Annotated in this window: 94 protein-coding genes and 1 riboswitch (1 of these 95 running past the window's edge); of the genes, 38 read left to right on the top strand and 56 right to left on the bottom strand. The window is 66.9% G+C overall.

The genetic code is table 11. The features are described from left to right. The 3 genes from J2S53_RS03450 to J2S53_RS03440 form a co-directional block, all read left to right on the top strand. Positions 1-537, top strand: partial view of a Tex family protein gene (locus J2S53_RS03450; protein ID WP_456239727.1) — the end only. The gene continues 1923 nt to the left of window position 1, outside the view; 537 of the gene's 2460 nt are visible here — the last part of the coding sequence; its start codon lies beyond the left edge, outside the window; its stop codon occupies positions 535-537. Positions 538-781: 244 nt separating this feature from the next. Beyond that, a complete protein-coding gene (locus J2S53_RS03445) occupies positions 782-1315 on the top strand; it encodes a hypothetical protein (protein WP_456239726.1) in 534 nt (177 codons plus the stop codon). A gap of 304 nt (positions 1316-1619) precedes the next feature. Then, positions 1620-3539 carry an ABC transporter ATP-binding protein gene (locus J2S53_RS03440; protein ID WP_456239725.1) on the top strand — a complete coding sequence of 640 codons (1920 nt, stop codon included), beginning with the start codon at positions 1620-1622 and terminating at the stop codon, positions 3537-3539. A gap of 87 nt (positions 3540-3626) precedes the next feature. Here the strand turns inward: J2S53_RS03440 and J2S53_RS03435 are convergent, their stop codons facing one another. From J2S53_RS03435 to cysC, 9 genes are all read right to left on the bottom strand, one after another. Further along, complete coding sequence (locus tag J2S53_RS03435; protein ID WP_456242688.1) at positions 3627-4430, bottom strand: IclR family transcriptional regulator domain-containing protein; 804 nt, start codon at positions 4428-4430, stop codon at positions 3627-3629. Between the two features lie 22 nt (positions 4431-4452). Continuing rightward, positions 4453-5631, bottom strand: coding sequence for a bifunctional 3-oxoadipate enol-lactonase/4-carboxymuconolactone decarboxylase PcaDC (pcaDC, locus tag J2S53_RS03430; protein ID WP_456239724.1), 1179 nt, complete (start codon positions 5629-5631; stop codon positions 4453-4455). Continuing rightward, on the bottom strand, positions 5615-7006 hold the full coding sequence (pcaB, locus tag J2S53_RS03425) for a 3-carboxy-cis,cis-muconate cycloisomerase (RefSeq protein WP_456239723.1): 1392 nt from the start codon (positions 7004-7006) through the stop codon (positions 5615-5617). The genes pcaDC and pcaB overlap by 17 nt, the downstream gene beginning before the upstream one ends. After that, a complete protein-coding gene (gene pcaG, locus J2S53_RS03420) occupies positions 6978-7574 on the bottom strand; it encodes a protocatechuate 3,4-dioxygenase subunit alpha (protein WP_456239722.1) in 597 nt (198 codons plus the stop codon). The genes pcaB and pcaG overlap by 29 nt, the downstream gene beginning before the upstream one ends. Further along, positions 7564-8319: a protocatechuate 3,4-dioxygenase subunit beta gene (gene pcaH / locus J2S53_RS03415; protein WP_456239721.1), complete on the bottom strand. Its 756-nt coding sequence runs from the start codon at positions 8317-8319 to the stop codon at positions 7564-7566. The genes pcaG and pcaH overlap by 11 nt, the downstream gene beginning before the upstream one ends. 23 nt (positions 8320-8342) lie before the next feature. Continuing rightward, positions 8343-9524, bottom strand: coding sequence for a thiolase family protein (locus J2S53_RS03410; protein WP_456239720.1), 1182 nt, complete (start codon positions 9522-9524; stop codon positions 8343-8345). Continuing rightward, positions 9521-10321, bottom strand: coding sequence for a CoA-transferase subunit beta (locus J2S53_RS03405; RefSeq protein WP_456239719.1), 801 nt, complete (start codon positions 10319-10321; stop codon positions 9521-9523). The genes J2S53_RS03410 and J2S53_RS03405 overlap by 4 nt, the downstream gene beginning before the upstream one ends. Continuing rightward, positions 10318-11139 (bottom strand): CoA transferase subunit A, encoded by an 822-nt coding sequence (locus J2S53_RS03400; RefSeq protein ID WP_456239718.1) that lies wholly within the window; start codon positions 11137-11139, stop codon positions 10318-10320. Before J2S53_RS03400 ends, J2S53_RS03405 begins: the two co-directional genes overlap by 4 nt. A 233-nt stretch (positions 11140-11372) precedes the next feature. Next, entirely contained in the window at positions 11373-11945 is a 573-nt protein-coding gene (gene cysC / locus J2S53_RS03395) for an adenylyl-sulfate kinase (RefSeq protein WP_456239717.1), read from the bottom strand. An 89-nt stretch (positions 11946-12034) separates the two neighbouring features. On the opposite strand from cysC, the gene J2S53_RS03390 reads away from it, so the two are divergent. After that, positions 12035-13255, top strand: coding sequence for a hypothetical protein (locus J2S53_RS03390; RefSeq protein WP_456239716.1), 1221 nt, complete (start codon positions 12035-12037; stop codon positions 13253-13255). Between the two features lie 52 nt (positions 13256-13307). On the opposite strand, the gene J2S53_RS03385 is transcribed toward J2S53_RS03390, so the two are convergent. The 3 genes from J2S53_RS03385 to wrbA form a co-directional block, all read right to left on the bottom strand. Next, on the bottom strand, positions 13308-13931 hold the full coding sequence (locus tag J2S53_RS03385; RefSeq protein WP_456239715.1) for an alpha/beta hydrolase: 624 nt from the start codon (positions 13929-13931) through the stop codon (positions 13308-13310). Further along, entirely contained in the window at positions 13928-14896 is a 969-nt protein-coding gene (locus J2S53_RS03380) for a ring-cleaving dioxygenase (RefSeq protein ID WP_456239714.1), read from the bottom strand. The genes J2S53_RS03385 and J2S53_RS03380 overlap by 4 nt, the downstream gene beginning before the upstream one ends. Positions 14897-15015: 119 nt before the next feature. Next, positions 15016-15630 carry an NAD(P)H:quinone oxidoreductase gene (gene wrbA, locus J2S53_RS03375; protein WP_456239713.1) on the bottom strand — a complete coding sequence of 205 codons (615 nt, stop codon included), beginning with the start codon at positions 15628-15630 and terminating at the stop codon, positions 15016-15018. A gap of 169 nt (positions 15631-15799) precedes the next feature. Between wrbA and J2S53_RS03370 the strand changes: the two genes are divergently transcribed. Then, a complete protein-coding gene (locus J2S53_RS03370) occupies positions 15800-16294 on the top strand; it encodes a MarR family winged helix-turn-helix transcriptional regulator (RefSeq protein ID WP_456239712.1) in 495 nt (164 codons plus the stop codon). A 162-nt stretch (positions 16295-16456) separates the two neighbouring features. Here the strand turns inward: J2S53_RS03370 and J2S53_RS03365 are convergent, their stop codons facing one another. From J2S53_RS03365 to J2S53_RS03355, 3 genes are read right to left on the bottom strand one after another with little or no spacing between them, the layout of a single operon-like run. Continuing rightward, positions 16457-17239, bottom strand: a complete 783-nt coding sequence (locus tag J2S53_RS03365) for an NlpC/P60 family protein (protein ID WP_456239711.1) — start codon at positions 17237-17239, stop codon at positions 16457-16459. A gap of 24 nt (positions 17240-17263) precedes the next feature. Next, on the bottom strand, positions 17264-17446 hold the full coding sequence (locus J2S53_RS03360) for a hypothetical protein (protein ID WP_456239710.1): 183 nt from the start codon (positions 17444-17446) through the stop codon (positions 17264-17266). After that, positions 17443-18270: an SIR2 family NAD-dependent protein deacylase gene (locus tag J2S53_RS03355; protein WP_456239709.1), complete on the bottom strand. Its 828-nt coding sequence runs from the start codon at positions 18268-18270 to the stop codon at positions 17443-17445. Before J2S53_RS03355 ends, J2S53_RS03360 begins: the two co-directional genes overlap by 4 nt. Before the next feature lie 253 nt (positions 18271-18523). Here J2S53_RS03355 and J2S53_RS03350 point away from each other — a divergent pair, with 253 nt between their 5' ends. The 5 genes from J2S53_RS03350 to J2S53_RS03330 are packed head-to-tail and all read left to right on the top strand — an operon-like array spanning position 18524 to position 25686. Next, positions 18524-20617, top strand: coding sequence for a molybdopterin oxidoreductase family protein (locus tag J2S53_RS03350; protein ID WP_456239708.1), 2094 nt, complete (start codon positions 18524-18526; stop codon positions 20615-20617). Then, positions 20614-22071, top strand: coding sequence for an FAD-dependent oxidoreductase (locus J2S53_RS03345; RefSeq protein ID WP_456239707.1), 1458 nt, complete (start codon positions 20614-20616; stop codon positions 22069-22071). The genes J2S53_RS03350 and J2S53_RS03345 overlap by 4 nt, the downstream gene beginning before the upstream one ends. After that, positions 22068-24611 (top strand): nitrite reductase large subunit NirB, encoded by a 2544-nt coding sequence (nirB, locus tag J2S53_RS03340; protein WP_456239706.1) that lies wholly within the window; start codon positions 22068-22070, stop codon positions 24609-24611. Before J2S53_RS03345 ends, nirB begins: the two co-directional genes overlap by 4 nt. Beyond that, entirely contained in the window at positions 24608-24931 is a 324-nt protein-coding gene (gene nirD, locus J2S53_RS03335) for a nitrite reductase small subunit NirD (RefSeq protein WP_456239705.1), read from the top strand. The genes nirB and nirD overlap by 4 nt, the downstream gene beginning before the upstream one ends. Continuing rightward, the gene (locus tag J2S53_RS03330) at positions 24928-25686 is read left to right on the top strand and encodes a sirohydrochlorin chelatase (RefSeq protein WP_456239704.1); all 759 of its coding nucleotides are present in this window, start codon (positions 24928-24930) and stop codon (positions 25684-25686) included. The genes nirD and J2S53_RS03330 overlap by 4 nt, the downstream gene beginning before the upstream one ends. A 398-nt stretch (positions 25687-26084) precedes the next feature. Here J2S53_RS03330 and J2S53_RS03325 read toward each other — a convergent pair whose 3' ends face one another. From J2S53_RS03325 to J2S53_RS03310, 4 genes are all read right to left on the bottom strand, one after another. Beyond that, positions 26085-27038, bottom strand: coding sequence for an EamA family transporter (locus J2S53_RS03325; RefSeq protein WP_456239703.1), 954 nt, complete (start codon positions 27036-27038; stop codon positions 26085-26087). 37 nt (positions 27039-27075) lie between these two features. Beyond that, positions 27076-27996: an SAM-dependent methyltransferase gene (locus J2S53_RS03320; RefSeq protein WP_456239702.1), complete on the bottom strand. Its 921-nt coding sequence runs from the start codon at positions 27994-27996 to the stop codon at positions 27076-27078. Beyond that, positions 27987-28370 carry a hypothetical protein gene (locus tag J2S53_RS03315; protein ID WP_456239701.1) on the bottom strand — a complete coding sequence of 128 codons (384 nt, stop codon included), beginning with the start codon at positions 28368-28370 and terminating at the stop codon, positions 27987-27989. The genes J2S53_RS03320 and J2S53_RS03315 overlap by 10 nt, the downstream gene beginning before the upstream one ends. Before the next feature lie 277 nt (positions 28371-28647). Continuing rightward, the gene (locus tag J2S53_RS03310) at positions 28648-29781 is read right to left on the bottom strand and encodes a glutathione-independent formaldehyde dehydrogenase (protein ID WP_456239700.1); all 1134 of its coding nucleotides are present in this window, start codon (positions 29779-29781) and stop codon (positions 28648-28650) included. Between the two features lie 291 nt (positions 29782-30072). Between J2S53_RS03310 and J2S53_RS03305 the strand changes: the two genes are divergently transcribed. The 4 genes from J2S53_RS03305 (at position 30073) to J2S53_RS03290 (ending at position 34003) form a co-directional block, all read left to right on the top strand. Then, a complete protein-coding gene (locus J2S53_RS03305; RefSeq protein WP_281246456.1) occupies positions 30073-30201 on the top strand; it encodes a hypothetical protein in 129 nt (42 codons plus the stop codon). A 275-nt stretch (positions 30202-30476) separates the two neighbouring features. Beyond that, on the top strand, positions 30477-33284 hold the full coding sequence (acnA, locus tag J2S53_RS03300) for an aconitate hydratase AcnA (protein ID WP_456239699.1): 2808 nt from the start codon (positions 30477-30479) through the stop codon (positions 33282-33284). 204 nt (positions 33285-33488) lie between these two features. Further along, a complete protein-coding gene (locus tag J2S53_RS03295) occupies positions 33489-33710 on the top strand; it encodes a zinc finger protein (RefSeq protein WP_092631697.1) in 222 nt (73 codons plus the stop codon). Beyond that, complete coding sequence (locus J2S53_RS03290; protein ID WP_456239698.1) at positions 33707-34003, top strand: hypothetical protein; 297 nt, start codon at positions 33707-33709, stop codon at positions 34001-34003. The genes J2S53_RS03295 and J2S53_RS03290 overlap by 4 nt, the downstream gene beginning before the upstream one ends. Before the next feature lie 51 nt (positions 34004-34054). Here the strand turns inward: J2S53_RS03290 and egtD are convergent, their stop codons facing one another. Genes egtD through egtA form a run of 4 tightly spaced genes read right to left on the bottom strand, consistent with a single transcriptional unit; the run spans position 34055 to position 38484 of the window. Then, entirely contained in the window at positions 34055-35026 is a 972-nt protein-coding gene (egtD, locus tag J2S53_RS03285) for an L-histidine N(alpha)-methyltransferase (RefSeq protein WP_456239697.1), read from the bottom strand. Between the two features lie 4 nt (positions 35027-35030). Continuing rightward, positions 35031-35855: an ergothioneine biosynthesis protein EgtC gene (gene egtC / locus J2S53_RS03280; protein ID WP_456239696.1), complete on the bottom strand. Its 825-nt coding sequence runs from the start codon at positions 35853-35855 to the stop codon at positions 35031-35033. Between the two features lie 12 nt (positions 35856-35867). After that, entirely contained in the window at positions 35868-37214 is a 1347-nt protein-coding gene (gene egtB, locus J2S53_RS03275; RefSeq protein WP_456239695.1) for an ergothioneine biosynthesis protein EgtB, read from the bottom strand. Then, entirely contained in the window at positions 37186-38484 is a 1299-nt protein-coding gene (gene egtA / locus J2S53_RS03270; protein WP_456239694.1) for an ergothioneine biosynthesis glutamate--cysteine ligase EgtA, read from the bottom strand. Before egtA ends, egtB begins: the two co-directional genes overlap by 29 nt. A gap of 209 nt (positions 38485-38693) precedes the next feature. Between egtA and J2S53_RS03265 the strand changes: the two genes are divergently transcribed. The 3 genes from J2S53_RS03265 (at position 38694) to J2S53_RS03255 (ending at position 42678) form a co-directional block, all read left to right on the top strand. Continuing rightward, positions 38694-39290 (top strand): TetR/AcrR family transcriptional regulator, encoded by a 597-nt coding sequence (locus J2S53_RS03265; RefSeq protein ID WP_092928517.1) that lies wholly within the window; start codon positions 38694-38696, stop codon positions 39288-39290. A gap of 138 nt (positions 39291-39428) precedes the next feature. Then, positions 39429-41540: an FUSC family protein gene (locus J2S53_RS03260; RefSeq protein ID WP_456239693.1), complete on the top strand. Its 2112-nt coding sequence runs from the start codon at positions 39429-39431 to the stop codon at positions 41538-41540. Between the two features lie 70 nt (positions 41541-41610). Continuing rightward, entirely contained in the window at positions 41611-42678 is a 1068-nt protein-coding gene (locus J2S53_RS03255) for a DUF3616 domain-containing protein (protein ID WP_456239692.1), read from the top strand. 144 nt (positions 42679-42822) lie between these two features. Here J2S53_RS03255 and J2S53_RS03250 read toward each other — a convergent pair whose 3' ends face one another. Further along, positions 42823-43062 carry a hypothetical protein gene (locus J2S53_RS03250; RefSeq protein ID WP_456239691.1) on the bottom strand — a complete coding sequence of 80 codons (240 nt, stop codon included), beginning with the start codon at positions 43060-43062 and terminating at the stop codon, positions 42823-42825. Between the two features lie 138 nt (positions 43063-43200). After that, positions 43201-44685, bottom strand: a complete 1485-nt coding sequence (locus J2S53_RS03245) for a peptide MFS transporter (protein ID WP_456242687.1) — start codon at positions 44683-44685, stop codon at positions 43201-43203. A 440-nt stretch (positions 44686-45125) separates the two neighbouring features. On the opposite strand from J2S53_RS03245, the gene J2S53_RS03240 reads away from it, so the two are divergent. From J2S53_RS03240 to J2S53_RS03230, 3 genes are all read left to right on the top strand, one after another. Beyond that, a complete protein-coding gene (locus tag J2S53_RS03240; RefSeq protein ID WP_456239690.1) occupies positions 45126-45686 on the top strand; it encodes a TIGR03086 family metal-binding protein in 561 nt (186 codons plus the stop codon). Between the two features lie 307 nt (positions 45687-45993). Then, positions 45994-47361, top strand: coding sequence for a hemolysin family protein (locus J2S53_RS03235; RefSeq protein ID WP_456239689.1), 1368 nt, complete (start codon positions 45994-45996; stop codon positions 47359-47361). After that, positions 47358-48398, top strand: a complete 1041-nt coding sequence (locus tag J2S53_RS03230; RefSeq protein ID WP_456239688.1) for a hemolysin family protein — start codon at positions 47358-47360, stop codon at positions 48396-48398. Before J2S53_RS03235 ends, J2S53_RS03230 begins: the two co-directional genes overlap by 4 nt. 820 nt (positions 48399-49218) lie before the next feature. On the opposite strand, the gene J2S53_RS03225 is transcribed toward J2S53_RS03230, so the two are convergent. Next, a complete protein-coding gene (locus J2S53_RS03225) occupies positions 49219-49926 on the bottom strand; it encodes a helix-turn-helix domain-containing protein (protein ID WP_456239687.1) in 708 nt (235 codons plus the stop codon). Between the two features lie 126 nt (positions 49927-50052). Between J2S53_RS03225 and J2S53_RS03220 the strand changes: the two genes are divergently transcribed. Further along, positions 50053-50301 carry a hypothetical protein gene (locus J2S53_RS03220; protein ID WP_092928523.1) on the top strand — a complete coding sequence of 83 codons (249 nt, stop codon included), beginning with the start codon at positions 50053-50055 and terminating at the stop codon, positions 50299-50301. Positions 50302-50861: 560 nt separating this feature from the next. After that, a complete protein-coding gene (locus tag J2S53_RS03215) occupies positions 50862-51674 on the top strand; it encodes a 3-methyladenine DNA glycosylase (RefSeq protein WP_456242686.1) in 813 nt (270 codons plus the stop codon). 42 nt (positions 51675-51716) lie between these two features. Here J2S53_RS03215 and J2S53_RS03210 read toward each other — a convergent pair whose 3' ends face one another. The 6 genes from J2S53_RS03210 to J2S53_RS03185 all read right to left on the bottom strand — a co-directional run bounded on the left by J2S53_RS03210 (position 51717) and on the right by J2S53_RS03185 (position 58449). Continuing rightward, positions 51717-52001 (bottom strand): HesB/YadR/YfhF-family protein, encoded by a 285-nt coding sequence (locus tag J2S53_RS03210; protein ID WP_092979924.1) that lies wholly within the window; start codon positions 51999-52001, stop codon positions 51717-51719. 73 nt (positions 52002-52074) lie between these two features. Then, positions 52075-54969 carry an aminomethyl-transferring glycine dehydrogenase gene (gene gcvP / locus J2S53_RS03205; RefSeq protein WP_456239686.1) on the bottom strand — a complete coding sequence of 965 codons (2895 nt, stop codon included), beginning with the start codon at positions 54967-54969 and terminating at the stop codon, positions 52075-52077. A 180-nt stretch (positions 54970-55149) separates the two neighbouring features. Then, positions 55150-55249, bottom strand: a riboswitch (glycine riboswitch). Between the two features lie 146 nt (positions 55250-55395). Then, positions 55396-55962 (bottom strand): MerR family transcriptional regulator, encoded by a 567-nt coding sequence (locus J2S53_RS03200; protein ID WP_092979921.1) that lies wholly within the window; start codon positions 55960-55962, stop codon positions 55396-55398. Between the two features lie 302 nt (positions 55963-56264). Further along, the gene (locus J2S53_RS03195) at positions 56265-56741 is read right to left on the bottom strand and encodes a bifunctional nuclease family protein (RefSeq protein WP_026152307.1); all 477 of its coding nucleotides are present in this window, start codon (positions 56739-56741) and stop codon (positions 56265-56267) included. 347 nt (positions 56742-57088) lie between these two features. Next, entirely contained in the window at positions 57089-57553 is a 465-nt protein-coding gene (garA, locus tag J2S53_RS03190) for a glycogen accumulation regulator GarA (RefSeq protein WP_456239685.1), read from the bottom strand. A gap of 221 nt (positions 57554-57774) precedes the next feature. Then, complete coding sequence (locus J2S53_RS03185) at positions 57775-58449, bottom strand: CDP-alcohol phosphatidyltransferase family protein (RefSeq protein ID WP_092928533.1); 675 nt, start codon at positions 58447-58449, stop codon at positions 57775-57777. A gap of 1563 nt (positions 58450-60012) precedes the next feature. Here J2S53_RS03185 and J2S53_RS03180 point away from each other — a divergent pair. Next, a complete protein-coding gene (locus J2S53_RS03180; RefSeq protein ID WP_456242685.1) occupies positions 60013-61686 on the top strand; it encodes a sodium:solute symporter family protein in 1674 nt (557 codons plus the stop codon). Between the two features lie 186 nt (positions 61687-61872). Next, positions 61873-63522 carry a beta-N-acetylhexosaminidase gene (locus J2S53_RS03175; protein WP_456239684.1) on the top strand — a complete coding sequence of 550 codons (1650 nt, stop codon included), beginning with the start codon at positions 61873-61875 and terminating at the stop codon, positions 63520-63522. 140 nt (positions 63523-63662) lie between these two features. Here the strand turns inward: J2S53_RS03175 and J2S53_RS03170 are convergent, their stop codons facing one another. From J2S53_RS03170 to J2S53_RS03160, 3 genes are all read right to left on the bottom strand, one after another. Beyond that, complete coding sequence (locus J2S53_RS03170) at positions 63663-65135, bottom strand: acyl-CoA synthetase (protein ID WP_456239683.1); 1473 nt, start codon at positions 65133-65135, stop codon at positions 63663-63665. A 203-nt stretch (positions 65136-65338) separates the two neighbouring features. After that, on the bottom strand, positions 65339-66790 hold the full coding sequence (locus tag J2S53_RS03165; RefSeq protein ID WP_456239682.1) for an MFS transporter: 1452 nt from the start codon (positions 66788-66790) through the stop codon (positions 65339-65341). A gap of 131 nt (positions 66791-66921) precedes the next feature. Beyond that, complete coding sequence (locus J2S53_RS03160) at positions 66922-68532, bottom strand: BCCT family transporter (protein WP_456239681.1); 1611 nt, start codon at positions 68530-68532, stop codon at positions 66922-66924. A gap of 400 nt (positions 68533-68932) precedes the next feature. Between J2S53_RS03160 and J2S53_RS03155 the strand changes: the two genes are divergently transcribed. The 6 genes from J2S53_RS03155 (at position 68933) to J2S53_RS03130 (ending at position 73653) form a co-directional block, all read left to right on the top strand. Continuing rightward, a complete protein-coding gene (locus tag J2S53_RS03155) occupies positions 68933-69817 on the top strand; it encodes a TetR family transcriptional regulator C-terminal domain-containing protein (RefSeq protein ID WP_456239680.1) in 885 nt (294 codons plus the stop codon). Positions 69818-69911: 94 nt separating this feature from the next. Then, positions 69912-70793, top strand: a complete 882-nt coding sequence (locus J2S53_RS03150) for a BKACE family enzyme (protein ID WP_130467045.1) — start codon at positions 69912-69914, stop codon at positions 70791-70793. A gap of 200 nt (positions 70794-70993) precedes the next feature. Beyond that, positions 70994-71956, top strand: coding sequence for a 3-hydroxyacyl-CoA dehydrogenase NAD-binding domain-containing protein (locus tag J2S53_RS03145; RefSeq protein ID WP_456239679.1), 963 nt, complete (start codon positions 70994-70996; stop codon positions 71954-71956). Beyond that, entirely contained in the window at positions 71953-72387 is a 435-nt protein-coding gene (locus J2S53_RS03140; protein ID WP_130467043.1) for a thioesterase family protein, read from the top strand. Before J2S53_RS03145 ends, J2S53_RS03140 begins: the two co-directional genes overlap by 4 nt. Before the next feature lie 142 nt (positions 72388-72529). Next, complete coding sequence (locus tag J2S53_RS03135) at positions 72530-73306, top strand: enoyl-CoA hydratase-related protein (protein ID WP_456239678.1); 777 nt, start codon at positions 72530-72532, stop codon at positions 73304-73306. Between the two features lie 164 nt (positions 73307-73470). After that, positions 73471-73653: a hypothetical protein gene (locus tag J2S53_RS03130; protein WP_456239677.1), complete on the top strand. Its 183-nt coding sequence runs from the start codon at positions 73471-73473 to the stop codon at positions 73651-73653. Between the two features lie 106 nt (positions 73654-73759). Here the strand turns inward: J2S53_RS03130 and J2S53_RS03125 are convergent, their stop codons facing one another. Further along, entirely contained in the window at positions 73760-74695 is a 936-nt protein-coding gene (locus tag J2S53_RS03125; RefSeq protein WP_456239676.1) for an NAD-dependent epimerase/dehydratase family protein, read from the bottom strand. A 316-nt stretch (positions 74696-75011) separates the two neighbouring features. On the opposite strand from J2S53_RS03125, the gene J2S53_RS03120 reads away from it, so the two are divergent. The 6 genes from J2S53_RS03120 (at position 75012) to J2S53_RS03095 (ending at position 83419) form a co-directional block, all read left to right on the top strand. Then, positions 75012-75887, top strand: a complete 876-nt coding sequence (locus J2S53_RS03120; RefSeq protein WP_456239675.1) for a hypothetical protein — start codon at positions 75012-75014, stop codon at positions 75885-75887. A gap of 41 nt (positions 75888-75928) precedes the next feature. After that, on the top strand, positions 75929-77509 hold the full coding sequence (locus J2S53_RS03115) for an amidohydrolase (RefSeq protein WP_456242684.1): 1581 nt from the start codon (positions 75929-75931) through the stop codon (positions 77507-77509). 583 nt (positions 77510-78092) lie between these two features. After that, entirely contained in the window at positions 78093-79571 is a 1479-nt protein-coding gene (locus J2S53_RS03110) for an aldehyde dehydrogenase family protein (protein WP_456239674.1), read from the top strand. A 111-nt stretch (positions 79572-79682) separates the two neighbouring features. Continuing rightward, positions 79683-80600: a LysR family transcriptional regulator gene (locus J2S53_RS03105; RefSeq protein WP_092979895.1), complete on the top strand. Its 918-nt coding sequence runs from the start codon at positions 79683-79685 to the stop codon at positions 80598-80600. Positions 80601-80658: 58 nt separating this feature from the next. Next, positions 80659-82878, top strand: coding sequence for a thiamine pyrophosphate-dependent enzyme (locus tag J2S53_RS03100; protein WP_456239673.1), 2220 nt, complete (start codon positions 80659-80661; stop codon positions 82876-82878). A gap of 112 nt (positions 82879-82990) precedes the next feature. Then, complete coding sequence (locus J2S53_RS03095) at positions 82991-83419, top strand: ester cyclase (RefSeq protein WP_456239672.1); 429 nt, start codon at positions 82991-82993, stop codon at positions 83417-83419. A 195-nt stretch (positions 83420-83614) separates the two neighbouring features. On the opposite strand, the gene J2S53_RS03090 is transcribed toward J2S53_RS03095, so the two are convergent. The 6 genes from J2S53_RS03090 to J2S53_RS03065 form a co-directional block, all read right to left on the bottom strand. Then, positions 83615-84508, bottom strand: a complete 894-nt coding sequence (locus tag J2S53_RS03090) for a methylenetetrahydrofolate reductase (RefSeq protein WP_456239671.1) — start codon at positions 84506-84508, stop codon at positions 83615-83617. A gap of 161 nt (positions 84509-84669) precedes the next feature. Beyond that, entirely contained in the window at positions 84670-86133 is a 1464-nt protein-coding gene (ahcY, locus tag J2S53_RS03085) for an adenosylhomocysteinase (RefSeq protein WP_456239670.1), read from the bottom strand. Positions 86134-86194: 61 nt separating this feature from the next. Further along, a complete protein-coding gene (gene metH, locus J2S53_RS03080) occupies positions 86195-89800 on the bottom strand; it encodes a methionine synthase (protein ID WP_456239669.1) in 3606 nt (1201 codons plus the stop codon). A gap of 21 nt (positions 89801-89821) precedes the next feature. Continuing rightward, on the bottom strand, positions 89822-90796 hold the full coding sequence (locus J2S53_RS03075) for a carbohydrate kinase family protein (protein ID WP_456239668.1): 975 nt from the start codon (positions 90794-90796) through the stop codon (positions 89822-89824). A gap of 146 nt (positions 90797-90942) precedes the next feature. Beyond that, the gene (gene metK / locus J2S53_RS03070) at positions 90943-92136 is read right to left on the bottom strand and encodes a methionine adenosyltransferase (RefSeq protein ID WP_435545552.1); all 1194 of its coding nucleotides are present in this window, start codon (positions 92134-92136) and stop codon (positions 90943-90945) included. A 66-nt stretch (positions 92137-92202) separates the two neighbouring features. Further along, positions 92203-93900 carry a glycine/sarcosine N-methyltransferase gene (locus J2S53_RS03065; RefSeq protein WP_456239667.1) on the bottom strand — a complete coding sequence of 566 codons (1698 nt, stop codon included), beginning with the start codon at positions 93898-93900 and terminating at the stop codon, positions 92203-92205. Between the two features lie 1208 nt (positions 93901-95108). On the opposite strand from J2S53_RS03065, the gene J2S53_RS03060 reads away from it, so the two are divergent. Both J2S53_RS03060 and J2S53_RS03055 read left to right on the top strand, forming a co-directional pair. Further along, positions 95109-96965: a glycoside hydrolase family 2 protein gene (locus J2S53_RS03060; protein ID WP_456239666.1), complete on the top strand. Its 1857-nt coding sequence runs from the start codon at positions 95109-95111 to the stop codon at positions 96963-96965. Between the two features lie 121 nt (positions 96966-97086). Continuing rightward, positions 97087-98157 carry an aldose 1-epimerase family protein gene (locus J2S53_RS03055; RefSeq protein ID WP_456239665.1) on the top strand — a complete coding sequence of 357 codons (1071 nt, stop codon included), beginning with the start codon at positions 97087-97089 and terminating at the stop codon, positions 98155-98157. Between the two features lie 98 nt (positions 98158-98255). Here the strand turns inward: J2S53_RS03055 and J2S53_RS03050 are convergent, their stop codons facing one another. The 14 genes from J2S53_RS03050 to J2S53_RS02985 all read right to left on the bottom strand — a co-directional run bounded on the left by J2S53_RS03050 (position 98256) and on the right by J2S53_RS02985 (position 115320). After that, positions 98256-98924 (bottom strand): LuxR C-terminal-related transcriptional regulator, encoded by a 669-nt coding sequence (locus J2S53_RS03050; RefSeq protein ID WP_456239664.1) that lies wholly within the window; start codon positions 98922-98924, stop codon positions 98256-98258. Positions 98925-99188: 264 nt separating this feature from the next. Next, entirely contained in the window at positions 99189-100319 is a 1131-nt protein-coding gene (locus J2S53_RS03045; protein ID WP_456239663.1) for a glycosyltransferase family 4 protein, read from the bottom strand. 5 nt (positions 100320-100324) lie between these two features. After that, the gene (locus tag J2S53_RS03040) at positions 100325-101011 is read right to left on the bottom strand and encodes a response regulator transcription factor (RefSeq protein WP_092977281.1); all 687 of its coding nucleotides are present in this window, start codon (positions 101009-101011) and stop codon (positions 100325-100327) included. A gap of 137 nt (positions 101012-101148) precedes the next feature. Continuing rightward, a complete protein-coding gene (locus tag J2S53_RS03035; protein WP_456239662.1) occupies positions 101149-102561 on the bottom strand; it encodes a glycosyltransferase family 2 protein in 1413 nt (470 codons plus the stop codon). Positions 102562-102603: 42 nt separating this feature from the next. Next, positions 102604-103752 carry a glycosyl hydrolase family 18 protein gene (locus tag J2S53_RS03030; protein WP_456239661.1) on the bottom strand — a complete coding sequence of 383 codons (1149 nt, stop codon included), beginning with the start codon at positions 103750-103752 and terminating at the stop codon, positions 102604-102606. A 21-nt stretch (positions 103753-103773) separates the two neighbouring features. After that, positions 103774-104778 (bottom strand): NAD-dependent epimerase/dehydratase family protein, encoded by a 1005-nt coding sequence (locus J2S53_RS03025; RefSeq protein ID WP_456239660.1) that lies wholly within the window; start codon positions 104776-104778, stop codon positions 103774-103776. Then, the gene (locus tag J2S53_RS03020) at positions 104775-105926 is read right to left on the bottom strand and encodes a glycosyltransferase (protein WP_456239659.1); all 1152 of its coding nucleotides are present in this window, start codon (positions 105924-105926) and stop codon (positions 104775-104777) included. Before J2S53_RS03020 ends, J2S53_RS03025 begins: the two co-directional genes overlap by 4 nt. After that, the gene (locus tag J2S53_RS03015) at positions 105926-107380 is read right to left on the bottom strand and encodes a sugar transferase (protein ID WP_456239658.1); all 1455 of its coding nucleotides are present in this window, start codon (positions 107378-107380) and stop codon (positions 105926-105928) included. Before J2S53_RS03015 ends, J2S53_RS03020 begins: the two co-directional genes overlap by 1 nt. Next, the gene (locus J2S53_RS03010; protein ID WP_456239657.1) at positions 107377-108606 is read right to left on the bottom strand and encodes an NAD(P)-binding domain-containing protein; all 1230 of its coding nucleotides are present in this window, start codon (positions 108604-108606) and stop codon (positions 107377-107379) included. The genes J2S53_RS03015 and J2S53_RS03010 overlap by 4 nt, the downstream gene beginning before the upstream one ends. A 12-nt stretch (positions 108607-108618) precedes the next feature. Further along, positions 108619-109974, bottom strand: a complete 1356-nt coding sequence (locus tag J2S53_RS03005; protein WP_456239656.1) for a carboxylate--amine ligase — start codon at positions 109972-109974, stop codon at positions 108619-108621. 11 nt (positions 109975-109985) lie between these two features. Further along, the gene (locus J2S53_RS03000; protein ID WP_456239655.1) at positions 109986-111410 is read right to left on the bottom strand and encodes a nucleotide sugar dehydrogenase; all 1425 of its coding nucleotides are present in this window, start codon (positions 111408-111410) and stop codon (positions 109986-109988) included. 104 nt (positions 111411-111514) lie between these two features. Further along, a complete protein-coding gene (locus tag J2S53_RS02995) occupies positions 111515-112255 on the bottom strand; it encodes a polysaccharide deacetylase family protein (RefSeq protein ID WP_456239654.1) in 741 nt (246 codons plus the stop codon). A gap of 90 nt (positions 112256-112345) precedes the next feature. Further along, a complete protein-coding gene (locus J2S53_RS02990) occupies positions 112346-113380 on the bottom strand; it encodes a 2-oxoacid:ferredoxin oxidoreductase subunit beta (RefSeq protein WP_456242683.1) in 1035 nt (344 codons plus the stop codon). A 23-nt stretch (positions 113381-113403) separates the two neighbouring features. Continuing rightward, positions 113404-115320: a 2-oxoacid:acceptor oxidoreductase subunit alpha gene (locus J2S53_RS02985; RefSeq protein ID WP_456239653.1), complete on the bottom strand. Its 1917-nt coding sequence runs from the start codon at positions 115318-115320 to the stop codon at positions 113404-113406. Between the last annotated feature and the right edge of the window lie 23 nt (positions 115321-115343).

Here is a 115343-nt window from a genome sequence, read left to right as displayed (position 1 = left end):
GACATTATCTCCGAACTGGAAAAACCCGGACGCGATCCCCGTCCGGAGTTCCGCACCGCCAACTTCGCCGAGGACGTCCACTCGTTGAACGACCTGGCACCCGGCATGGTGCTGGAAGGGGTGGTCACCAACGTCGCCGCGTTCGGTGCGTTCGTCGACGTCGGGGTGCATCAGGACGGCCTGGTACACGTCTCCGCGATGTCCAAGTCGTTCGTCAACGATCCGAGGGAGGTCGTCAAACCGGGCGAGGTCGTACGGGTCAAGGTTCGTGAGGTGGACGTGAACCGCAAACGCATCTCGCTGACACTTCGGCTGGACGACGACGTCACTCCCGCCGGAAGTGGTTCCGGAACGGAGTCCGGTGACTCCGGCAAGCGGACGCGCGGTTCCGCGGCCGACGGCAGGGCCGGGGCGAAGCGCGGCAGCGGCGCCAACCAACGACAGGGCAAGCAACAGGGCAGACAGCAGGACAAGCGCGGCGCGGGCAGCGGGGCCATGGCTGACGCCCTGCGACGCGCGGGTTACCGCGAGGACTAGGCGGTACGGATCGTGCGGCGGGACGGATGCGTGGCCGTCCCGCCGCAAGATTTCCGGAAGGCCTCCGCTGCCCGGCTCGGCGCGCTGTCCGCGCTCGGCCGACCTCGTGCACCGGAGAGGTACGGCGATGAGAGCTTCCGCGTGGATTGACTCGCCTCCGGGCCACACCAGCCGTGTGCGGAAATCCACTTCGTACCGATGGTTCGGGACCAGTGCGCTGCTCGCCGCCACATAGGATGCACGTATGCCGAGTACCTCAGACCGCGACCACGAGATCGAGGAGCTCAAGAGCCGGCTCGCCGCCTATCGGGACTCCGCTGTAGCTGATGCGCAGGCGGTGCGCTTCCGGATACTGTACGCGGCCCTGGGCAGCGTGCTGTTGGCGTTGTCCGGTGGACCGTGGCTGCACTCGCAAGAGTACCGAGACTACGAGAAAACCACCGGGTTGTTCCGATTGTTCGAGCTGGTGGATCCGGACTCCGTCGGCGTGATCGGCGTGGTGCCTGTGGTGCTTGTGGCGCTGGCTGTAGCGTGCCTGGGCGCGTGTGCCCCGACATCGGCCAGCATGCCGGCGCATGCGAGCCTGGCCGTTCTCGCGGGTACTGCCGCTGTGTTGTTCGGGGTGTTTGTGGGCACCACGAGCGACGACCAATCAGCGGGGGCCTCGGCTTGGCTCGCCCTCGTGATCGCCATAAGCATCGCCGCTCTGGCCGCCGGGCGAACCGTGTCCCTGAGACAGGTCGACGGGCACGCGTACCGAGCCGACCCGCCGGCGTAACGGTTGAGCCCCTGATCGATCTCAGGTCACCCGCTCACAAGAACTCACCAGTCCGAAAACCACGCTCTCCCCGCAGCGGCGGAGGACAAGGCGGACAGGTGTAACGAAGCCTCGTTCGCCGCGCGGTGGAACGAAGTCCTCGGGTCGACACACCACCTGTGCGACGGCAAGCATCACGGCCGGGGCGACACGACCAACCCGGAACGGGTTCCTCCGGCGTTCGCTCCCGTGGAACATTGACTTCGAGCGAACTCGAATTCGCAGGATTCCGACGGATCGTTTTCGGCAGCACGGAAGGTCTCGCATGGACAACGGCGGAGTGAGTTGGGCGACGATGCGTTCACTCACCAGGGACAGCTCGGTGACCAGACAGCGTCTCCCACCGGGACTGGCGAAACGCATCCTCGGCTACGCGCGTCCCTACACACGGATCATCGTTCCGTTTCTGCTCGTGGTCGCGGCCACAGCCGTGCTGGGAGTGGTTACCCCGCTACTGTTCAAAGCGATCATCGATCGCGGCATCGTGCCGGGGAGACTGAACGTGGTCGTCTGGCTGTCGGTGGGGGTTGCCGGGGTCGCGCTGCTGGAAGCGGTGCTCACGCTGCTGCAACGCTGGTTTTCCTCCCGTCTGGGGGAAGGGCTCATCTACGACCTGCGCCGGGACGTGTTCGACCACGTGCAGCGGATGCCGCTGGCGTTCTTCGTGCGTGCACAGACCGGAGCGCTTACCAGCAGGCTCAACAACGACGTCATCGGAGCGCAACGCGCGTTGACCAGCACGCTGTCGGCGGTGGTGTCGAACGTACTGAGCCTGGTGCTGGTACTGGCGGCGATGTTCGCGCTGTCCTGGCAGATCACGCTGATCGCGCTGGCCCTGCTGCCGCTGTTCCTGTTCCCGGTGCGGTGGATAGGCAAGCGTCTGCAACGCGTCACTCGGGAACAGATGGCCGTGGACGCCGAGATGAGTTCCCTGATGACGGAGCGGTTCGGGGTCGGCGGGGCGATGCTGACCAAGCTCTACGGCAGGGCCGACGAGGAAACCGAGCAGTTCGCCCGCAAGGCCGAACGGGTCCGAGACCTCGGAGTGCTCTCGGCCATGTACAGCAGGGTGTTCTTCGTCGGACTCACGTTGGTGGCCGCGCTGGCGACGGCGGTGACCTACGGACTCGGCGGAACGCTGGTGATCGGTGGTTCGCTGCAGCTGGGAACCCTGGTGGCGCTGACGACGCTGCTCACCCGGCTCTACGGTCCGCTGACATCACTGTCCAACGTGCACGTCGACGTGATGACCGCGCTGGTCAGTTTCCACCGGGTCTTCGAAGTGTTGGATCTGCCGCCGATGATCCGCGAACGGGAGGACGCGATCGAGCTGCCGCGCGACTCAACGAGCCTCGAATTCGACTCGGTCTCGTTCCACTATCCCGGTCCCGAGGAGGTCTCCCTGGCCTCACTGGAATCGGTGGCCCGTACGGAGAGCGGTCCGGCACAGCAGGTGCTGCACGACGTCACGTTCCGGGCCGAACCGGGCGAGATGATCGCGCTGGTCGGGCATTCCGGGGCGGGCAAAACCACGATCGGCCATCTGGCCGGACGGTTGTACGAGGTGGACTCCGGCGGTGTTCGGGTCGGCGGGCACGACATCCGGAACGTCACGCTGTCCTCGCTGTACTCGACCATCGGCATGGTCACGCAGGAAGCCCACCTGTTCCACGACACCATCCGGGCGAACCTCGCCTACGCCGCGCCCGGTGCCACCGACACGGAGTTGTACCGAGTGCTGCGGACCGCGCAGCTCGAAGAACTGCTGGACGAACTGCCCGAAGGGCTGGACACCGTCGTCGGGGACCGCGGCTACCGGCTCTCCGGCGGCGAGAAGCAGCGACTGGCCATCGCCAGGTTGCTGCTCAAACAACCGCCGATCGTCGTTCTCGACGAGGCGACCGCCCATCTGGACTCCCGTTCGGAGGCGGCCGTGCAACAGGCGCTGCTTACGGCGCTTACGGGACGTACATCAGTGGTGATCGCCCACCGACTGGCCACCATCCGCCGCGCTGACCGCATTCTGGTGATAGCCGAGGGAAGAGTGGCCGAGCAGGGCACCCACGAACAGCTGCTGGAACGGGGCGGCCACTACGCCGAGCTTTACCGGACCCAGTTCGACGAGCAGGGTTCCCGAGGCCGGGAAACACCCCGGGAAACCACCACACACCTCCGGGGGGCGTGATGACGAACGGAGTGGCTCCCGATCCCGGAGCCCTGCTCGACAGCCGGGCTCGACAACCGGGCTCGACGACCGGGCGGGCCGGAACCGTCACCTGGCTGTTCTGCCCGCCTGGGGAGCCACCCGTAGATCCGCCTCGATCTTGGCGGCCGTCTCCAGTAGCGGTGGCAGCAGCTCGTTTCGGGCGTCCTCCGCACTCGTCCTGCTCGCGTGGGAGGAGACGTTGACCGCGGCGACGACACTGTCGGTGCGGTCCCGGATGGGGGCCGCCAGCGAACGCAGCCCGGCTTCGAGTTCCTGATCGACCACGGCCCATCCCTGTGTCCGGATACGTTCCAGTTCCCGCCTGAGCGGACCCACGCTGGTCAGGGTCTGCGGCGCCAACGGTTCGGGACGCACCCGGCGCAGGTAGTCGGTGAGCTCCTGCTCGCCCAGGTTCGCCAGCAACACCCGCCCCATCGAGGTGGCATAAGCGGGGAAGCGGGTGCCGATGTTGATCGCCACGGTCATGATCCGGGAGGTGGGGACGCGCCCCACGTAGACGATGTCGTCCCCGTCCAGGACCGACACCGAGACCGACTCGTGGACCTGGGCGGCCAGCCGTTCGAGGTGCGGCTGCGCTATCTCCGGCAACGACAGACTGGACAGGTAGGAGAATCCCAGCTCCAGCACGCGGGGGGTCAGCGCGAACAGCCGACCGTCGGTCCAGACGTAGCCCAACCGCACGAGCGTGTGCAGGAACCTACGAGTCGCCGCACGTGAGAGCCCCGTGACACGGGCGACCTCACTCAGCGTCATCTCCGGCCTGGTCTCGTCGAAGGCGCGGATCACCATCAGCCCACGCGTCAGTGACTGCACCGGCCCCACGACTCCGGAATCGGCCTCGGACTCCATAGCCACCCCCGCCTCGGTTCTGTCAAGCACCGTTCTCGTCGGCTTCCGCGTCGAGAATCCGGTCCGCAAGCGCGAAAGCACTGTTGGCTTTGGGAACACCGGCGTAAACGGCCACGTGCATCAGTACTTCTCTGATGGTCGAAGGTTCGACGCCGTTGCGGCGTGCCGCTCGAACGTGCATCGCGAGCTCGTCGTGGCACCCGGTAGCGGCCAGAATCGCCAGGGTCACACAACTGCGGGTCGGACGATCCATTCCCTCCGAGGCCCAGAGTTCTCCCCACGCGTAGCGGGTTATGAAGTCCTGGAACGGCTCGGTGAACTCGGTTTTTCGTTCGATCGCCCTGTCGACGTGTTCGTCGCCGAGCACCTGCCTGCGCACCGTCATGCCGATGCCGGTGACCTCGGGGGAAACGGGTTCGCCGGACGTGGTGGACATCCCCTCGCCCTCCGGTGTGAAGTGTTCGACGAGCAGGCGATTGACCCGCTCGGCCTGTTCGACATTGGCCAGATGCGCGGCGCGTTCCAGCAGGGACAACCGAGCGCCCGGGACGCCGGCGACGATGCGTTCGGCGTGTTTCGGTGGTGTCGCCGGATCATCATATCCCGCCACCACGAGTGTGGGGGCGGTGATTCCGCCGAGCCGATCCCGCAGGTTCATCCCCGCGATGGCCTCACAGCAACCGGCGTACCCCTCGTCGTCACTCGCCGCGATCATTCCACCGTACTTGGTGACGACATCCGGTCTGGAGGCGAACTCCGCGGTGAACCACCGATCGAGGGTGGAGTCGACCATCTCCCGAGTGCCGTTGGCACGCACGAACGCCGCCCGTTCGCGCCAGTTCTCGGGCGGTCCGAGCTCCGCCGATGTGCACAGCAGAGCGAGTCCACCGATCCGCTCCGGGGCGTTGACCGCCAACCACATGCCGGTCATACCGCCGAGTGAAACGCCCGCGAAGTGCGCTTCGGCGATATCGAGGTGATCGAGCAGGTCGAGCACGTCCCGCCCGAGAGTTTCCAGATCGTACGGTCCGGGAGTGGCGGGAGTCTTGCCGTGTCCACGCTGGTCGTAACGCAGCACGCGGAAGTGGCCCGACAGCTCGGGCAATTGCTCGTCCCACATCGTCCGGTCGGTACCCAACGAATTGGACAGCACCAACACGGGAGCCTGGGGCGGACCGGTCAGCTCATAGTCCGGGATCACCGGCACTCGTCTCCTTCCAGCGTGTGTGGGCGGCCAGGGCGCGGTCGATGAATTCGTCCGCCGAACCGAGATAGTCGCCGGGCTCGGTCAAGTCCAACACATCTCGTTCGGACAACACCGCGCGTACGGTTTCGTCCGCCAACAGCTCGGCGCGCAGGGTACTGCCGTCACGACTCACCCGCCGGGAGAGTTCCCCGACGAGCTCACTCGCCACGACAGGTCCGAGCTCCGTGGCGAGTGCCGTGGAGATCCGCTCTGTCAACAGGACTCCACCGGACAGCTCCAGATTGGAGCGCATCCTGTCCGCGTCGACCTCGAGCTCGCCCAGCATCTCGCCGGTTACCGCCGCCGCCGAACCGGTCAACCGCAACAGCTCGTTGAACGGCTCCCACTCCGCCTGCCAGGCACCCGCCGCGCGTTCGTGTTCCTGCGGCACGGCGCTCAACAGGGTCGCCACGAGGCCCGGTGCCCGGCGAGCTGCCGCGTTGACCCGGACGGCACGAACCGGGTTGCGCTTGTGCGGCATCGCCGAGGACCCCCCGGAGCGGCCTTCGGCGAGCTCGCCGACCTCGGTCTGGGCGGCCAGTTCGACGTCCAACGCGATGTTGCCCAGAGCACCGGCCACGGTGCCCAACGAGGTCGCCAGGTCGACAACACGGGTCCGGTCGGTGTGCCACGGCAGAACGGGTTCGGCCAGCCCGAGTCGTTCGGCCAACGCGGTGGTCACCCGCACACCGTCCGAGCCGAACGTCGCCAGTGTGCCCACCGGGCCTCCGAACTGCACCGCCAACCTGTGTCGCCATATCCCGGCAAGCCCCTCGGCCGCTTCGATCACCGCGACGAGCCAGCCGGCGGCCTTGCGCCCGAAAGTGGTCGGCAGGGCGTGCTGCAGCAGAGTACGGCCGGTGATCAGAGTGTGGCGATGCTCCTCGGCCAGCCGAGCACACTCGTCGGCGACCACGCGCAGCTCACGCAACGACGCGCGAACGGCTTCCCGTGCCACCAGCATCGCGGCGGTGTCCACCACGTCCTGGCTGGTGGCACCGCGGTGCACGTACGCGCCCGCTTCCGCGCTCACCCCGGCGGTGAGGTCCTTGACCAGCGGTATGACCGGAGTCGCCGAGTCCGCCGCACGCCGGGCTGTCGAGTCGACGTCGAAATCCTCGCTCCGGCGGCACCGATCGGCGATCTCCTCGGCCACCGCGGTGGGCACCAGGCCAACGTCCGCCTGGGCGAGGGCCAACGCACCCTCGAAGTCGAGCATGGCCCGCAACCAGGCGGCAGGCGCGGTGAGTTCGTCGAACCCCTCGGTGACGAACGTGGGAGTGAACAGTCCAGTGGCGGTCTCAGACCGCGAAGAAGATGGTCTCGTCATCACCCTGCAACCGGATATCGAATCGGAAGCCGTCGGCCGTCGCCGTCGCGACCAGGGTATCCCTTCGGGCGGGATCGACACCGGACAACACGGGATCGACGGCGTTGGCCGCGGGTTCGTCCGGGAAGTAGATCCGGGTCACGACACGGTCCAGCAACCCGCGGGCCAGTACCGTGACGTTGATGTGCGGGGCCTCCGTCTCCCCTGCCGGAGTGGGCAACGCGGCCGGCTTGACGGTGCGGAACCAGAACTCCCCGTCCGGCCCGGTGGCACACCGCCCGAAACCGGGGAAGTCCGTGGTCTGTTGCCGGGGATCGTCCGGATGCGCGAACCCGCCCCGCTCGTCCGCCTGCCAGATCTCGATCAACCCGTCGGGAATCGGCTCCCCCGCACCGTCCGACAACCGGCCACGCAGCATCACCGCCTCGGGGGCTTCCGGAGGGAGGAGTTCGGGCCCGTCCGGCCACGGCAGACCTCCCGGCAGCGCGAAGAACGGTCCCACCGTCTGCGACGGGGTGGTGGCCGGCCGGGAAACGTGAGTCACCTCAACGGATCGCTCAGTCGTCATCGTCGTCCTCGTCCTCTTCGAAGGGAGTGGCGTGACTGCCACGCAGCACGATGTCGAAGTGGTACGACAGCGCCCACTCCGGAATCGTGCTGTCCAGGTCGAACTCACAGATCATCCGCTCGCGCGCTTTCGGGTCACGCACCGACTGGAAGATCGGGTCCTGGTAGAACAACGGATCGCCCGGGAAGTACATCTGGGTGACCAGGCGCTGGGTGAAGGCACGCCCGAACAGCGAGAAATGTATGTGGGCGGGACGCCAGGCGTTGTCGTGGTTGCGCCACGGATAGGCACCCGGTTTGATGGTGACGAATCGGTAGTGACCGTTCTCGTCGGTCATGCACCGGCCCGTGCCGGAGAAATTGGGGTCCAGCGGAGCCGGGTGGCGATCACCAGCGTGGCGGTAGCGGCCGGAGGCGTTCGCCTGCCAGATTTCGACGAGAGCGTGTGGCACCGGTTTGCCGTCCGAGTCCACGACCCTGCCGCTGACCACGATTCGCTCGCCCAGCGGTTCGCCCCCGTGCTGCACGGTCAGGTCGTGGTCGGTCTCACCGACTCGCTCGTGCCCGAGTACCGGACCAGTGATCTCGGTGAGATTCTGTGGCAGCAACTGCAGTGGACGAAGCGGGCTGCGCAGCGACGTCGAAAAGTACTCCGTGGTGTCCAGCGCGGGATGGCTGGCATCGTCGCGCTCGTACTTGGGCAGGATCAATCGATCCGACGGTTTGCCGATCGAGTCGGTGGACATGCTCGCTCCTGATGATTACCGGTTCATGCGTGCAGGACGACCGCGAGGCCTTGACCGACGCCGATGCAGATAGCGGCCAGTCCCCAGCCACCTCCCGCCCGACGCAGCTGATGCGCGAGGCTGGTCAGGATCCGCGCACCGGAAGCGCCCAGCGGGTGTCCGAGAGCGATCGCACCACCACGTTGATTGACTATCTCCGGGTCCAGTTCCGGCCACTCGGCCAGACAGGCGAGCGACTGGGAGGCGAACGCCTCGTTGAGCTCGACAGCGGTGAGATCGCCCCAACCGATCCCCGCACGTCGCAGCGCGGTACGCGCGGCACGCACGGGACCGATCCCGAATACGTCGGGGTCCACCGCCGCCACCCCGCGGCTGACGACCCGTGCCAGCGGTTCGGCACCGACCTCGTCAGCAGCGGCACGGCTTCCGAGCAGTACAGCGGCGGATCCGTCGTTGAGCGGGGACGAGTTGCCCGCCGTAACAGTGCCATCAGCCCGGAAGGCGGGCTTGAGCTTGCCGAGCGCTTCCTCCGAGGTGTCGGCACGCACCCCCTCGTCCCTGGTGAGGTCCGTACCCGGCACCGGCACGACCTCGTCCTCGAAAAGCCCCTGCTCCCAGGCGGCCGCCGCCCGCTGGTGGCTGCGTACGGCGAAGGCGTCCTGCTCGGCGCGACCGATACCGTACTTGTCGGCCAACAGCTCGGCACTCTCCCCGAGTGAAATGGTCCATTCGGGGGGCATCTCGGGATTGATCATCCGCCAGCCGAGTGTGGTGGAGTGCAGCGTCTCGTGTCCCCGTGGATAGGCGCGCCCCGGCTTCGGCAGTACCCAGGGGGCGCGACTCATGGACTCGACGCCGCCCGCCAGCACCAGATCCCCGTCACCGGTCTGCACGATTCGACTGGCCTCGATCACCGCTTCCAGGCCGGAGCCGCACAGCCGGTTGACCGTCGCCCCCGCGACGCTCGTCGGGAGCCCGGCCAGCAGGGTCGCCATGCGGGCCACGTTGCGGTTGTCCTCGCCCGCACCGTTGGCGTCACCGAACAGCACGTCGTGTATCCGTGCCGGGTCCAGTCCGGGAACCCTCTCGAGGAGAGCCCTGATCGTGTGGGCGGCCAGATCGTCGGGACGCACCTCGGCCAATCCCTTGCCGTAACGCCCCACGGGGGTGCGAACCGCTTCGAGTACGTACACCTCGTCGCTCAAGAAGACTCTCCATTCCCGACAGTAGCTTTGAGTTCCCGCAGGATCCGCAGTTCCCGATCGGTGGGAGGATGCTGCACGCCGAGTTCCTCGGCGACGCGAAGCGGCCAACCGGTAGCCGCGCGGACCTGTTCCACCTCGACCCCGGGAGCCAGTCCGGTCAGTGTCAGTTCGTTCGTTCCCTCGTCGGGTCGCAGCACACCGAGGTCCGTGATGACCTTGACCGGACCGCGTCCCGGCAGTCCCAATCGCGCTCGGGCCGCGCCGTCCCTTCCGTACCCCACGGAGGTGATGAAGTCCACGTCGGGAACGAAGGCACGCGGGCTGTGCCGCATCACGATGAGCACTTCGCCGCAGGAGGTGGCTATCTCCGGCGCCCCGCCGGCACCCGGCAATCGAACCTTGGGGTCTTCGTACTCGTCACCGATCACGGTGGTGTTGATGTTGCCGTACCGGTCGACCTGAGCACCGCCCAGGAATCCGACGTCCACTCGTCCCGGCTGCAACCAGTAGTTGAAGATCTCGGGAACACCGACCACCGAATCGGCCGTCTCCGCGAGCACTCCGTCTCCGATGGACAGCGGCAGCCGCTGCGGTTTGGTACCCAACGTCCCGGACTCGTAGATCAGAACCAGTTCGGGCGCATGTGTGCGGCGCGCGAGGTTGGCAGCCGTGCTCGGCAATCCGATCCCCACGAAACACACCGACTCGTCGTGCAGCGACCGTGAAGCGGCCACGGTCATCATCTCGTCCGAGGTGAATTCCGAGGTTGTCGGTGTCTCTGACAGCTCCCCGGTCATCGGGCGCTCCTCTCCGGCTCGTGGATCTCGCTGTCCAACCACTCGCGGAACCGATCGCGGTCCCTGCTGATCGCGTCCCAGTCCTGGTAGTAGGCGTTGTCCCGTTCGGAGTAACCCTGGGCGTAGGAAGGGTGTGCACCGCCGGGAACCTCTGCCACGGCGGTGACCGCCCAGCTCGGCAGCACCACGGCTCCGGGCTGTTCCGGCAATTCGTCGACCATCTCCTCCACGGTCACCAGCGAACGTACCGAGGCCAACACGGTTTCCTTCTGCACTCCCGTGATACCCCAGAACTGCACGTTGCCCGCACGATCGGCACGCTGCGCGTGGACGATGCCGACATCGGGGTTGAGCGCGGCCACAGCCGCCAGTTCCTCACCGGTGAACGGACAGCGCACCGTGCTGATCGTGTCGGTGTGCTCCGGCAGGTCGGTCCCCGCGTACCCCCGCAGCACGGCGAACGGCAGACCGGAGGCACCCGCGACATAGCGGTTGGCCATCCCGGCGTGACTGTGCTCCTCGATCTCCAACGGCACGGGCCAGGAGTGCTGGATCGCGTCCCGGAAGCGGTGCAGTGAACCGACGCCGGGGTTTCCACCCCAGGAGAACACGAGCTTACGTGCGCAGCCTGCGCCGATCAGCTGATCGTAGACGACATCGGGCGTCATCCTGCACAGCGTGAGATCACGTCGGCCCGCACGAATGATCTCGTGCCCCGCCGCCACCGGGATGAGATGCGTAAAACCTTCCAACGCGACGGTGTCACCGTCGTTGACCAGCTCGGCCACGGCCGTGTCGAGCTGCAGTATGCGTGCCACTGGTCACCCCGTTCAGCGGTTTCGCTTGGTGTCCGAACTCACAACGACACCCACGGTTTGTTCGCAAAGAGAACGTTCGTGCTTCCTGCGAACATAATTGAGCGACAGCACGCGGGTCAATATCGCGTCGGAAACGAAACCCCGGGAGGGCAGCGTGGCCACGCGCGCCCGGACACGAAAAACTCCCGGTGGTCAGCGGACCACCGGGAGTTCACTCAGCGCGCCCGGACGGATCAGTACTCGCCCACTGTCTCCAAACCGGGAAGCGGAAGTCCCACCCTGCGCGACAACATCCCGAGCACGGCGTCCCGAGCAGCTGTGATGTCGGTGGTACTGGTGTCCAACCACAGATCAGGATCCACCGGATCCTGATACGCCGCGTCGTAACCGGTCAGGCCGGACAGCTCACCAGCGGCGGCTCGTCCGTAGAGGCCCTTCGGGTCACGCCGCATGCACTCGGTGACCGGAGTGGCGACGTGTACTTCGAGATAGGGGCATCCCAGGCTGTCGTGCTGGGCACGCACATCGTCCCTCGCGGTGCTGTAAGGGGCGATAACCGGGACCAGCACTGTGACACCGTGCGTGGCCAGCAATTGAGCCACGAATCCGGTCCGGCGCACGTGCGTGTTCCGGTCTGCCTGAGTGAATCCCAGATCGGCCGATAGGTTGGTCCGTAACTGATCCCCGTCGAGAACCTGGACCCTTCCACCGCGCCGCCTCAAGTACTCGGCCACCGCCTGCGCGATGGTCGACTTGCCGGCACCGGGCAGCCCGGTCAACCAGAGCGTGGCTCCCAAGGATCCCATAGCGCATCTCCCTACTGGCCTAGGTCGGGGCCTTACCGAATATGCCGGTGGGTGTTCCACGATTCCGGAATCGCATGAAAGATGATCACATGAGCGACACCGACGCCAACCGAGTCTACGTACACATCGGTTCCCCCAAGACCGGAACTACCTACCTGCAGGAGATCCTCTGGAACAACAGGGAGGCCCTGCGGGAGGCGGGCGTTCACTATCCGGGCACTCGCCCCGACGCGCACTTTCACGCTGCCATGGATCTGCAGAACACGCAGTTCCAGGTGGACTGGTTCGACGACAACGTCCCGAATGCCTGGGAAAACCTGGTCAAGCAGGCTGCAGACGGGCCCGCGACCGTAGTCATCTCGCACGAGCTGTTCTGCACGGCCACCCCGGAACAGATCGAACGCGCGATGGCCGATCTTTCCTTCGCCGAGGTTCATCTGGTCTGCACGGTGCGGGACCTGCAGCGTCAGCTACCCGCCGTGTGGCAGGAGGACGTCAAAAACCGGCACACCATATCGTTCGAGGACTTCGTGGCCGGAGTACGGGGCACGGTCGCCGAACCGGACATGCTCAGCAAGCTGTTCTGGCACCGGCAGGACGTCCCCGAGATCCTGGCCAAATGGGGCCGGTCGATCCCCCCCGAACGGGTCCACGTGGTTACGGTGCCTCCCGCCGGCAGTTCCACCGACCTCGTATGGCACCGCTTCGCCGAACTCCTGGGACTGCGCCCCGAGGAGTACGACACCCGGGTGCAGCAGCGGAACCGCTCACTGGGCGTAGCCGAGACGGAACTCATCCGTCGCCTGAACCAACGGCTCAACGGCAACATCGACTGGCCCACGCACGACCTACGTGTGAAGCGGAACCTGGCGGAAGAGATCCTGGGAAGCCGCAAGGCCCGCAATCCGCTCGAAGTACCCGAACAACACCGGGAATGGCTGCGACAACAGTCCGAGCGGATTACCGAGGCACTGGCGGAAAGGGGTTATGAGGTGATCGGTGACCTCGATGAACTCCGTCCCGCCGTAACCGACGGCCCCGAAGTGGTCCCGGATCACCCCGATACGGCCGAACTGGCCGAAGTGGCGATCGAGGCGTTGGCGGAGGTGATCGGACGCGAGACGGCGCGACAACGAGCGCAGCAGGAACCGAAAGCTCCGCCGACACCGGAAGCATCAAAAGCTCCGGGCTTGCGGGAGAGCCTGGTGCTGTCCAGCGATCGGCACCCGACGCTGCGGATCGCCCTGGGAGCGTACCGCCGGATCAAGCGGATCTCGCTTCGGGCGGCGGCTCACCGCGGGAAGCAGTGAGCCCGCGTAAGCACCGCGACGAGCTCAGCGCACGGACAGCACGAAAACCGGTTCAGTGACGCTGACGCAACCAATCGGCTGCCTCCCGCAGTGCTTCCGCCGTGATGTCGTGTCCGCCGGGATGGCGGTGCGTGGTCACCTCGGCCCCGCGGTCACGCAGCGTGCCGACGAGTCGGTTCACCGAGGCCATCGGCGCCATGGGGTCGTGTTCGCCGTTGGACATCCACACCCGGGTGTCGGTCAGGGAGTGACGCGGTGTGTCGACGATCGGCGACATCGCGGCGAACAGCACGGCTTCGGTGAGCACGTCCGGGCGCAGCAGCGTCAGCGCCGCGGCGATGTTGGCGCCGTTGGAGAATCCGACGGCGACCAACCCGCGATCGGCTATGCCGTAGTGGTCGCGAGCCTGTTCGACGAACTCGGCCAGTTCCCCGGCCCTGCGAAGGACGTCCTGTTCGTCGAACACTCCCTCCTCGTACCGGTGGAACCACCGCGCCACACCGTTCTCCGAAACACTGCCGGCGGGGGACAGCAGCGCCGCTTCGGGATCGATCCGGTATCCGAGCGGGGCCATGTCACGCGGCGTGCCACCTGTCCCGTGCAGCATCAGCAGTACCGGTGAACGCGGGTCACCTTCGGTGAACTCATGGCGGAGCGGCAGTTCGGAAGTGCTCATGAGACCGGCCTTTCCGGATTGTTCTCGCTCGGCAGGTCCAGTCGGGGCAGTGCTGCCTCGATCTGTTCCCTGCTGGGTTCCAGCCATGGCGGGAGCTTGAGTGCCCGTCCCAGTTCGAGCAGGGGTTCGTCGGCGGTGAAGCCGGGTTCGTCGGTTGCGATCTCCAGCAGTGCTCCGCCCGGCTCGCGGAAGTACACCGACCGGAAGTACTGCCGATCCAACACGGACGTGACCGAGACACCGCTCTCGACCAGTTCCGAACGCCAGGCCGCCTGCGTCGACTCGTCGGGCGCTCGCCAGGCCACGTGGTGCACGGTACCGGCGGCGACCAGACCTCGCTCGGCACCGGGACGCACCAGCACGTCGACGTAGGTGCCGGGACCGCCGTCACCCGCCGCGAAGCGGAAACGATCGCCCTGCCGCTCGGTCAACGAGAGCCCCATTCCGGTCAGCATCCCGGCGGTGGCGTCCGCGTCGTCGACGGAGAGCGAGACCGAGTGCAACCCGCGAATGCCGTGTTCGGGCGGAACGATGCCGTTGTCCCAGGGGGCACGGGGATCCGGCTGCCGGTGCGCGACCAGCGACAGGGCAAGCCCGTCCGGATCCCGGAAGGTCAACGTTTCCTCGTCGTCGCGGGACTGTACCGGGCCGACCTCGACCCCGGCGTCGGTGAGGTGGCGCTGCCACCAACCCATGGATCGTTCCGGCACGGAGAAGGCGGTGGCGGTGGCCTGACCGTTGCCGTGCTTACCGGGTGGAGCTCCGTGGAACGGGAAGAACGTCATCAACGTGCCGGGCCGGCCGGACTCGTCACCGTAGTAGAGGTGGTAGGTGCCCGGATCGTCGAAGTTGACGGTGGTCTTGACCATCCGAAGCCCCAGAGTACGCAGGTAGAAGTCCGCGTTGCGCTGCGGATTCCCCGCGATGGCGGTCACGTGGTGCAGCCCACTGGTGGCGATACCCATTTCAGCCCTCCGAACGAGGAAGCGATTGGTGCTCGGCGCGGAATCGACCGCCGGGGCACGGGGCGGAGCCCGATCTCAGCACCGACCCCGCGGCTCCCGGCGGGTCTCACGCACGGTACTCAGGCCGAGCCGGCCCGCAGGGCTCGGGCGACGTTGACGACTCGACGAGCCTGCACTGACGCCGCTTGCCTGGTCTCACCGTCGACCTTGAACTGTCCCTGACCGTCGACGTGGCTGGTTCCATAGGGATTGCCGTCGACGAACTTCGAGCCATCGGTGTAACCGGGGCTGACCAGGATTCCGCCGAAGTGGTGCACGCTGTTGTACAACGCGAGCAGCGTGGACTCCTGACCACCGTGCTTGGTCGAGGTAGAGGTGAACCCGCTGTAGACCTTGTCCGCGAGCAACCCCTGTTGCCACTGCGGTCCCAGCGAGTCGATGAACTGCTTGAGCTGGGCCGCCACGTTGCCGTAGCGCGTGGGGCTACCGAAGATCACGGCATCGGCCCAGACCAGGTCGTCGGGGGTCACCTCGGCGACAGCCCTGGTGGCTTCGAGATTCGCGCGCCACGCGGGATTGGCGTCCACGGCCTCATCCGGAGCGAGTTCGGCGACTCGCCGCAACCGGACCTCGGCACCGGCCGCTTCGGCTTCGGAGACCAACGCGTTGGCTATTTCGGCGACGACGCCGGTGGCCGAGTAGTAAACGACCGCGAGCTTGACCGGACCGCTCATCAGTACGACTCCTTCGAATGCCGGGCGTCGCCCCTGTGGTCGACGCCTTCTTACGCACAAGAAGAATACTACCATAAATCATCTTCTTCGCAAGAAGCTTCTGGGAAAAGCTTATCTGGTGGCCGTTAGACTACGGAGACGAAACAGCCACACGAAGAAAGGCAGCCAGGTGGGAACCGAGGACATCACCGCCGTCGACCCCAACACGGCGAGTCAGGAGGCGGGAGACGACGAGATCGTCACCTGGTGGGGACTCGTGATCGAGGGGTATCACGTGACGCAGGAACGGCTCATGTCCGAGATCAACGAGCGGTTCGGACTCACCCCGGGCGCTTTCGACATCCTCGTCAGGTTGGTGCGCTCTCCGGAATGCCGTATGCCGATGACCAAGCTGGCGAGGGAAGCGGCACTGAGCAGCGGAGGATTCACCAAGGTGGCGGACCGGCTCGTGGCAGCGGATCTGATCCGCAGGGAGCCCTGCGACACCGACCGCCGCGTCACCTACGTGACACTGACCGACCACGGTCGGGTGACAGCCGAAACGGCGAAGAGTGCCTGTGCGGAGATCCTGCGTCGCACGGTCCTGGGGCCCCTGGGCCCCGAGACGTCCGAGCAACTGGCCATGGCCATGCGCACGCTGCGTACTGCCAACGCGGATGAGTGACACGGGAACTCGATCACCGCCCGGGGGCTCCGCCGACTCGCCGTCCGGCGCGACGAGTTCCCGTGTCCGAGCGGCGGCGCGGTCGTCGTCCCCGCTGATTCCGGGTGGCCGACCTCGAACGCGGCGGTGGGGTTCGCCCCCGGCGTCGGTGGTCGGCCCCGTTCACATCAGAGCAGTCGTACCGCGTAGGGAGCGATCCCGGCGTACCTCACCTCGGTCACCCGCACCCGAGCTCCCGAGTAGGGCCTCGACCATTCGTCCGTCTCCCAGGTACAGCGCCACGTGGTGCACATCGCCACCGTCGTTCCAGAACAGCATGTCCCCGCGTTGCTTGCGGGCGAGCGGCACTCGCTTGCCCGCACGGTACTGATAACCGCTGTAGTGCGGCAGCCGTACGCCGATGCCCGCGAAGGCGTAGACCATGAGCCCGGAGCAGTCGAAACCGATCTTGCGGTAGTCCCCGTGCGCGTCGGCGACGCCGCCGTCGCGGATGCCTCGCGTGGCACCGTCGGCATCACCACCACCCCACCCATAGGTGACCCCTCGTTGGGAGAGCGCTCTCGCGACCACGGTTTCCACCGCGGCTGAGGCGACACCACCGGTTTCGGTACGGTCCGGAGACCGAGATTCCCCGGAGGGAACGGGGGCTCGAGGCTCGCCGCGGTTGGCCTCCAGCCAGCGGCGATGCCTGTCCCGCTGAGCCAGCAGCGTCTCTACCTCGGCACGCGCCGCCGTGAGACGTCGCCGGGCGCTCGCGCGCTCGGCACGCAGCTCCGTGACTTCCTCCTGGCGGGATTCCCTGGCCGAAACCGCCTTCCGACGAGCCGTCGCGGCTCGTGCCGCTCTCTCGGGCGCACGGTCTGCCCGCTCGGCCCGACGCAGGTCTGTCCTGGCCTTGTTCACCCGCTCCAGCCTGCGGCCGACCACAGCGGACAACCCGGCCAACTCGGACTCGACGTCGTCGAGACGTCACGCCAGGGCACGAACCCGATCGGTGGCGTGACGCACCTCGGCACGTTCCTCCCTGATCCGCTGCCGATCGGGATTCGGCGGTTGAGTGGGCGCCGCGAACGCGGTGCCCGGAATCCCCGTGGTCAGCACGACGACGAACAACAGCACGAGAGCACGAGATGATCCCGCGACACCGCTCACCAGGTGCTGGGATCTCCCCAGGTACGCAGCGGGCTGGAGTTCGGCACCGTGGGCACGGAGAGCAACCGGGGAAGAACCTCGTCGAGGTTACCGCGCAACACGGCGGCGGCCTGGTCGTCGTAGGGGGTGGGCTCCGCGTTGCAGACGATCAGATCGGCACCGGCCCGTACTGCCAACTCGGCGAAACCGGCGGCGGGATGCACCGTCAGCGAGGTACCCGCGGTCAAGAACAACTCGCAGTCCATCGCGGCTCGTTGCCCGGAACGAACCACTTCGGGGTCCAGAGCCTGACCGAAGGAGACGGTCGCCGATTTGAGGATGCCCCCACAGCGCTCGCACGACGGATCGGGATCACCCTCCGCCACGCGCCGCAGCGCGGCACGCATGGTCCCGGTCTCACCGCATTCCAGGCACACGGTACCGAACATGGAACCGTGCAACTCCAGCACGAGCTCCGGATCGAGCCCGGCGCGCTGGTGCAGCTCGTCTATGTTCTGCGTCAGCAGCGCACGGATCCTTCCGGAGTTCGCCAGCTCGGTGAGAGCCCGATGAGCGGGGCCGGGTTCGGCCTCCCACGCGGGGTGCCGCGCCCGACTGCGCCAAGCCGCGCGGCGCACCTCGGGATCGGCCAGGTAGCTGTCGATATCACTGAGACGCTGCGCTCCCGGATCGCGTGTCCAGACACCGTTCGGTCCCCGGAAGTCGGGGATACCCGCCCCGGTCGAGATACCCGCGCCGGTCAACACCGTGATCCTGCGGGCGGCCGCGACCAGTTCACAGGCCCGTTGCCAACCCGCCGCGTCTTCCTCGTCGCACTCGCCCACGTCCACCACGGTCGCACGCCGGTTCCGGGCAACGCCCGGGAGGTGAACCGAGCTGTACCGCGACGAGGATCGAACGCACACGGCCGCTATCACCCCGTGAAATTCGAGTAACCCTCCTTTTCCGAAGTGCAACACGAGACACTGGGCCGCGAAACACGATCACCCTAGAGTTTCCAACGAATCCGTCGGTTACGACGGAAGAGCCGAATCGCGGCGCCGACGGCGACCGTGTGCGGACCTCGGGAGGCGACGAATGGCGCGACACCAAGTTGCTACCCACTGCCCCTACTGCGCGTTGCAGTGCGGTACGGAGCTGAGCGACCGCGAGGGCGCGGTATCGGTTTCGCCGTCGTCGTTTCCGGTCAACCGCGGTGGGCTGTGCCGCAAGGGGTGGACCGCCCCCGAGGTCCTGGGAAGCACCGACCGCCTGTCCGAGCCGCAGCTGCGTGTCGGGCGGGGTGAGCTCGCTCCGGCGGGCTGGGAGGAGGCACTGGACCGGATCGCGACCCACCTCGAGGAGATCATCGCCGAGTCCGGCCCGGACGCCGTAGGGATTTTCGGCGGCGGCGGTTTGACCAACGAAAAGGCCTACGCACTGGGAAAGTTCGCCCGGGTGGCGCTGGGAAGCAGCCGTATCGACTACAACGGGCGATTCTGCATGGCCGCCGCGGCGACCGCTGGCAACGCGGCCTTCGGGATGGACCGCGGCCTGCCGTTTCCCGTCACCGACCTCGGCGACGCCGAGGTGATCCTGCTCGCGGGTGGCAATCCGGCCGAGACGATGCCGCCACTGATGCAGCACCTCGAAGGGGCCCGGCTGGTGGTCGTCGATCCACGCCGCAGCGCCACGGCGGAACGTGCCGAACTGCATCTGCGGCCGCGCCCCGGCACCGACCTGGCGCTCGCGCTGGGACTGCTGCACATCGCGGTGACCGAGGGGTGGCACGACTCGGAGTACACGGCACGACGCACCACCGGATTCGAGCGGACCTGGGCCCGAGCGGTGACCTGGTGGCCGGAACGGGTCGAGCGGGTTACGGGAGTGCCCGTCTCGGCACAGCGGCAAGCGGTGCGGATGCTGGCCCGAGCACGGAGTTCCTACGTGCTCACCGGCAGGGGCGCCGAACAGCACGGTGACGGCGCCGACACCGTGTCCGGGTTCATCAACCTGGCCCTCGTGCTGGGTCTCCCCGGCACGAGGGGCAGCGGGTACGGCTGCCTGACCGGGCAGGGAAACGGCCAGGGCGGCCGGGAGCACGGGCAGAAAGCCGACCAGCTGCCCGGCTACCGTTCCATCACCGACCCGGCCGCACGTGCACATGTCGCCGAGGTGTGGGGGGTCGCCGAGAAAACCCTGCCGGGTCCCGGCCTGCCGGCCACTCGGTTGCTGGAGTCGGCGGGAACCCCGGAAGGTATCCGGGCGCTGCTCGTGTTCGGCGCCAATCCGGTGCTGTCTGCCCCCCACGCCGGGCTGGCACGGGCGCAGTTGTCGAAACTGGACCTGCTGGTGGTCGCCGACTTCCTTCCCTCCGAGACCACGCGGATGGCCGATGTGGTGCTGCCGGTCACGCAGTGGGCCGAGGAAGAGGGCACCATGACCAACCTGGAGGGGAGGGTGCTGCGCCGACGGGCGTTGCTGCCGCCCCCGGGAAGCGCCAGGTCCGATTTGGACGTACTGCGGGGACTGGCGACTCGCCTGGGGCAACCGGAGAGCCGGTTCCCGACACGACCGAGCACGGTCTTCGACGAACTGGCACGCGCCTCGGCCGGTGGTCCCGCGGACTACTCGGGGATCGACTACGAGCGTCTCGACTCCGGCCAGGCACTGCACTGGCCGTGCCCGACGACGCCGGACGAGCGGGTCCCGACCCCGCATCCGGGAACTCCTCGCCTGTTCCTGGAGTCGTTCGCCCACTCCGACGGCAGAGCCCGCTTCGCGGCGGTCGATTGGCACGGCCCCGCTGAGGACACGAATCACGAGTACCCACTGGTGGCCACTACCGGCAGGATCTCGGGGCACTACCAGACGGGTGAGCAGACCCGGCGCGTCGACGAACTCGCCACGGCCGAACCGGAATCGTTCGTACGGCTGCACCCGGACACCGCGGCACGCAGGGGCGTGCACGAGGGGCAGCTGGCACGGGTGAGTTCCGCCCGTGGTGCGACGCTCGCACGGGCGAGGCTCGACGGCTCGATCCGGCCGGACACGCTCTTCCTTCCGATCCACTACGCCGGGGCCGGCTGCGCGAATCTGCTCACCAACCCCGTGCTCGATCCCCGCAGTGGGATTCCCGAGTTCAAGGTCGCGGCCGTCTCGATCTCGAGCGCCGAGGAGCCGAGCGCATGACACGACTCGTGATCATCGGGCACTGTCCCGCCGCACACCGGTTGGTCGAACGACTGACGGAACAGGGATACCCGGGAAGCGTCACCGTGCTCGACGCCGCCGAGCGGGGCCCCCACAATCCCGCGCTGCTGCCCACCGTCCTGGCCAACGGGCTCGCCCCGGAGCTCGCGGCACTACCGGAACACCCCTCCCCCGTGCGGGTTCACCGGAACACTCGGATCGCGAGTATCGACCGGGCCCGGAGACGGGTACGTACCGAACACGGTGAGACGTACGGCTACGACGCCCTGGTGCTGGCCACCGGAACTCGCACCGTCGTACCGAACCTGCCGGGAGTCTCGGACAACGGCTCACCGGCGGAGGGGATCTGGCCGCTGCGCCATCCGAACGAGTGCGGTCGTATGCGCGGTCAGCTGGCGGCCGACGCCTCTGTCACCGTGCTCGGCGGCGGGTTGGACGGGGTTGAGACAGCACACGCGCTGGCCACGGCCGGATACGAGGTCTCACTGCTGCACCGTGGTGCGCGGCTGATGCCGCGACTGCTGGATCGGGCCGCGGCGGACATCGTCGCCAGGACACTGCTCGACAACGGAGTGACCGTCCTGTCGAACGAGACCGCGACCGAGCTGCTGCCGGGCAAACTGGTGCTGTCGTCGGGCGCCGCGGTTTCCACCGACGCGCTGGTACTGCGCGCGGGAACGCTACCTGACACGGCGCTGGCAGGTGATACCGGACTGCGACTCTCCCGGGGTGTCGCGGTCGACGGTGAACTGCGAAGCAGCGACCCACGTATTCACGCGCTGGGAGGGTGTGCCGCGCCCCCGAGGGGATTCGACGATTCGCTGAGCGACTCGTGGGAACAGGCCGAGACGCTGGCGGCAACCCTGCTTTCGGGTAGCAGCGGGACTTCGGGAAGGCCCCGCGAATCCGGCGGGGTCGTGCGTGCTCGGGGGGCAGGGCTCGAACTCGCCTCGATCGGGCCTCCGGAAGTGCTCACCGGAAAGAGCCACGAGGTCGAACACGTCACGTTCAACGATCCGAAACGACGGCGTTACGCGCGGCTGGCACTACGCGAGGACCGACTGGTGGCGGCCATGCTGCTCGGTCTGCCGGAAGCGATCGCCACGCTCAGCCAGCTGCACGACACCGGCATGCCGGTCCCCTCCGACCGGCTGGCGACGCTGCTCGACCTGCCCACCGGATTCGGAACAGCGGGCGGTGTACCGGCCGATCCGGTGCTGTGCCACTGCAACAACGTATCCCGCTCGACGCTGACAGCGGCCTACCACGACGGAGCGCGTGATGTGGCCGCTCTCGCCGCGGCCACGCGTGCCACCACCGGATGCGGAAGCTGTATCGGCGCCGTCCGCGAACTGTGCGGCTCACTGGTCGCGTCGACCACCGAACGCGTCCCGAGCGGAATCGACTCCCCGGAACAGGAGGGTGCGGCGTGAACAAGACACTCGTCATCATCGGACACGGCATGGTCGGAAACCGGCTGGTCGAGGAGATCCGCGAACGTGACTCGGCGGAGAACTGGCGAATCGTGGTGCTCGGTGAGGAACCGTACGCCGCCTACGACCGGGTGGGCCTGTCCTCCTACATGACCGAGTCCACCGCCGAGGAGCTGAGCCTGCTCACCTCCGGGACTCGGGAGGATCCACGGGTGGAGCTGCGCACCGGAGTGGGCGCCACCGACATCGACCGCGTCACCCGAACGGTCTCCACCACGAACGGTGAGACGCTGCACTACGACGCGCTGGTGCTGGCAACCGGATCGCGCCCGTTCGTACCACCGGTTCCGGGCGCCGAGCTCGAGGGCTGCCACGTGTACCGCACGCTGGAGGATCTCGACGGCATCCGCTCGGCGGCTGTCCCCGGCACCGACGGCGTGGTGGTCGGAGGCGGGCTGCTCGGGCTGGAGGCCGCCGACGCCCTCCGGGCTCTCGGGATGCGTGCCCATGTGGTCGAGGTGGCGCCACGGCTCATGCCGGTGCAGGTCGACGAGGGCGGTGGAGCCGTGCTGGCACGTCTCGTCGGCGATCTGGGACTCGAAGTACACACCGGGGTGGCCACCTCCGGTGCCCACGCCGGAGAGCACGGGGGACTCGGCTCGGTGACGCTGACCGACGGAACCGAGATCGAGACGGGGCTGCTGGTGTTCTCGGCCGGAATCCGACCTCGCGACGAGCTCGCCGAACCAGCGGGACTGCCGCGCGGGGAGCGCGGTGGTTTTCTGGTCGACGGCAACTGCCGAACCGAGGATCCGCGTGTCTGGGCGATCGGCGAGTGCGCGGCGGTACGGGGACAGTGCCACGGCTTGGTCGCTCCCGGCTACCGAATGGCCGCGGCGGTGGCCGACCAACTCACCGAACGCGGCAACGCCGAGTTCCCGGGCGCCGACGGCGCGACCAAGCTGAAACTCGTCGGGGTCGATGTGGCCAGCTTCGGTGACGCGCACGGCACTTCCGAGGGGGCCCTGGAAGTCGTCTACGCCAACAACGCCGAAGGCACCTACGCCAAGCTCGTGCTGGACGACGACGCGAGCACGCTGCTCGGCGGTGTGCTGGTCGGCGACGCGAGTGCCTACGACACGCTGCGGCCGTTGACGGGAACCGCACTGCCCGGCCCGCCCGAACAGCTGATGTTACCCGCGACGCAGGCCGGTGGCCCGAGTACCGGCGTGCTTCCGGACGAGGCGACGGTGTGCTCCTGCCACAACGTGCGCAAGACGGACATCACCCAGGTCATAGCGTCGGGAGCGGCCGAGGACGTGGCCGGTGTCAAGTCGTGCACCAAGGCGGGCACCGGTTGCGGATCCTGTGTTCCGATGTTGAAGAACCTGTTGGACGAAGCGGGAGTGGCGACTTCGGACGCGCTGTGCGAACACTTCTCGCAGTCCAGGTCGGAGCTGTTCGAGATCGTACGAGCGACCGGGATCACGACATTCTCCCGTTTGATAGCCGAGTACGGCGCCGGGCGGGGGTGTGACATCTGCAAACCGGCGGTGGCCTCCGTTCTAGCCAGCTCGGTGAATTCGCACATCCTCGACGACGAGCAGGCGGGACTGCAGGACACCAACGACCGATTCCTCGCCAACATGCAGCGCAACGGCACGTATTCCGTGGTGCCCCGCGTGCCGGGCGGCGAGATCACACCGGACAAGCTCATCACGCTGGGGCAGGTGGCCACCGAGTTCGGTCTCTACACCAAGATCACCGGTGGTCAGCGGATCGACATGTTCGGGGCGAGGGTGGAGCACCTTCCCGAGATATGGCGCAGGCTGGTGGACGCCGGGTTCGAATCGGGCCATGCCTACGGCAAGGCCCTGCGAACCGTCAAATCCTGCGTGGGCACCGACTGGTGTCGTTACGGCGTGCAGGACTCGGTGACCATGGCGATCCGGTTGGAGACGCGCTACCGGGGGCTACGAGCTCCCCACAAGATCAAGGCCGGGGTGTCCGGTTGTGCGCGGGAGTGCGCCGAGGCCAGGTCGAAGGACTTCGGGGTCATCGCCACGGAACGCGGCTGGAACCTCTACGTGGGCGGTAACGGTGGTTTCAGTCCGAGGCACGCCGAGCTGCTGGCCTCGGACCTGACCGACGAGGAACTGATCCGCCTGATCGACCGATTCCTGATGTTCTACATCCGCACGGCCGAACGTCTGCAGCGGACGGCGGGCTGGATCGAGTCGTTCGACAGCGGGCTGGAACACGTACGCGAGGTGGTGGTCGAGGACAGCCTGGGGATCGCCGCCGAGCTCGAGGCGGCCATGTCCCGTCACACCGAGAACTACACCGACGAGTGGCGGGCGGTGCTCGACGACTCCGAGAAGCTCTCGCGGTTCGTGTCCTTCGTCAACGCACCGGACTCGCCCGACCCCACTATCAGTTTCACCGAGGAACGCGGCCAGATCCGCCCCGAACCGATCGATCTTCCGATGCCGGTCGCCCAACCCGGACAGGACCAAGTCACCGAGGAGGTTTCGGCATGAGGTGGCATGCTGTCTGTCGAGAACCCGACGTTCCCACCGATTTCGGAGTGGCGGCACTCGTGCGGGGACACACCGTGGCGCTGTTCCGCACCGGGGACGACGAACTTTTCGCACTGGGCAACGTGGATCCCTTCAGCGGTGCCGGTGTGATCAGCCGCGGCATCGTCGGGGACCGCCGTGGGGAACCGACCGTGTCCTCCCCGATGCACAAACAGGTCTTCTCGCTGCGCAGTGGGAAGTGTCTCGACGAGCCGGAAACCAGGCTGCCGATCTACCCCGTGCGTTGCCGCGCCGGTGTCGTCGAGGTGGGCACCAGTTGACCGGCCCGTACGAGTTCCCGGAAGCCGGAAACGGCACCTCGGAGAGCAGCGCCACCCTGTTGCTGGTGGCCCACGGCACCCGAGACCCGCGGGGTGGGCGGGTGATCCGACAGCTGGCCCACACCGCCGGGGACCGGCTGGGCGTGCCGGTACGCACCGCCAATGTGGACGTGGTCGGCCCCACGGTGGCCGAAGCGCTGCGGGGAGTCATCGGGCGGGTCGTGGCCGTTCCCGCCTTTCTGGCCTCCGGTTATCACGTGCGTACCGATCTTCCCGGCCAGCTCGCCGACAGCGGGCACGACGCCGAGGTGCGGGTGACCGAGCCGGTGGGCCCGGCACCGGAGTTGGCGCGGGTGATGCTGCACAGATTGCGGGAGGCCGGTTGGCGCCCCGGCGAGCCGGTGGTGTTCGCCGCGGCGGGTTCCTCCGACGAGCACGCGCTCGGCGATGTGGATCGTGCCGCGGGCCTGCTCGGAGAGCTGGTTCGGCCCGGCGGCGAACCACTAACGGCGACCTACATCACCTCGGCACGACCACGCACCTCCGAGGTCTGCGTGCGCGGAGACGGCGGGGAGTTCGTCGCGCCCTATCTGCTGGCTCCCGGACTGTTCCACCGCTGGCTGCGGGAGATGCCCTCGAAGGCAGTGGCCGAACCGCTGGGAGGCCACTCCGAGGTGGCAGGACTGATCGTCCGTCGTTACCTCGACGCGTGTCGTGGTGACCCGGCACGCTCCGCGGTGGCGCCCACGGCGTGACGGAAGGTGGCGCCCAGTACCGGGGAGGCTCGGTACTCGGCCACACCGCGGCGGGAACCGGTCGGAGGACAGCTGTCAGCTCCGGTGGATCCCGAACTCCTTGAGGGAGTATCCGTAAGGTGCGGGAGAACTCCAACGGGCCGAGTCGGGAGAACGGGTTCCGACGTCATAGCCGATCACCTGTGGCTGTGGCGGGCCGATCACGGCAGCGGTGTCGGTTGGAACACCAACACGGCCGACAACGGTCCGGTCGTCGACGGTGACGACTTCACCGTCTACGGACTGTTCACCGAGCACTACTTCCCCTCGTCCGGGCGCCGGATCTCGCTCGGTGACTGTCACACCGCTTTCGAACCGCTCTACTGGGTGCGAGCGCGCGACCGTGTTCCCGAAACCGTTCACCTCCGCCCGCCCGACAGGGGTTCCTCCGTTGTCGCACCGGCGGAGTCCACGGGGCGACGAGGTGCGCCCCACTGCGCCAGGAACGCTCCGAGCAGCACCAGCACACCGCCGAACAGCTGGACGGGCAGCAGGGTCTCGTGCAGCAACCACCAGGCGAGCACCGTGGCCACCACCGGTTCCAGATAGGCCACTCCACCCGCGATCGGCGCGGACAGTCCCCGCACCGCCACGATGCCGGTGAGGTAGGCGAACACCGTGCTGACGAGCACGATCCAAACCACCGCGAACGCCGCGGGCAGCTCGTGCCCGGCCAGCTCGACCCGCGAGGCCAACACCGACCAGTCCATGCGCCACGGCCGGGCCGGCACGGTCATGACGACAGCGCCGACGAGGAGCCCGCACGCCGCCAGCGCGCTGGGTCTGACCGAGGCGGTGCTCTCGGAGAGCAGGAAATACGCGGCCTGGCACGCCGCTGCTCCCAGCCCCAGCAGCAACCCGACGGGATGCAGCGCGACACCCGCCCAGACGCGCACCACGAATGCCAATCCCGTCACTGCCAGCACCACACCGATCACCGCCATCGGAGTGACGGGGCGCCGCAGCACGAAACGAGCCCACACCAGCACCAGGACGGGGCCGAGGAATTCGATCAGCAGTGCCACCCCCACCGGGATGGTGGCGATGGCTCCGAAGTAGCAGGCCTGCACACCGGCGACCGCGAACAGTCCGTAGCCCACGACCGCCACGGGAGCGGAACGTACCGCCGAGCGGTACCGGAACAGCAGCGGCGACATCAAAAGCGCCGCTCCCGCGAGTCGCAACCACGTGACCTGAAGCGAACCGAGTCCCGCTACCAGCAACGGTTTCGCGAACGGCCCCGAACCGCCGAAGAACAACGCCGAAGCGACCGCGAAGGCGAGACCGAGGCCACGTAACCGTCTCGCGTTCATCGCCGCACTCGCGGTGCTGCCGCGCACTCGCCCCGCATCAGCACCAGCCGACCGCCGCGTACCCGTTGGCGTGAGCCGCGGGGCGGCGCGGTGGACTCTCGTCGTTGGAGCGCCATTCGGGCAGCAGGACCAGCCCGGGGTCGGCGAGTCGGTATCCGGTCAGCAACCGACCGATCTCATCCTGATCACGAAAGGTGACCGGAGTGGGGGTGGCCTCGAGCAGTTCGCGCACGGCCTGTTGCTCGTCGGACGTGAACGCCGTCCCGGAGAGATGGGACACGGCCACGGCGCTGCCCGTGCAGCAGGCGTCACGGTAGGCGGCCAGCATGGCTCCGGGATCGTCGTGGTCGGGAATGGCGTGCAGCAACGCCACCGCGAGCACCGCCACCGGACGGTCGAAGTCGAGCAACCCGGCTATCCCGGGCGCGTGCAGCACGGTCGCGGTGTCACGCGCGTCCGCCCTGGTGATCGTGACGTTGGGCGAGTCACGCAGCAGTCGTCGGGCATGCGCCACGGCAACCGGCTCGTGATCCACGTAAGCCACTCGTGCCCACGGCGCCCGCTCGTGCGCTATCTCGTGGACGTTGCCGGCCGTGGGAACGCCGGATCCCAGATCGAGGAACTGGTCGATCCCGGCGTCGAGCAGATAGCGCACCACTCGCCGCAGGAAAGCCCGGTTCTCGACGGCGAAGGTAACCGAGGCGGGCGCGCGTTCGGCTGCCTGGTCGGCGACCCGCCGGTCGATCTCGAAATTGACTGATCCGCCGAGAAAGTAGTCGTACATCCGTGCCAGGTTCGGCCTGGACAGATCGGGATCGTCACCGATGTCGCTCTCGGGGTGCTGCCCGTCGATGATGTCCTCCCAAGCGGCTCGTGCCGGTTCGGACAGAGATCCTATCGAGCTTCTCGAGCGGGTTGCCGAGACCGCTCGCTGCCTCCGCCCCGGGACTACCGGCACGTGAGACGACACTCGCTGCTGTCGACCGCCTCGACGTGCAGCCGCAGCCGATCGGTCTCACGCGGCACGTCGGTGTAGAGCGAATGGCCGTGGCAGAGCAATTCCAGGTCTCGCTCGAGGTCACGGCTGAGCTGGTCCTCGTCCGCGAGTTCGGCCCAGGCGCGTTCACCGAGCAGCCGTATTCGGCGCCGCTGAGCGTGTTCGCGGGTCATCTCGGCCAGCCACTCGGCGGCGTCGTCGGGGGTGTGCAGCACGCGATCCGGACTGCGTGACAACCGCTTCGTCCGATCGCTGCGCTCAGCGGCGGAACCGTCCGCTTCGACGTAGGCGTGCCAGTGTAGCCGGCCCTCGGTCCAGTCACCGATGTTGTCCAACGTGGATTCTCCTGGTGTCGCCTTACCGACGGGAACGCTCCCCTACCGCGCCCCCGTCGAATTCTCGCGAAATCGCCACGACGTGTGGTGCCAAACGCGGTTTTCGACACGATTTCGCGGTAGGAATCATCGGGTCGGCGCCGTCAGGACGCCCCGGCCGCCCACGGCGGGCCGGCCGGGCGAGGTCCACGCGAACTCGTCGAAGACTCACCCCTCGGACATGAAACGGACCCGTGCCGAGCGCGATGGCCCGACACGGGTCACGGGCGAGCGTCACTCAGGGGTGCAGCACGACCTTGGTGTAGCCCTCGACGCGCTGGTCGAACTTGGTGTAGGCCCCGGGAGCCTCCCAGAGCGACAGCTCGTGGGAGACCACGAAGCTGGGCTTCGCCCGCTCGGCGATGATCAAGTCCCGCAACTGACGGTTGTAACGTTTGACGTTGCACTGCCCGGTCCCCATGACCTGCCCCTTCTCGAACATGCGACCTATCTCGACCGAGAGCATGCCGTGCTTGGCGTTCTCGGTCGGGCCACCGGGATCGGACGGAACGTAGAGGCCGGGGACACCGAGCCGCCCCGTCGGACGGACGCTCTCGATCAACGAGTTGAGCACCGTCGCGGGCTCCTCCCTGGAGGCGTCGGCGACCTGTGCCTGATAGCCGACGGCGTCCACTCCCTTGTCGGCTCCGGCCCCCTCGGTCTGGTCCTTGATCAGTTCGACCGGATCACCGCGGCTGAAGTCCACCGGTATCGCACCGATCTCGGTGGCCTTGGTGAGCCGTTCGGGAACGCGGTCGACCACGAACACGCGGGAAGCGCCGCGCAGCAGGGCCGAGTAGGCAGCCATCAGCCCCACGGGTCCCGCACCGTAGACCGCCACGCTGTCCCCGGGACTGACCTGTGCCAGTTCGCAGCCGTGATAACCGGTCGGGAAGATGTCGGCCAACAGCACGAAGTCGGTCTCGTGTTCCCCGTTGGCGGGCAGTTTCAGACAGTTGAAGTCGGCGAACGGGACGCGCAGGTACTCGGCCTGCCCGCCGGTGTAGGGCCCCATCGCCACGTAGCCGTAGGCGCCGCCGGCGAAACCGGGGTTGACCGTGAGGCAGAACGCCGTGTTGCCCTCCATGCAGTTTCGGCAGAATCCGCAGGCGACGTTGAACGGCATGACCACGCGGTCACCACGCAGCAGGGAGGTGACGCCGCTGCCGATGTCCTCGATGATTCCCATGTTCTCGTGACCGAACACGATGCCTGGTTCGGCCGCGGTGCGGCCCTCGTACATGTGCAGGTCCGAACCGCAGATAGCGGTGGAGGTCACTCTTACGAGCACGTCATTGGGGTGTTCGATGCGGGGATCAGCCACCTCGGATATCTCCACCGAGAAGGGTTCCTGATAAACGACCGCCTTCATTGTCGACCCACCTTCCGTCATCGAGAGGTCGATGCCGTCACGGATCACCACGGCGTCGGACGAACGCGGCACGCGCAAGAGGAACACTGTTGGCCGTCCCGTGGCCGCCCGGCCGGCAAAGATCCTTCGTACGACACCGCATCCATGAGTATTCGCACGTCAGGTGTCTACCCACCAGTCCGCGCCGGTAACCTCGACCCGGCACTACGTGTACGTAGCGTCAGAAGGACAGCTGCGGCACACCGCCACAAGAGCGAAAGCAGCCACGAAACGAATCGAAATAGTGACCATATGAATTCACCTCACGGTGTCGACCACTACGACGCGACGTTCGCCCGGGACCTGGAGTGGTCCCGCAGGTTGCGCGCCCAGCTCGCGGAACTGCCCAGCACCGAGGACGAGAAGGAGGACGACTCCTGAGGCCGAACGCCCTCGAGGCGGACGCGAACGCGCCGGACACCTCGAAGGGATTCGCCGACCGCACCACTGGCCCGGGCAAAAACCGCGGGATTACGCGCACGGGCATATTTCGGGCTCGATTTCGCCTGACCCTGCCTTGAGCACGAATACAGGACAAGCGTACTGTTTAAGCTGAAGCAAGGGTCCGCGCGCACGGAACACCGAAGTGCGCGAGACTTCCCCGGACCCGTGCCGTTCCCGAACTTGCGCACGCCCGTCACGAGATGGAGTGGAACGTGACCGCACCTGCGAGCAAGGACAGCTTCGGCGCCCGTGACACGTTGCGTGTCGGCGACTCCTCGTACGAGGTGTTCCGACTCGACGCGGTCGACGGCGCGCAGCGGCTGCCGTACAGCCTCAAGATCCTGCTGGAGAACCTGCTGCGTACCGAGGACGGTGTCAACATCACCGCCGAACACGTACGCGCACTCGGCAACTGGGACCCCACCGCCGAACCGGACACCGAGATCCAGTTCACCCCCGGCAGGGTGATCATGCAGGACTTCACCGGAGTCCCCTGCGTGGTCGACCTCGCCACCATGCGTGAGGCCGTCGTGGAGCTGGGCGGCCAGGCGTCCGCGGTGAATCCACTCGCCCCCGCCGAGCTGGTCATCGACCACTCCGTGGTCATCGACGTCTTCGGCAAGCCGGACGCTTTCGAACGCAACGTCGAGTTCGAATACGGCCGGAACAAGGAGCGCTACCAGTTCCTGCGCTGGGGGCAGAACGCCTTCGACGAGTTCAAGGTCGTTCCCCCCGGAACCGGCATCGTGCACCAGGTCAACATCGAGCACCTGGCGCGCGGTGTGATGGCCCGCAACGGCCAGGCCTACCCGGACACCTGTGTGGGCACCGACTCGCACACGACGATGGTCAACGGTCTGGGTGTGCTCGGCTGGGGCGTCGGCGGCATCGAGGCCGAGGCGGCGATGCTGGGACAGCCGGTGTCGATGCTCATCCCCAAGGTGGTCGGCTTCAAGCTCACCGGCGACATCCCGCCGGGCGCCACCGCCACCGACGTGGTGCTGACGATCACCGAGATGCTGCGTAAGCACGGTGTGGTCGGCAAGTTCGTCGAGTTCTACGGCTCCGGGGTCGCCTCCGTCCCGCTGGCCAACCGCGCCACGATCGGCAACATGAGCCCCGAGTTCGGCTCCACCGCGGCGATCTTCCCGATCGACGAGGAGACGCTGCGCTACCTCAAGCTCACCGGCCGTCCGCAGGACCAGCTGGACCTGGTGGAAAGCTACGCCAAGGAGCAGGGACTGTGGCACGACCCGAACCACGAGCCCGAGTACTCCGAGTACCTGGAACTCGACCTTTCCACCGTGGTTCCCTCGATCGCCGGTCCGAAACGTCCGCAGGACCGGATCGCGATCTCCGAGTCCAAGAGCTCCTTCCGCGGCTCGCTCCGTGACTACGTGCAGGTCAGCTCGGACGACACCGCGCTGGACGAGGCCGGCGAGGAGTCCTTCCCCGCCAGCGACTCCCCCGCCGTGACCCACCACGACGAGGGCGACAAGCCCAAGCTGTTCTCGGCCGCCGACGGCTCCGACGGCCGGGCCTCCAACCCCGTCAAGGTCACCTCGGAGGAGAAGGGCGAGTTCGAGCTCGACCACGGCGCCGTGGTGATCGCCTCCATCACCTCCTGCACCAACACCTCCAACCCATCGGTGATGCTGGGCGCGGCGCTGCTCGCCCGCAACGCGGTGGACAAGGGGCTGCAGACCAAGCCGTGGGTCAAGACCTCGATGGCCCCCGGCTCCCAGGTGGTCACCGACTACTACGAGAAGGCCGGCCTGTGGCCCTACCTGGAGAAGCTGGGCTACCACCTGGTGGGCTACGGCTGCACCACCTGTATCGGCAACTCCGGGCCGCTGCCCACCGAGATCTCGCAGGCGGTGCAGGACAACGACCTCTCGGTGGTCTCGGTGCTGTCCGGCAACCGCAACTTCGAGGGCCGGATCAACCCGGACGTCAAGATGAACTACCTGGCCTCGCCGCCGCTGGTGATCGCCTACGCGCTCGCGGGCTCGATGGACTTCGACTTCGCCAACGATCCGCTGGGGCACGACACCGCGGGCGAGCCGGTCTACCTGAACGACATCTGGCCCAGCCCGCAGGAGATCCAGAGCACCATCGACTCGGCGATCACGCAGGAGATGTTCACCAACGACTACTCCGACGTGTTCGCGGGCGACCAGCGCTGGCGGGAGCTGCCCACCCCCGAGGGCGAGACCTTCGAGTGGGACCAGGACTCCACCTACGTGCGCAAGCCCCCCTACTTCGAGGGCATGGGTGCTGAGCCGGAACCGGTCACCGACATCTCCGGTGCGAGGGTGCTGGCCCTGCTCGGCGACTCGGTCACCACCGACCACATCTCGCCGGCGGGCGCCATCAAGCCCGACTCCCCGGCCGGGCAGTACCTGCGCGAGCACGGCATCGAGCGCAAGGACTTCAACTCCTACGGTTCCCGCAGGGGCAACCACGAGGTGATGATCCGGGGCACGTTCGCCAACATCCGGCTGCGCAACCTGCTGCTCGACGACGTGCAGGGCGGCTACACGCGCGACTTCACCCAGCCCGGCGCTCCGCAGGCGTTCATCTACGACGCGGCGCAGAACTACGCCGCCGAGAACACGCCGCTGGTGGTCCTGGCGGGCAAGGAGTACGGCTCCGGCTCGTCACGGGACTGGGCCGCGAAGGGCACCGCGCTGCTCGGTGTGCGCGCGGTGATCGCCGAATCGTTCGAACGCATCCACCGTTCGAACCTGATCGGCATGGGAGTCGTCCCACTGCAGTTCCCGGCGGGAAGCACCGCCAGGTCCCTGGGACTGGACGGAACGGAGCACTACGACATCAACGGGATCACCGCCTTCAACAACGGTGAGATCCCGTCCACGGTGAAGGTGACCGCCACCAAGGAGGACGGCTCCACCGTGGAGTTCGACGCGGACGTTCGCATCGACACTCCGGGTGAGGCCGACTACTACCGGAACGGCGGTATTCTGCAGTACGTCCTGCGGAACATGGTCAATTCCTGACAGGTCGCGGAGTTCGTCCTCGGCGCCGTGGTCCCGTTCGGACGGGACCACGGCGCCGAGTTCTTTCGAGAAGGATTAGGATCACACGGGGAGTTTCCGTCTTCGGAATCCCGACTCATTCCGACGGGTGAAAACGGTCACAGAATACGTCCGCGCGCATCACCGTCAACGGGCTCGTGCGTCTCCCGTCATGGAGGTGTGATCATGACAAGTGAACTCAAACATCACTGGCAACCCGCCGAGAAACAACGGCACGCCATCGCCGGTCCGCTCCCCGGGGGTAAGCAGCACGACGAGGGGGAAAGGCTCGACACGTTGTGCGGAAAGCGGGTCGTGGCGGCTGCCTCGAACGAGCTCAACTGGCTGTGGCCCACCTGCGACGCGTGCATGGACGTGGCCAAGGAACGCGTCGGAGCGACCGCATGAGCAGAACGATAGCCGTCCGGTACCGGGCGGGGCTCGTTGGTGAATCGCAGCGACAGGTCCATCTCTGCACCCTCGACGACGATGACGCGACGGAGCACGGCGAGCTCCCGGAGCACTGGGCAACCCACTGTGGACTGCGCATCCCGGACACGGTGGCCGAGACGGCGGACCGACCGGCGGGCATGCCATGTCTGCCGTGCCTGATGCTCACCGCGTCACCGCGGGAAGCGGCAACGACTATCGTTCCCGGTCTGTCACACGGTTCCGACGCACCGGACCGACCGGCCGAGTGAAATCGTGCTCGATCACGATATGAGAGCACGGGACCCGCGAGGACGACGTCCTCAACGGACGCGGGCCAACGACACCGCGAAGTCCCCGGCCCGATCGGTCCACCACTCGACCGGTTCGAACCCCGCTTCGGCCAGTTCGGAGTCGACACGTTCCCTCCGGAACTTCGCCGAGATCTCGGTCTCGAGCACTTCACCGGCGGCCAGCTCGATCGTGGAATCCAGTTCGGCCAGCCGCACCCGCATGGGGCGGGGAGCGCGCAGTCCGATCTCGATCCGTTCCCGTTCCTCGTTCCAGTCGGCGAGGTGCTCGAACTCGTTCACCGGGAAGTCCGCGTCGAGCTCACGATTGAGCACGCGCAACACGTTGCGGTTGAACTCGGCGGTGATTCCGGCGCTGTCGTCGTAGGCACGCCGCAACCGTGCGGGGTCCTTGACGAGATCGGTGCCGAGCAACAGCCACTCCCCCGTCGACAACGCCTCCCGAACGGTGCGCAGGAATCGCACCCGCTGGTGGTGACGCATGTTGCCGATCGTCCCGCCGAGCAACGCCACCAACCGCGTCCCCTCCTCGGGCAGTGCGGCCAGTGCGGTGTCGAAGTCCCCCACGATCCCGTACAGCGCCGGTTCCGGGTAGTCCGCCGCGATGGCTTCGAGCGCGCCACGCAGGGCGGAGGCCGACACGTCGAGTGGAACGAAGCGACGCAGCGTCTCGTTCTTGCGCATCGCGTCGAGCAGCAGTCTGGTCTTGTAGGAGGATCCGGAACCGAGCTCGACGAGCGTGTCCAAGCCCGTGCGCTCCACGATGTCCAGTGCGTGTGTCTCGAGAATCTCGTACTCGGCCCTGGTCTGGTAGTACTCGGGAAGTTCGGTGATGCGCTCGAAGAGCTCACTGCCGTGGGCGTCGTAGAACCACTTGGGTGGCAGGCGTTTCGGCTCGGCGGTGAGTCCGCCCCTGGCGTCGGCGCGTAGTTCACGCGCCACGTCGGCCTCGGAACGGTGGTTGATCAGTTCGACGGGGCGCATCCGGTTACCTGCTCTCGGAGGTCGGGTTGTCTCGTAGTTCGATGTCCGGCAACGGGGTCAGACTGGTCTCCTCGCGGTCGGCGACGACGAGGTGGCCGTCCGGCACGGCGTGCCACGGCGAGTCCGCCGTGGCCGAACCACCGCGGTGCCCCCGTGCGGCGGCTGGTAGTTCGAAGGGTTCGGACGCGATGACCACCGCGCTGTCGGTCCGGCACACCGACAGCGAGTGCGTCCAGGTGGTGGCGATCAACAGATTCCCGTCGGACAACAGCATGTTCATCCGTGCGTCGGGAACGGCACGGACCACTTCGACCAGCGTGTCGCGCACCGCGTCGGCGGGGGCTTGCCCATCGGAGAGCCGTTGCGACAACAGCGCCCAGACGGCCGCGGAGTCCACCGGTGCTTCCGATGCCAGCAACCGCACCGGGTCGAGCTTTTCGGCCAGTTCGGCCAGCGAGTCCGGCCAGCCGGGCACGGATCCGTTGTGGCTGAACAGCCAACGCCCCGATTGGAACGGGGCGCAGGCCGTCCGCTCGGCCGAAGTCGATCTGGTGGCGGAACGAATCGCGCCGACGAGGGCGTCCGCCGACACCTCGGGGGCCAGCGCGGCGAAGTTCTCGTCCGCCCACATCGGCCCGGCCGCGCGGTATCTGCTGGGCTCGACGCGTTCGGCGCCATACCAGCCGACGCCGAAACCGTCCACGTTGATCGTCCCACCTCGGCGCATGTCGTTCGGCGCCCAGGTTTGTTCGAGCAGGCAGTGGGACGGACGCAGCAGCAGCTCGTCCAACCGCACCGACGGCCCCAGATAACCGACATGTCTGCACATGGCCACGTCCGCTCAGTCGAGTTCGTCCCGCGATGGGGTGCGTGCACAACGGAATCCGGCGAAGATCTGCCGACGAACCGGGAAGTCCCAGTTGCGGAAGGTGGCCCTGCAGGCCGCGGCGTCGGTGCCGAACGATCCTCCCCGCAGCACCTTCTGCGAGGTACCGAAGAAGACTTCCGAGTACTCGCGGTAGGGAAAGGCCTCGAAACCCGGGTAAGCGGCGAAATCGGAGGACGTCCACTCCCAGACGTCACCGATCAGCTGTCCGGCGCCGCACGGCGAGCGTCCGGCGGCATAGGCACCGGCCGGAGCGGGACGCAGGTGCCGCTGGCCGAGGTTGGCCAGTTCGGGAGTGGGTTCGCGGTCGCCCCACGGATAGCGCATGGAGCTCCCCGTGGTGGGGTCGAACCGCGCCGCCTTCTCCCATTCCGCTTCGGTGGGAAGACGTTTGCCCGCCCAGTTCGCGTAGGCCTGCGCCTCGTGAAAGCTGACGTGCACCACCGGTTCCTCGGGGGGAACCGGTTCTATCCTGCCGAACCTGCGGCGCCACCAGGTGTCACCGCTGCGCCGCCAGAACAGCGGGGCGCTCAGTCGTGCGTGTTCGCGGTGTCGCCACCCCTCCTCGCTCCACCAGCGGGGGTGCTGGTACCCGCCACTTTCGATGAAGCGGAAGAAGTCCGCGTTGGTGACCGGGTGGGCGTCGATGCGGAAGTCGGGCACGTGCACGGGGTGAGCGGGGCGTTCGTTGTCCAGTGCCCAGGGCTCGCTGGATGTTCCCATCGTGAAGGTGCCCGCCGGGACGAACACTTCCGTCGACGGCAGCGGGGTTTCGGCCACCGAGGGCGGATCCGGAGCGTGCAGCACGGGATCGCCGCGTCGTAACTGGTGAGTGGCCAGCATGGTCTCGTCGTGCTGCTGCTCGTGCTGCACGATCATTCCGAACGCGAAGGCCCGCTCCACCAGAGGCCTGCCGTCCAGCCGCACCCGGTGCAGCACGTCCTGGGCCTTGTCGCGGACGGTGGCGATGTAGTCGCGTGACTCGTCGGGACCGAGCAGTGGCAGTTCGGGGCGGTCACACCGCGAGTGCTGGAAGGCGTCGTAGAGATCGTCGATGTCCGGTCGCAGTGCGGAGCGGCCACCGACGTCCCGCACCAGCCAGAGCTCCTCCTGACTGCCGACGTGGGCCAGGTCCCAGACCAGTGGCGACATCAGCGGGGAGTGCTGCGCGACGAGATCGTCGTCGTCGACCGCGTCGGTGAGGGCGATGCTGCGCTGCCTGGTTCGCTCCAGCTCAACGGCGACGCGGTTCTTGAGGTCGTCCGGGGTAAGTTCAGCCGATTCGGGGCCGATGGTGCTCACGTCGTCCTCCTGTGGTGGATGGCTCGTTCGCCGCACGGGCTGTTTCGAGGCGCCGTCGTACGGTTTCGGCCACCCGCTCGGCCAGTCCGGCGGGACTGTCGGGAAGAGCTTCCAAACAACGACAGGCCAGGTCGAAAACGGCCTCGGCCGCCCGGGCGAGTTCGGGATCGGCGAGTCCGTGGCGCGCGGCGTCCACCCAGCTGTCAGCGACCGCGGCGGTCTCCTCGATAACCTTGTCCACGGCGGTCTCGCTGCGGAACAGGGCGATCAGAGCAGCGACGGGCAGCATCCACTCGTCCCCCTCCTGCGCGTCGATGTAGCGCACCTCGAAGTAGCCGCGGGGACGTACGGGGGAGAACATGGTGGTCAGGTGATAGTCGAGGTCGTCACGTGTGGGGGCCTCTTCGAGTGAACCACCGATCCATTCGGCGAAGCTGATCCCGTTCGGAGCTGTCCAGTCGCCGTTGTCGCGTCGCAGGCACACCACCGGAACGTCCAACACGTGCCGTGCCCAGTCCGCGGCCGGATCCGCTGTGATCGGCGCGGGGCGCGTGCGGGGTGGATCGGTGTGCAGCAGGGACCGTGCCCGGGCCGAGGCCCATCCGGTGTCGCCTCCCAGCACGGTGGACGAATTGGCGAACGTCGCGGTCAGGACCGGGCCGAGGGCGTGCAGCGCCGCCCAGCGCGTTCCGAGGCGGTCCCGCTCGCCGATGTCCAGGCACACCTGAATGCCGGCTGTGCTGCACATCATCCGCTTGCCACCACTTCCGATGCGGTCGAACGCGTGCTCCATGGCCGCGTAACGCGCCACCGGGAGCAGTCGACGCGGTGGGCGCCAGGGATCGATACCGCGAGCGCCGAGCACCAGGCCGGCGCGGGCGCACAGTTCGCGGACGTAGGCGATGTCGCCTGTCAGTGATTCCAGCAGTGCGCTCATCGATTCGTGCGCGGCACTGGAGATTTCGATCTGGCCGCCCGGTTCGAGAGTCAGTGCCGATCCGTTCGGCAGTCCGTCGTTCGGGCTTTCCGGGGCCAGTGAACTGGGAGTGTGGGATCCGAGTGCCTGTCTGAGGCGTTCGGGCTCCAGAGGCTTTCGGGGATTTTCGGCATGGTGGACGGTCCATTCGAGTTCGATGCCGAGCAAGCGGGGTGGGCCGTGTTTGAAACACACCGAGGCAACGTAAGCCTCCGCGTCGGCACGGCTCCGCAAGCGCGACTTTGGTACCTCGTGGACCGCCGGGTCGACGGGATCATCCCGATCGATGGGCATGGCCACGTTCCATCACCGCCTGTGTTCTGGTGTTCACGTTGACATTACCGTCGCTCGAGGGGATACGCACCACTTGCGGTCCGCGAGCGGCGACTGCTATGAAACCCCGCGTTCCGCCGCGTGGGCAGGCAAGCCGTAGCGTGGGCAGGCGAGTTCACAAAACGTACGTACGGATTGCGAGAACACCGGCGAGCTGCGACGATCAGTCCATGCCCCGCGTGAGCTCGGACCACCTGCAGGCGCGACGCCGTCAGATTCTGGACGGCGCCCGTGCCTGTTTCGCCAGGTACGGCTACGAAGGTGCGACCGTGCGCAGACTCGAAGAAGCCACCGGGCTCTCCCGCGGCGCGATCTTTCACCACTTCAAGGACAAGGAGTCGCTGTTCCTGGCGCTGGCCGAGGACGACGCGGGCCGGATGGCCGACGTCGTGGCCGAGCAGGGGCTGGTGCAAGTGATGCGCGACCTGCTTTCCGATCCGCACGGCAGCGGAAGTGTTCCCGGCGCGGACTGGCTGGGCACCCGGCTGGAGGTGTCCCGCAGGCTGCGGACCGACGAGGAGTTCCGCGGCAGGTGGGCACAACGCTCCGAACAGCTCACCGCCGCGACCAGGGAACGACTCAACCGGCAGCACCGCTCGGGCAATCTGCGCGACGACGTCGATGTGGACGTGCTCACCGCGTACCTGGAGCTGGTGCTGGAAGGACTCGTCTCGCACCTGGCCATGGGGTTTCCCGCTGACGACATGGACCCGGTGCTGGATCTGGTGGAGGAGAGCGTACGCCGCCACCGCGGCGGCGGGGTGTGATCCGGCGCTCCCCTGCCCGGGCCGGCACGGCGTGTGCGATGCCCCGAACCGCCCGCGGGCGTAATCTCGCCCCCGGCCCGATCGACAACCGCGATCCGACGGGAAGAAGTCGGTCAGTGACGGCAGCCGGAGGCACGCATGTGGAGCGAGTGGTGGAATCGCTTCGTCGCCTCGGACCCCGCACTGCGCAGGTTCCGGACCGCCGTTCGGGTGGTCTCCTCGGTCGCCCTGACACTGCTGGTCATGCTGCCCACGCTCGCGTGGCTGGGGCTGGCGCTGCCCAGCGCGCTGATCGGTGCGATCGTGGCCATCCAGTCCTCGGTGGCGGTCAACGATCCCACCGAGCGGGGCAGACTGATCACCACGCTGTTGATGCCGATCCCGGCCACGATCAGCCTGGGCATCGCCACCGCCAGTCGGCACGTCCCGTTCCTGACGGTGCTGATCTTTCTGGTTGTCATCTTCGCGGCCACCTATGTCCGCCGCTTCGGCGTGCGGTACTTCGCACTGGGCTTCGTGGGGTTCTTCGGCTACTTCTTCGCGATGTTCCTGCGGCCGACCCTCTCTCAGATCCCGGTGATGGGGCTGGCCGCGGTTTGCGGTGCGCTGGCGGCCTGCCTGTTGCGCTTCGTAGTGCTGCGTGACGATCCGCAGGGGGTTCTCGAACGGGGTAGGCGAACCATGCGGGCGCAGGTACACGCGCTGCTGCACACGGTGCGCGATCTGGCCGAACACCCCGACTCGACGAAACGGCGCCGCGAGCTGCAGAATCGCTCGACCCGGCTGAACGAAACCGCGCTGATGCTCGAGGGCACGGTGGAGCAGCTGAACGGTATCGACGAGGTGGGCAGAAACCGGCTTCGACAACGCCTGCTCAATGTCGAGCTGGCCGCGGAGAACCTGCTCACACCACTGACCAGAGCGATCGATCACCCTTCCGGAGCCGTTCCGGCACTGACGCCGTTGCTGCACGTGCTGCGCACGGACCCCACCGAGTTCCGGAAAGCGGCCAAGCGTGTCGCCGAGGAGCTGGAACGGCAGGGGTCGGCCGAACTGGCCATGACGGTGCGCAGACTCGGATCGGCGATGGCCGAACTGGCCGAGGCGACCTCCGAGCTCGGCAGTGACTACACCGCGGACGAGTCGACCTCCGAACAGCCCGAGAGCGCCGAGACCGAACGGGACACCGACGAGCAGGACGAACCGTCGGACTCCGAGACCGGACTCCGACGCCCCGAGGTGCGGACGGCGGTTCAGGTGACCGCGGCAGCGGCGCTGGCCATCGTCGGGGGGCAGCTGGTGTCGCCGAACCGCTGGTACTGGGCCGTGATAACGGCGTTCGTGGTGTTCATCAGCGTCAACAGCCGCGGTGAGCTGCTGGTACGTGCCTGGCAACGCACCGCGGGCACACTGTTGGGGGTGCTGGCCGGGATTCTGGTGGCCTCGCAGGTGACGGGATATCTGGCCACCGAACTGGTGCTGATCCTGCTGTGCCTGTTCCTCGCGTTCTACTTCATCGGATACTCCTACGCCGCCCTGACGTTCTTCATCACGACCGCACTCGGTCTCCTCTACGGAATCCTGGGCAGCTTCTCCGTGGCTGTGCTGGAGACCCGACTGGTGGAAACGGCGGTGGGGGCCGCCGCGGGAGTCCTCGCCGCCGTGCTGGTGCTGCCGACGAGCACCCGCTCGGTGGTGCGTTCGCGTTCGGAGGACTTCCTGTTGCGGCTGCGGGACCTGCTTCGCCGGGCCGCGGGGGACGTCGAGGCCGAGGGGACCGTCTCCGGGCTGCGCGAGGACGTGCGGGAACTGGACGACCGGTTCCACCGACTGCGTGACAGCGCGCGGCCGCTGACGGGGCTGCGGATGCGTTCCCAGGGCAGTCGCCTGGAACGCGAGCTGACCATGGCATCCGGTTGTGCCTACTACGTCCGCAACCTCACCGTGGTGCTGGGCAACAGCGCCGAGATGATCGACACGGACACCCGGAGCAGGCTGGTCGAACTGCTCCGGTGCATGGCGGAAGCCGCGGCGGCGCTGGCCGGTCGAGGAACGCGGAACTTCGACGAGATCGTCGAGGACATGCGGGAACGAGCGGAGGAGCTGCACGACATCGCGGAGACCCTGCCGTCCGGGCCCACCTCGCTGCACCGCACGGTCTACCTGCTCGACCGGCTCGGCCGGATCCTGCACGACCTCGGACGGGAGTTCGGATTCGTCGAACGCCGGGAAACCGAACCGGCACGGTGAGGCGTGTCCTCGCTGACGAACGCCTCCCACTGCCGGACCGGAACACCGGGAGGGCCGCATAATGCGCACCATGCACCACGAAATCGAACGACGTATGGCGCTGCGGTTCCACGAGGGGTCGGTGGACGCGGAAACGCATGTCAACATCTCCGCGATCCGGGGTGACGACGGGTGTCTGTGGTTGGCCGGTGACGAGACCGCGACCGTGGAACGAATGCGGCTCGCGGAGGGGGAACACCCGGACTCCTACGGTGAGCAGCGAACCTTCCGGCTCGCCGATCTCGTGCCGCTGCCCGGTCCCGCCGAGGAGGAGGCCGACATCGAAGGACTCGGTCTGAACGGGGACTGGCTCTGGGCGGTGGGCTCGCACAGCCTGGTGCGCAAGAAGATCAAACCCAAACACGACGACACCAAGGCGGCCAAACGACTGGCCAAGGTGCGGGACGAGGTGAACCGGCACGTCGTGGCCAGGCTGGCCGTGGAACGTGACGGGGACGGGTCGCCACGACTGGTGCGGGAGGCATCGGACGGCAGGCGCTCCGCGGTGCTCGGCGCGCGCCGCAAGGACAGCCTGACCGAAGCGCTGGCGGAGGATCCGCACCTGAGCCCGTTCCTGCGGATACCCGCCAAGGACAACGGGTTCGACGTCGAGGGGGTCGCCGTGAAGGGCGACGGGTTGTTCCTCGGGCTGCGGGGACCGGTGCTTCGGGGCTGGGCCGTGCTGCTGGAGATCGCGCCGAGCGAGGGCTCGGAGGCCGGTGAGCTCACCCTGGGTCGCTTCGGCGGCTCCCGCTATCGCAAGCACTTCCTCGACCTCGACGGGCTCGGCATCCGGGACCTGTGCCCGCACGGTGACGACCTGCTCGTGCTGGCGGGGCCGTCCATGGACCTCGACGGACCGATCCGGGTTTATCGCTGGCACGACGCGGCGAAGAGCGAGGCTCCCGAGGTGGTGCGCTCCGAGCAACTGCCGGTGGAACTGGAACTGCCCCACGGGGTCGGTGACGATCACGCCGAGGGGATCTCGGTCGTCTCGGAGTCGGACGGCGAGAAACTGTTCGTGGTCTACGACAGCCCGGCCGAACACCGGTTGACCGCCGAGCACACCGTGCTGGGCGACGTATTCGCCTTGCCCTGACGACCGTGGAAGCACGGCGGCGTGACGAACGCGCCGCGCCGCCGGCACCGACGAACAGGACCGCCCCGCGCAGGCGGGACGGTCCACGGCGCGCCCGGACCAGTTACCCCGGGCATGCGATTCCCGAATCGGCAATCAGTACGACTACAGGTAGTCCGTCCGGTAAACCAGGTGCTTGTACCGGTCGGCGTGCCCGTAGCGAAGGTGCACCTCGTGCTGTGAAGTACCGCAGGTGGGGTGGAGGGTCTCATTGACCTGCCAGACTTCGAACCCGGTCCGCTGCACCACTTTGCCCGCGCGAAGCATGACCCGCTGATTGGGCTGGATCTCCGGTGAGGTCCAGGAGGTACGTGTGGTCGTGGACCACGTGACGTCGAAGCCCACTTCGGCGACGATCGTGACCGCTCGTGTCAGGGCTCGACGAACCGAGCCGGGTCGACACTGCTCCGGCGGTCACTTCGGACGGCCACATGCTCGGCAGCGAACCCGCACGGCTCCTCGGCTCACCCCGCGGCGATCGGACTACAGCACGCCACGCATGTACTTCTTGATCATCGGGACCATCAACGCCAGCACGACTCCCAGGAAGATAGTTACGAGGCCGACACCACCGAAGTACAGGTTCTGGTGATCAGCGGAGTACAGTTTCGTGACCTGTGCGGCCACTCCCTGTCCCAGGGCCGGCGCCAGGAAGTACAGCCCCATCGTCTGCGAGGAGAACGCCTGCGGCGCCAACTTCGTGGTCGCCGAGAGCCCCACCGGGGAGAGCATGAGCTCACCGATGGTCAGCAGCACGAACACGAACACGATCATGAACGGGTTGAGCAACCCCTCGGCGTTGGTGAACAGGCTGGAGAACACCACCCACAGGAAGGCCAGCCCCACGAAGACCAGACCACCCACGAACTTGCCCGGGGTGCTCGGTTGACGCGACCCCAGCTTGGTCCACATCACGGCGAAGAGGGGAGCCAGAATGATGATGGCCAACGGATTGATCGACTGGAACCAACCCACTGGGAAATCGAAGCCGAACACGGTGGTGTCGGTCTGCTGATCGGTGACCACCACCAGTGTCGCGGCCTGCTGTTCGAACAGCAGGAAGAAGATGGCCGTGGCCAGGAAAAGCGGGATATAGGCGATCAGACGGTCCCGCTCCATCTTGGTGATCTGGTTGCTCCTGAACATCACCACGAAGTACGCGACCGGCAGCACCATCGAGATCCCGGTGATGCTGTTGATCAGCCCCGGGATGCCCCACAGGAAGACGGCACCCCCGAGCGCGACCAGGATCAGCACGGCGATGAGCGCGACCCTCGTCAGGACCGCGTTCCTGCGGTCGACGGGCAGCGGGTTGACCGGCTGGCTCCCCACCCCACCGAGGCGACCACGTCCGAGAACGTACTGGATCAGGCCGAGAGCCATCCCGACGGCGGCCGCACCGAAACCCCAGTGGAAACCGATACCGGTCTGCAGGGCCGGAGTCAGGATCTGGCTGATGAAGGCACCGATGTTGATACCCGTGTAGAAGATCGAGAAACCGGCGTCGCGCCGCGTGTCCTCCTTGTCGTAGAGACCACCCACCACATTGGACACGTTCGGCTTCAACAGGCCGGTACCGATCGTGATGAGGCCGAGCCCCACCCCCAGCGCGGTTAGACCACCGGGAACGGCCATCGCGATGTGCCCGAACATGATCAGCACGCCGCCGTAGAAGATGGCGCGTTGCGAGCCGAGAACGCGGTCGGCCAACCAGCCACCGGCCACGCCGGTCAGGTACACCGAGGAGCCGTAAGCCAGGACCAGCGGTACCGCGATCCTGTTCTCGTCCAGTCCCAGGCCACCGTCGGCGACCGCAGTGTAGAGATACAGCGCCAGAATGGCACGCATCCCGTAGTAGGAGAAGCGCTCCCACATCTCGGTGAAGAAAAGCGTGGAAAGCCCGGGAGGTTGGCCCAAGAAACCTCTCCCGTGTGGCTCGTTCGTAACCGTGGAGGTGTTCACGATCACGTCCTCTCGTACGCGTGGCACGGCGGCTGTGGCCACCTGACAACTTGCGGCAGGATACGCACTTCTTCGCAGGCCACGAGTACCGGGTCCATCAAAGGTGTGACGTCTGGATGAGCAGATGTTTCACAGGTGGACAATCCCGGGAAACCGGGATCCACCCCTGTTCGTGCGAGGGATGTGGCACGTTCCGGGAGTCACACTCCCGGTACCGACCGTGGTTGCCACGCAATGGATATACTCACGCTATGTGATCGAACTCACCGGGGCTTTCGACGACCGCCACGGGACGCGGCGGCCCGCGCTCCCGCGAGCGGGAGACACGGAACGCCGGGCCCCGGTACGCCCCACGCTGTCCCGGCTTCGCACCCCGAGGACCATTGTGCGAGCCTTCGAATCGCATATCAGCGGCACCCTGGACGACGCAGAGCCATGGAGCGGAGATGGAACTGTTGCCCGCACACCGGGCGGCGATGCGCGAATTCGACAATCGTGTTCGCCGCACCGGAATCGATCAACTGGACAACGCGACCCCGTGCGGCGAGTGGCGAGTACGCGATCTGCTCAACCACCTGGTCAGCGAGCAGCTGTGGGCGCCCTGGCTGCTGGAGGGGCACACGCTGGAACAGGTCGGCGACCGGTTCGACGGTGACCTGGTGGGCGAGGACCCGCAAGCGGCGTGGGACAGGGCCAGTTCCGCGGCACGAGCGGCCTGGGACAACGCGAAGCTGTCCAGCCGGGTACACGTCACCGGCGGAAAGATCCCCGTCGAGGACTACGGCTGGCAGATGACGATGGACCTCGCGGTACACGCCTGGGACCTCGCGAAGGGCATCGGAGCCGACACCGGGCTCGACCCGGAACTGGTCGAAGCCGTGCGTGCGGTGTTCGAACCGCACCTGGCGGCGCTCGCCGATTCCGGGCTCTTCGCACCGGCGAAACCCGTGAGCGTCTCGGCGGCCCCGCAGAGCCGTCTGTTGGCGATGCTGGGCAGGCAACCCTGAGAGTCCGCGGCTGATGCCACACCGGAAACGGTGGGAACGGGCCCCGGTTGGGATATCCGCGCCACAGTGGAAGCCATCACGGCTTCCCGCACGGTAGGATGTACGCACCGAAACCGGGACCACCGCCTCCGCTGGGAGAACGCGGCCCCGGTAGTCGACGATCACGACACGACGCAAAAGGAGTGACAGCGTCAGTGCCCGAGGCACACTCGACCGACGGCAGTACCGGGCCGGGTCGAAGACCCGGCTGCTTTGCTACTCACCATCGGCTGCGGCGCCGTAACAGCCAGTCGCGAGGCGGTGGATGATGGACGTTCTACTCGCGATCCTGGGGCTGTTGTTCGTCGGGATGCTCACGTTGGGCACGGCGCTGGCCGTGGCCGCCGAGTTCTCGCTGACCACCCTGGAACGCAGCACCATCGACACCCATGTCGCCGAGGTCGGCGACCGGCGTTCCAGATCGGTACGCCGTGCGCACAGCACACTCTCGTTCCAGCTTTCCGGCGCACAGGTGGCGATCACGCTGACCACCCTGGTGACAGGTTATGTGGCAGAGCCACTGATCGGTGACCTGCTACGCCCGGTCATCACCGCGATCGGGATACCGATGGGTGTGGCCGTTCCCCTGGCCCTCGTGCTCGCGATCTTTCTGGCGACCACGCTGTCGATGGTTTTCGGCGAGATGGTTCCGAAGAACCTCGCGATCGCACGACCACTGCCCACTGCCCGGGCGGTCTCGGGTTACCACGCCACGTTCTCCCGGGTGTTCAGCCTGTTGATCAACAGTATGAACAACAGCGCCAACTGGGTGATCCGGAAGTTCGGCGTCGAGCCGCAGGAGGAACTGCGTTCGGCCCGCTCCCCCGACGAACTCGGTTCGATCGTGCGCTCCAGCGCCGAGCACGGCACGCTCGACGAGGCCACTGCCGAGCTGATGGACCGCTCGCTGCGGTTCGGGGAACGTACGGCCCAGGAACTGATGACCCCTCGGGTGCGGGTCGAGTCACTAGAGGCGCGGGACAGCGTGCTCGAACTGATCGACACCGCACGACGAACCGGCTTCTCCCGGTTTCCGGTACACGGCGACGACCTCGACGAGGTACACGGTGTCGTACACGTCAAACAGGCTTTCGGGGTGCCGCTGGAAGAGCGCGCCGGAACCTCGGTGGGTTCGCTGACACGACCGGTGCCCACGGTGCCGGAGAGCCTGGACGGTGACGCGCTGCTGGAGCGGCTGCGCGGTTCCGGGTTGCAGATGGCGCTGGTGGTCGACGAGTACGGCGGCACGGCGGGAATCGTGAGCCTGGAGGACGTCGTCGAGGAGATCATCGGTGACGTACGCGACGAGCACGACCGACGTGAAGTGGCCGCCGTGCGACGCACCGGAGGTTCCAGTTGGAACATCTCCGGACTGCTGCGGTCGGACGAACTCGAAGAGGCCACCGGCTTCACCATGCCGGAAGGTGACTACGAGACGGTGGCGGGTTTCGTGCTGTACCGGCTGGGCCGCATCCCCACACCGGGCGACCGGATCCAGCAGGACGACTGGAGTCTGACGGTCACCGGCATGGACCGGCACCGCATCGCCGAACTGCGGCTGCAGCATCGTTCCCCTGACCTCGGCTCCAGACAGCCGTCCTCGAACGCAGAACCGCAACGGGAGGTGTCACGATGAGCGACGGCACGGCCATCGGACTCACCGTGCTGCTCCTGCTGCTCAACGCGCTGTTCGTGGGAGCGGAGTTCTCCCTGCTCTCCTCGCGCAGGGACCGCTTGGAAGCACTTCGCGAGCAGGGAATACAACGGGCGAACACCGTCATCAGAGCCAGCCAGGAAGGCTCGCTGATGTTGACCAGCGCCCAGCTCGGCATCACGCTCTGCTCGCTGGGACTGGGCAGGTTGGGCGAGCCGGCCGTGGCACACCAGCTCGAACGGCTGCTGGGCCCGATTCCGGTGCCCTCGGTGCTGATACACGCGGTCTCCTTCGCGCTCGCGCTCGCGCTCGTGGTCGTGCTGCACGTGCTGGTCGGCGAGATGGTTCCGAAGAACCTCGCGATCGCCGATCCGGAGCGGTTGGCGCTGTGGCTGGTTCCCGCTCTGGTGGGCTTCGTCAAGGTTGCCCGGCCGTTGATCGCGCTGTTCAACATGCTGGCCAACCTGGTGCTGCGTGTGCTGCGGATACAGCCCAAGGAAGACCTGGAGACCGCCTACACCTCCTCCGAGCTGGCGGAGCTGTTGGTGGAGTCCCGACGCGAGGGACTGCTGGACCAGTCCGAGCACCGCAGGCTGGCCCAAACGCTCTCCTCGGTGGAAAGCACCGTCGGTGACGTCCTCGTTCCGCTGCACGACCTGACCACGCTGCCCGGTGACCCCACGCTGACGGACGTGGAGAACGCCGTCTCGTCCACGGGCTTCTCCCGTTTCCCCGTTCGCGGCGAGCGCGGCAAGCTCGTGGGGTACCTGCACGTCAAGGACGTGCTGGACCAGGCGGGAAGTTCTCCGCGCACCTTGGTCCCGAGCTCGCGGATCCGCACGCTGCCCACCGTGCGGGCACGGGCGAGGCTGGACGATGCGCTGACGGCGCTGCGCCGAACCGGCAGTCATCTGGCCACCGCCATCGACGACGGCGGGAAACCGCTCGGCGTGGTGGCGCTGGAGGACCTCGTCGAGGAGTACGTCGGCACCGTCCGCGACGGCACCCACGTGGCCTGACCAGGCTCCGGGCGCTTTCCTCGGGAAGCGCCCGGAGACCCGTGGGCGATTCGTGGGAGCGGGGCCAGAGCACGGAACGGGTCCAGAACACCCGGTGATGGAATCCGGGTTCGTACACCCCGCGCTCGTTGGTGTCGCTCGGTTCGGCCTTGCTTTGAACGGCAACCCCCGACAGCCTCTGGTGACCCCGGTGCCGGGTCGCCGTCCGTTTTCGCCGTGAGGTTTTGAAGCCGCCGGGACCGCGGGTCGGTTTTGGCGGGGGCTCGGGTACCGTGTGGACCCGTAAGGCTGCGAGCCCCCCTGATCCGGGTACGTCGCGTGTTCGACACAGTTCTCCCGGATCGAGGGGGAGGTGAAGCTTCTCGGTATACCGGAATTGTGACTTCGGAGCTTCACCCCGCGCGGGGTGTTACACCCGCGCCGAGCCGGGGGTTACGGGCAGAGCCACGGTGATGGGCGGAGTGCCCGAGCATGAGCGTCAGGGCTTACCAAGTACACGGCCGGGTTCGCCTAGATCGTGCGTTGCCTGACGCGCGGACTTCACCCCATCTAACGGGGAGCCGCACGGCTGTGAACCGTGGCCAGGACTTGTATCCCTACCCACGCGCTGCCTGGGGTGCGCGTGGCGGGAAGCCTATTCCGTGCTAGACTCAGTACTGCTTTATTTCGACTTGGCGGAAGAAATATAGCATGAGCCCCCTGGTTTCGATCAGGGGGCTCTTCTTCGCTCTCAACCCTGAAAGAGAAAGTCTTTCAGAAAAATTGCACGCCGAGCCGGAACGCCCTCAGATCACGAGAACGGCTGTGCGTTGAACGTTCGTCAGCGCCCCAGCACGGGGACGAGCCCGGTGAGCAGATGAGCGCCGCACCAGCGGGACTCGGCGTCCTTCTCCAGCACGACCTCCTTTCCGAGTGCTTTCGCGAGCTTTCTGGGCTCGGGGGCTTTCGTGGGGTCCTTCGCCACTGTCAGGCACACCTCCCATTCGTGCTGCACGAGCTTGGAGACCTCGGAGGCAAGGCTCAGGTGTCGAACCTTTTCGTCTCCCTCCAACACGTCGATAATGAGACCCGTGTCTTCCGGGTGCGCCATCTTCGACAGCACGGCGATCGCGTTCGTCCGTAGCGTGACGGTGCTTCCGGTTCGTGACCACTCGCGCAGGTGGTCCGCACCGCTCTGATTGAGCTTCGCGGCCAGGAAGAAGTCAACGTTTCGACTCGAAGGGGTGTTGGCCAGGGAACCCGGATCGCCACTGTCGATAGATCGGGCGAGTTCGGTCAGGGTCGGCCGGTCAAGTTTCATCACGCGGGGATGGGTGATGTCCCGTCGCTTCAGCATGTCGTCTCCAATCGGCCCCAGCTCTCGCTCGTACGCGACAACGATATCCACCGTGGCCGGTCGTCTTCCCCTCTCGACGAGTCCGAGGTACGGCTTCGAGTAGTGCGTCAACTGAGCCATTCTGGTGAGGCTCAGCCCAGCATCCTCGCGAGCAGCCCGCAGCAGCGACCCCACATCCTCCGCTGTAGACACTGGAAGACCTCTCTGACCTTCACTCGGTGATCGGCGCCTCCGACGATACCGGCAGAGCACTTCGATGGGTAACAACTCAGATCCATTGTGTGCCCATCTGTCCGAGGCAACTAGGGAGGCGTAACGATGGAAACCACCGAGCGACAGCACTACTGGTTGCCCGTACCGGATCGAACCGGGTTCAAATGGCACCGGCACGCCTTCCGGGGCAAACACTGGGACGGCCGACCGGCCGATACGTCGGTGTGCGGGTTTCAGTACCCGATGGCGAAACCGAGCGAGTTGGACTGGTTTCAGGCCCCCACCTGCTCGGACTGCACGGAACTCCTGATCGCCGAGCAGTCGGGCACCGGGAGCACCGCGGAGGAAGAATGACCGGACGGAACCGCGATTCCGTATAGACCACGCGGGTACGTTCCGGCCTTCTCCGGCGACTTGAACGAATCCAGAAGGGTTCACAACAGCACTTGGACAGATCCGGCATCCCATCGCAATTGCGATCGTTTTCGCACGAATCGGTACGCGAGGGCGTAACCTCTAGCGATTCGAGATAAAATCGGGAGACGGAACCAAACGTCAATCGCCGTTGTCCTCAACAACGAACTTACGGAAATCCCCTGCCTGCTGCGGCTCTCAGCGGGAGTTGGACTGAGACACTCGGTTCCAGCTCCTGGGATTTCTCGTACTGGTGGTCGGAACGATGGCCGACGACAGGTTCGAGGGCACCCCGCACGCGCCGCGAACAGGCCGGGCACGAACGCCGCACAGGGCGACGAGCGCGGCCCGGTTTCACCGGCCGAACGTTCCTGAACGGCTTCACTTCCGTGTCCCCGCCCCGGGACGATGCCGCGCACGTGGCCTATCCTTCCCACGTGCCACCCGAAGTACTGTCCGAACGAACGTGGCGTGCCAGGGAACAGGCTCACCTGGAACGGATGCGGCACTGGACGCTGCCGCACCGCGAACGGCAGCGGCGCGGCGAGAAGCACCCGGTGATGGACTTCCTCTTCACGTATTACACCCAGCGCCCGTCGAGGCTGGAGCGCTGGCAGCCGGGTTTCGGCGTGGTGCTGGAGGGCGGCGAGAAGTTCCTCGACCGAAGCGGCTACACCGAGACGCCGGACGGCGTGATGGTGTCCCCCGAAGCGCTGACCCCGCGGCTGCTCGACACCGCCGATTTCGTGCACCGCCTGCTGAGTGCCACGGAATCACGACCGGCACAGCTGGGATGCTTCGGGCTGCACGAGTGGGCCATGGTCTACCGGCTCACCCAGGACGAGCTGCGGCACTCGGAATGGCCGCTGCGCCTGGGCGTCCATGGCACGAACGAAGTCGTGGAATCGATGCGCATCCAGTGCAGCCACTACGACGCGTTCCGGTTCTTCAGCACGGCCGCCCGACCGCGCAACACGTTGCAGCCCACCCAGCAGGACCGGGTGAACCTCGAACAGCCGGGCTGTCTGCACAACAACATGGACATCTTCAAGTGGTGCTACAAGCTCGACCCGTTCGTGCCCGCCGAGCTGACGGCCGACGCCTTCGAGCTCGCCGCCGAGATCCGCGAGCTGGACATGCGCGCCAGTCCCTACGATCTCGGCGAGCTGGGCTACTCCCCCGTCGAGATCGAAACCACCGCGGGTCGTGCGGAGTACGTCCGCTACCAGCGGGCGTTCGCCGAACGAGCGGGCGTGCTGCGGCAGCGGCTGATCGAAACGTGTCGGCAGCTGTCGGAAAAGCACGTGGGGTGACCGCGACGGCGGCCACCCCACGTCAGCACGACTGCGCTCGGATCACTCGCTGACCGTCAGACCGAGTTCCCCGTTGTCGTCCCGCTCGGCGTCCAGTGTCTTGTCGCCGAGCACAGTGGCGGCCTGTTCGTCCAGGAAGACCCGCACACCGGACTGCTCGACAATCTGGTCACTGTCCTCCGGGGCGTTGGCGACGGCCGCTTCCAGGCTCTCCGGCGAGGCCTCTCCCTCGGACGAGCTGATACGCAGACCGGCCCCTTCCGGGGACTCGCCACCGACCAAGATCAGCTTGATGACCTCGGCCGCGTTCTCGCTGATGGTGAGCATCTGCTCCTATACCCCTCTCGGAGTCGGTCACGTAAAGAGCCCACGGTATTAGACGAGGTCGTGGAACGCTCGATTACCCCTCGTAAGCCGACAGGGGCGGGCAGGAGCACACCAGGTTGCGGTCCCCGCGCGCCTGGTCGATCCGCCGCACCGGGGGCCAGATCTTGTTCTCCGGAGCACCCGTCGGGTACACGGCATCCCACCGGCTGTAGGAATGCTCCCACTCCCCCGCCAGCGAAGCGGCGGTGTGCGGAGCGTTGACCAGCGGGTTGTCCTCGGCGGACCAAGTCCCCGCCGCGACCTTGTCGATCTCGGCGCGGATCGCGATCATCGCGTCGCAGAAGCGATCCAGTTCGGCCAGGTTCTCGCTCTCGGTGGGCTCCACCATGAGCGTGCCGGCGACGGGGAACGACATCGTCGGCGCGTGCAGCCCGTAGTCGGCGAGCCGCTTGGCCACGTCGTCGACGGAGACTCCGGCCCGTCCCGTGACGTCACGCAGGTCGAGGATGCACTCGTGCGCGACCAGCCCGCCGCCTCCGGTGTAGAGGACCGGGAAGTGGTCGTGGAGCCGCTTGGCCACGTAGTTGGCCGAGGCGACCGCCGTCAGGGTGGCGCGGCGCAACCCGTCGGAACCCATCATGCGCACGTATGCCCAGGAGATGGGCAGGATCGAGGCGCTGCCCCACGGAGCGGAGCTGATGGGGCCGACACCGGTCTCGGGCCCCGCCTGCGGCTGCAACGGGTGGTTCGGCAGGAACGGCGAAAGGTGTTCGCGTACCCCGATGGGGCCGACACCGGGACCACCACCCCCGTGCGGGATGCAGAAGGTCTTGTGCAGGTTCAGGTGGGAGACGTCGGCACCGAACTTGCCCATCCGGGCCAACCCGATCAGCGCGTTGAGGTTGGCGCCGTCGACGTAGACCTGACCGCCCGCGTCGTGCACCAGACCGCAGACGTCCTGGACCGTGTTCTCGTAGACCCCGTGCGTCGAGGGGTAGGTGATCATGATGGCGGCGAGCTCGTCCTGGTGCTTGTCCACCAGCTCGCGCAGATGATCCATCTCGATGTTGCCGGCATCGTCGCAACGCACGACGACGACGCGCAGTCCGGCCATGACGGCGCTGGCAGCGTTGGTGCCGTGGGCGCTGGCCGGGATCAGACACACTTCGCGCTGCTGCTGGCCACGTTGGCGGTGATAGGCGCGAATGGCCAGCAGCCCGGCGAACTCGCCCTGGCTGCCGGCGTTGGGCTGCAGGCTCACCGAGTCGTAACCGGTGATCTCGGCCAGCCAGTTCTGCAGGTCCTCGACGACGCGCAGCATCCCCGCCGCGTCCTCGGCCGGAGCGAACGGGTGCAGCTCGGCGAACGCGGGCCAGGTGATCGGTTCCATCTCGGCCGTCGCGTTGAGCTTCATGGTGCAGGAACCGAGCGGAATCATGCTCCGGTCCAGTGCGACATCGGAGTCGGAGAGCCCGCGCAGGTAACGCAGCAGCGCCGTCTCCGAGCGGTGCCGGTGGAAGACCGGGTGGGTCATGTACTCGGTGGTCCGACGCAGCGCGGCGGGCAGCGCGTCCGACACGAGGGCGTCGAGCTCGTCCACCTGGGTGAGGTCGTCACCGGTCAGCCCGAAAGCCTCCCAGACCGAGGTCAACCGCTGCCTGGTGGTGGTCTCGTCGCAGCTGATACCGACGTGGTCGGCATCGACCCTGCGCAGGTTGACACCGTTGCGTCGTGCCGCGGCGACGATCTCGTCGGCGCGGCCGGGAACACGGGTGAGCACGGTGTCGAAGAAGTCGTCGTGGCAGACCTCCACCCCGCCGCGACGCAGCTGCTCGGCCAGCACGGTGGCCATGCGGTGCGTGCGGGTGGCGATGGCGCGCAGTCCTTCGGGGCCGTGGTAGACGGCGTACATCGAGGCGACCACGGCCAGCAGCACCTGCGCGGTGCAGATGTTGCTGGTGGCCTTTTCACGGCGGATGTGCTGTTCCCTGGTCTGCAGCGCGAGCCGGTAGGCCTGGTTGCCGTCGGCATCCACGCTGACTCCGACCAGTCGGCCGGGAAGCTGGCGCTCCACGCCCTTGCGCACGGCCATGTAGCCCGCGTGGGGGCCGCCGAAGCCCATCGGAACGCCGAAGCGCTGGCTGGTTCCGACCACGACGTCGGCACCGATCTCACCGGGGGCGCGCAGCATGGTCAACGCAAGCAGGTCGGCCGAGACCACGGCCATCCCACCGCGGCGGTGCACCTCGGAAATGACTTCCTCGTGATCGCGGACGGCGCCGGAGGCCCCCGGGTACGCCAGCAGCGCGCCGAAGAACTCCCCTTCGGGCAGCCCGGCCGCACCTCGCGAGAGGTCGGCACGGACGATCTCGATGCCGAGCGGTTCCGCGCGGGTCTCGACGACCGAGATGGTCTGGGGCAACGCATCGGTGTCGACGACGAACCGCGGGGACTTCGAACGCCCCGCGCGACGCACCAAGGTCATGCCCTCGGCGGCTGCCGTGGATTCGTCCAGCATCGAGGCGTTGGACACCGGTACGCCGGTAAGGTCGGCGACCATCGTCTGGAAGTTCAGCAGGGCTTCCAGTCGGCCCTGGGATATCTCGGGCTGGTACGGCGTGTAGGCGGTGTACCAGGCCGGGTTCTCCAGCACATTGCGCCGGATCACCGGCGGAGTGATGGTGGGGTGATAGCCGAGGCCGATCATCTCCACGTGGGGGTTGTTGCGGTCCGCGAGCTCGCGCAGCTCGTCCAGGGACTCGGCCTCGGTCGCCGGTTCCGGCAACGCCATCCGCATGTCGCGTTCCCGGATTCCCGCAGGGACGGCTTGTTCGCCGAGCTCTTCGAGGGAACCGACACCGACCACATCGAGCATCCGAGCCAGCTCAGCCGGCATGGGGCCAACGTGGCGGTCGGCGAACGGTGTTCCGTGTTCGAGAGCGGCCAACGGTATACGCTCGTCGGTCATCGCCAAAACCTCAATCGTCGGGCATCTCGGACAGGGCAGACAGCACTCGGCTGAGTTGCTGACCTCCCCCTCTGTCAATGCCCGCGACGCGGGCGCCTGAGAGCTTCGCCCGGTATGGCGGGCTTGCACCGTCGGCGGGGTCACCACGACGCTGTGGCGAATCCCTCTTTCCAGAGGTATCTCGCCCGTACGGTCCCAATAGCCTGAGAGGTTGTCGGGGAGGGGTTGCTCCTTCGGCGCCGTACCGAGTACTCGGCACGGTCTCTCCCGTACGGGGTCGGCGACAGGTGTGAGCGTACCTCATATCGCACCGTCCAGGGAGTGTGTGGAAAGGCGCACACTCACCGAGTGAGTCACCGAAGCTCGGCACCACGCCACTCGCCACGGAGGCCGCTCGAGGGGATCCGGTCGGTGAAACCCTGCCGGTCACCCGGTCTGGCGGTCACGACGCTTGCGGGAGAGCTCGTCCTCGTCCGGTGTCCGGACACCGCTCCCGTCGGCGCGTTCGGCCGGGAAATCGTGAATCGTGCCGGTTATCTCGCGCATCGCTCCGCTGACGGCGATCCCGAAAACTCCCTGGCCACCGCGTAACAGATCCACCACGTCTTCCGCCGAAGTGCATTCGTAGACGGTTGTCCCATCACTGAACAGAGTGACGCCGGCGAGATCACGCACACCGCGACCACGCAGGTGGTCCACGGCGATGCGGATGTTGTGCAGTGATACGCCCGCGTCCAGCAGACGTTTCACCACCTTGAGAACCAACATGTCCTTGAACGAGTAGAGTCGCTGCGAACCCGACCCCTCCGCGAGTCTGATCGAGGGCTCGACCAGCTCGGTACGGGCCCAGTAGTCCAGCTGTCGGTAGGTGATACCGGCAATCTGGCAGGCCGCACGTCCCCGATAACCGACCAGCTCGTCCGGAAGCGCCGCGTCCGGGAACAACTCGGCTTGTTCTACGTCCGTATCCAGCCGTGATGCGTTTTCGACCACGCACGCCTCCCCTCGGCCGACCCACGGCGGCCATCGGATCCGGAACCGCAGTCGTCGACATGTCCGAATCCGATCTCGTCACGCCCCCATTCGCTCGATCACCGCGCGCACGCCCACCGTGTCATTCAACAGTATGCCCGCCGAAAACGGCGGTCAACACGACTCGCGGAGCGCCGTACCGGAAGTACCGCACCTCGCACCACGTGGTGCTCCGCACCCGCGGGGAGACGCCTCGACCCCCACACGTTCGAGACGTTCCCCGCGACCCGTCGCGCGAACAGCACAACCGCGGATGGAGCGCCTCAGGTGTCGGCACCGCGGAAATCCTCCGGCGAAACCGAGTCCAGGAATTCCTTGAACTTCTCGACCTCGTCCTCCTGCTCGTCGGGAATCAGCAGCCCCGCCTCGTCGAGCACGGACTGCTCGGCGTGGATCGGAACACCGGTGCGCAGTGCCAGCGCCACCGAATCACTCGGCCTTGCCGAGACCCGCACATCGCCGTCGAAGACGAGCTCCGCGTAGAAGGTCCCTTCCTGGAGGTCGGTCACCCGTACTTGTTCCAACTCTCGCCCGAGCGCACCGACCACGTCCTTGAGCAGATCGTGGGTGAGCGGCCGCGCCGGCCGCACTCCCTGTTGCTCCAGGGCGATCGCGGTAGCCTCGACCGAACCTATCCAGATCGGCAGATACCGCTCGCCGTCGGTCTCGCGCAACAGCAGGATCGGCTGGTTGGCCGGCAGTTCCACTCGCACGCCGACGACGCGCATCTCGCTGCTCATCGTCAAATCGCCTCCTCCAGCGCGCCGAAGCGTGACATCTCCTTCGAGGATCGCGCACCGACGCCTTCGACGCTACCCGCGATACGGCGAAGACGCCGCCCACACAGGCGCCGACCGCTTCCCTCGTCCCGTGGATCACCCGATGGGACGTACACACCGTACCCCGCCCACCGGGGTGATCGGGCATGTCCCACAGCGGCGCGATCTCACCGGAGGGGAACCGGTTCGACTGCTCCCAAAGGTCCATGAGCGAGCGTGGCTCGCGGATTCGGCGGCCGTATCGGAGTACCCTGTTCTCGCCGAACGACGGCACCCCGGATGCCACCGAACACGGCACCGCCCGCTCGTCACCGGCTGCCCTGCGCCCCTTCCGCCGGACCGGTCAGGAACACCAGACGGAACTTGCCGATCTGGACCTCGTCACCGTTGGCCAACACCGAGGTGTCCACGGGTTCACGATTGACATAGGTTCCGTTGAGGCTTCCCACGTCGACGACGACGTACTCCGCGCCTTCCCGACGAAACTCGGCATGCCTGCGTGAGACGGTCACGTCGTCCAGGAAAATGTCGCTGTCGGGGTGCCGACCGGAGCTGGTCGTCTCCCGGTCGAGCAGGAATCGCGAGCCCGCGTTGGGGCCGCGCTTGACCACCAGGAGAGCGGATCCGGCGGGCAGCGCGTCCACACCGGACGCGGTGGACTCTGCAGGCGCACTCTCTGCGTTCTCCTGCTCGGAGAGGAAGGGCTTGAAGACCGAGGTGGTCTCCGATGACTGCTCCGGCGATACGTCGCCGGGCCCGTCGTTGGTGCTCACCTGAGCTCTCCTCCTGCGGATGGATCGTGCCAGTACCACCCAACGTACCGCGCCGTACACGGCGTCGGACGGCGAGTCCCGATATTCGAACCGATTCGGCAGGTCGCCAACCGGGCGTTCCCCGGATCATCGCAGCGAAGATCACATTCGTTCAACGGTTGATCGCCCGTGCCGAACGCGGCACCGGGCCGAACGGCACCGACGCATCGGAACGATACCGTTCAACCACGCGCACGGGCGAGGCGGACAGCTCCGAACACCTGACCGAGATAGAGCAGGCCCGCCCACAGGTAAAGCGCCGCTCCCCATCCGGTGAAGGCGTAGGCGAACGGACGCGCGATCCAGTCGAACGCGAAGTCCCCCTGCACAAGCAGCAACAGCGGAAACGCGTACATCAGGCAGAACGTTGCCGCCTTGCCCAGATAATGCACGTCCGGCGGTTCAAAACCGTGGTACCGCAACACCGGCAGGCACAGGGTCAGCAACAGGTCGCGCGCGATGAGCGCGAAAGCGGCCCACCAGGGCACTACTCCACGAATCACGAAGGCGACCAGGGTCGCCACGATGTAGAGCCGATCGGCAGCCGGATCCAACAACTGCCCAACCCGGCTGTACTGATCCAGCCAGCGAGCGAGTTTCCCGTCCAGCCAATCGGTGACACCGCTGAAGACCAGCACCAACAACGCGAACAGATCCCACTGCGGCCCGAGAAGCAACCACAAGAACACCGGAACCCCGGCGAGCCGCAGCAGGCTCAGCGCGTTGGGAACCGTCCACCACGGATCACTCCAGACGCCGGCGGCGACTTCTCTGATGCGGTCGATGCCCTGCTCCGAAGGCTGACCGCCGGAGTTCCGCGCCGATCCCGTAGTGGCGCCATCGGCGTCTTGCACCACGAGACCCTCCCCTGCGAGCGGGCCGGCCCACTCGACAGGACGAGGCGGCCCGCGATCCGTGACACATCCACTCGTGGCAACGCCGGACGTGTCATCGTGCCTGTTGGTTCAGGGTGCCATATGTCCCCCTCACCCGATGACGGCACCAGTTCGGCACGCTCCAGTGGGCGGTGGAGATTCCATACGACTCGCGCGGGGACTCCGATACGGCCCGCGCCGCGTGCCGAGCGGCGTCGCGGTCGCGGACAGCGCGCCGGAGCACGGTGTTCGAGCACTCCGCGGGACAACCGCGTTCGTCGGTGCACTTCGCCACTTCCGGTGGGGCACCGAGCGACATCATCCGACGACACGTGCCGAACCGGCGACGCCCGACGTGGCGTGCCCGACCACGAACACCTCTGCTCGGCCGGCACCAGCCCGACCAGCGGCAGTCGCGATGATGAACGGCCTGGTCAGTGCACGGGAAGCGACCAGCCTCTGCGGTTGAGTTCGGCGTCGCTGAGAAACCGAGGTCTCCCCCGGTCGTCGACGCCGGCCCAGCGCGACCTCCCGCCACTTCCCTCGAGGACGAAGGGGTGACCACCGCTCCAAACCACGCTGCAGGGGGTGGTGGGGAGCCCGCCACCCCCGCATCCCGCCCCGTCGTCGGGAGCGGACTCCGATTTCGATGACGTATCGCTGCGCATCTGTCGTAGTACCTCCGCCAGAACCGTCGTCCTGACCGTCTCCAACGTTAGCCTCCGGGGTTTCGGGTCCGATTGTGCGCGCCACTCGGGAATGTGTCGCGGCACACACTCATTGTTGCGCCGGACGGTCCTCGCGGAGCGCCGAGTCGACCGTGCCGCCCCGCACGACGATCCGTCGCACGGACCGGCCGAGCGCTCCGGACCACCGCTCGGCGCAGCCGAGGACACGGCGAGCGGTTCCGAGAGCCCCTCGGGCCGATCCCTCACGCCGGAACCACCTCAGCGACTCGGTGGTCATCCGGGAAACGAGCCCTCGAAATAGCACGGAAAGAATTCGAACCGAACCCGCCGGATCCCGACGAACGATCCCGACCGAGCCGGATCGATCGAGCTCATCCGCGACACGAAAAATCAAAAAACACTCGGTAATCGGAATGACACCATACGTAGGAATCCGAGCCCGGACGAAACCCAGCACGCCGACCGAAAGCGAAGCGCGGGATCAACGGCGATCTGTGTCACGGATCTCATCGCGCCGTGAGTCGAACAACACTCGAAAACGCGACACAGCGAGACCTTCTCCAGCCGCAGGCAACACCACCCGCGGAGCCACGGGACCAACAGACAGCACTTTGACCTGCATATTCGGAGCCAATAACCACTCGACAACAAGAGCACCCACCGGAAAACAGCCAACCGCCCCGACGACGATTCGTTACTTCGACGTAACTAGTACATCTGTACATCCACGCTGTTTCTGGCTATGGTCTCGAACCGTTCTGACAGCGACACGGAAGGGAAGAACGTGCCTGCCGAAACACGCACGAACGGTGACGACAGCACCCGACCACCCGTCGCCCACAAGGGCAAAAAAGGGATGGTGAAGATCGGCGTTTTCGTGATCGTTCTGGCATTCGCCCTGACATATGTGGCGCTCGCGGAACCGAACGTTTCGTGGCCTGGGCTGATCGCGATGCTGGTTTTCTACGCGCTGTTCTACTGGCTGGGTGCTTTCGTGGCCGCCCGACGCGGTGGCGGGCTGGGCGACACGATGGTCGCGGGACGCAACATGCCGCTCTGGATCGGCGTGTTCACCATGACGGCGACCTGGGTCGGTGGCGGCTACATCAGCGGTACCGCCGAAAGCACCTTCAGCAGCGGTCTGGCCTGGGCGCAGGCGCCGTGGGGGTACGCGGTGAGCCTGCTCATCGGCGGACTGTTCTTCGCCAAGAAGATGCGTCGTGGCCGGTTCACCACCATGCTCGACCCGATCGACATCCGGTTCGGCAAGAAGGTCGCCGGACTCGGCGCGATACCGGCGATCCTCGGTGAGATCTTCTGGACCGGGGCGATCCTGACCGCGCTGGGGACCACCTTCGGAACGATCATCGGCCTGGACTTCACCGTCTCCATCATCCTGTCTGCGGTGATCGCCGTGGCCTACACCGTGGTCGGCGGTATGTGGTCGGTGGCCATCACCGACGTGGTGCAGGTCGTGGTCATCTTCATCGGTCTGATCGTGGCGGTGCCGTTCGCCGCCTCGGCGGTCGGCGGCCTGGGCGACGCGTGGGCGGCCTACCCGTCGAACTTCGACTTCGAGTCCTACGCATCGTTGTTCCCGCCGTTGACGGGCTGGGACGATCCCGCTTGGGGCCACTCCTACTGGAACTGGTGGGACGCCGGAATCGCACTCGTGCTCGGTGGCATCCCCTGGCAGGTCTACTTCCAGCGAGTACTGTCCTCCAGCAGCCCGAAGAACGCGCGCCGACTCTCGGTGGGTGCCAGCGTGATGTGCGTGCTGGCGGCCATTCCGCCGGTGCTGATCGGTGTGGTGGCCACGGCGGCGAACTTCCAGGCGGAGGGAGCTCCCCCGCTGGAAAGCCCCTCCATGGTGCTGCCGTACGTGCTGCGATACCTGCTTCCCACCGGTGCGGCGGCGCTGGGACTCGGCGTCCTGGCGGCAGCGGTGATGTCCAGCGTCGACTCCTCGGTGCTCTCCGCCTCGTCGCTGACCGGCTGGAACGTCTATCGACGCCTGGTGCGGCCGAAGGCCGGTCCGGAGCAGGTGCAAAAGGTGATCCGCAGGCTGATCGTCATCATCGGCGCCGCGGCCACCCTGATGGCACTGCAGGCCAGCAGCGTCTACGACCTGTGGTACCTGGCCAGTGACCTGATCTTCGTCATGTTGTTCCCACTGCTGGTGTGCGCGCTGTTCGTACCGTTCGCCAACCGGATCGGCGCCACGGCCGGTTTCGCCGTCGCCGTCCTGCTGCGGTTCTCCGCGGGCGAGGACACCTTCGGCCTCGCCCCGGTGCTGCCCTGGCCCTGGTACGAGGACGGCGCGGTGCTGTTCCCGTTCCGCACGGTGACGATGGTGGCGGCACTGCTCACGATCATCGTGGTCTCCGCGCTCACCCGACGCAAGAGCGAGCCGGTACCGATGGCGGCATTGGAGCCCGATACTCCGGAACGGGCGCGGTGGGGCAACGATCTCACCGAGGACTCGGAGTCCGGGCGGGATCCGAAGGACGCGGCCAAGGCGGAGGTCTGACCGTCACGGTCTCGTGACAACCACACCGCGACACGTCGGCCCCGCCACGGCGAACCGTGGCGGGGCCGACGTGTCCACCGGCACGGCGACGGCAGTAGTAGGTCTACTCCGAACGGGCTATATGCCTCCCCCGCAACTTTGGTCTATACCTTATCCAACCGTCTCCGACGAGAGGTACAGACCAGGATGAAACGAACTCGGGAAGCACCCCGAAATTCGCGCGGACTACTCCCCGCCGCGCTGGCGCTGGCCACCAGCGCGATGCTGGCGGGCGGAACAGTGGCAGTGGCCGGTCCCCAGCAGGACGAGGACGGGGCCGCACCGGACAACCAGCGGGCCTCGACGGGCAACACCGTTTCGCTGCACGACGTCATCCCCGCGCCCACCCGGGTAAGCGAGGAATCGGGTGCGAAGTTCCACATCAGGTGGAACACCGGCATCCACACTCCCGCGGACAATCCGGAGGCCGAGGAGGTCGCGCGGTACCTGCAACGACAGCTGCGCCCCTCCACCGGTTACGGATTCCTGATCAACCGTGACCAGCCGGGCCGCAACGACATCGTGCTACGGCTGGACGGTTCGCGGGCCAGGCTGGGTGACTCCGGTTACCGGATGGACATCGACCGGGACCGGCTCACGATCCACGCGACCGATCCGGACGGGCTGTTCTACGGCGTGCAGACCCTGCGCCAGCTGCTGCCGGCCAAGGCCGAGAGCGATTTCCCCCGACACGGCCCGTGGAAGGTCCGTGGGGGCGAGATCGTGGACAAACCCCGGTTCGAACGTCGTTCGGCGATGCTGGACGTGGCGCGGCACTTCTTCGAGGTCGGTCAGGTCAAGACCTACATCGATCAGCTGGCACAGTACAAGGTCAACTATCTGCACATGCACCTGAGCGATGACCAGGGTTGGCGCATCCAGATCGACAGCTGGCCCCGACTGACCACGCACGGGGGCAGCACCGAGGTCGGCGGCGGCGAGGGTGGCTACTACACCAAACGCGAGTTCGCCGAGATCGTGCGCTACGCCTCGGCACGCAACATCACCATCGTCCCGGAGATCGACATGCCGGGGCACACCAACGCCGCACTGTCGTCCTACGCCGAGCTCAACTGCGACGGCAAGGCACCCGATCTCTACACCGGCATCGAGGTCGGCTTCAGCTCGCTGTGCATCGACAAGGACATCACCTACGAGTTCGTCGACGACGTCATCCGGGAAGTCGCCGCGATGACCCCGGGCGAGTACCTGCACATCGGTGGCGACGAAGCTCACGCGACCACCGATGAGGACTACCGGAAGTTCATGTCCAAGGTGTTGCCGATCGTGGAGAAGCACGGCAAGACACCGCTCGGTTGGCACGAGTACGCCAAGACCGAGCCCTCCGAGTCGGCCATGGTGCAGTACTGGGGCACCACGAACTCCAACGAGGTGGTCGCCGAAGCCGCGGCCCGGGGCAACGACATCCTGCTGTCGCCCGCCCACAAGTCCTACGTGGATCAGAAGTACAACGAGGACACCGAGCTCGGTCTGGACTGGGCAGGCCCCACCACTGTCCGGGAGGCCTACGACTGGAACCCGGGCAGCTTCATGGAATCGGTGCCCGAGAGCTCGATCGCCGGGGTGGAGGCCGCGCTCTGGAGCGAGACGGTGACGAACTCCGACGAGATCGAGTTCATGGCCTTCCCGCGGATGCCCGCCATCGCGGAACTGGGCTGGTCCTCGTCGGACAAGCTCGACTGGTCCTCGTTCCGGCAGCGGGTCGCCGACCAGGGACCTCGCTGGGAGGAGCAGGGAATCAACTTCTACCGCTCCGAACAGATTCCCTGGCCGTGATCCCCACCGTGCGCCGAACGGCGAACTGAGCACCGGCACATCCCGGCAGCAGCGCCGGGATGTGCCGGTTTCGCCGTCCGATCGCTCCCCGACCGCTGCCGACCGCACGCCCTCGGCAACGATCGGACGGCCACCGGAACTCAGCCGGCGAAAACGTGCCGGGAGGCCCACTCGGTCCCCAATTTGCCCTTCTGGATCTTGCCCAGCTCGTTGCGCGGCAGTTCCCGAACGAAACGCACCTCCCTGGGGCGCTTGTGGAAGCTGAGCAGCCCCGCCACGTGCTCGACGAGTTCCCGCTCGGAGATTTCCGCGCCCCCCGGCACCACCCAGGCCACGATGCGCTGGCCCAGCTCGGGGTCCTGCTCACCGGTCACCGCCACTTCCGAAACCGCGCCGTGCTCCAGCAGCACGTTCTCGATCTCACCCGCGCCGATCCGGAAGCCACCGCTACTGATCATGTCGGTGGCTCGGCGCCCGACGATGCGAACGTAGCCGTCCGGTGACCGGGTGGCCATGTCCCCGGTTCGGAACCATCCGTCGGTGAAAGCGGCCCGCGTGTCCTCCGGACGGTTGAGATACTCCCGGAACAGATTGGGCCCGCGAACCAGGATCTCGCCCACGGTCTCGTCGTCGGAGGCGATGATCCGGTTTCCCCCGTCATCGACCAGGATCAGCTCGACCCCGTCGAACGGAAGTCCCACGTAGCCGGGCCTGCGGTCGCCGGAGGAGCGTACTCCGCAGTTCATAATGGTCTCGCTCATCCCGTAGCGCTCCACCACCCGCTGACCGGTCAGCCGCGCGATGCGCTGGTGCTCGGTGGCGGGCAGCGCGGCCGAACCGGACACCAGCAGCCGTGCCCGCGCCAGTCCCCGCCCGATGCCGGGGTCGCGTTCCGCGTCGTCGGCCAGCCGCCGGTACATCGTGGGGACGCCGAACAGCATCGTGCCCGTTCCGGACAGCTCCTCGGCCACCCGCGCGGTGTCGAAGCGAACCAGGTGCCGCAGGCTTCCCCCGACGCGCAGTGGTCCGAGCAGCCCGAGGATCAGGCCGTGCACGTGGAACAGTGGCAGGGCGTGGACGAGAACGTCACGGTCGGTCCATTCCCAGGCCCGCGCCACCGCGTCGAGATTGCTGCGGATCGCCTCCCGGGTAAGCACCACGCCCTTGGGCATTCCGGTGGTGCCGGAGGTGTAGACGATCAGGGCATCGGAGTCCCCGGTCGGTTCCTCGGGCAGCGCACACCCGGCCACCTCGAGGGAAACCTCGTGCACGGGCAGTCCGGACAGGGCCGGCGGTGGTGTGAACCCGGGTGCGCCAAGTACCAGCTCCGGTTGGCTGTCGGCGAGGATGTGTTCCAGCTCCCGCCGGCCCAGCTTGGGGCTGAGCGGCACGACAGCGGCTCCGGCGGACAACGCTCCCAGCAGCCCCGCGCAGGTCTCGGGAGTCGCGTCGGCCCACACCGCGACGCGGCTCGCCCTACCCACGAGAGCGGCTGTCTCGCCCGCGACCAGGGAGAGGCGCGAATAGCTCAGCGCCCTCGCCCCGAAGCGCACGGCCTCGCTCTCGTCGGGTTCGCGCAGTTTCGGCAACAACGCCGCGCGGTCAGCACACATACTCGCCCCCGAAGGCTCCGTCTAGGGTACGACCGGCCACACAACCGGATTCGACCTCCGGGGAACGTGGCCGGTTCGGCGATCACCGATCAATACCACAGGATCTCTTCCAGTGGCACAAGCCACGCGTCGCGCCGGAGAACTCCGCGCGATCGCGGACACCACTACCGTGCGCCGTGGCGGGCGATCCTGTTCCGGGACCTTCAACCGGCGGATGTTCCGCCACGACGGCGGGTGACGACGAGTTCGAGCAGACCGACCAGCATGGCGGCGGCGACGAACGAGACAGCGACAAGCAGACCGTGCGAGATGGCGGTGTCGTAGCCGCGGGGCAACGTGGCGAAGAACAGACCGGAGGCGGCGGCGGTGCCGATGGCGGTACCGATCCGCTGGCCGGTTTGCTGGATCCCGGCGGCTGTACCGCCTCTGGTGACATCGATCTCGCTGAGCGTGACGGTCTGATTCGGTGAGATCACCAGCCCGCTGCCCACGCCTCCGACCAGCAGCGGTAGCGCGGTGACCAGCCCGGCGGCGCTGCCCTGATGCCGGGCCAGCAGGATCTCGGTGCTCAACACCCCGAGCAGGGCTCCGGCCAGTCCGAGCAGGACCACCTTGCGTCCGAGTCGATGCACGGCACGGCCGCTCAGAGCGGAGGAGACCGCCGAACCGAGGGCGAACGGAGTCAGTGACAGCCCGGCCTGCAGGGCGGAGTAGTCGAGCCCGCGCTGGAAGTAGACGGCCAGCACGAAGAAGATGCTGGTGAAACCGGCGAAGTACAGCATCCCCAGGGTGGAGCCGAAAGTATAGCTGCTGATGCGGAACAGTCGCAGATCCACCAGCGGGGAACCGCCCCGGCGGGAGTAACGGTGTTCCCACGTGACGAACAGCGACAGCAGCACCGGCACCGCGGCCCACAGCAACCAGCTCGGACGTCCCGCGAACCCCTCCTGGTCGACCAGTGGGAGCAGCAGGCACACCAGCGCCGCTCCCAGCAGGGACACCCCGAGCACATCGGCGCCGCGGAGTCGCCGATCCCCCACCCCGCGCGGCATGATCCGCGCCGCGACGACCAGCGCGGCCAGCCCGATGGGCAGGTTGACGAAGAACACCCAGCGCCAGCCGTGCTGAGCACCGGCCAACTCGATGATCAAACCACCCAGCAACGGTCCCACCGCGGTGGAGATTCCCACGACCGCCCCGAACAGTCCGAAGGCCGTACCTCGTTCACGCCCGTGGAACTGCTGTTGGATGAGCCCGAGCACCTGCGGATTGAGCATCCCGCCCGCGGCACCCTGCAACAGTCGGGCCACGACCAGCCAAACGGGGTTCTGGGCGATTCCGGCCAGTCCGCTGGCAACCGTGAAAGCCGCGAGCGAGATCAAGAACATCCTGCCGCGCCCGTGGGCGTCCCCGAGCTTTCCCAGCGGAACCAGCACCAGACCGAAGGCCAGCGCGTAACCGGAGATCACCCAGGACAGTGCCACGGATGGCGCGTCGAGCCCCTGCTGGATGGACGGCAGGGCGACGTTGACGATGCTGACGTCCAGCAGGGTCATGAAACCGGCCAGCAGGCACAGCGCCAGGACGCGCCAGCGATGCGGGTACTTCCCGGTCTCTTCCGTCGTAGCGGACGACCCGGACTCGGCTCGACTCACTACCCACCTCATCATCGCCTGCTGACCGGACCGTCCCAGCTCATCACGTCCAGGAGAGGCACGCCCGACGGGTTCGGGAAAACCAACCGCTCCGCCCCGGTGGCGGACCGATCCCGGGACGGAGCGGGGGCTCACTCGCTGGTGGCTGCCACGGGGCGATCGTCGCGCGGCTCCTCGGTCGTGGCCGGGGATTCGGAGCGCGGGACGGCTTCGGAAGAGCTGTCGGAGGCGACGGCGACGCCCGCGGCACCGCCACCTCCGTGATCGGCCTTGAGCCACCGCCGCAGCGACTCCGCGACCAGCGCCAGCACGAAAATGAGCGGGAAGGCGGTGATGATCGACAGTGTTTGCAGGGCCTCGAGACCGCCCGCGTACATCAGAGCGATCGAGACAGCGGCCAGCACCACCGCCCAGAAGACCCGGTGCCAGCGGGCGGGATCGACGCCGCGGGGCAGTTCCCGGGAGGACACGGCGGCCATGGTGTAGGCCGAGGAATCCAGCGTGGTGGCCAGGAACAACACCACCAGCAGCACGAACGCCGCGAGCACGATCGTGCCCAGCGGCAGCTGCGAAAGCGCGGCCATGGTGCCCGCGACATTGCCCTGTGAGCGCACGATGTCGGCGACCGGCACGATGTCGGCGATCTGGTAGAACATCGCGGTGTTGCCCAGCAGGCCGAAAGCGACCCAGCATCCGGCGCTGCCCGCGAGGCACATTCCGGCGATCATCCCCCGGATGGTGCGGCCCTTGGAGATCCTGGCCACGAACAGTCCCACGAAGGGCGCGTAGGAGATCCACCAGCCCCAGTAGAAGACGGTCCAGTCCTCCTCGAACCCGGAACCGCCGACCGGATCGGTGTAGAAGCTCATCTCCACGAAGTTCTGGAGCAGAATGCCGACACTGTTCGTGAACGTGTCGATCATGAAAACGGTGGGTCCCATCACGAGGATGAAGGCACCCAGCCCGAAAGCCAGCCAGATGTTGATGTCGGCGAGCCTGCGCAACCCCTTCTGCAGACCGAGGAACACGCTGACGCCGAACAGCAGGGTCCACACCACGATCACCGCGACGTCGAGCACCATGCCCGGCCGGAGCGGTGTGATCTGGGCGAGTCCGCCGGAGACCATCGGCACCTCGAGCCCCAGCGAGGTGCCCGCCGCGCCCACGAGACCGAAGATGAACAGCACGTCGATGACGCGGCCGATCCAACCGTCGGCGTGCCTTCCGAGCACGCCGCGGCAGGCATCACTGAGCCGCAGGGTGCGCTGCTTGCGCACGTGGTAGACGTAGGCCAGCGCCAGGGCGGGCAGGCAGAACAGCCCCCAGGCCGTGAACCCCCAGTGGAACATGGGGTAAGTGGCGGCCCAGTGCGCCGCCTCGACACTGCCGGAGTTCATCTGCATGGGCGGATCGTTGTAGTAGTAGGCCCATTCGATGACCCCCCAGTACATGATGCCGCCGCCGATCGAGGCGGTGAAGATCATCGCCAGCCAGCTCAGCGTGGAGAACTCCGGCTTGTCCTGCTCGGTGCCGAACTTCACTTTGCCGTACCGGCTGCAGCCCAGCCACACCAGGAAGCCGAACACCGCGATGGCGAACCACAGGTACAGCCACCCGAACTGACCCGTCAGCAGGCCCAACACCGCGTCCAGTGCCTGCTGACCACGTTCCGGCGCGATCATCACCGGTACGCAGATGACCCCCACCAACAGCAGGGACCACCAGAACACCCGTCTGTCCACCCGAACCGATCCGGTTGTGGCAGCGATGACGAAAGCACCTCCAAAGTCCTGCGACGGGCGCGGAGGATCACGCGCGCCAGCCGCTGCGTAGGCACGTGCTCGGTGTTGTCGACGGGCATCACGAATAGTGCTCGGATGCGCTCGCCACCGGGTTCGGCAACGTCCGGTTCCCGGGCTCCGCCTCGGCACTTACCGGGCAGCGGCGGGATCACCGGCGCGAAACGTTGCGATTCAACTGACGTGCCAGTCATTCAACGAGGTATAACCCTGGACCGACTTCCCCCGATGAGTCAAGGACGGGTTATATTTTTACTGCTCATAGAGATACTGAACACTCGCCGTCGCCACCGAAAGGCAAGATCGAAATCGCAACAACCACCCCATCATTGCGATAATCGCAATGCTGTTGGTACGCTTCGGCGTCGTGCAGGAATCCACGGCCGAGCTTCGTGACCGGGTCCGCAAGGTGTTGCGGGACAACCCGCTGAGCCAGCGCGCCTTCGCCGAGCGGATCGGGCTGGATGCCACCAAGCTGTCCAAGTCGCTGTCCGGAACCAGGCGGTTCACACCGTCCGAGCTGACCCGCATCGCGGAAACGGGCAACGTGACCGTGAACTGGTTGATCAACGGCAGCGACGAGGTGGAGACGGTGGCCGCTGTGCCACGGCACAGCGCGCGTGCGGACTCCGAACGCGGTTCCCACGGTGAGGCCGGGAGGTATCAGCAGATCCTCGACGCGGCCTGGCACCTGATCGCGGAGCGCGGTTATCACTCGGTACGGATCTCCGATGTCGCACACGCCTGCGGTACGAGTGCGGCCACGATCCACTACTACTTTCCGGGCAGGGACGACCTGCTGACGGAAACGCTGCGCTACTCGGTACGGCTGGCCTTCGACCGGCAGGTCGCCGAGTTGCACACGATCACCGACGCCTACCAACGGTTGCTGCGGTTGGTCGAGCTGCAGCTGCCCACTCCGGGACTGCTCAGGCTGGAGTGGTCGGTGTGGATGCAGATCTGGAACGAAAGCGCGCTACGTCCGGAACTGCGGGTACTGCACAGCGATTCCTACGAACGTTGGCACGACACCATCGCACGCACGATCCGGGAAGGTCAGCAGCAAGGTGTGTTCGTCGACACCGATCCCGAGGAGCTGACCATGACCCTGACCGCACTCATCGACGGACTCGGCATCCAGGTCATCACCGACCGTCCCGGACGCAGTGTGGCGGGAATGCACGAAGTACTGCGCGATTTCGTGGACCGCGAAATAGTCCGCGACTGAGGGATTCACCCCTGAACAACCGCTGTCGTTCATCGGATCGCGTGGCGCTCACGCGATCCGGTGAAGGCTGCCGTCCCCGCGAAAGGTAACGACGATGCAGGACGAGATCATCATCACCGCGGCGTTGACCGGCGCCGGTGACACCCCCCGCAAGAGTGAGTACGTTCCGGTGACTCCGGAGCAGATCGCTCGTTCCGCCGTCGAGGCGGCCGAGGCGGGGGCTGCCGTGGTCCACATCCACGTACGCGATCCGGAAACCGGCGAACCGTCCCGGGACAACAAGCTCTACGCGGAGGTCGTCCGGCGCATCCGCGAAACGGGAACGGACGTGGTGATCAACCTGACCGCCGGCATGGGCGGAGACCTGTTCATCGACCAGGAGGACCCGCTCAAGCCGGTCGACGGGACCGATCTGGTCAACGGCCTGGACAGGCTGCCCCACGTCGAGCAGCTGCTGCCGGACATCTGCACGATGGACTGCGGCTCGCTCAACTTCGGCGACGGCAGCCAGCTCTACATCAGCACTCCGGACATGCTGCGTGCCGGGGCAAAGCGCATCCAGGAACTCGGGGTCAAACCGGAACTCGAGGTCTTCGACACCGGCCAGTTGTGGCTGGCGAACAACCTCATCTCCGAAGGACTGATCGACAAACCCGCACTGTTCCAGTTCTGCATGGGCATCCCCTACGGGGCGCCGGCGGAGCCGAGCGTGCTGCAGACGATGGTCAACATGCTCCCCGAGGGCTCCAACTGGGCCAGCTTCGCGATCGGCCGCAACCAACTTCCGTGGGTGGCGCAGTCGGCCGTGCTCAACGGGCACGTGCGCGTGGGCCTGGAGGACAACCTCTACCTGAGCAAGGGCGTCAAGGCCGGCAATGCCGCGCTGGTGGAGCGCGCGGTGACGATCCTGGAGGGCATGGGCGGCAAGGTGGCCTCCCCTGATCAGGCAAGGCACAAGCTCGGGCTGCGGAAATAACCGCGGCGACCGACCGCTGCCGACCCGGTGACGAGAAACACTTTCTGATTGAAGTTTTCCGGTCGGGTTGTCGGGCTGCTCGCTCGGCGGAACCTCCCGCCGGCTCGCCTTGGTGACGTGGCTTTCCGATGCTTCGGAGCCGAAAGACCCACTCCCCTCGACAACACGACGGGAAAGCAGTAGTGAGACGGAGAGAACAGTTGAACCAACAGCCCACGAAGCCCGACGAAGTAACGACGGTGGCCTGCATCGGTGCCGGTGTGATCGGCGGCGGCTGGGTAGCCCACTTCCTCGCTCGCGGCTACCGCGTTGTCGCCTGGGATCCGGCTGAGGACGCCGAGGAACGGCTCGGCCGCCTGGTGGACGCGGCCTGGCCCGCCCTGCGCGAGCTCGGGCTGGCCGACGGAGCCTTCCGTGCGAACCTGACGGTGGCGACCACGCTGGAGCAGGCCGTGACCGAAGCCGAGTTCGTGCAGGAAAGCGCACCGGAGGACCTGGATCTCAAGCGGGACCTGCTGGCGCGTATCGATGCCGCCACCCCCGAAGGAGTGGTGATCTCCTCCTCCACTTCGGGCTACGAGATGAGCGACATGCAGCGCGACTGCTCCGATCCGAGTCGGCTGGTCGTGGGGCATCCGTTCAACCCGCCCTACCTGATCCCGCTGGTCGAGGTGGTCGGCGGCGAACGCACCGAGCAGTGGGCCACGCGTTGGGCGTCGGAGTTCTTCGAACTCACCGGTAAATCGGTGATCACGATGGATCGCGAGGTTCCCGGATTCGTCGCGAACCGGCTGCAGGAGGCCATCTGGCGCGAGGCACTGCACATGCTCGACAACGGGGAAGCCACGGTGGAACAGATCGACACCGCGATCACCGAAGGCCCCGGACTGCGCTGGCCGCTGTTCGGTCCCTGCATGACGTTCCACCTGGCGGGCGGCGAAGGCGGCATGGCACACATGCTGGATCACTTCGGACCGTCGCTGAAATCACCCTGGACCAGGCTGCGGGCCCCGGAACTCACCACGGAACTGCGCGACGCGATGGTCGACGGCTGTGAGCGGTCGGCGGGAGACCGCGGGATCGCCGATCTGGTGGACGAACGCGACCGGGCGATCATCGCGGTACTGCGTGCCGTCAAGGGAGTTCGAGGGGAGCGGTCGTGAGCCTACTCTCGCGGTACCGGGTCCGGCCGGAATGGATCGACTACAACGGACACCTCAGTGAGGGCTACTACGTGCTGGTTTTCGGTTTCGCCACCGACGGGGTGCTGAACACCATCGGGGCGGACTCCGAGTACCGCGAAAGCGCGAGGTGTTCGCTGTACACCGTGGAGGCGCACGTGCGTTACCTGAACGAGGTCGGCCCGGACAGTGAGCTGACTGTCACCAGCAGAATCGTCGCGGCCCGGGGCAAGAAGCTGCGGCTGTGCCACGAGATGACCGTCGACGGGGTGTTGGCCGCCACCGAGGAGATCCTCGCACTGCACGTGGACACCGACTCGGGGCGCGCGACTCCGATGCCGGAACACATCGCTGCGAAAGCGGACGAGCTTCTGGAACCCCTCCCCGACTACGCCGGACGCGCTGTCGGCTGATCCGGTCAGCAACCGGGGTGCCCACGGCGAGCGTCTCGCTCTCCGAGAGGTAACGGCGTCGACTCACCCGACCGGAGGTAACGGACTTGTGATACTTCGCATAGCTGGGTAACTTCCAGCCAGTCCCGGCGGAGGTGATCACATGTCAGACACCGACGAGGTCCTTGCCGAACAGCACGACGCGGTACTGCTGTTGACGTTGAACCGTCCGGAACAGCTCAATGCCTGGACACCGACGATGCAACGACGTTACTGCGAACTGCTCGAGCGGGCCGAGCATGACACCTCGGTGCGAGTCGTGGTGCTCACCGGTTCCGGGAGCGGGTTCTGTGCCGGCTCCGACATCACGGCGTTGTCGAACGACGAGCACATCGGGGCCGCCGACACACATCGGCGGTTGAGCCTGAGCATGCGGCTGCGCAAACCGGTGATCTCGGCGATCAACGGGGTGGCCTCGGGGGCCGGACTCGCCGTGGCGCTGTTCACCGACGTCCGGTTCACGGTTCCGGAGGCGGGCTTCACCACGGCGTTCAGCCGGGACGGGATCGTTGCAGAACACGGCCTGGCGTGGTTGCTGCCGAAACTGGTCGGACTCGGTACAGCCATGGACCTGTTGCTGTCCGCACGGACACTCGACGGTAACCGGGCTCAACAACTGGGGCTGGCGGACCGACTCGTCACGAGTGACCGGGTGTTGTCGGAGGCGATGGAGTACGCCGCGACCCTGGCCAGGGAGTGCTCACCGGAATCGATGGCAGCCATCAAGCAGCAGGTCTACAGTGGGTTGGACACGGGGCTGGAAACGGCCGTCTCCGACGCCGGATCTCGCATGATCACGGCGTTGCGTGGCGGCAACCGCTCGTTCCGAGGCCGTGACCGGCGACAAAACCGTGATCCGCACTTCCCCCCGCTGGACTGATCCGACAGATCACGTCGGGCGTCGTGGAACTGCCCGGGCGGCCCCGGCAGTCGGTCGTGGTCGGGAGTGGCCGTTCGCGGCGGGGCAGCGTTTCGAGCCGCGACGGTCGGGACGTTCGGGACGGGACTGGTGAGGCGACACACCATCGACGAGGAGTGACGTTGATGAATTTCGAGACTCCGGAATGGGACGCCGTCGAACAGGCGGAACAGTACGAAGAGGGGACCGAGGGCCCCACGGAGCCCGATGAGCCGTTCGCCGGGACGACACTGTCCGACGCCGATCCGGCCGATCTCGCCGAACAGCACATGGTGGTGCCCGAGGACGAGGAGTACGAACACGGCTGAACCACGTTCGATCTCGGAACAACTCTCGCAGAACGGTCGAATGGGTTCGGCCGTGCGAGAGCCCCCGCCGAGCGAACAACCCGACAGCCCGACCGGGAAACCTCAATCAGACGGGCCAGAGTCCGAAGAGGCTGGCCAGGCCCTCGCGCCAGCTGGGCCAGCGGGGCCGCCACCCCGAGACCTCCCTGAAACGGAAGTTGCTGGCCCCGCGCTGTTCGGTCAGCAAGTGCACCGTCGCCCAGTCCAACTGCTGCCTGGCCTGCTCCAACGTCAGCGAGACCGGCTCGGGGCCTCCGATCACACGTGCGTAGGCGGGCAACCATTCCCCGCTTTCGGCCGGTTCGTTGTCCACCACGTTGTACGCGGCCGGTTCGACATCGTCCAAAGCCTCGAACACGGCCGCCGCCGCGTCCTCCACATGCGTGAACGACGTGATCCCCTCACCCGACTCGACGAGCGGCAGAGAGCTGCCCAGCACACGTCGATGAAACTCCCCGGCTTCCGCGAACGGTGTGTCGACCCCGTAGAGCGCACCGAACCGCAGGGCCACCCCCTCGACGGCCGACTGCCGCAGCAGAATCCGTTCCATCTCCTCGATGGCACGGCAGGCCACCCCCCATTCGTCCGGGGCGGTGGTGAACAGTGGGCTCTGTTCGTCCGCGACTTCGTGCCCCTGCGGGGCGTACGCCGTGGCGGAACTGCGCACCACGACACGACGCACCCCCGCATCGATGGAAGCGTCCACCAGATTCCGAGTCCCCTGCTCGCGCAACCTGGCAGTACGCCGCAGCGCCTCGTCGCCGTCCGTTCCGTCGAGGCCGGACAGTTGCAGCACGACGTCGGGCGAAGCGGTTCGTAACGCGCGGCACAGGGCCGGATAGTCGAACAGGTCACCGAGAACGACTGTCTCGGCCCCCTCACGGGGTGCTTCCTCGACTTCGTCGACCAGAGCGGTCACTCGGTGGCCACGTCCTGCCAACATCGGCAACAGATGTCGCCCGATCACACCGGTGGCTCCGGCTACGAACACACGCAAAGGCACTGGGACCTCGCACCGCGATCGACAGCAGCACCCAGCACCTTACCGCTTCGAACATCGTCAACACGGGTGAATTCGAACGGCTATTTCGGCTACTGAGAGTCTTCGGAACAGGGGCGGGTTCGCGCTTCTCCCGGCGACGCGTTAATCACGCCCCCACCATCCGCCTGCCGGGCTGCGCACTCGAACGACCGCCCCAGGACGGAAGAACGCACTACTAGGCTTGTGTCGGAGTCGTCTCCCACCACCGCGCTCCGAGTACCAGTCGCGAAATCGCGGGAGCGGCCAAGTTCGGCCATCAGACCGGGAGGATGCAGGTATGAGCCAACCGGAACCACCGCGGGAGCCCGGCGAGACCGAAGCGCCGGGGATGTTGGATCAACACGGGCAACAGGAGATGATCCAGCGAATCGGTCGGGGAATCGTGCACGCGTTGCCACCCGGCTGGCAGGAAGTGAGTGTGCGGTACCGCGCCGTCGGTTCGTACCGCGAGCTGGCCGCGGAATTGATCGCACCCAACGGTACGGGTATCCCGGTCGCCATGACATCCGAAGTGGGCGAGCTGTTCGCCGAGCTGCGGCACGGTATGTACCAGCCGCAGCGGGGCACGTGGGTCAGCGCCACCTACCAGCTCAGCCGTCCGGCCAGTTACAGCGTCGACTTCAACGGCGACCACAGTCCCGAATGGGAACAGGAACCCCCGTACACCGAGTTCGCCGCGGAGCTGAGCCAGTACCCACGTGCCACGCACAACATCCCCGGATGGCTCGCCGAACGGGCCGGGCTGAGCACCCCCGGGGCGGCCACGAGCCCGGAACAACTGCACAGGGCCGACGTGTTCGACGGCACCGACGCCGTCGGGCGACCGGTGACGAACCGTCGGGCGCTCACCCCCGAGGACCGGGACCGAGTTCTGGAGTACCTCGAACGCGCACCCGTTGTTCTCGCGGCACGCGGTTACGACAGCGACCGGCTCGATCCGTACGGCAAGGCCGCCGTACCCATGACGTTTCACACCGACGGGAGCTGGATCTGGCCGGGGGCCGTCGGCTACTACCTGCGCACCCACGAACTGGCTCCGCAACCGGAACTGGTGGAACACATCCGCGAACGTGAGTTCCAGCTTCCCTACGTGGACGACGAGGCCCGCGAACTGGCGGTTTCGGTGATCACGGCGGAGCAGAACCGCTCGTGACCACCGCCGACACCGTGTTCCTGGGTGGTCCGGTGGCGACCATGGACCGTACGCGGTCGTTCACCGACGCGGTGGCGGTGGGCGACGGCAGGATCCTCGCCCTGGGGCGCGCCGATGCCGAGGAGCTGCGCCGCGACAGTACCGAGATCGTCGATCTGCGCGGCAGGCTGCTGCTGCCCGGCCTGCAGGACGCCCACGTGCATCCGCTCTACGGGGGCCTGCAGCTGGTCAGATGCGACCTGACCGACAGCGGGGGACGCACGGAGTGCCTGCGGCGGATCTCCGCCTACGCCGATGCGAACCCCGGGGCGGGGTGGATACTCGGGGGCGGCTGGGAGATGGCGCTGTTCCCGGGCGGTTGTCCGGACCGGGAAAGCCTGGACCGGGTGACGGGCGGACGTCCGGCGCTGCTGATCAACGAGGATCAGCACGGCGGCTGGGCCAACAGCGCGGCCCTGCGTGCGGCAGGCATCGAACGGGACACCGCCGACCCTCCCGGGGGCCGCATCGAACGTGAACGGGACGGCACTCCGCAGGGAACGCTGCACGAGAGCGCAGTGGAGCTGGTCAGCCGGCACGTCCCGGAGGGCGGCCGGGACGAATACCTGCGCGCGCTGCTGGCGGGACAGCGCAGGCTGCACGCGCACGGAGTGACGGCCTGGCACGACGCCATACTCGGTCGATATCTGAACTATCCGGATCCGCTCGAGCACTATCGAGCGCTGCACGGCGAAGGCCTGTTGAGCGGCCGGGTGACCGGTTCGCTGTGGTGGGACAGGCGACGCGGAACCGAACAGATTCCCGAACTCGTCGGAAGAGCCGAGGCAGCACGCGGTGAAGGCGTGCGAACCGGTTCGGTCAAGATCATGCTGGACGGGGTGTGCGAGAACTTCACGGCCGCGATGCTGCACCCGTACCTGCACGGGCACGGCAGCGGTACCTCGTATGTCGACTCCTCCGAGCTGAACGAAGCGGTCCGCGCGCTCGACGACGTGGGATTCGCGGTGCACTTCCACGCGGTCGGGGACCGCGCCGTGCGGCAGGCGCTGGATGCCGTTGCCACGGCGCGCGGAACGAACGGCGACAGCGGGAACCGGCACCAGATCGCCCATCTGCAGGTGGTGCACCCGGATGACCTGGCACGCTTCGCGGAACTCGGCGTAGCGGCCAACATCCAGGCCGAGTGGGCGCACAACGACGCGGCGATGACGGAGCTGACCGCTCCCTACCTCGGTCCGCTGCGGTACGCCCGGCAGTACCCGTTCGGATCGCTGCTGGCCGCGGGAACACTGCTGGCCACCGGAAGCGACTGGCCGGTTTCGACGATCGATCCCATGCGGGCGATACACGTGGCCGTCAACCGCACCGACGTCGCGGACAGTGAACCACCACTGCTCGCCGGAGAGGCGATCACGCTGTCCGACGCCCTGGCCGCCGCGACGATCGGCAGCGCTCGGGTTCACCGGTTGGAGCGGCACACCGGATCGATCACGGTGGGCAAACGCGCCGACCTGACCGTGCTCGACGCGAATCCGTTCGAACTGCCGGTCCGAGAGATCGGTGAGGTCGGTGCGGTTATGACCGTGGTCGACGGCAGGGTGGTGCACGACACCCGCGGGTGAACCCGAACCACCGCCCCTCGGACCTATCCCGGATCGAGGGCCTGAGCCACTCGGCCGGGTGAACGATATCGGCTTCACCGCCCCTCGCGCGGGTGTTTCCGTCCCGTCGGGTCTTCCCCACCGTCCTCGTGCCGTTTCTTCTTCCGAATCGCTCGTTCTCGCGGGGTCTCCGATTGAATTCTTTATTTCATTTAACACTGAAACAACAGATTACATTGTTGCTATTGTGAGTCCGTCACCGGCGACGACGGATCGCCGGGCGACGAATCAAGGGCACGCCAGCTTCACTGTTGCATCACCCCGAGGAGCACAAGCTCCGCTGTCGCTCGACACGAACAGGAGTCGTGCTTGAAGTCCTCTACCTCACCGGGAACACGGTCTACGGTGGCGGTACCGGGACGTGGACACTGCTCCCTCCCGAACGTGCGGAACACACCGGCAGGAATGGGGTGCGCAGGTGGAGGCTACGACGTGCCGCTCAGTGATCGGTTCTCCCGAACAGGCAGGCGACGCCGCTGAGCACACGAGGCCGCGAGGCGAACACGGTCAATACCTTTCGCGGAACCCCGCGGAACTCGACGACGTGGTGGCGCGCGTCGAACTGGACGGCCCGGATACGTTCCTCGCGGCCGCGAGGCGGGCGAAACGCGCACAGCGGGAATGGTCACGCGTACCCGCACCGGTCCGCGGCCGCGTTGTCGCCGGCTTCGGCAGGCTCGTGGAGTCCAACAAGCAGGCCCTCGCCGGTCTGGTCACCCGCGAGATCGGCAAGCCTTACACGGAAGCGCTCGGCGAAGTGCAGGAGATCATCGACACCTGCGACTACTTCGTCGGCGAGGGGCGCAGACTGTACGGACAGACCGTCCCTTCCGAAATGCCCGACAAACAGCTGTTCACGTTCCGCGCGCCCGTAGGTGTGGCCGCCGTGGTCACGGCGGGCAACTTCCCGGTGGCGGTTCCCTCCTGGTACCTCGCTCCCGCCCTCGTCTGCGGCAACGCGGTGGTGTGGAAGCCGGCCGAATACGCGGCGGCTACCTCCCGCGCCCTCGCGGAGCTGGCATGGCGCGCCGGAGTCCCCGAAGGGGTGCTGAACCTGGTCTACGCGGAGGGACAACCGACCTACGAGGGCCTGCGGGCCGCGTTGGAGGACGGTGTGGTGGACAAGGTCGGCTTCACCGGTTCCAGTGACGTCGGTCGGGACATCGGCGAACTCTGCGGCAGGTACCTGCAGACCCCCTGCCTGGAGCTCGGTGGCAAGAACCCGATGGTGGTGGCCGCCGACGCGGAGCTGGATCTCGCGGTGGAGGGCGCGCTGTTCTCCGGGTGGGGGACAGGAGGACAACGCTGCACCTCGCTGGGCAACCTGATCGTGCACCGGGACGTACACGACGAGTTCGTCTCGCGGCTGGACGCGATGCTGCGGGAAGCCACGATCGGTAACCCGACCCAGGAAGTGCTCTACGGCCCCATGCTGGACCGGAAGTTCGCCGACAGGTTCGAGAGCTTCCTCGAGGAGATAGGGCCGCACCACCGGGTACTCGGCTCGGAAGCCACGGGACGCATCACCGACTCCAACCCCCGGAAGGGATTCCGCGGTGACTACTCCACGGGGTTGTACTACCATCCGGTGCTGGTCGACGGTCTGCGCACCGAGGACACGCTGTTCCAGCGGGAAACCTTCGGCCCGATGGTCGGAGTCACCACCTTCGACACCCTGGAAGAAGCCATCGAGCTGGGAAACATGCCCGGTTACGGGCTTTCCGCCGCCGTCTACACCACCGACCCGGGGACGGCGTTCCGATTCCGGGAGGGAATCGGAGCGGGCATGGTCAGTGCCAACAACTCCACCTCGGGCGCGGAGGCTCACCTGCCCTTCGGTGGTAACGGCAAGTCCGGAAACGGCAGCAGGCTCTCGGGTATGTGGGTCATCGACCAGTTCACCCGATGGCAGTCGCTGAACTGGGACTTCTCCGGCAAGCTGCAGAAGGCGCAGATGGACGTCGGGGCCGTGGAACCACAGCTCGACTACCGCCTGCCCACGGAGCTGCGCGGGCACCGATGAGCCCGCGGGCCGCTACTCGGGACCGGAACCGACGATTGGGAACGGGCGGGAGGTACCACCACCCGCACCGTCGAGCGGGCCGAGCCGACGCAGTCCTACCGAGAAGGCAACGTGCTCAATCCGATACACCTGCGGACTCTAAGAGAATGTGTACGAACCGGTTCGTTCGCCGAAGCCGGTCGAGTCCTCGGCTACACCTCCTCGGCCGTGTCACAGCAGATGGTGCTGTTGGAACGTGCTCTCGGTGCGAGCCTGTTCGAACGGACCGCGCGCAGCATCCGGTGCACTCCGTTGGCCGAGCGGCTGGCCCAGCGCAGCAAGGAAGTGCTCGGGGAGTTGGAAGCCATCGAGCGCGAGATGCGATCAGTGGCGGTGGGGGAAACCGGAAGCTTGCGGCTGGCAGGCTTCGCCACCGCCAACGCGCGGTTGCTTCCGGACGTGCTGGCTGCCGTGGTGGCCGAGCGGCCGAACGCCCGGGTCCAGCTCGACGAGGGTGAGCCGGACGAGGTCATCGGGGAGGTTCTCGACGGGAACGTGGACGCGGCCGTGGTGTTCGAATACGATCTCGATCCCCGCAGTTGGCCCGCGGAACTCCGCGTCGAGGAGCTGCTGGCCGAACCGCTCCGGCTCTGCCTACCGGCGAAACACCCGTTGGCGGGGCGGGAAGCGGTGCGCCTGGACGAACTCGCCGCGGACTCGTGGACCTGCACCCGGGACGACACCGCCGGAGCACGGGTGCTGGTCCGGCTGGCGGCCGCGGCGGGTTTCGTTCCGAACATCGTGTTCCGCAGCAACGACTACAAGGTGATCCGCGATCTGGTCGCCCGTGGCCTCGGCCCCGCCCTGCTGCCCGCCATGGCGGTTGGTGACGAGGACGTCGGGGTAAAACCGATCGCCGGACGACAACCGCACCGACGGGTCCAGGTGATCTACCGGCAGCACAACACCAACCCGCTGCTGCCGTTGGCGCTGGAGCGACTGGCGAAATCCTGCGCGGCACTTGCCGAGAGGTGGGCCGCACCCGGCTGAGAAGCCGTTCGCACCGGAGTTTTCCACATCGGAGTTCACGGCGGGATCGGAAACGAACATGAATCGGCGAACACCGCGAACCGAACCGGTCGACGACAACTTCCTGCGGGAGGTGGCCGCGTGGTCGACGGAAGGACACGTTCCCCGGAGCCCCGCGGCGGAGGGCGACGTTCGGACCGGACGGGAACTGCTCGAACTCTTCGACAGCCAACTCGGCAGCAGACATCTGGATCTGGCAGCGCGTGAGCTGGGAGCTCGGGGCGTGGGCTACTACAGCATCGGCTCAGCCGGGCACGAGTCCAACGCCGCGGTCGCCGCCGCGCTGCGCACGACGGATCCGGCGCTGCTGCACTACCGTTCCGGTGGGTTCTACCTGCGCCGGGCCGCCGAAGTGTCGGGGGTCGCACCGCTGTGGGACGTGCTGCTCGGGGTCGTGGCAGCCGCGTCGGAACCGATCGCCGGGGGCAGGCACAAGGTGTTCGGACGCGGCGAGCTGAGTATCGTGCCGCAGACCTCGACGATCGCCTCGCACCTGCCCCGGGCGGTGGGACTCGCCTTCAGCATCGAACGTGCCGCGAAGCTGGGACTGCGGACCGAGTGGCCGCGGGACTCCGTGGTGGTGTGCAGCTTCGGGGACGCCTCGGCGAACCACTCGACCACGGCCGGAGCTCTGAACACCGCGGCGCACTGCTCCTACCAGCACATTCCCCTTCCCCTGCTGTTGGTGTGCGAGGACAACGGCATCGGGATCAGCGTGTCCACCCCGGACGGTTGGATAAGACGGTCGCTGAGCACACGCACCGAACTGACCTGGTTCGAGGTGGACGGCAGTGATCCGCTGGAGTGCCTGGCGGTGGCCGAACGCGCCGCGGACTGGGTCCGTACCCACCGCCGTCCGGCACTGCTGCACCTGCGTACGGTTCGTCTGATGGGACACGCGGGTTCCGATGTGGAAACCGGGTACCGAAGCCCCGAGGACATCACCGCCGAGTACCGGCGGGACCCGCTGCTGGGTACCGCCGAAGCACTGGTCAACCACGGTGTGCTGGACGCGCGGCAGGTGATCGACCGTTACGAGGCCAAACGCGCCGAGGTCGCCGAGACCGCGGAACGGGCCCTCGACCAGCGCAAGCTGGGCAGCTCCGCCGAGGTAAGCGCTTCGATCGCGTGCGACAGCCCCGAGCGGATCGCCGAACGGGTGCGGCTGGTCACCGCCGCGTCGACGGGGCGGGCAACGGTCTCCGGTACCGCTCCGTCGAAGAACGGGACTCCGTTGACGCTGGCCCAGAGCATCAACCGCGCGCTCGCCGAGGAGCTGGCGCACAACGAAGGATCGCTGGTTTTCGGCCAGGACGTCGCCCGCAAGGGCGGAGTCTACGGGGTAACCCGTGGTCTGCACCGCGAATTCGGGGGCGCACGAGTGTTCGACACCCTGCTGGACGAGCAGAGCATCCTCGGCACCGCGCTCGGAGCGGGGCTGGCGGGACTGCTCCCGGTTCCGGAGATCCAGTATCTGGCCTACCTGCACAACGCCGCGGACCAGATTCGCGGCGAAGCGGCCACGACGGGATTCTTCTCCAGCGGGAGGTACCGCAATCCCATGGTGGTGCGAGTACCGGGCTATGCCTACCAGCGGGGATTCGGCGGGCACTTCCACAACGACAACAGTGTCGCCGCGCTGCTGGACATTCCCGGTGTTGTGGTTGCCTCACCGGCAAGACCGGACGACGCGGCCGCGATGCTGCGGAGTTGTCTCGCCGCGGCCGAGGTGGACGGGCGGGTGTGCGTGTTCCTGGAACCGATCGCGCTCTATCACACCCGCGATCTGCACGAACCCGGCGACGGTGGCTGGACGGCCGGCTACCCCGACGGCGAGTCGGGGCACGTACCGCTCGGCTCCGCGGGTGAGTACGTGTACGGTTCGGACCTCACGCTGGTCACCTCCGGCAACGGGCTGGCGATGAGTCTGCGGGTGGCGCGGCGGCTGCGGCAGCGAGGAGTGGGGATTCACGTACTGGACCTGCGCTGGCTGGCTCCGCTGCCCCGGCACCAGCTGTCGCGGGCCGCCGAGGCGACCGGCAGGGTGCTGGTGGCCGACGAGACCAGGGCCTCCGGCGGCATCTCGGAGCGGGTGATCACGGCGCTGATCGACGCCGGGTTCACCGGCACCGTCCGTCGGGCCAGCAGCGCCGACAGTTTCATCCCACTGGGTGAGGCGGCCTATCACGTGCTGCTGGACGAGGAGAGCATCGAACGAACGGCACTGGAGATGCTCTGACCGGCCAGCGGGTGACCGGCCGGTTCGCCGTGGGGGCGGGACGGTTCCGCCGGGAAGACAACACCGAGCACCACGCTGTTGGGAGCACGGTGCACCACGCCAGGGGGCGGAATTGAGCGAAACGGCGAAGAACCTGTACCGGCGTTGGCTGAACGAGCTGTGGGCCGGGGAGCACGGCGTGGCCCGGGAGATCGTCAGCGAGGACTTCGCCATCCACCACGGCGAGATCCGCCCCGGAACCGAGCGGGAGCTGGTAGGACCGGCCGGTCTGACGAGGCTGGTGGAGCTGGGAAGGCAACCGTTCGAGGAACTGCGATTCACGCTCGAGGTCGGACCGATCGTCGAAGGCGATCTGCTCAGCGCGAGATGGCTCGGCACCGGCACCTACGCGGGCGGCGTTCCGGGAGCGACGGCGGCAGCGGGCACCGAGGTGGAGTTCACGGGCAACGACATACTGCGGTTTCGCGAGGGAGTGTTCGTAGCGTACTGGGTCTGTTCGGACGGTCCCTGGTTGAGCAAGCAGCTCGGGACGAGCGGGTGAGCCGAGTGGGAGGAGAAGTTGAAAGAACTCGCGGGGAAGCGGCCACCGGCAAGTGAGGCGGCGCCTTGCCGCGGCCGGGCCGCTCTCGAGCGGCGAGCTGCGCTCCACCGGATGACGCCCCCTCCAACGAAAAGTGCCGCCGCCTCCCCGTCGGAGGAGGGGCGGCGGCACCGGAGGGCCGACGACCGCGACGACTCAGGCGGGCTGCAGGACTCCCTCCGCCAGTCCGAGGTTGTCCACCACCTCGCGGGTGGCCTTGGCCCGGTTGAGGCTGTAGAAGTGCAGTCCGGGGACTCCTTCGGAGATCAACCGCTCGCACAGCTTGGTGCTCAGTTCGATTCCCGCCGCGCGGAAGGCCTTCGGGTCGTCGACCAACGGGTCCAGCACGTTGGAGACCTCGGCGGGTACGGGAACCCCGGCGAGATGCTGGAACTTGCTCAGCACCTTCGGCGTGGTTATCGGCATCACACCCGGTAGGAGGGGGGCGTGGCAGTCGCGGGCAGCGAGCCGGTCACGCAACCGCAGGAAGTACTCCGGCTGCAGGAACAGCTGCGCCACGGCGAATTCGGAACCCGCCCTGATCTTGTTGACCAGGTGATCGGTCTCGGTCTCGATATCCGTCGAACGCGGGTGCATGTGCGGGAAGGCGGCTACGCCGACCGAGAAGTCACCGCAGGAACGAACCAGCCGAACCAGCTCGTCGGCGTAGAGGATCCCGTCCGGATGCGGAATCCACTCCCCCATCGGATCACCGGGCGGGTCTCCCCGGATCGCCAGAATGTTTTGGATACCCTCGCTCGCCAGCGATCCGACGACGTGCCGGAGCTCGTCCTTGGAATGGTCCACACCGGTAAGGTGCGCCATCGGCAGCATGGTGGTTTCCTGGGCGATACGCCCGACCGTGCGAATCGTGCGGTCCCTGCTGGAGCCACCCGCACCGTACGTGACGGACACGTAGGCGGGGTCCAGCGGTTCCAGCTCGCGCACGGCTTTCCAGAGGATCCGCTCTTCGTCGTCGTTGCGCGGCGGGAAGAATTCCACCGAGAACACGGTCCTGCCCGGCTGTAGCCGGTCCACGACCCGGGTCACGTGCTGGCCTCCTTGTGTTGTTCTCACCGGCTCGGAACGGCCCCCGCCGGGATTCGGGTTCGCCGACAGGCGACGAGGGCCGGTTCCACTCGGTGTGCCGGGGCGGCCACCACCTCGGGCAGTGGCCGCCCCGAACGCATCAGCGTGCGAACCGAGCCGGATCAGTAGCGGTAGTGCTCCGGCTTGTACGGCCCCTCGACGTCCACACCGATGTACTCGGCCTGAGCCTTGGTCATCTTGGTGAGGTTGACGCCGAGCGCGTCCAGGTGCAGCCGGGCGACCTTCTCGTCGAGGTGCTTCGGCAGCATGTAGACGTCGCGGTCGTACTCGTCGGGCTTGTTGAACAGCTCGATCTGGGCGATCGTCTGGTTGGTGAAGGAGTTCGACATCACGAAGCTCGGGTGCCCGGTGGCGTTACCCAGGTTGAGCAGCCTGCCCTCGGACAGCACGATCACGGCGTGGCCGTCCGGGTAGGTGAACTCGTGCACCTGCGGCTTGATCTCGGTCTTCTTGATGCCGGGGGTCTTCTCCAGACCGGCCATGTCGATCTCGTTGTCGAAGTGGCCGATGTTGCCCACGATGGCGTTGTGCTTCATCCGGCTCATGTGGTCGGCCGTGATGACGTCGAAGTTGCCCGTGGTCGTGATGAAGATGTCGGCGGTGTCGACGACCTCGTCCATCGTCTTGACCTCGTAGCCCTCCATCGCGGCCTGCAGCGCGCAGATCGGGTCGATCTCGGTGACGATGACCCGGGCGCCCTGGCCACGCAGCGACTCGGCGGAGCCCTTGCCGACGTCACCGAAGCCGCAGATCACGGCGACCTTACCGCCGATGAGCACGTCGGTGGCACGGTTGATGCCGTCGACGAGGGAGTGGCGGCAGCCGTACTTGTTGTCGAACTTCGACTTGGTGACCGAGTCGTTGACGTTGATCGCCGGGAACAGCAGGTCACCGGACTTGACGAGCTCGTAGAGCTTGTGCACACCGGTGGTGGTTTCCTCGGTGACGCCCTTGATCTCCTTGGCGGCCTTGGTGAACCGCTGCTTGTCGTTGGCCAGGCTCTCGCGCAGCACCGACAGCACGACCTTGAACTCGTCCGGGTCGTCCTCGGTCGGCTGCGGCACGGCACCGGCCGTCTCGAACTCGACGCCCTTCTGGACCAGCATGGTGGCGTCGCCACCGTCGTCCAGGATCATGTTCGGGCCCTGGTTGTTGGAGAAGCCCTGGAACAGCTGGTTGGTGCACCACCAGTACTCCTCCAGCGTCTCACCCTTCCAGGCGAACACCGGGACACCGGCGGGCTTGTCCGGCGTGCCGTTGGGGCCGACGACGACGGCCGCGGCGGCCTCGTCCTGGGTGGAGAAGATGTTGCAGGACACCCAGCGTACCTCGGCGCCCAGCTCCACCAGCGTCTCGATCAGGACGGCGGTCTGCACGGTCATGTGCAGCGAACCCGCGATACGCGCACCCTTGAGCGGCTTGCTGTCCGCGTACTCCCGGCGAGTCGCCATCAGGCCGGGCATCTCGTGTTCGGCCAGCCGGATCTGGTGACGGCCGGACTCGGCCAGCTTCGGATCCGCGATGGCGAACTCGATGTCTCCTGCCTTCTGCAACTTCGGGCTCATGTTTTCCCTTCCTCGTTTTCTCTATCGGGCAGCTTTCGGCCAGTGTCGCGCCTGCCGCCTGTCAGGTGTTGAAGTACTTGGCCTCGGGGTGGACCGCGACGATGGCATCGGTGGACTGCTCCGGATGGAGCTGGTACTCCTCCGAGAGTTCCACGCCGATGTTCTCCGCGCCGAGCAGTTCGACGATCTTGGCGCGGTCCTCCAGATCGGGGCAAGCACCGTAGCCGAGCGAGAAGCGGGCACCGCGGTAGCCGAGCTTGAAGAACTCCTCGACGTTGTCCGGGTCCTCGGAGGCGACCGTCTCGCCGGAGGACCACTGCAGCTCGCGGCGGATGCGACGGTGCCAGTACTCGGCCATCGCCTCTGTCAGCTGCACACCGAGACCGTGGATCTCCAGGTAGTCCCGGTAGGCGTCGGCGGCGAACAGCTCGTTGGCGTAGTCGGCGATGGGCTGCCCCATCGTGACCAGCTGCAGCGGCAGCACGTCCACCTGGCCGGTGGCCTCGGCCTTCTCCCTCGAGCGGTAGAAGTCGGCCAGGCACAGCCTGCGGTCCCGCTTCTGCCTCGGGAAGTTGAACCGGAACCGTTCCGGAGCGTCCGGGGAGTCCTTGTCGAGCACGATCAGGTCGTTGCCCTCGGACACGCACGGGAAGTAGCCGTAGACCAGCGCCGCGTGCTGCAGGATGCCCTTGGTCGCGAGCTCGTCCATCCAGGCGCGCAGCCGGGGACGACCGTCGCTCTCGACGAGCTCCTCGTAGCTGGGCCCCTGTCCCTTCTTGGCACCGCGCAGCCCCCACTGTCCGAAGAACGTGGCACGTTCGTCGAGCAGCGCGAGGTACTCGTTGCTGGAAAGTCCCTTGACGACCTTGGAACCCCAGAACGGCGGCGTGGGAACGGGAACGTCGGCGTCGACGTCGGAGCGGACGCTGTCGTCGCGCTCGTCCGGTTCCGGCCCCTGCTCGGCCTTGCGCTTCTCCGCGATCCGGTTGGAACGCTCGCGCCTGGCCTTGCGCTCGGCCTTCTTGGCCTGTTCCGCCTCGTCCTCCTCGGGGTTCTCGCCGCGCTTGGACTGCATGATGCGGTCCATGAGCTTGAGCCCCTCGAAGGCGTCCTTGGCGTAGCGCACGTCGCCCTGGTACATCTCGTCGAGGTCGTTCTCGACGAAGGACCTGGTCAGAGCGGCACCACCCAGCAGAACCGGGTACTTCTCCGCGATTCCCCTGGAGTTCATCTCCTCCAGGTTGTCCTTCATGATGACCGTGGACTTGACCAGCAGTCCGGACATGCCGATCGCGTCGACGTTGTTCTTCTCGGCCTCTTCGAGAATGGTGTTGATCGGCTGCTTGATGCCGATGTTGACCACCTCGTAGCCGTTGTTGGACACGATGATGTCGACCAGGTTCTTGCCGATGTCGTGCACATCGCCCTTGACCGTGGCCAGCAGCAATCTGCCCTTGCCACCCGAGTCGTCCTTCTCCATGTGTGGCTCGAGGTGGGCCACCGCGGTCTTCATGATCTCGGCGGCCTGCAGCACGAAGGGCAGCTGCATCTGACCCGCGCCGAAGAGGTCACCGACCGTCTTCATCCCCGACAGCAACGTGTCGTTGACGATCTCGAGCGGCTTCTTCTCCTGCATCGCCTCGTCGAGATCGGCGTTCAGACCGTTCTTCTCGCCGTCGACGATGCGCTGCTCCAACCGCTCGAACAACGGCAGGGCCGCCAGCTCCTCGGCCTTGGACGAACCGGTGGTCTCGGCCGACTTGCCCTCGAACAGGGCCATCAGCTTCTGCAGCGGGTCGTAGGCTTCCTCGGTCTCGGTGGCCTCGGTCCGCCGGTCGTAGACGAGGTCCAGCGCGACCTGGCGAGATTCCTCGTCGATCTTGTTCATCGGCAGGATCTTGGACGCGTGCAGGATGGCACTGTCCAGACCGGCTTCCCGGCACTCGTTGAGGAAGACCGAGTTGAGCACCTGGCGGGCCGCGGCGTTGAGACCGAACGAGACGTTGGACAGACCCAGCGTGGTCTGCACCTCCGGGTGCCGCGTCTTGAGCTCCCGGATGGCGTTGATCGTCTCGATGGCGTCCTGCCGGACCTCCTCCTGACCGGTGGTGATCGGGAATACCAGGAGGTCGATGATGATCGCGGACTTGTCCAGACCCCAGTTCCCGGTCAGATCCTCGATGATCCGCTCGGCCACCCGCAGCTTCCACTCGGCGGTGCGGGCCTGGCCCTCCTCGTCGATGCAGGTGCACACCACGGTGGCACCGTGCTCGACGGCCATCTTCATGACCCGGTCGTAACGACCGCCCTCCTCGGTGCCGTCCTCGTAGTTGATCGAGTTGATCGCGCACCGACCGCCGAGGTGCTCCAGGCCGACCTCGATGACGTCGGCCTCGGTGGAGTCCACCATGACCGGCAGCGTCGAGGCGGTGGCCAGCCGGGAAGCCAGCTCGCGCATGTCGTGGGTGCCGTCGCGGCCCACGTAGTCCACGCACAGGTCGAGCATGTGGGCGCCCTCGCGGGTCTGCCCCTTCGCGATCTCGACGCAGTCCTCGTAGCGCTCCTCCAGCATCGCCTCGCGGAACGCCTTGGAGCCGTTGGCGTTGGTGCGCTCGCCGACGTTGAGGATCGAGGCTTCCTGCTCGAACGGGATCGCCTGGTACATCGAGGAGATCGACGGAACGATCTCCGGCTCCCGCTCCGCCGGACTCAGCTCGGATACCGCCTCGGCGACCTGGCGAACGTGTTCGCCGGTCACACCACAGCAGCCACCGACCAGCCGAGCACCGTAGTTGTTGGCGAAGTCGACCAACGCCTCGGCCAGTTCGGCGGGCTGCAGCGGGTACACCGCGCCGTTGGGGCCCAGCTCGGGCAGCCCGGCGTTGGGCATGACCGAGATCGGCACCCGCGCGTGATCGGCCAGCACCCGCAGGTGCTCGCTCATCTCGGCGGGCCCGGTCGCGCAGTTCATGCCGATCATGTCGATGCCGAGCGGCTCCAACGCCGTCAGCGCCGCACCGATCTCGGACCCGACCAGCATGGTGCCGGTCTGCTCCACGGTGACGTGGGCGATGATCGGAACCCACTTCCGCTGCGTGGCCATCGCGCGCTTGGCCGCGACGATGGACGCCTTGGTCTGCAGCAGGTCCTGCGAGGTCTCGACCAGGATCACGTCGACGCCGCCGTCGAGCATGCCCAGTACCTGCTCGTAGTAGGCGTCCCGCAGGTCGGCGTACGGGGCGTGTCCCAGAGTGGGCAGCTTGGTTCCGGGACCCATCGACCCCAGAATGAAACGCGGCTTCTCCGGCGTGGAGTACTCGTCACAGCACTCCCGGGCCAGCGCCACACCCTTCTCGGAGAGGTCACGGATCCTGTCCTCGATCCCGTACTCACCGAGGTTCGGCAGGTTGCAGCCGAACGTGTTCGACTCGATGGCGTCCGAGCCGTTCTTCAGGAAGCCCCGGTAGACCGAGCGCACGACGTCGGGGCGCGTCTCGTTGAGGATCTCGTTGCAACCTTCGAGGTTGTTGAAGTCCTCCAGGGTCAGGTCGTGCTCCTGCAGCGCCGTACCCATGCCGCCGTCCCCGACGAGCACACGTTCGGCGATGGCCGTGAGAAACCCGCTCGGGTCGTTGTCCCGACGGCCCGATTCTTCCTGTTTCGTCATCACGCTGCCTTCCCGAACGCTTCAGCGAAGCACGGATTCGATCTCGCCCGCGGCCTGCTTGCCGTAGGCCTCGGCGAACCTCGAAACGAACGAGCCCTTCTCGACCTCGTATTCCTGCGGTCCGTCGGTTTCCAGGGATGTTGTCGCCAGGGTGCACCCGAGCTGAATGGAACGCTCGAGGCCCAGGCCGTTGGCCAGGCCGGCCAGGAAGCCCGCGCGCAGCGCGTCACCCACACCGGTGGGGTCGCCGACCTGCTTGGGCTTGACCGGGGCGATCTCGACCGTCTCGGCCGACTTGGACTCAATGCGCACACCGTTCTCACCGAGCGAGGTGACCCACATGCCGACCTGGTCGAGCACCTCGGCGTGCGACATGCCGGTGCTCTGCAGCAGCAGGCTGTGCTCGTACTCGTTGGTGAACAGGTACTTGGCACCCTCCACCAGCTTACGGATCTGCGGCCCGTCCATGAGGGCGAGCTGCTGGCCCGGGTCCGCGACGAAGTCGAATCCGCGATCGCGGCACTCCTGGCTGTGGCGCACCATCGCTTCCGGATCGTTGGCCGAGACGATCACGAGGTCCAGGCCGCCCACCCGGTCGGAGATGGGCTTGAGCTCGATCTCGCTGGCCTCGGACATCGCACCGGGGTAGAACGAGGCGATCTGGTTCTGGCTCTCGTCGGTGGTGCAGGTGAACCGAGCGGTGTGAGCCGTCTTGGAGGTGTGGACCGCACTGGTGTCGACACCGTGCCGGTCCAGCCACGCGCGGTACTCGGCGAAGTCCTCGCCGACCGCGCCCACCAGCAGCGGTGTCACACCGAGCTGGCCGAGGCCGAAGGTGATGTTGCCCGCGACACCGCCGCGGCGCACCTCGAGCTGGTTCACGAGGAAGGAAAGCGAAACCTGGTCGAGCCGGTCGGCGATGAGCTGATCGGCGATCTTGCCCGGGAAGGACATCAGGTGGTCGGTGGCGATTGAACCGGTCACCGCAATTTGCACTGGGAAAACTCCTTCACCAGGGCCGGTGACCATCTCGCGGCACCGGCCCGCGGTCGTGGATGAGCGAACCTGGCATTGTTCGCCACGCCGCGGGGCGCGGAAGCTTCCGCGCCCCGCGGCGTCGACGAAACGTCGCTATGCGGCTGTCAGAGGCCCGCGGCGCTCTTCAGGGCCTCGACGCGGTCGGTGCGTTCCCAGGGCAGGTCCACATCCGTACGCCCGAAGTGCCCGTAGGCCGCCGTCGGCGCGTAGATCGGCCGCAGCAGATCCAGATCACGGATGATCGCCGCCGGACGCAGATCGAACACCTCGTTGATCGCGGCCTGAATCTTGACCGGATCCACGTTCTCGGTGCCGAACGTCTCCACGAACAGCCCCACCGGAGCCGCCTTACCGATCGCGTAGGCCGTCTGCACCTCGATCCGGTTCGCCAACCCCGCGGCCACCGCGTTCTTGGCCACCCACCGAGTGGCATAAGCCGCCGACCGGTCCACCTTCGACGGGTCCTTACCCGAGAACGCGCCACCACCGTGCCGCGCCATACCACCGTAGGTGTCCACAATGATCTTGCGGCCCGTCAGACCACAGTCACCCATCGGACCACCCGTGACGAACCGACCCGTCGGATTCACCAGCAGGCGGAGGTCGGTGGTGTCGAGGCCGACACGCTCGATCTCCGGGTTGATGACGTGCTCACGGATGTCGGGAGCCAGCATGGCGTCGAGGTCGATGTCGCCGGCGTGCTGCGTGGACAGCACGGCGGTGTCCAGCCGGACCGGCTGGTCACCCGCGTACTCGACCGTGACCTGGGTCTTGCCGTCGGCACGCAGGTAGGGCAGCACACCCTCGGTGCGGACCCTGGTGAGCCTGCGGGACATGCGGTGCGCCAGGGCGATCGGCAGCGGCATCAGCTCGTCGGTCTCGTTCGAGGCGTAGCCGAACATGAGCCCCTGGTCACCGGCGCCCTGCTGGGCGATCTCGTCGATGACACCATCGACACGGGACTCGTGCGCGGTATCGACACCCTGACCGATGTCCGGCGACTGCGCGTCGATCGAGACGTTGATGCCGCAGGAATCGCCGTCGAAGCCCTTGGCCGAGTTGTCGTACCCGATCTCCAGGACCTTCTCCCGCACGATCGCGGGCAGGTCCACGTCGGCGGCGGTGGTGACCTCACCGGCCAGGTGCACCTGACCCGTGGTGATCATGGTCTCCATGGCCACACGCGAACGCGGGTCCTGCGCCAGCATCGCGTCCAGGATCGCGTCACTGATCGAGTCGGCCATCTTGTCCGGGTGGCCCTCGGTCACGGACTCACTGGTAAACAACCTGCGGTTCATCTCAGTCACGGCTGATCTTCACCTCACTGCTTGTTGCTTCGATTATTCTTCGTACTCGACGGCCTGTCATGCCTTGGCGTGGATGATGCCCCAGGCAAGGTTCCCGCCATTGCCGCCCTGCACCCAGTTGCGCAGGCCGGTCTTCATGCGAGTCCGGTATTCCTCGCCGATGAAGTCGGCGAGTTCGTTCTCCCGGCTTTCCAGAACTTCCAGCACCCGGCCGTAGTGCAGCGGCAGGTACTCGCTGAGGTCCTCGAACTCGACGTTCTGCAGCCCGAGCCTGGTCAGCTCCTTGCGGTAGAAGCCGGGGGACCCGAGCGAGTCCAGGTGCAGCCGGTCCAGGATCGGCCCGAGCGCGCTCTTCTCGGCCGAGTCGGCGGCCATCGGGTCGGTGAACAGCACCGAGCCCTTGGGCTTGAGGACCCTGGAGATCTCCTCCATCACCCTGGTGCGGTCACCGCTGTGCAGGAAGGAGTCCTGCGACCAGACGATGTCGAAGGCATTGTCCTGGTAGGGGATGTCCTCGAACGAGCCGTCGGCCACCTCGATGAGGTGATCGAGGCCCTCGGCACGGCTGATCTCGCGGTTGCGCTGGTTCTCCACCTCGCTGAGGTTGAGGCAGGTCACCTTGCATCCGTAGGTTCGCGCCAGGTAGCGGGCGGCACCGCCGTAGCCCGCGCCCAAGTCCAGGATGGTGGTGTTGGCGTCGATGTCGACCTTGCTCGCCATCCGCTGGACAGTGCGCTCGCTCGCCGCGGCGATGTCCTCCTGCGGGGTCTGGTAGAGACCGACGTGGATGTCGTTGCCTCCCCAGACGTGGTAGTAGAAGTTGTCCGCGTCCTCGGAGTTGTAGTAGTCCCGCGCGGTGTGGACCGCGTTGGAGTACATGTCCAGGAACTCGTCCTCGGTGCGGTAGTTCTTCTCCGCCACGTGGATGAAGAAGTCCGGCTCCGTGTCACCGTAGGTTTCCTGAAAGTCACCGTAGGTGTCAATCCGCTGGAAACCGACCTCACGCATGAGCCGCCGGACATAGTCCTTCCGCAGCGGGTACATGTTCAGGAAGAATTCGGACTTGTCCGGGAACGTGTACTTGAACCGCGCCAGACCGTCGTCGATGTGGTCCGGCTCGGCGGAAACGTCCTCACCGGCGTAGTAATAGGTGTGCTTACTGGAGAAGCCGGTGTCCAGAATGGAATCGTAGTTACGCTGGTCGATGATCAGAACACCGTCGTGCTTGAGCATCGCGTAGAACTCCGCCAGCGTCTTGCGGCGGTCCCGCTCCGAGAAGAGGTGGGTAAACGAGTTACCCAGGCAAATGATCGCGTCGTATTCACCGTGCACGTCGCGGTTGAGCCAGCGCCAGTCCGCGTTGACCACACGCAGAATGTGACCACCGTACTCCAGTCCGTTACTGAAGGCCTTGGCCAGCATCTGCGGACTGCCGTCCGCGCTGACGGTCTCAAAACCCTCTTCGAGCAGCCGGACCGAGTGGAAACCGGTCCCGGTCGCTGCGTCCAGCACGGTCTTGACACCACGGGCACGCAATTGATCGATGAAGAAGGTCCCCTCGCTCTCGTAGCGGGCCTTCCAATCGATCAGATCGTCCCACTTGTCGACGAATCCACCGACATACTCTTGGGTGTAGTGATCAGTGTCGCGTACTTCCAACGGATTGTCGCCGAACGCCTGCTCCTCGAGGTGCACCGAGTCCTGGTCGTTCGACCCCTCGTCACCACGTGCAAGATCGTCCACGCTCTTGGTCATACTCAGCTCCCACTCGCGTTGGTCAAGCGCCACTGCATCGCTCGGAACCACGGTGAATTCACCGCCCCGAGCCTTCACGGGCGCGCCGGGGCACCTCACAAGGGGCACACCGCACCGGTGCGGGCAGCCAACTGGCGGGCCGCGCACTGGCACCGGTCAGCACACTCGGTCGGCACCTTTGCCGCCCGATCCCGACGCAGATTCCGTACGCCGAGAACCCAACTTATTCGCATTCACGAAAAATGCAAGCACATTCAGCTGTGACCCTAATCATAGAAATAGGATGATCGCGTGATTCGCACAGTTACCCTAAGTAAAAAATAGGGCGTCACCAGGGAGAATTTAGTTTTCCGCACCAGGGGTCACGATCCGGCAAAGGCAATCACGCCAAAGATGCAGTACAATGCGCGTACGCCGCATACCACAACGGGGACGAATAGTGCAACCGTACGATCCGATGAAATGAACAACGCGACCGCGGTGCCGCACTGATTCTTTATTCGCCTGCGCCCCTTCCATCGAAGGAGGGACCCCGGATGTTACGCCCCACCCCGGCCCGGGGTGTGATACCCCACTCTTCCGCGACGAAGACGCTGTTCGTCCAGGTCAACACCACTTCTCGGCGAGAAGAATGATCAAAGACTCACAAACCCGTCGACAGTCCTCCGCGAGATCCGCGAAATCGACCCTTTTCCCACTTTATTATTGTCGACAATCATTCTAATCGATTGTGCTGGATTCCTGTTCCGCCGTCCGGAGTGCAATCGATCGGAGCCCGCGGAGCCGGGAGGCCCGTCCCGGCCGGCTGAGCGGTCCCCGAGTCGTTCGCCCCTTCGAACCACACGAGCGGTCGCTAGCCGCACCCCGCCACCTACACGGCTTCGCGACGGCCGGGAACCACTGCTCGTGGCCGGGTGCCGGTGTGGCCCGACATGGGTCGTCGACGTCCGCTCGGCGCGTCTGCCGGATGCCACGCGAACGACCTCGCAAACTGACACTGTGCCGCCATTCGAGTTCACAGCGTTGCACCGGACGGAGCAATCTCGTGCACCGATGTTGACGTGAGATGTGTCCTGGCTCATTAATGTTTGTTAATGGTGATTTAAGTCCGGTTGTGTTGCTCTTTGTTGTTACATGTGCCTCCTAGGTGGAGGTTCCGACGCTCTCAACACGGATGAGGATCGCCCGACACCGTGTGAGGAGGATCGATGCAGTCACGACCACCGCGTCGTGTGACGGCCGGGAACCTGGGTGTGCTCTCGATGACCGTCGCGTTGGCGCTGGGTGCCGCTCCGGCGGCGGCAGCTCATCCCGTCGAGCACAGGTCACCGGCTGAAGCACCACTGACCACGCCGTGGACGGATCAGGTGGGACCGGACAACGCGCTTCCCGAGTACCCGCGCCCCCAGCTGAAACGCGAGCGCTGGCAGAACCTGAACGGCGAATGGGAGTACGCGGGCGGTGCCGGCCCTCCGGACCGGAACCAACAGGACCTGGGCGAACGGATCCTGGTCCCCTACCCGGTCGAGTCCGCGCTCTCCGGCATTCAGCGGCACGACGACCACATGCTCTACCGCCGCGACTTCCGGGTGCCGCCCCACTGGCGCGGCGACGAGTTGCTGTTGCACTTCGGGGCCGTAGACCAGGAGTCGACGGTCTGGGTCAACGGTGAGCGAGTCGGTTCCCACCGGGGTGGTTACACCTCGTTCACGGTCGACGTGACCGACGCGCTGCGGCCGGGATCACGGCAACGAGTGACCGTGGCTGTCACGGACGCCAACGAACGGGGTCAGTACCCCGTCGGCAAGCAGACCGACAATCCCGGCGGGATCTTCTACACGGGTTCCTCCGGCATCTGGCAGACCGTGTGGCTGGAGCCGGTATCGCGGACGCACCTGGCGGAACTGAACATCACACCGCGGCTCGAGGCGGAGACGTTCCAGCTGGAACCCGAGATCCGAGGCACCCGGGCCGCGAGCGTGGAAACGATGGTATCGCGCCCGGATGGCGGGGTGGTCTCCCGGACCACCACGGAAGCGGGCTCGACCGTGCGGGCGCCGGTTCCGAACCCGCGAACGTGGAGTCCCGACGATCCGTACCTCTACGACCTGACCGTACGCCTGTTGGACGCCGACGGCCGTGAACTGGACCGCGTCGCCAGTTACGCGGGGATGCGTTCGATCGGACTGATCGAGGACTCGCAGGGCAGAAAACGACTCGCCCTCAACGGGAAGATCCTGTTCCAGCAGGGGATGCTCGACCAGGGCTTCTGGCCGGACGGACTGCACACCCCGCCCGCGGACGAGGCCATGCGTCACGACATAGCGCAGGCCAAGCGGATGGGCTTCAACATGCTCCGCAAGCACATCAAGGTCGCCCCGAAGCGCTGGTACTACTGGGCCGACCGGATGGGCATGCTGGTCTGGCAGGACATGCCCTCCCTTACGGCCCAAACCGGCGGCACCAACGGCGTGCCATCGAAGGAGGCCAGGACGAAGTTCGAGGCCGAGACTACCGCCGTCGTCGATCAGCTCGACAGCGTGACCTCGCTGGTGACCTGGGTGCCGTTCAACGAGGGATGGGGTGAGTTCGACACCGCCCGCGTCACGGAGCGGATCCAGCGGCAGGACCCCAGCAGGCTCGTGAACGCCGCCAGCGGAGTGAACTGCTGTAACTCGTTGCCGGACACTGGAGCGGGCGACATCTACGACGATCACACCTACGTGGGGCCGGGCACTCCGGAGGCCACCGCCGAACGAGCGGCGGTCGACGGCGAGTACGGCGGCCTCGGACTGGTCGAGCAGGGACACCTCTGGCCGGGCCGGCCGGAAGCCTACGAGATGACCGACACTCGGGCCGAACTCACCGAGCGCTACGGCCAGCTCAGCGACGACCTGATCGGCGCGATCGAGCGAAACGGCCTGTCGGCCGCGGTCTACACCCAGGTCTCGGACGTGGAGAACGAGGTCAACGGCCTGATGACCTACGACAGGAGGGTCACCAAGCCGGATGTCGCCTCGATCCGGGCGGACAACGAGGCGATCATCGAATCCGGCAGCCCGTGAGCTCCTCGTGCTCCGGCCGGGTGGGCGGAACCGCGCGTTCCCCCACCCGGTCCTCTCCGACAGAACATCCCGAGAACCCGATCGGAGAAACTCCACGGGCTTCGACAAGAAGGGAGCTCCCTTGACCGATGCCGGACCGACGAGGAGTGGCTGGAGCAGGCGCGGCGCGCTGACCACTCTCACCGCGACGAGCGCGGCCGCGGCGCTGGGCGGCAGAGCCGCCGCACGATCTTCCGGGGGCGGGCACCACCTGCCCGGCCACGGTGGTGGGGAACAGAGCGCGAGCGGCAGGCTCTACGAGATCCGTTCGGGGCACCACCGTGCGCTCGTGGGCGGGGTGGCGGCGACCCTGCTCTCCTGGCGGGTGTCGGGCGAGGAGATGCTGCTTACTCATTCCCCGGACGAGGTGGGCGAGGGCTTCCAGGGCAAAACGATCCTGCCCTGGCCCAATCGGATCGACCGGGGAACCTACGAGTTCAACGGTGAGCGGCTGCGGGTTCCGATCAACGAACCCTCGAGGCAGGCGGCACTGCACGGGTTGATGAACTTCGTGGAGTGGGAACCGGTGCGGCACCGAACCGACAGCGTGTCGCTGCGGTACCTGCTGCACCCGCAGTACGGCTATCCCTTCCGCATGGCGTTCCTGGTGGAGTACAGCGTCGACCGCCACGGTGTGCGGTGCACGTTGACCGCCGAGAACGCGGGCGAGCACGAAGCACCCGTGGGATGGGCGAATCACACCTACATCGCCGCCGGGACGGGCGGTACCGACGGCATGGAGCTCCGGCTGCCCGCGGCGACCTACTATCGCACCAACGAACGGCTCATCCCGACGGGTACCGCCTCGGTCGCGGGAACCGAGTACGACTTCCGGAGCGGCAGGACCATCGGTTCGACCAGTATGGACACGGCCTTCAAGGATCTGGCGCGGAATCGACGCGGCCACGCGACCGTACGATTCGGGCGTACCGACGGACTCGACGTGCTGCTGTGGGTGGACGAGTCCTACGGCTACCTCCAGGTCTACACCGACGACGCTCCCAGCGAACAGCGCCCGCAGCCGGCCCGCTCGGGAATCACGGTGGAACCGAACACCTGCCCGCCGAACGCGTTCGTGACCGGCGAGGCCGTGCGAGTGGTGCGTCCCGGTGAGCGACACACCGGAACGTGGGGCGTGCTGGTACCCCGGTGAAGGCGGTGCTTCCGGCACGAGCGGTCGGCTCGTGCCGGAAGCACCCGACTCACCGGCATCACCGCTTCCACTCGGAAGCGGTGATGGACGAGCTCCGGTCAGCTCGCCTCGTCCTCGTCAGGAGGTTCCAGCAGACTGTGCCGTACCGCCAAGGTGGCGGCTTCCAGTCTGGAGTGCACGCCCAGTTTGCCCAGCAACGCCTGCACGTGGGTGCGTACCGTCGTGCTGGAGACTCCCAGTTGCTTGGCCATGGTCGTGGTACGAGCCCCCGAGACGAGCAGGCGCAGGCAGTCCTGTTCCCGGGGTGTCAACGACATCCGCGGCGATGCGCGATCGTGGCTGTTCGGCAGGCTGACACTGGTGCTGCGACCTTCGGGGAGACGGGGCAGGCGGGTGACCGGTTCCCCTGCCGCGGCCTTGCCCACGGCCTCCACCAGGGCGGTCAGTCCACACATCTTGGTGACGTAACCGATGGCCCCCTCCCGCATCGCGCGGCGCATACCATCCGCGTCGGAGTCCGCGGTGAGCAGCAGCACCCGCATTCGTGATCCTCCGGCGGCCGTGATCTCGTCCAGGCGGTTCAGGGAGTCGCCATCGGTGAAGAACCTCTCCAGCACGCACACGTCGGGTTTGTTGCGACGCACGCTGCGTACGGTCTCGGTGATGCTGTGCGCGGTGTCCAGCACGTTGAGTCCCCGCTGTGGGAGCACCGTTACCAGTGCCTCTACGAACACCGTGTGATTGTCCCCCAGCACCAGGTCAGCCATTGTTTCCCCCTCGTGGTCAGCCGTGATCCCGCCGGAGCCCGTTCGCGGTGCACCACGGATCCCGACCTCACGCTCACGGCCTCGACAAGCCGATGTGGACGCGTCCCCTACGCTTCCACCGGCGTTTCAGTGCGGTCGGGCTCGGGCGGCCCCCCGCCGACTCGGGTTCGAAAGAGCACCACAGTCGCCACACTGGTGTTATACCCGCTGCGGACGGCACGCGCACGCTCTGTCGTTGTTCGAATCCGTTAAGTAGCAAGAGATTCATTTACCCCGGTAAACGGACCCCAGCTCGCGGGTGACCGCCGCGATGCCGAACCGCTCACCGTCGATACCGCGGTTACCAGCACTTCCCATGCGGGCCCGTTCGGCCGGGTCCTCCAGCAGGTCGGAGAGCGCTCCGGCCAACAGATCGGGGCGGCGTGGCGGAACCAGCACCCCGTTGTGCCCTGTCACTACGAGGTCCGGGACAGCGTTGACCGCCGTGGCCACAACGGGGAGCCCACACAGCATGGCCTCGATCACCGCCAACGGCAGCCCTTCGTACCTGCTGGGCAGGACGAACACGTCGAAGGCGGGCAGCAGCTCGGCGACATCCGAACGATGCCCCGCGAACACGAAGCGGTCACCGAGCCGCTCCCGTGCCAAACGTTCGATCCGGTCCCGCAGCTCCCCCTCGCCGAGCCAGACACCACAAACATCCGTGCGGGGCAGCCGGGCCAGTGCGTCGACGAGGTCCTCCGGCGCCTTCTGGTAGGTCAGCCTCCCGACAGCACCGACGACCAGCCGGTCGTAGGGGATGCGAAGCGCACGACGGGCTCGGCGTCGACTCTCGGCGTCCGCGCGTGGGGGCTCCAGCGAAACGGGAACGCCGACGGCGCGGATCCGATCGGAGGTGGCCAGCCCGAGTCGCGTCGCCTCGTTCGCGACCCCCTCCCCCACGCACAGCACATCGTCGGTGAGTCGGCCGAGCAGCCGTTCCACCGCCGCGTAGCAGAGTCGCAACCAGCGCGCCTGAAACCGGTGGAACGGGAACCCGTGGTACGTGTGCACCACTCGCGGCACCGCTGACAGCCGGGCGGCCACCCGCCCGAGGGCCCCGGCCTTGGCGGTGTGGGTGTGCACGACGTCGAACCCTGCCCGGGCGAACAACGCGGTCAACCGGAACAGCGCGACGAGGTCCCACCAGGGGACGATCGGCTTGCGCAGTGCCGGTTCCACCACGACGTCGAGTCCGGCCCGTTCCGCGTGCCTCACCAGTTCCCCGTCGCTGCCGGTGACGAGGGTGACCGGCCAGGAGTCGGCATGTTGCGCGAGTGCGCAGCGCAGGGCCACCAATCCGGCCCCGCCCTCCAGACGCGTGATGACGGTGGCTACCCGTGGGTGCTCGCGCATCTCGTCTACCGCGGCAGAGCACGCACGGTGGTTTCCGAGAGGACGGGCGTCTCTCCCCCGGAATTGGCGAGCATGGCCGCCTCGAGTTGAGTGTGCACGTTGAGCTTGGTGAGGATGCCGCGAGTGTGCTTGCGAACCGTCTGCACCGATATGAAGAGTTCGGCGGCTATCTGCCGACCACGTTTGCCCTCCGCCATGACGCCCAGCACTTGGCGCTCGCGCACGCTGAGGACGGCGAGCGGATCATCGCCGGTCCCGACGGGGCCGGCCTCCTGCCGCAACGCGCACAGTACCTCAGCGAGCACTTCAGGGGGGTACCAGGCGTGTCCGCGACCGACCAGCCGAATGACCTCGACCAGTTCGGTGATGCCACGCTCCTTGGGCAGCCAGGCGGCCGCGCCGGCCCGCGCGGCACGCACCGCGGGCTCCGGGTCGAGGGTCGAGCTCAGCACCACCACCCGCGCGTCGGGACACGCTTCTTCGAGTCTTCGCAGCACTTCGTGCACGCGATTTCGCAGTATCGCGATGTCGACGACAGCGACGTCGGGCCAGGCGATTCGTGCCCGGTCGAGCAGATCCGTCTCGCTCGGATACGCGCTGTCGGACACCCAGAGGTCCGACTCGGTGGACAGGTACTGCGTGAGAGCCTCGACGAACATGCGTTGTTCGTCCACGAGCAACAGGCGGAGCATGCTTCCCCCAGGACACGGCCGGTGCGGTTACCTCCCGTACCGGCGAATTCTGCAGTAGCCGCACAGCACGCGCAGCACGAGGGGAACGCGCCGCTCCGGCGGGCGCACGAGACGTTCCGAGCCGAATGACGTGATGTTCACGCTCCTGAACCACTGGATGTGGTGACATCGGCCCCGACCGAAGAGGTCGGCTCCACCGGCGATGGTGCGGGAGCACGCCGTCCCGGACTCCGCCACCGCCCCGACGACCTGGTCAGCCATGCCAGCGGGAGGGTGTACAGCGACAGGGCGGCATCCAGTATCCGCAGGAACAGGAAGAAGGCGCCGAACACGAGAAATCGTGGTTTGCGAAGCGCCAGAGCCACCAGCAGGGTCAGGGACAGGTCCACTATCACCACGCCCAGCAGCAACGAGGACAGGCTGACGTAGCTCGACACCGCGTCGTGCAGTGGTCCCAGCACGGCGAGATCGGCCGTGCCGGGGAAGAACAGCGGCAACAGCAGCAGCAGGAGGACGAGCGGCAGCACGACCATCAGCAGACCGCTGGTTAGCAGTTCGGTCAACAGCAGCAACAGCATGCAGGTGAACAGATTGGTCCTGGGGCGATGTCGGCGTACGGTCTGCCACAGTCCCAGCGCCCAGCGCTTGGTCTGCCGGACGTAGTCGCGAAGGTTGTCCGGATCCTGTGTCACTGCCACCGCGGCGGGCGTGAAACCGACCTTGCCGAGCCGTTTCTGATACACCTCGAAGGTCATGTTGAAGTCCTCGATGACCAGACCGGGTGGATTCATCTCGATGTGGGGCAACACCTCGGTGCGGTACATACTGGCGAAGCCGGGAACGATGTGTGTGGCGTTGCACCGCAGCCAGGTCTGACCGAACTTGAGCAGGTACTGGCTCAGCGCGTAGATCCGCTGCCGGTGGGACACCAGCAACCTGCCCAATGGAGAGAGCCCGCCGCGGTCCCAGTCGGTGCGTACGAAGCCGGCGACCGCGGCGACCCGCGGATCACCGAACAACGGCAGGGCCGCCCGGAAGTAGTTCCTGTCGAGCCGGGTGTCGGCGTCCAGCAGCAGCACGGCCGGATAGTGTTCGACGAGGCGGAACCGCTCGATCGCCTGCTGCAGCGCGCCCGCCTTCCCCACGTTGCTCCAGGTGCTGATCACGTTCACGCCCGCCCGTTCGGCGAGTTCGACGGTTCGGTCCGTGGACCCGTCCGAAACCACGTACACGTTGTCGCGTGGCACGAGTTCGGTCACCGACTCCAAACTGTCGTTGATCACGAGCTCCTCGTTGTGGGCGGCCATGAGCACTGCCACCCGATCGGTGCCGAAGGGGGGCTCGCCACCGGCACCCCGTCTCCGTCCGAGGTCGACGTCACCGGGAAAGCAACCGGAGCCGCGGCGCGAGAACGGTGGGCGGATCCGGCGTGCCACGCGGTCGTAAGACGCGGCGCAACTCGTAGTGATCATCCGGAGCAGTCCCATACTTCCCCAGAGCACGAAATTCGCCCCGAAAATCAGCACGGCCACAAGCCACCACGGAATCAACTGGCCACCTCCTCAACACCCGAACCACCGCGTGGACGGACGTCATCGGCGTGCCCGAGCGGAACGACGGGCCACGGGAAAGGTCTGGCGCAGTCGCGGCCAGGTGGCGGGATCGGCCGGGCCGTACATCCACAGGTAGACACCACCGATGCCGGACCGGTCCGCCACTTCGAACTTGGCGTGCGAACTGGCCGCGTTCTCGAACCACACCTCGTGCGGTGTCCCGTCAGTGTCGGTGTAGCGGAACCACGGGGTACGGCTCTCCTCGTCGAACCGGATCCGCACGTCGTGCCGCCGCGCGATTCGAGTGGCCTCGTCCCAGGTCACCGGCTGCCCCTTGCCCTGTGACCAGTCGTATCCGTAAAGCGGTACCCCCAGCACTACCTTCTCGGGCGGCATGGTGCCACGTGCGTAGTCGAGCACGTCTCGTATCCAGTCGACCGGCGCCACCGGCCCGGGCGGCGAGGTCGACCAGTGCCGGTCGTATCCCATCAGACGCACCTGGTCCGCGGCACGCCCGATGGCCGCGTAGTCCTGCGCGACGTTGCGTTCGTCGTAACCACGCCGGCTGGCCTTGGCGAACACCGCCACCGACAGTGTTCTGTCGTGGGCGTGCAGCGCGTCCGCCAGCTCCCGGACCAGCGTGCTGAACTCCTCGCGGTCCTCGGCCTTGAGGTCCTCGTAGTCGATGTCGATACCGGCGTAGTCGTTGGAGAGCACCAGGTCGACGATCTCCCGTACGTGCTGTCGCATCCGTCGCGGATCGTGCAGGATCTGAGCCACCGAGTCGTAGGACCAGGCACCGTGGGTCATGTTCGCCACACTGGGGGTGAACCGCAGTTCGGTTCTCCGCAGCGAATCCAGGGCCTCACGGGTCCGCCCGGCTCGGTCCGAGGGGATCTGGCTGACCACGTTCCCCTCGGGATCGAGCCCGTACATCCAGGGCGAGACCTCGGTGAACCCTTCGGTGTGCCGCATCAGCTCCGAGGTCCCTCCCTGGAAGTTCCAGAACGGCAGGGCGGCGACCACCTCACCGGAGCCGGCGGTGGGGCGGGGAGCGGGATCGCGTCGCACCGAAAGCACGACCAGTATCAACGCCAGGCACAACACCGCCACACCTCCCACGAGGGCGATTCGCCGCACCCTGGATCCGAGCACGGCGAACCACCGGGTTACGGGCTTCCCACGCATGAGCACACCCCCAACCGCGCGTCAGCCGGTGTCAACACGACCCGACCTGACAGTGACGCCCTCCCCGGTGCGGGTGTGCTCGTCGACGACCGATCTGATGATCGAATCCAGATCGTGGGCGGGCCGGAAACCGACCAGCTCCCGCGCCAGCGAACAGTCGGGCACACGCCGCGACATGTCCTCGTAACCGGAGCCGTACACGGCCTCGTAGGGACTGTGCACGATATCGCTCGGGGAGCCGGTGGTGGCTATCACCCGGTGTGCGAGTTCCTCGATCGACACCTGCTCGGTGCTGCCGAGGTTGACCGCACGACCACGTGCCGAGTCACTGTGCACCAGCGAGACCAGAGCGGGAACCACGTCGTCCACATGGCAGAAGCAGCGGATCTGCTCGCCGCTCCCGAACACCGTGAGCGGGTGCCCGCGAAGCGCCATCGACACGAAACGGGGCAGCACCATGCCGTAGCGCCCGCTCTGTCCGGGCCCGACGGTGTTGAACAGGCGCACGATGACCGCCCACAACCCCTGTTCGTCCACGAAGGACCTGGTCAAGCTCTCGTCGACGGCCTTGGCCTCCGAATAGGACCACCGCGACTTCAACGGCGAACCGACTACCCTGTCGTCATCCTCGGTGAGGCCGATCTTGTCGTTCTTGCCGTAGATCTCGCTGGTGGAGGCGATCAGCACCCGGCTGCCGTGCCGGTGGGCCGCCTCCAGCACGCGATGCGTGCCGTGGATGTTGGTGAGCAGGCTTTCCAACGTGCGGTCTCGGATGACGAAGGCCCCGACAGCGGCGGCCAGGTGGAACACCACGTCACAGCCGGCCGTGGCCCGCTCCACGGTCTCCCCGTCCACAACGCTGCCCGGAACCGGGCACAGCCGTTCGTGCTCGGCCACCCCGGCGAGATTGTCCCAGTCCCCGGTGCTGCCGTCGTCCAGCGCGACGACCGTGTGTCCCGCCGCGAGCAGATACCGAACCAGGTGTGATCCCACGAAACCCGCGGCCCCGGTGACGAGTGCCCTCATGGGTTCACCCCCGAACTCGCGGGATCGCCTACGGTGCCCTGCTGCCGAACACGCCGTCCGTCACGACGACCGCTCAGCAGCTCGTCGTAGAGCTGGTCGATCCGCTCGGTTACGGCGTCCATCCCGTACAGCTCCCGCAACTCGGGAACCTGGGTGCGTGGCCGAGCTGCCGACAGCTCCGCACGCAGCGCGGACCGCAGCTCCTCGACCTCGCCCGCCACCTCGATCGCGCGGTCGGTGCTGACCCCGTCCAGTGCCGGGCAGGTGGTGTAGAGCACCACGAGCCCGTTGGCCAGGGCCTCCAGTACCGACAGCCCGAACGTCTCCTGCTTGGAGCAGGCGACGAAGAGGTCCAGCGCCGACAGCACGGACGCCACGTCACTTCGCTTGCCCGCGAAGATGACTTTGTCGGAGACTCCGTTGGCTTCCGCGAGTTCCTCCAGCCGTTGCCGGTCCGGACCGTCGCCCACCAGCAACAGCCTGGTGTCCTCGTCCAGCAACGGAGTGGCGGACTCTATGAGCAGGTCGAACCGTTTGTTCGGGTCGAGCCTGCCGAGCACTCCGACCACCCGGTGCCGCTCGGAGAGTCCGAGTTCGTTCCTGGTGCGTGCGCGTGCGTCCGGATCGAAGGCGACCCTGTCGAAGTCGACGCCGTTCGGAATGACACGCACCTTGCGCGCGGGCAGACCCCACCGACGCAACCGGGTGGCCACGGTGTCCGACACCGCTATGGTGGTGTCGGAGAACAGATCGCTGCCCAGGTAGAGCAGCCGCACGCCCGCGCTCATGCGTCTGCGCTCGAGGTGGGTTTCGCCGATGGAGTGCTCGCTGGCGACGACCACGGGAACGCCCGCGAGTCGCGCCGCTGTCCGACCGTAGACGCAGGAACGGTAGAGATGCGTGTGCACGGCGTCGAACCCGCCGGAACGCATCAGGGAGCGGAGCCGGAACAACGCGCCCAGCTCGGTGTTGCTGGTCATGCCGAGATCGTGCACCGGAATTCCGGCTCCGGAGATCATGTTCGCGACCTCGCCCGCGTTGTACAGGGTCACGACCTCGCATTCGTGTCTGCTACGGCGTACCAGCTCGTAAAGCTGCAGTTCGGCTCCGCCGATCCCCAGGCCGGTGATCACGTGTAGGACTCGCACTATTGCCCCCTCTGCCGGTTGCGGCGCGACCCGATGAGTCCCCTGAGCACGACTCCGGCCGTGCGCACGAGAATCACCAGGTCCAACCAAGGTGACCAGTACTCGATGTACTGGTTGTCGAAACGGGCCCGCTCGACGATCGAGGTGTCACCGTGCAACCCGTGCACCTGTGCCCAGCCGGTGAGCCCTCCCACGACGCGATGCCGGTCGGCGTAGCTCGGTATCGCCGCCGCGAAGCGCACCGCGTAGTACGGCCGCTCGGGACGTGGCCCGACCAGGGACATACCACCCCGTAGTACGTTCCAGAGCTGCGGTAACTCGTCGAGATGATTGCCGCGCAGCCAGCCACCCAGCTTTCCGCACTGCCCCGGTGTCGGTGTCCACCCCGTATGACCGGTCGCGTTGACGGTGCGGAGTTTGGTGACGCGGGTAAGAGCTCCGGCGGCGGTGATCCGCTCCTGCCGGAAGAACGCCGCGGGGTTCCGGCAACGCACGGCGATGCTCAGCAGCAGCAGTACCGGCAGCGTCAACAGCGAGAGCACCGGGGCGAGCAGCAGATCGAGGGTTCGTTTGGCGAAGCCCCCGCCGGAGGCGTGTGCGCCGCGGCGGAGCGGCAGCAGCGGTATCCCCCACACCTCGTCCAGCGACGCCCGCGATGCGGCCAGCCCCAGCCCGGGCATCCGGGGAAGCACGCAGATGTCCAGCGTCGAACTCCGGCACCGACGCACCACACCGGTGATCTCGGGGCTCCGCTCGTCGGTGCAGCACAGCACCACCCGGGTGACGCGGTGGCGTCGAACGACCTCGGCCAGCTCTTCCGGGCGGGCCAGCACGTCCCGCCCCACCTCCTCCGCCGTGTCGGGGCGATCGAGAAACCCGACGAACCGCAGGCCGAGTTCACGGCGCCGCGTCATGGCGTGGGCCAGCTCCGTCGCGACCTCGTTACGTCCGACGATCACCACGGATTCGAGCAGCCTTCCCCGACTGCGGGCGCTACGGAGCACGAACACGGCAACCGACCTGCCGAACAGCAGCGCCGCTGCGGAACAGGCTCCCAGCAGCAGCACACGGGACACCGGTAACCAGGCGAACAACACCAACAGCGGCAGACCGGCGGCGGTCAGCAGGCTTCCGGCGTCGTCGGAGATCCTGCTACGCAGCGGGAGACGTTGCGTCCCCCGAACGGCCAGCGACAGCAGCACCGCTGGTACGTAGAGCAACGCCGCGGGGCCCGGCAGTCGCAGCACGATCGCCACCGCACCGAGCACGAGCAGATCGACCGCCGGAAACAGCCGCGGTAGCAGCGAGGGCGTCCAGCTCGCGGGCAGCGGCGAGTCGGTCCCGAGGGACCCGGTGAGTCCCTCCGACTCACCGGGTCGCCGCGTCTCCCCCGGTCCCGCCGCTCGTGGAGCGGGCACCGCCCGGTGCCGATCGCGCACCGGTTGCCAATTCATCTACCCACCCCCGGCAGGGCGAACGCGCGGCGCTCCCTGGCGGGCGAGATCCGGCCGGTGACGGCGCGAGCGGCGTGGTCGGCACCGTAGACGAACCGCATCACCGGACCGAACGTCGGAGTGACGGCGGGTCCGATGAAGTACAGTCCCGGCACCGTGGACTGGTATCCGGGATCGACACGCGGCGCCCGGTCCAGCGTTCCCACCCTGCCGCGCAGCTCGGGGCTGATGAAGGGCAACCGCCCGAGATCGGGTCGATAGCCGGTGGCACTGATGATGTGATCCAGCGTGAGCGTGGTCGTCTCGCCGCCTCGGCGCAATCCCAGCCTCAGCCGGTCCCCGGTGGGATCAGCCCAGTCCAACTGGCGGTCCAGCAGCATCGGGATACGGCCGTCCACGCGTTCCCGCAACCACCAAGCGCCGGCGGGCCCCATCGCGGTGCGGGCCAACCGCACCCGAGTACTCACCGGCAGCCTGCGGAACAGGTCGGGGTGTTCGGAATAGAACCAGGTCGCCCAGCCCGAACCGAGTCCCGCTTCGGGCTCGCGGAGTCTGCGGCGCAGCGATTTGTCGTCGGTGGGTGGTAGACCGTTCCACACGATGTCACTGGCTCGGGCGATGATCCGGACCGAAGCACCGGACTCCCGCAACAGCGCGGCGGTCTCCAGCGCGGACTGTCCGGAACCGACAACGGCCACCTCGCGGTCCCGGAAGACCCCGAGATCCACGTGAGCACTGCTGTGGGAGGCCAGGTGGGCGGGTAGCTGGGCGAGCACGTCGGGAACCCGGGTGAAGTGCTCGACGCCGGTGGCTATCACGACGTTTCGGGCGGTGGCGCTCCTGCCGTCGGTCAGCTCCAGTTCGTAGTGGTCCCCGACGCTACGAACGTCCTCGACCAGCACCTGCTCCACGTCGGGAGCGTGGTGGCGCTCGAACCACGCGCCGTATTCCAGAAAGGTCTCCAGCGAAACCGGAATTCCGATATCGGCGTAGGCCCGTCCGGTCTCGCGGCAGAACTTTTCGAGTGTGTGGCTGGCATGGGGATCGGAGAGGTTCGAGGCGAATCCCTGCGATTTGAGGTACATCCCCCGAGGCATGGCGGTACGCCAGAGGTTGAGCGGAACTCCGAACTGTCTGTGGCTAACTCCGGCGGATCGCAGGTGGGCCGCCAACGACAGGCCGTAGGGACCGGCTCCGACAATGGCGACGTCGACTGTTTCGTTCATCGCTGGACCCCCTCAACTCGGAACTGAAGTACTCGACTCGTTCGACTCGTTCACCGTGGGCGAGCCCCGACGGGCCCCCGCTCGTCCGAAACGAAACTCGGGTGCGCGCGCCCGTTGCGGCCGCCGCGACACCGGAATCGGACGCGACAGCGCTCGCCATCCCATCCGCAGACACATCAGTCCGAACGGAGCGAGGTCGTCCCGTGCGAACCAAGCGGTTTCCTCCGTGCCACGCAGCGAGGTGATCCACTCCCGGAGACCGAGACGACCGCCGCGCCACCCTCCGAACGCCGCCAGCGGGTCGTAGTTCTCCACCACGAAACGACGCTCGGGACCGTGCGCTATGCGTGGAACACGCTGTCCGGTCAGGTCCAGATAGGCCGTCACCGCGAGGTCCAGCCCGGCCCGGTCGCTGAAGAGTCGGAACTGAGCGCCCAGCCTGGGGTTGCAGTCGAGTAGTTTGTAGTGGCCGTCCCTGGGATCCCAACGCCAGTCCATGTCCACGAGACCGCGGAAGCCGGTTCGGCGCAGCAGCTCGACGGCTTGTCGCCCGAGCTCGTGGTTGGTCACCCAGCGACCGAAACTGGTCAGTCCCGCCGCCGCGGGATAGGAGCGTTCCTTGACCCCGGTGCACACCGGGCTCTGTGCCGGATCGTCACCCAGATAACCGTGGAGGAACCAGTCCTGGCCACGTCCCGGCGTCGTCGCGTGGGGCAGGAACTCCTGCAACACGATCGGTTGCCCCGCGGCGCGGTGCAGTTCCGCGAGTTGATTCGGGGTGCGTACCACGCTTGTACTGGGAAGGCGGTGGCCGTCGCGGCGCCAGGGACTGGCCAGCTTGGCGATCAGTGGATAACCGACCGAGGCCGCGAACGCACGGGCTCTCGGCCAGGTGGTGACCGTCTCGGTTCGGGGAGCGGGAACTCCGTGATCCCGGCAGAGCCGGTACAGCGAATCCTTGCCCGCCAGTTTCCGCGGCAGGTCGGTGGGAGGACGGGGGAACAACAACCACGGGTGCAGTCCGGCCGCGTGTTCGGCCAGCAGGATGGCCCCGGCGTCGTCGGTCGGCAACACCACCGTGGGCCGTCCGAGGCGTTCGACGATCCGTGCCAGCCCGTCCACGACGTCGAGTTCGGTGCCCTCCCCGGCACGCCATCGCCAGTGTCCGTGCAGGTAACGGGAGTGGGCGGTGGGAACGAGCGGATCCTCGCAGACCCCGTAGACCGGCACCCCCAGCCTGCCCAGACCGCGGATGATCCCCAGACCACCGTGGTGCAGCGGGTTGTCGTCCAGTTTGAGCACCACCACTGGTGTGGTGGTGTCGAACGCCCCCGCGGCGGGCGACGGTGTGTTTCGTGAACCGGGCACGGCACACCTCCTCACACGAGCCTGCGATGCGGCGCGTGGTCGAACCGGTAGGTGGCGTCGAGCACCAGGGGGAAGCGGCCGACCCAGCGGTAGTCGAACTCCGGATGGGGCGTGTGCACCAGCACGAGATCCCAATGTCCGTCGGCGGGGCTGAGTTCGCTGGCCAGCTCGGTGCTCTCGGAGAGTCGGACTCGCGGAACCAACGGATCGTAGTAACCGATCTCGGCCCCCAGTTCCGCGAGCCCGGACAGAATGGGCAGTGCGGGCGACTCCCGCAAGTCGGCCACGCCGGCCTTGTAGCTGACCCCTACCAGCAGAACGCGCGCCCTCTCCGGGGTGAGCCCGGCCTCGTCGAGCAGTTCGGTGACCCGCGCCACCACCTGTTGCGGACGGTCACGGATCACACGCATCACCTGCTCCAGCAACGGAGCGGACACTCCCTGGGAGCGCAGCTGCCACAGCAGGTAGTAGGGGTCGCAGGGAATGCAGTGGCCTCCCACACCGGGGCCGGGGAACCCACCCAGAAACCCGTAGGGTTTGGTGCCCGCGGCCAGGGTGACCTCGATGGGATCCAGCTCGAGGTTCCGGCACACCTCGGCGAACTCGTTGGCCAACGCCAGCGTGACCGCGCGGAATATGTTCTCGTACAACTTGGTCAGCTCGGCGGCTTCCGGGGAACTGACCAGGAACACCGAGTCGGTCACCTGGTTGATCACGTCAGCCGCCCGCACCGAACAGCTCTCGGTGACTCCGCCCACGACACGCGGCGTGTCCTGCTGCCGGTGGTCCGGATTTCCCGGATCGATCCGTTCGGCGCTGAATGCCACGTGGACGTCCCTGCCCGGCAGCAACCCACGTCGCCGCAGGGGCTCGACCAGCAGCTCACGCGTGGTGCCCACATAAGTCGTGGAGGTCAGGATCAGGGTTTGGCCCGGACGGGCGTGCGATGCCACCTCGGTACAGGCCGCCCGCAGCGCGGCCAGCTCGGGAGTGCCGTCCTCACGCACCGGCGTGGGAACGCATATGACTATCGCCTCCGCCTCGGCGATGGCTCCGCTGTCGGAGGTGAGTCGGATTCCTCCCGTACCGAGCGCGTGCCGCAGCGCCTCCCGGTCGGATTCGACCAACTCGACGTCGCCGTCCAGTATGGTGCGCAACCGCTCACCGCTGGTGTCCACTCCGATCACGTCGATTCGTTTGGAGTGGAACTCCACAACGGTCGGCAGACCCACGTAGCCCAATCCCACCACCGCCACCCTGGCGGGAGCGGAACCGGCGAGTCCGTCTTCGCCGTCCCCGAGCGGCGAATGAGTCACCAACCGATCGTTGAATTCGTACTCCCGGCCGTTGACCGCCAGCGAGAGCGGAAGTTCCCCCACGATTCCTCCCAGGATCGACGGTGCCGTATCACTGCCGATGCCGTTCGACCGTGCCATCGGCAGGGCCCCGCGTTCCTCCTCCGCAGTGGGGAAAAGTGTCTACCCTCCCGGCAGGAGGGAACTCCTCCACCACTCGACGGGACGCCGCACCGGAATCGCCGTCAACGGCTCGGGCGCAACCGGGCGCGCCACCGCTTGGCCTCCAGCCGCGGCCCGTTGTCACGGTCACCGACGTGGATTCGTGGTATGGCGAATCCGCAGGCGAGCGAACCCGGCCGAACGGCGCAGGCGTAGGCGTAACCGGCCTCGTGGACCTCGCGCATCGTGTTCCGGTCGAGATCACCGTAGGGATAGCAGAAACCCTCGGTCGGGTGATGCAGTAACTCCGTGAGCTCGGAACGGCTGCGGTGCACCTCCTCGGCCATCTCGGCACGGGAGAGCGTGGACAGCGGACGGTGCAGCAGACCGTGCGAGCCGATCTCCATCCCCAGTTCGGCGGCGCGGTGGATCTGCTCCGCGCTCATGAGGGACTTGCGTGGACCGTCACCGTCCCACGCGTTGTGCCCGTCGATCCGTCGGGTGAGCACGAACACGGTCGCGGTGAAACCGTGTTCACGCAGCGCGCCCACCACGGTGGTGTCGAAGTCGGCATAGCCGTCGTCGAAGGTGAGCCCGATGAGCCCACGCGCGAGTCCCTGCCGGTGCGCGCGGAGCAGCTGCCCCACCCCCACCCCGGTCCAGCCGCGCAGGCGGAGCCAACGCAACTGCCGCAGGAAACGCTCGGGGCGAACCGTCACCCGGTAAGGGTCAGTCGTGTACTCCTGCACGGAGTGATACATCAGCACCGGCGGCATGTCACCCGACAACCGCTGAGCAGTGCCTGTCGTTTCCGAGCCGATCATCGTCCTCCCCCGCGACGGGCACTCGTGCGGGGTCGACGGTAACCGGCGACCCGCCCCGACGGATCCGTCAAGGCGGGTATCGCGCCTACCTCAGATTGTCCAGGTGTCGCGGCCGGTGAGCAGCCGCTGCAGGTCGGCGGGACGCTGCCGGGCCGCGTCGTCGAGTTGTTGCCTGGCCTGGTCGTCGTAGGTGGGACGGTCGACGGCGCGGAAGACACCGGTGACCGTCGGATCGAGATCCTGCCCGCCGAGCCGGGACAGCGCGAAGGCGTGACCAGTGTCCTCACGGTGCGCGTCGTGAATCACGAGGTCGCGCTCGTCGATCTCGTCGAGCTTGGCCACCCGCAGTTCGCCCCGCTCGTCACGGACCACCCCGAACCTCTCGTCCTCGGGACCGAACGTGACGGGCTCACCGTGACGCAGCTGGATCAGCCTGCGCTGCTTTTCGTCCTTGTCCTTGAGCACGTCGAACGCGCCGTCGTTGAAGATGGGGCAGTTCTGGTAGATCTCCACCAGCGAGGAACCGCGGTGGTCCGCCGCTGCCCGCAGGGTCTCGGTCAGGTGTGCGCGGTCGGAGTCCAGGGTGCGGGCCACGAACCCGGCCTCGGCTCCCAGCGCCAACGACACCGGGTTGAACGGGGTGTCCACCGAACCGACCGGGGTGGACTTGGTGACCGTGCCCTGGTCCGAGGTGGGTGAGTACTGCCCCTTGGTCAACCCGTAGATCCGGTTGTTGAACAACAACACGGTGATGTTGACGTTGCGCCGCAGCGCGTGGATCAGGTGGTTACCACCGATGGACAGGCCGTCGCCGTCGCCGGTGACCACCCACACCGACAGATCGGGCCGCGTGGTCGCCAGCCCGGTGGCGATCGTCGGTGCCCTGCCGTGGATCGAGTGCATCCCGTAGGTGTTCATGTAGTACGGGAAGCGGGCGGAGCAGCCGATACCGGACACGAACACGGTGTTCTCCCGCTTGATCCCCAACTCGGGCAAAAAGCCGCGCACCGCCGCCAGCACCGCGTAGTCACCACAGCCGGGGCACCAGCGGACCTCCTGGTCACTGGTGAAGTCCTTGGCGGAGTACTCCTCGTCGGTGGTGGGCACCTCGGCCAGACCACCCATCGTGGGCAGTCCCAGATTCGTCGTCACAGCTCGACTCCCTGAACCACATCGGACAGCACGTTTTCCAACTCCTCGGCCTGGAACGGCAAGCCCGCGACTTTGGTGTAGGACTGAGCGTCCACCAGGTACCGCGATCGCAGCAACATCGCCAACTGCCCCATGTTCATCTCCGGTACCACGACTCGCTCGTAACGCCGGAGTATCTCGCCGAGGTTGCCCGGCATGGGGTTGAGATGGCGCAGGTGTGTCTGCGCGATCGACATTCCGCGCGCTCGCAGCCTGCGGCAGGCCGCACCGATCGGCCCGTAGGACGAACCCCATCCCAGCACCAGCACTCGCGCGTCAGCGCCGGGATCATCCACCTCGATGTCGTCCACCTCGATGCCGTCGATCCTGCGTTGCCGCAGCCGCACCATCGCGTCGTGATTGTCCGGGTCGTAGGAGATGCTGCCCTTGCCGTCCAGCTTCTCCAACCCGCCGACGCGGTGCTCCAGACCGGCCGTACCGGGAATCGCCCACTGTCGGGCGAGGGTCCGCGGGTCACGCAGATACGGCCAGAACTCCTCGGAACCGTCGGTTGCGTTCGTCTCGGTCGCGAAGTCGACCCGCAGGTCGGGAAGGTCCGCCACCTCGGGGATCATCCATGGTTCGGAGCCGTTGGCCGTGGCCCCGTCCGAGAGCAACAGCACAGGGGTGCGGTAGGTCAACGCGATCCGTGCGGCGTCGATGGCGATGTCGAAGCAGTCCGCCGGTGAACGCGGCGCCAGCACCGGTACCGGCGACTCCCCGTTGCGGCCGTACAGCGCCTGCAGCAGGTCGGCCTGTTCGGTCTTGGTGGGCAGCCCGGTCGACGGCCCGCCACGCTGGATGTCGCAGATCAGCATCGGCAGCTCCAGGGCCACCGCCAGTCCGATCGTCTCCGACTTCAGCGCCAGCCCCGGTCCGGAGGTGGTGGTAACGCCGAGCGAACCACCGAAGGCGGCCCCCAACGCGGCCCCCACACCCGCGATCTCGTCCTCGGCCTGGAAGGTCGTCACACCGAAGTTCTTGTGCTTGGCCATCTCGTGCAGCACGTCGGAGGCGGGCGTGATCGGATAGCTGCCCAAAAACACCGGGAGTTCGCTGCGCTGCCCGGCCGCCACGAGACCGTAGGACAGCGCGAGGTTGCCGGTGACCTGCCGGTAGGTCCCCTCGGGCAGGCTGGCGGGCTGAACCTCGTAGGTCACCGCGAACGACTCGGTGGTCTCCCCGTAGTTCCATCCCGCCCGGAACGCGAGCAGATTCGCCTCGGCCACCTGCGGTTTGCCGGAGAACTTCTCACGCAGGAAGCGCTCGGTGTTCTCGGTGGGACGGTGATACATCCACGACAGCAGCCCGAGCGCGAACATGTTCTTGCAGCGCTCCGCCTCCTTGCGGGTCAGCCCCGTCTCGGCCACCGCTCCCTTGGTCAGCTCGCTCATCGCCACCCGGTGCAGCGTGAACCGGTCGAGCTCATCGGTCTCCAGCGGAGACTGCTCGTAGCCCACCTTCTTCAGGTTGCGCTTGGTGAACTCGTCGGTGTTGACCACCACGGTCGCGCCGTGCGGAAGATCGCCGAGATTGGCCTTGAGCGCGGCCGGGTTCATCGCCACCAGCACGTCCGGCCGGTCACCGGGTGTGAGAATGTCGTAGTCGGCGAAGTGGAGTTGAAAGCTCGAGACTCCGGGGAGGGTTCCCGCGGGGGCCCTGATCTCGGCCGGGTAGTTCGGCAGGGTCGCCAGGTCATTGCCGAACGCGGCGGCTTCCGAGGTGAAACGGTCGCCGGTCAGCTGCATACCGTCGCCGGAGTCCCCGGCGAACCGGATCACGACGCGGTTCACCTTGCGCTGCGTGTCCGGCTGCTGTTCGTCAGCCCCGGCTCCCGCTCGCTCAGCGGGTTGTTGCCCGTTCGTCGCCACCACTTGACCAGTTCCCTTTCACCGTG

The sequence above is a fragment of the Actinopolyspora lacussalsi genome (assembly GCA_030803735.1).
GTDB lineage: Bacteria > Actinomycetota > Actinomycetes > Mycobacteriales > Pseudonocardiaceae > Actinopolyspora > Actinopolyspora lacussalsi.
Note: the sequence above shows the minus strand (reverse complement) of the source record. Positions and strands in the feature narration are given on the sequence as shown.

Coding starts and splice junctions, on each gene's coding strand:
- J2S53_RS03445 (WP_456239726.1), top strand. CDS start 782: ATGCCGAGTACCTCAGACCGCGACCACGAGATCGAGGAGCTCAAGAGC.
- J2S53_RS03440 (WP_456239725.1), top strand. CDS start 1,620: ATGGACAACGGCGGAGTGAGTTGGGCGACGATGCGTTCACTCACCAGG.
- J2S53_RS03435 (WP_456242688.1), bottom strand. CDS start 4,430: ATGGAGTCCGAGGCCGATTCCGGAGTCGTGGGGCCGGTGCAGTCACTG.
- pcaB (WP_456239723.1), bottom strand. CDS start 7,006: ATGACGAGACCATCTTCTTCGCGGTCTGAGACCGCCACTGGACTGTTC.
- pcaG (WP_456239722.1), bottom strand. CDS start 7,574: ATGACGACTGAGCGATCCGTTGAGGTGACTCACGTTTCCCGGCCGGCC.
- pcaH (WP_456239721.1), bottom strand. CDS start 8,319: ATGTCCACCGACTCGATCGGCAAACCGTCGGATCGATTGATCCTGCCC.
- J2S53_RS03405 (WP_456239719.1), bottom strand. CDS start 10,321: ATGACCGGGGAGCTGTCAGAGACACCGACAACCTCGGAATTCACCTCG.
- cysC (WP_456239717.1), bottom strand. CDS start 11,945: ATGGGATCCTTGGGAGCCACGCTCTGGTTGACCGGGCTGCCCGGTGCC.
- J2S53_RS03390 (WP_456239716.1), top strand. CDS start 12,035: ATGAGCGACACCGACGCCAACCGAGTCTACGTACACATCGGTTCCCCC.
- J2S53_RS03385 (WP_456239715.1), bottom strand. CDS start 13,931: ATGAGCACTTCCGAACTGCCGCTCCGCCATGAGTTCACCGAAGGTGAC.
- J2S53_RS03380 (WP_456239714.1), bottom strand. CDS start 14,896: ATGGGTATCGCCACCAGTGGGCTGCACCACGTGACCGCCATCGCGGGG.
- wrbA (WP_456239713.1), bottom strand. CDS start 15,630: ATGAGCGGTCCGGTCAAGCTCGCGGTCGTTTACTACTCGGCCACCGGC.
- J2S53_RS03350 (WP_456239708.1), top strand. CDS start 18,524: ATGGCGCGACACCAAGTTGCTACCCACTGCCCCTACTGCGCGTTGCAG.
- J2S53_RS03345 (WP_456239707.1), top strand. CDS start 20,614: ATGACACGACTCGTGATCATCGGGCACTGTCCCGCCGCACACCGGTTG.
- nirD (WP_456239705.1), top strand. CDS start 24,608: ATGAGGTGGCATGCTGTCTGTCGAGAACCCGACGTTCCCACCGATTTC.
- J2S53_RS03325 (WP_456239703.1), bottom strand. CDS start 27,038: ATGAACGCGAGACGGTTACGTGGCCTCGGTCTCGCCTTCGCGGTCGCT.
- J2S53_RS03310 (WP_456239700.1), bottom strand. CDS start 29,781: ATGAAGGCGGTCGTTTATCAGGAACCCTTCTCGGTGGAGATATCCGAG.
- J2S53_RS03305 (WP_281246456.1), top strand. CDS start 30,073: ATGAATTCACCTCACGGTGTCGACCACTACGACGCGACGTTCGCCCGG.
- J2S53_RS03295 (WP_092631697.1), top strand. CDS start 33,489: ATGACAAGTGAACTCAAACATCACTGGCAACCCGCCGAGAAACAACGG.
- J2S53_RS03290 (WP_456239698.1), top strand. CDS start 33,707: ATGAGCAGAACGATAGCCGTCCGGTACCGGGCGGGGCTCGTTGGTGAA.
- egtD (WP_456239697.1), bottom strand. CDS start 35,026: ATGCGCCCCGTCGAACTGATCAACCACCGTTCCGAGGCCGACGTGGCG.
- egtC (WP_456239696.1), bottom strand. CDS start 35,855: ATGTGCAGACATGTCGGTTATCTGGGGCCGTCGGTGCGGTTGGACGAG.
- egtA (WP_456239694.1), bottom strand. CDS start 38,484: ATGCCCATCGATCGGGATGATCCCGTCGACCCGGCGGTCCACGAGGTA.
- J2S53_RS03265 (WP_092928517.1), top strand. CDS start 38,694: ATGCCCCGCGTGAGCTCGGACCACCTGCAGGCGCGACGCCGTCAGATT.
- J2S53_RS03260 (WP_456239693.1), top strand. CDS start 39,429: ATGTGGAGCGAGTGGTGGAATCGCTTCGTCGCCTCGGACCCCGCACTG.
- J2S53_RS03255 (WP_456239692.1), top strand. CDS start 41,611: ATGCACCACGAAATCGAACGACGTATGGCGCTGCGGTTCCACGAGGGG.
- J2S53_RS03240 (WP_456239690.1), top strand. CDS start 45,126: ATGGAACTGTTGCCCGCACACCGGGCGGCGATGCGCGAATTCGACAAT.
- J2S53_RS03235 (WP_456239689.1), top strand. CDS start 45,994: ATGGACGTTCTACTCGCGATCCTGGGGCTGTTGTTCGTCGGGATGCTC.
- J2S53_RS03230 (WP_456239688.1), top strand. CDS start 47,358: ATGAGCGACGGCACGGCCATCGGACTCACCGTGCTGCTCCTGCTGCTC.
- J2S53_RS03220 (WP_092928523.1), top strand. CDS start 50,053: ATGGAAACCACCGAGCGACAGCACTACTGGTTGCCCGTACCGGATCGA.
- J2S53_RS03215 (WP_456242686.1), top strand. CDS start 50,862: ATGCGGCACTGGACGCTGCCGCACCGCGAACGGCAGCGGCGCGGCGAG.
- J2S53_RS03210 (WP_092979924.1), bottom strand. CDS start 52,001: ATGCTCACCATCAGCGAGAACGCGGCCGAGGTCATCAAGCTGATCTTG.
- gcvP (WP_456239686.1), bottom strand. CDS start 54,969: ATGACCGACGAGCGTATACCGTTGGCCGCTCTCGAACACGGAACACCG.
- J2S53_RS03195 (WP_026152307.1), bottom strand. CDS start 56,741: ATGAGCAGCGAGATGCGCGTCGTCGGCGTGCGAGTGGAACTGCCGGCC.
- J2S53_RS03180 (WP_456242685.1), top strand. CDS start 60,013: ATGGTGAAGATCGGCGTTTTCGTGATCGTTCTGGCATTCGCCCTGACA.
- J2S53_RS03175 (WP_456239684.1), top strand. CDS start 61,873: ATGAAACGAACTCGGGAAGCACCCCGAAATTCGCGCGGACTACTCCCC.
- J2S53_RS03170 (WP_456239683.1), bottom strand. CDS start 65,135: ATGTGTGCTGACCGCGCGGCGTTGTTGCCGAAACTGCGCGAACCCGAC.
- J2S53_RS03155 (WP_456239680.1), top strand. CDS start 68,933: ATGCTGTTGGTACGCTTCGGCGTCGTGCAGGAATCCACGGCCGAGCTT.
- J2S53_RS03150 (WP_130467045.1), top strand. CDS start 69,912: ATGCAGGACGAGATCATCATCACCGCGGCGTTGACCGGCGCCGGTGAC.
- J2S53_RS03135 (WP_456239678.1), top strand. CDS start 72,530: ATGTCAGACACCGACGAGGTCCTTGCCGAACAGCACGACGCGGTACTG.
- J2S53_RS03130 (WP_456239677.1), top strand. CDS start 73,471: ATGAATTTCGAGACTCCGGAATGGGACGCCGTCGAACAGGCGGAACAG.
- J2S53_RS03120 (WP_456239675.1), top strand. CDS start 75,012: ATGAGCCAACCGGAACCACCGCGGGAGCCCGGCGAGACCGAAGCGCCG.
- J2S53_RS03115 (WP_456242684.1), top strand. CDS start 75,929: ATGGACCGTACGCGGTCGTTCACCGACGCGGTGGCGGTGGGCGACGGC.
- J2S53_RS03100 (WP_456239673.1), top strand. CDS start 80,659: ATGAATCGGCGAACACCGCGAACCGAACCGGTCGACGACAACTTCCTG.
- ahcY (WP_456239670.1), bottom strand. CDS start 86,133: ATGAGCCCGAAGTTGCAGAAGGCAGGAGACATCGAGTTCGCCATCGCG.
- metH (WP_456239669.1), bottom strand. CDS start 89,800: ATGACGAAACAGGAAGAATCGGGCCGTCGGGACAACGACCCGAGCGGG.
- metK (WP_435545552.1), bottom strand. CDS start 92,136: ATGAACCGCAGGTTGTTTACCAGTGAGTCCGTGACCGAGGGCCACCCG.
- J2S53_RS03065 (WP_456239667.1), bottom strand. CDS start 93,900: ATGACCAAGAGCGTGGACGATCTTGCACGTGGTGACGAGGGGTCGAAC.
- J2S53_RS03060 (WP_456239666.1), top strand. CDS start 95,109: ATGCAGTCACGACCACCGCGTCGTGTGACGGCCGGGAACCTGGGTGTG.
- J2S53_RS03050 (WP_456239664.1), bottom strand. CDS start 98,924: ATGGCTGACCTGGTGCTGGGGGACAATCACACGGTGTTCGTAGAGGCA.
- J2S53_RS03045 (WP_456239663.1), bottom strand. CDS start 100,319: ATGCGCGAGCACCCACGGGTAGCCACCGTCATCACGCGTCTGGAGGGC.
- J2S53_RS03040 (WP_092977281.1), bottom strand. CDS start 101,011: ATGCTCCGCCTGTTGCTCGTGGACGAACAACGCATGTTCGTCGAGGCT.
- J2S53_RS03030 (WP_456239661.1), bottom strand. CDS start 103,752: ATGCGTGGGAAGCCCGTAACCCGGTGGTTCGCCGTGCTCGGATCCAGG.
- J2S53_RS03025 (WP_456239660.1), bottom strand. CDS start 104,778: ATGAGGGCACTCGTCACCGGGGCCGCGGGTTTCGTGGGATCACACCTG.
- J2S53_RS03015 (WP_456239658.1), bottom strand. CDS start 107,380: ATGAATTGGCAACCGGTGCGCGATCGGCACCGGGCGGTGCCCGCTCCA.
- J2S53_RS03010 (WP_456239657.1), bottom strand. CDS start 108,606: ATGAACGAAACAGTCGACGTCGCCATTGTCGGAGCCGGTCCCTACGGC.
- J2S53_RS03000 (WP_456239655.1), bottom strand. CDS start 111,410: ATGGCACGGTCGAACGGCATCGGCAGTGATACGGCACCGTCGATCCTG.
- J2S53_RS02995 (WP_456239654.1), bottom strand. CDS start 112,255: ATGATCGGCTCGGAAACGACAGGCACTGCTCAGCGGTTGTCGGGTGAC.
- J2S53_RS02990 (WP_456242683.1), bottom strand. CDS start 113,380: ATGGGTGGTCTGGCCGAGGTGCCCACCACCGACGAGGAGTACTCCGCC.